This is a genomic window from Streptococcus sp. HMSC072D03, assembly GCF_001812855.1.
In the GTDB taxonomy this organism is placed as follows: domain Bacteria; phylum Bacillota; class Bacilli; order Lactobacillales; family Streptococcaceae; genus Streptococcus; species Streptococcus salivarius_D.
In genome coordinates, this window is sequence record NZ_KV810649.1 from 18,651 (window position 1) to 102,201 (window position 83,551).

The window sequence follows — 83,551 nt, forward strand, 5'->3', positions numbered from 1 at the left end:
CTTGAGTGTCATGATACCTAATTTTAGCTATTTAAGAAAATAAAGAGAAGTAATCGTCTGATTACTTCTTTTTGTCTCCCAAAAACAGCTTGCTAAAATAAGTGTTCTAATGATATAATACAAATATATTAATCTAATTTTCTAAGGAGTATCTATGAAAAAGCGTAAGAAAATTATTCTTGGTTCCATAACGGGAGCTTTGGCCTTGGCTCTTGCAGGAGGTGGTTTTTGGGCTTATAAAACCTTTGTCCCACAAGAAACGCCGATTGACAAGAATGCTACGGTAGCCTCAAATTTTTACCAAGCTGTTAACAAGGACTGGCTCCTGAAAACCAAAATTCCTGCTGATTCTCCAAGCATTGATAATTTTTATACTTTAGGTGAAGATGTCAAAGGGAAGCTAAAGAAGGATATCAAAAATTTAGGGGAAGGCAAGGAAACGTCAGATATTACAGGGATGTCTGAGTTTATCACCTTCTACAAGGCTGCTAGTGATTACAAGCAACGTGAGAAAGATGGCCTTGAACCTCTCAAACCTTATCTAAAAGAAATTGAGGATATCAAGGATCTGAATGATTTGGCCAGTAAATCTGCTAGCTTGACTGATAGAGGGATTCCTCTTCCATTTGGTTATGACGTAGGAACTAACGCAGAGAATACCAGCCAAAAACAAATCCAATTGAGTCCCCCAAGTATCTTATTGCCAGATGTGTCTATTTATAAAGACGAGGCCAGCAAGAAACAATATTTGACTCCAATTGAAACAGCTACGCAAAAAGCCTTGGAAATGCTTGGATATAGCGAAAAAAATAGTAAACGCATTGTCAAAGAAGCACTGGAGTTCGACGAAATCATTGCTAAGTACAGTCTCAGTAATGAAGAGATGTCTGAAAGCAAGAATTTGGTTCACCCTAAAACAGCAGAAGAGATTAATGCCTATTCTGGTTCCTTCAAATTATATGATGTCATTAAAGGCATTATGGGACGTGATTTAGAAACCATCAATGTCCCTAATACCAAGTATTTTGAGAATTATAGTAAGGTCGTCAATCAGGACAATTTTTCTAAAATCAAATCATGGATCTTAGTGCAAGAAGCTATGGCAGCGTCAAATTCTTTGACAGAAGATTACCGTTTGAATTTTACATCGATTAGCATGGCTATTATGGGCACACAGAAGCCAATTTCTAAGGAAGATACGGTTTACGAGATGAGTGTCAATCTGTTTAGCGATGTCATGAGTGTCTATTATGGACGTAAATACTTTGGTGAAGAAGCCAAAACTGATGTGACAGGCATGATTGATAAAATCAAAAATGTCTATCGTGGCCGTCTCCAACAGAATGATTGGTTGACGGAAGATACACGCAACAAGGCCATCGAAAAGTTGGATAAAATGAAGGTTTTCGTAGGTTATCAGGAAGATGTCAATCCTGGTACTAAGGAACTACATCTTGACCCTAACAAGTCCTTCTTTGAACTGTCAGAAGATATTGCCCAGTTCGGAAAACGTTATACCATTGATCATTTTGATGATCCTATTGATAAGAATAAATGGTCAGGTTCTGCTTTTGATATCAATGCTTATTACAACCCAGAAAGCAACAGCATCAACTTCCCAGCTGGTATTTTGCAAGCTCCATTTTATGACAAGAACCAAAGTACTGAAAAGAACTATGGTGGTATCGGTGTCGTGATTGGACATGAAATTACCCATGCCTTTGACTCCAATGGAGCCGATTATGATGAGAATGGCGACATGCATAACTGGTGGACAAAAGCAGATACTAAAGCTTTCGACAAGAGGATCAAAGCCTTTGAAGACCAGTGGAATGGTTTGGAAATTTATGGGACTAAGGTAAATGGAAAACTCACAGTCACTGAGAATGTCGCAGATGCTGGTGGTCTCTCATCCACACTCCAAGTTCTCAAAACAGATATGACAAAACCTAATCTCAAGGATTACTTTGAGAACTACGCAGATATCTGGAAACAAAAGGCCAGCCTACAGTACAATAAATATACCATGGTACAAGACGTCCACGCACCAAATGAGTTGCGTGTTAACCAACAACTTAAAAACCTTCCTGAGTTTTATGAGGCTTACCCTCAAATCAAAGAAGGAGACGCCATGTATTTAGCACCAAGCAAACGCATTAGTTTGTGGTAAAGTGTGTTGCTATTTTGCTAATCAAGAAGAAGAGAATTTGGAATGGAAACATCCCAGATTCTCTTTTTATGTTGTCGCTTTGGGGAATCATTTTCTAGTGTTATAATGGTGCTATTAAGGAAAGGATTCAAGAATGAAGCATAAGAGGAATCTGATAGAAGATAATAAAAGAGGTGAGAATCAGAGCTTTCTCTACTTCCTACACGAGGAGAAACAATTTGACGTAAAGGCACTTAATGATTTGTGTCACTACATCATAGAACTGGATACAATCAGTCTCGAGGAGCTGAGAGATATCCATTATATTGAAAATCAAATACTACGCCATCTCGTGTATCATTTTGATGAAAATGATTTAAGTAAAATCTCAAATCTCCCTTTTGAGTACTGGGAGCATATAGAGCCCTTTGAACGTTTGGTAGCAAGTTTGTATGAGGGTGATGGTAAGGAAGAATAGTTTATGTTGTACTGGTTTCAACCTAGTAGACCATCAGTAAAGGAGTATAGATGAAACATCGGATTGCAATTTTGTCAGATATTCATGGAAATACAACAGCTCTTGAGGCAGTTATTAAGGATGCACAAGAGTTGGGTGCGACAGAATATTGGTTAATGGGGGATATTTTGTTACCTGGACCAGGTAGAAATGAACTCTTTGAACTTCTGTCTTCAATTCCCATAACAGCCACTGTTAGAGGAAATTGGGATGATTGCGTTTTGGAGGCTTTGGATGGGGAGTATGGTCTGGGGGACTCTCAAGAAATTCAGCTCTTGCGACTTACCCAGTACTTGATGGAAGAGATGGATCCTAAATATGTTGATTGGATACGTTCTCTTCCTCTGGTTGTGAAAAAGGAAGTCAATGGGATTCGTTTTTCTCTGACGCATCACTTACCGGAGAAGAATTACGGAGGTGAGTTACGTCCAGCTAACGATACCAGCCATTTTGATCAGTTGCTAGATGATCAAACAGATATGGCGATTTATGGTCATGTACATAAGCAAGTGCTTCGCTATGGTAGTAAGGGACAACAAATCCTTAATCCTGGTACGATTGGGATGCCTTATTTTGACTGGTCACCCCTGCAAAATCATAGGGCTCAGTATGCCATAGTCGATGTCGAAGAAGATGGTGTTACTAATCTCCAATTTCGAAAGATTGCCTATGATTATGAAGTAGAGTTGCAGTTAGCCATAGACAAACAGTTGCCTTATATCGAGCTTTATCAAGAATTACGAAGAAATGACAATTATCCAGGGCATAACAAAGACTTAATCGAGCGTTTAAACCAACAGTATGGTTATGCTAAAGATGTCAAGAAATATTTTGACTTGAAGTAGATTGATGATAGAGATTTTGCCGGTAGCCTTACTAGGTTTTAGAAAACAAAAAGAAAACACCAGAAAAAATGATTTCTGGTGTTTTTGAATACATTTTGGCAAAAATGAGATATTTTTCAAATGCTTACAGTTGTTAGTTTGATATTAATCCTTTTTCTCTGTAGCTACGCCATTTTCGTCAATAATATAGGTTTTTCCATCTTTTTCAAGCGTAGTGTTAGTGGTAATTGGAGAACCTTTTGACTCTGGACTAACTGATATCGGCTTTTCAAAATGATAAAGTTTACCATCAAACTCTGCCCATTCGCCACTAAAAGGAGTAGTCATATAAATTTTAGGATTGAAATAATAGAGCCTATTATCTTCTAACCGAATGACACCTGTTTTTACAACTCCATTTTCATCAGAGATACAGAAACCATTCCAAGAGGTCGAGGTGTCTGTAGCTGTATTCCTTAGAAGTCGTCCTTTAGGGCCCAAAAGATAGGTCTTTTCATTGATATTTTGTAGATATGTTCGGTTTTCAGCTCCCCATGGTGGACTAATATAGTAGGTTTCATTATTATGAGTAACCCATCCGAACTGTAGATGACCGTCCTTATCAGCATAATAGTATTTGTAGTCGCCGTCAATATCATCAGAAAGCATACTACCGTCTTTTTTGAAGAAATAATCGAAATCACCTATCTTGTGTCTATCATTTCGAACTTGGTAGCCATCTTCTTTAAAATAAACACGTTTACCTTCAATAGTTGCCCAACCAAATATCTGGCTTCCATCCTCGCCAAAATAAGTATATTTTTTAGAAAAGTAATCGCCTGTTTCATGGAATTTATTTACGAACATAGCACCAGTATCATTATCGAAGAAATAGTACTTTCCATCAAGCAGAAGTCGTTTTCCTTTGGCTTGTTTTCCAGTTGGATCAAAGTAGTATTTTTGATGATTAATAATTTGAAGTCCAGTGGCTAACTGTCCATTTTTTTTAATATAAGCCCAATCACCGTCTTTATCTTGAATAAATTGTCCAGGTTTGTTCATAGTTACATAACCATTTTGGTCAATGACATAACGAATACCATTAAGTTCAAGTGTTCGGTTAGTCCACATAGCTCCGCTGTCTCTATCGAAATAATGTGTTTGACCGTCAATTTCGACAAGTCGTCCCTTAGCTTGTTTGCCCTCTTTATCAAAGTATAGAGTGACATTATCTATTGAATGGAGTCCGGTGACAGCTTTCCCCTCGTTATCAAAGTAGTACCAATTCCATGCATCATCGTGTTCGAAACGATTTGTTAGTTTAGTTTCGGTCGCTACTCCTTTATCATCAATGAGGTAGGCTTTTTTATTGTAAACTAAGGTCTTGGAAACTGTAAGAGGGGAAGTTTCGGAAAGCGAACTTGTTCTATTGAAAGCATAGAATTTATTATCACTTTGAATTACAGTTTCTTCAATCTTAGTTAAATCTGTGTTTTCTGGAAGTAGATGTCCGATGTAGAAATCATTGTTTTCATCAAGATAGTATAGATTACTATAATTATCACGAATAATACGTTTAATCTTATCGGTCTTTGTTCGTACTCCGTGGTCAATAATGTCTACTTCTTCCCTGACGGTATGGGTATAACTTCTTCCACCATTCTTGTAAGTTCTGTTTATGCTAGGCTCTAAGTGGTATAGCTTATCATCAATCGTTTTCCAAGTAGGTGTTGTAACTGTAAACATTTTGGGGATATTGCTATTATCAAAATAGATATTTTCAAAATAATAGAGTTTACCATTATTTGCAGTGCTAACACCAGTAAGTAGAACTCCATCCTTATCTGTACCTACGATGCCAGAGTAGTATGCATCATAATCCAGTTCCTGACGTCCGAGTAAAGGTCCGAGATAGTTTTTTAGAAGTTTGCCTTCAAAATAGTAATAGTCCTTGCCTCCTTTATTGACTATACCAGTGACTGGTGAACCAGAATTTGAAAAATAGTAGTCATCACCATTAATATGATGTTCTCCGGTTAGTACTTGGCCAAATTTATTGGAGCGATAGCTAGTATTTAAAGTTCCAACAAAGACACGTAATGACTGAATATAAAAGGCATCTTTTACCAATTTTCCATGATTATCAAAGAGGTAGTTTTGTCCTTTGAAGATAGTAAGATCATTTTCAACTCGACCCTTATAATCAAAATAATAAAGTTGATTGCCAACTCGATGCCATCCATAGTAACGTCGACCATCAGAACCATAATAGACGTTATACGTTTTAGCAAATGGTTCCTGTCTTCTGATTTCAATAGACCAAGTATGCCAATAGTTGGTTTTTACAGCACCTGAATAGTGACTAAAATAGTAATCGGAGCCGTCAATGGTTCTTTCCCCATCTTTCGCTTGACGACCTTCTTTGTCAAAGTAAAGAGTTACTCCATCTACATTTTGCCATCCTTTTAGTTTCTCTCCTGTTGCGGTGTAATAGTACCAGTTGCCTGAGGAATCTTCTTGGAAATGGCCACCAGAAACAAGTGGACGTTGAGGAAGTTTCTGTTCAGTTTCAATCAAAAGTCCATTAGCTTCTGCGTGGTAAGTTTTTCCATTGATAGTAATGTCGGTATTTATGACCTTATGACCATTATCCTTATCGAAGTAATAGGGTTCGATACCTATTGTAACGATTTCACCCTTAGCCTGAACACCGTCTGGGTAGAAATACATATCGAAGCCATCTATAGTCTGTTCGCCTGTGACAAGTTTTCCTTCTTTATCGCTATAGTACCAGTTTCCATCGTCATCTGACCAAAAACGGTCACGAACCATTTGGCCACTATCTTTTTGAAAATAATAGGAATTTCCATCTAGGACGACAAAGGAATCTTTAGCTTGGACACCATTAGGGTAAAAGTAGAGTGGTATATTGTCAATAACTTGTTTACCTATAAGTGCTTTCCCATCTTGGCCTAGGTAGTACCAATTTCCATTCTTATCAGATGCAAAAGCATTACGAGTAAGTTGTCCGCTACCTTTCTCAAAGTGATATGTTGCTCCATTAACGTGACGGGTGTCTCCTTTGACTTGCTTACCATCGGCATCGAAGTAGACCGTAACATTATCGATATTTTGCATACCAGTAAGTGCTTTCTCGTCCTTAATGTAGTACCAATTGCCCTGACTATCACTAGTGTAATGACCTCCAGATATCACGGGACTTTCTTCTACTTTATGAGCAGTATTTGTTTCAGAATCTGATGTTCCAGAGCTTACGACTTCACTGCCAGTAACAGTAGAGACTTCCGAACGAAGAGCTTGTTGAGAGTTAATTTCAGAAGTACCTATGTCTGAAGTAGCTGCATCAGTGACACTTTGTTTAGATTCAGTAGAAGTAGTTTCAGTGATGATTTCACTTGAATTTGTTGTGACTAAAGATTTGTTTTCCTCTGGTTTAGTAGTGACTTCATTAGTTGACGGGCTTATGACATCGGTTGCATTTTCTTCTATGCTGTTTTCAACCGTTGGTTCCGAGGTGGGGTGAGTCTGTTCAGCTGCGGACACATAGCCCAAGCTTGCAAAACTAAGTCCTAGAGCTAGACTAGTTACTGCAATGGTTACCCATTGTTTTTTTACTTTGTGAAGTTTAAAGTATACTTTCTTTTCCATGGTAATGCTCCTTTCATAAAACTAAATAATAGTAGCAAGGATATGGTTAACTCATGAGTGAAATTAAGTTAGTGTTACGGTTTTCTCATTTACACATTCAGTTTATCATCACATTTTAATAAAATCAAAGAATTATGTAAGCGTTTTTGCTTTTTGTATAAACTCTTTCCAACTCTACTCAAAACAAAACTGATAGTATATGAATGATGAACTTTCATTAAAGAGTGTTAATGATGTATTTGCTTTAAGTTAGCAGCGGATAGATCCTTGAGTAGGGTATTTTTGATATTCATAATATGCTATTCACTGATTTTAGAATGACACCAAAAAAGCCACTGGCATACAAAACCACTGGCTTTTAACAATTTATTTCTTCTTCCCTAGTACAAAATAACGGCTAGGGATTTGTTGTGTCAAACTGACGGCGATGGCGATGGTAAATGAGGCCAGGAAACAAGCTCGTAGGAAGCTGAGACCTAGGTCTGAATTTCCAATCAAGAGGAAGTAGACCGCACGGTAGAAGCTCATCCCTGGGATGAGTGGGAACATGCTTGAGGCTAGGAAGACTGTAGCTGGACATCTACGGTAGTGGGCCAAAAAGCGTGAGGTGAATGTGACCAGAAGGGCTGGAAAGAGGATGGCAAGGACTTCGTGATGGGTATTGTTCCAAATCAAGAGGTAGAGGAGCCATGAGCCTGCACCTAGGGTTCCGAGGTCTAAGAAGTATTTCTTGGGTACTCGGTAAAGCACAGAGAAGGCTGCTGTCCCCAGCCCTGCCATGAAGGTCTGAATCAAGACCTCTTGCCATGAGGTAGATGGTGTTGAGAACATGCCTGATAATTGTTCCGCAAAGGGGAGAAGTGAAATCATGGCGAGAACACCGACAGAGATAGACAGACAGGTGGAGACCCCCGACAGCATCAGGGCAAGACCACTATAGTAGTTGTTCTGAGTGAATTCTCGTATGGCATTAACAAAGTAGGCCCCAGGAATCAAGATCATCAAGGTTCCCAGAATAATCACGCTACGATGCTGGCCGATTCCTAGATAGTAGAGAACATTGGCTGATAAAGCAGCAATGGCACTAGAGAGGATAATTTGCAAGAAACTGGTATGAATAAAACGTGAAAAGAGCTGCATACCAATCCCTACAAAAAGTCCAGATATAGCCGCAGCAGTTCCATCAATCCAGCTACTTCCCAGAGCTAGTGAAAAGCTCCCTGCACCAATAACACAGGCTATAATGTCCTCTAAAGGACGATAGAAAGTCTTCTGCTCTATGGTTTTCAGCTTTTGGAAAATACTAGCCACAGGCTGATTTGGCTGCTCTGCCAGTTCACGAGACAGGCGGTTAACTTCCTCGAGCTTGCCCAGATGGATAGAAGGAGCTGAGGTAGCTAGGACACGAGACTCCTTAAGACCTGAGCGGTTGAGTCCGGAAATCATGACCCCTCGATTGACCACGTAAGTGGAAAAGTCTCTGATGCCAAGAGACTTGGCCATGTGTCCCATAGTGTCTTCAATACGGTAAATCTCAGCACCGCTCTCCATAAGGACACGGCCAGCCTGAAGGACGGCATCCATTTCGTTTTTAGTTTCTATTTCTGTCTCTCTTGGAAAATCGATGGTCATTTGAACCTCCTTATCGCTTAATTCGTCATTCCATTATAAGGTTTGAATGGTGGTTTTTCAATAGCTTTGGCGACTAAAATAGGACTTTCTATGAGATTTTTCTTCTACTTTAATGATAGAGGTCAGGAAAATGGAGGTCTTGCCTTTTGCCTTGCTATTGATAGAGGCAAATGCTACAATAAAATTATAAAATGTATGCGTTTACATATTTTTACGCTATCTTTCTCAAAAAGCCTTGAAGTCCTTTATTTATAGGGAAATGAGCAATCACAGAAGGAAGCGAATGTAAGTGCAAATAGTTGATACCTTTGAAAAGGAGGCAATCCCATGAAAAAAATTATCAATAAACCTGAAAATGTTGTGACAGAGATGCTAGATGGCTTGGCTTATGTTCACAGTGATTTGGTGCATCGTGTTGAAGGTTTTGACATCATCGTAAGAAATGAGCAGGCTGCTGGTCAGGTTGGTCTTATTTCTGGTGGCGGAAGTGGTCACGAGCCAGCCCACGCTGGTTTTGTAGGTGATGGTATGCTTTCGGCAGCCATTGCAGGTGCTGTCTTCACGTCACCAACGCCAGATCAGATTTTGGAAGCTATCAAGGCAGCGGACCAAGGGGCTGGTGTCTTCATGGTTGTTAAAAATTACTCTGGTGACATCATGAATTTCGAGATGGCTCAAGAATTGGCTGAGATGGAAGGGATTGAAGTAGCTAGCGTTGTTGTTGACGACGATATTGCTGTGGAAAATAGCCTTTATACACAAGGTCGTCGCGGGGTTGCTGGTACCATTTTCGTTCACAAAATCCTAGGTCATGCGGCTCGTGAAGGCAAGTCTCTGGCTGAAATCAAAGACTTGGCTGACAAGATCGTTCCTAACATCCACACCATTGGTTTGGCCCTTAGCGGTGCGACGGTTCCTGAGGTTGGAAAGCCCGGTTTTGTCCTAGCTGAGGATGAAATTGAATATGGTATTGGTATTCATGGTGAGCCTGGCTATCGTAAGGAGTCTATGCAGCCATCTCGCCAGTTAGCTGAGGAATTGACAGGGAAACTCCTTGAAGCCTTTGAGGCTAAGGCAGGTGAACGTTATACCCTTCTCATCAATGGTATGGGTGCTACACCTCTCATGGAGCAGTATGTCTTTGCTAACGATGTAGCAAGCATTCTTGCAGATGCGGGCTTAGATGTGGTTTATAGAAAATTAGGTAACTACATGACATCGATTGATATGGCAGGTCTTTCATTGACGCTCATGAAGATTGAAGATAACGCTTGGCTTGAGGCTCTAGAGAGCCCTGTTAAGACCATTGCTTGGTAGTCTGACATGGAAACTAGAAATTAGGTATATTATGGATAAAACAGTTGCAGTAAAATGGATGCAAGGCTTTGATCAAAGGGTTGAAGCAGAAAAAGACCACTTGTCTGAATTAGACGGTCCTATTGGAGATGGTGATCATGGTGCTAACTTGGCGCGTGGCATGGCGGCAGCCATTGAGGCTATTAACAGCACTGAACCACAAAGTGCAGCAGAAGTGTTCAAGGCGGTGTCTATGGCCTTGATTAGTAAGGTTGGTGGTGCCTCAGGTCCACTTTATGGGTCTGCCTTTATGGGCATGATGAAGGCTGAACAAGCTGGTCAAGATTTGGCAGGAGTGCTTGAGGCAGGTCTCGAGATGATTAAAAAACGTGGCCATGCAGAAGCCGGTGAAAAGACCATGGTTGATGTTTGGCATCCGGTTGTTGAAGCTGTCAAACAAGGACAACTCACCAATGATGTCATTGATCAAGCTGTTCTTTCAACCAAGGAAGTTGCAGCTACCAAGGGACGTGCCTCTTATGTAGGTGAGCGTTCAATTGGTCACATTGATCCAGGCTCTTATTCGTCTGGGCTACTCTTCAAAGCCTTGCTAGAAGCGGAGGGCTAGGATATGTCAGAACTTGGAATTGTGATTGTGTCCCACTCTGCGGATATTGCTAAAGGTTTAGTGAGCCTGATTCGAGAAGTCGCTCCAGATATCCCTTTGACGGCTACAGGTGGTCTGGAAGATGGTGGCTTGGGATCTAGTTTTGACCATGTGCAAGTGGCTGTGGACAGTCAGCCAGCCAACCGACTCTTGGCTTTTTACGACTTGGGCAGTGCACGTATGAATTTGGAAATGCTTGAGGAATTTTCAGACAAGGAAATCCTTATTCAACAGGTACCTCTCATAGAGGGGGCCTATGCGGCTGCAGCCTTGCTTCAGGCAGGAGCGAGTGAGGTTGAAATCTTATCTCAGATTAATGAATTGACTATTCAAAAATAGAATAAAGGAAAACTATGACAAATCAAATTAAGTACAACTGGGCTAGTCTTGGAACTGGCGTTATTGCTAACGAATTGGCACAAGCCTTGGGAGCTCTTGGCGGGAAACTCTATTCCGTTGCCAATCGTACCTACGATAAGGGTGTAGCCTTCGCTGAGAAATATGGCATTGAAAAGGTTTATGAAGAGATTGACCAAGTCTTTGAAGATCCTGAAGTGGATATTATCTACATCTCAACGCCTCACAATACGCATATTAATTACCTTCGCAAGGCCCTCGCAGCTGGCAAGCATGTCCTCTGTGAAAAATCCATCACTCTAAACAGTGAGGAATTGGCAGAAGCTATTCAACTCGCCGAAGAAAATCATGTCAAACTGGCAGAAGCCATGACCATTTTCCATATGCCTATCTATCGAAAACTCTCTGAAATCGTGGAAAGTGGTAAGTTGGGACCTCTTAAGGTTATCCAGATGAACTTCGGTTCCTATAAAGAATATGACATGACCAACCGCTTTTTCAATCGTAATCTGGCTGGTGGTGCCCTACTTGATATCGGAGTATATGCCCTTTCCTTTGTACGTTGGTTCATGACGTCACAACCGACAGAGATGGTCTCACAGGTCAAGCTAGCTCCGACTGGTGTTGATGAACAAGCGGGTATTCTCCTTACCAATGCAGAAGGGGAAATGGCGACGGTGACGCTAAGCCTTCATGCTAAACAACCTAAACGTGGTACTATTGCTTATGACAAGGGCTATATCGAACTTTATGAATACCCACGTGGACAAAAGGCGGTCATCACCTATACGGAAGATGGCTCACAAGAAATCATCAAAGCAGGAGAAACCGCTAAAGCCCTTCAGTATGAAGTTCTGGATATGGAAGCAGCCGTTGCAGGAGAGAATGATTATACCTACCTCAATTACAGCCGAGATGTCATGGACCTTATGACACAACTCCGTAAAGACTGGGGTTTGACCTACCCAGAAGAAGAGTAGGAGTTTTGCAAACAGAGTAAAAAATTAGACTTATGTACTGACTCTAAATAGATATACTGTCAATTAAAGTGAGGGTTTAGCTCTGTATCCCATAGAACTAAGGTCATTTAATTGATTCTATATAAATACATTTATATCAAAGGAGAAAGACTATGAGAAATTTTGCAAGTCCGTCACGTTACATTCAAGGTGAAAATGCCTTATTTGAAAATGCAAAAACCATTTTGGAACTAGGAAGTCATCCTGTACTATTGTGTGATTCAGTAGTTTATGACATTGTGGGTCAACGTTTCGAAGAATACCTCGTTCAAAATGGACTTACAGTTGTTCCAGTCTTCTTTAATGGTGAAGCTTCAGATAATGAAATTAATCGTGTGGTAAGTTTGGCCAAAGAAAAGGGCTGTAATTTAGTCATTGGTTTAGGTGGTGGTAAGACTATTGATAGTGCTAAAGCCATCGCAGATCTTCTAAAATCTCCAGTAGTGATTGCTCCTACCATTGCCTCTACAGATGCTCCAGTTTCAGCCTTGTCTGTTATCTATACGGACGAGGGTGCCTTTGAACGCTACATCTTTTATTCTAAGAACCCAGAATTGGTTTTGGTTGATAGTAAGGTTATCTCTCAAGCGCCAAAACGCTTGCTCGCTTCTGGTATCGCAGATGGCTTAGCAACTTGGGTAGAAGCTCGAGCAGTTATGCAAGCAAATGGAAAAACCATGCTAGGCAAACACCAAACACTTGCTGGTGTTGCCATTGCTGAACGCTGTGAAGAAATCCTTTTTGCAGATGGTTTACAAGCCATGGCCGCCAGTGAAGCAAAAGTTGTAACGCCTGCCCTTGAAAACATCATTGAAGCCAATACCCTTCTCAGTGGTATCGGATTTGAAAGTGGTGGCTTGGCTGCGGCTCACGCCATCCATAATGGTTTCACAGCCCTCACTGGCGATATTCACCATTTGACTCATGGTGAAAAAGTAGCCTACGGAACTCTTGTACAATTGTTCCTAGAAAATCGTCCAAAAGAAGTTTTGGATAAATACATTCGTTTCTATCAACAAATTGGCATGCCAACCACTCTTAAAGAAATGCATCTTGAAAATGCAAGTTACGAAGATCTTCTCAAGGTTGGTCAACAAGCAACAATCGAAGGAGAAACTATTCATCAAATGCCATTTGAGGTGAAAGCTTCTGATATTGCGCAAGCCATCGTTGCTGTAGATGCTTATGTTCATGGATTAGCCTAAGTAAATTTGCTCTTTTGTAGGGAAAGTGCCACCATTCCCGTATAGGAATATTATCCCCCTCAGGCACTTATCCCAACAGGATAGACAAATTGTTATAGGAAAGGGTTCAGTTCTGTATTAGATAGGACTGTGCCCTTTTTACTATTTAAAATCCAATATTTCCAAAGTCCCTCAAAGCGTTTTAAGAATTTTTGAAAACATAAAACATTTTCAAGAAATCCTGATTTAACAGTCATTTCACTTGTGTAAGCGTTTCAAAAAGTGTATACTATAGGTAGAAAGATAGGAAAAGGAGATGACTAGTGGCTAGTATAACAATTGAAGCGAGTAAGGTGGCTAGAAAGAGTCCTATTCGTGTAGATAGTAGTCTTGTGGGGACAGTTTCTGGGGTGGAAGCAGTGAATGTTTCCCTACCATCATCAAAAGCTCGTTTAAGTGTTGGAAAATTGGGTTACAAGTCTAACACTATTACTGTAGAGGACGGACAAACCGTTCGTGTTACTAGCAATTTTATAAATCGTTTTATAGCGATAGCACCATTGTTACTCTATCTTGTTGGAGGACGTTACCTCCCACTTGTTGCAGTCCTATCTACTATAATTTTGCTTTTTAGCTTACCTTTTCTCAAGTTAGAAATCGTAGGCTGATTAGAATCGGGAGTGGCTTAGCCCTCTGTTTGATACCTTTAACTCACTTTTTCATAATAATGCTAGGCCACTCCCTTTTCATTGGGAACGGGTCGAGAGGAAAGAGTGGGTTATCAAAAAGGGAACTCGATAGAGTCTCCCTTTTTTCTTTCTCCAGCTAAATGCAATTCTAAAAGACCTCAGTTAGTAAAACTGAGGTCTTTGATGTTTCTAGTGATCTATTATTTACGATACAATTTGTCGTATTGATAGTAAGGGTCGAAGGTCACATTGATACCAAGCTTACGGAGAACATTTTTATCTTCATCAGTAAGGATGATGGTTGAGTGGGCTTCAGAACCCTTGAGGTTACCAAGTTCCTCCATGGCACGCGCCGCATCCGCATTGTTAGCAGCTGTGATAGCCAAAGCAATGAGGATTTCGTTTGAGTGGAGGCGAGGGTTACGGCTACCTAAATGGTTAATTTTCAGACCTTGGATAGGTTTAACCACTTCAGGCTCGATAAGTTTAGTATCCTTATCAATACCTGCAGAAGTCTTGATAGCGTTGATCAAAGCAGCCGCAGTTGGACCAAAGAGTTCTGAATTTTTACCAGTGACGATTTGACCATTTGGCAATTCAAGTGCAAGAGCAGAACCACCTGTTTCTTCAGCCTTAGCGCGTGCTACAACGACCACTTGACGATCTTCAGAAGTAATACCAAGATCGTTCATGAGCAACTCAATCTTCTTGACAGCGGTCTCAGGAACACGTTCATTTTTGAAATCAAGTACAGTTTGATAGTAGCGACGGATGATTTCTTGTTTAGAAGCTTCTTTGGCGGCCTCATCATCCGTAATGGCAAAACCAACCATGTTAACACCCATATCTGTAGGTGAAGCGTAAGGTGACTCACCAAGGATGCGTTCAAGCATACGTTTGAGGACTGGGAAAATCTCGATATCACGGTTGTAGTTTACCGTAGTCTTGCCATAAGTTTCCAAGTGGAATGGGTCAATCATATTGACATCATCAAGGTCTGCAGTGGCAGCTTCATAGGCCAAGTTAACTGGATGATGAAGTGGCAAATTCCAAACTGGGAAGGTTTCAAATTTAGCATAACCTGACTTGATTCCATTGATTTGGTCGTGGTACATGTTAGACATACATGTCGCCAATTTACCAGAACCAGGACCAGGAGCAGTAACGACGATAAGGTTACGGCTAGTCTTGATATAGTCATTTTTCCCCATACCCTCAGGAGAAATGATATGGTTCATATCCGTTGGATAGCCCTTGATAGGGTAGTGGATGTAAGACGTAATGCCATTTTTTTTCAATTGGTTACGGAAAGCATCGGCTGCAGGTTGACCAGAATACTGCGTAATAACAACAGAACCCACATAGATATTGAGCTCGTTGAATTTATCAATCAGACGAAGCACCTCTTGGTCGTAGGAAATGCCAAGGTCACCACGAGCCTTAGAGTGCTCGATATTGCTTGCATTGATGGCAATGACCACTTCAACCTGATCTTTGAGCTCTTGAAGGAGCTTGATTTTATTGTCAGGTTCGTAACCAGGAAGGACGCGGGCAGCGTGGAAGTCTTCCAACATCTTACCACCAAACTCCAAGTAGAGCTTGCCGTCAAACTGGTTAATGCGCTCCAAAATATGGTCGCGTTGCAGATTCAAATACTGTTCAGAACTAAAAGCTTGTTTCTTCATAAATAAAAATACCTCTGAGAAAAATTATATCAAATGCCGAGGGTAAATGCTATTGGCGAGAGACGATTTATGGGAGAAAAAGAGGTGAAGTCAATCATGAAACGTATTTTTTTATGATAGTCCTTTAGAGTTATTATTTAATTGGAGTTTTCATCTCAGCAGTTAGATTTTTAGATAACAATCACTTTAGAATATTGAATTTCATAAAGGTTTCACATTTGTCGTCTATAATTAGGATAAGAAAAATGAAGAGTCCTCATTTATCTTTGGTGTAGCTGAGGGCCAATGTCTTAAATGGAGGTGGAAGATGGTTCTCTTACAACAGGCAGTTGCTTATATTTTCCGCAAAAAAACGCGGAATTTTATCCTTTTTCTTATTTTATTTTTGATATTATCTTGCTTGTATTTTTGTTTTTCTCTTATGCAAGTTGGTGGAGGAATGGAGGCACAAATCAGGAAGTCAAGTGGGGCAAGTTTTGATCTGGTAAGTAAAGAAAGAGGGAGTGCCTTTTCCTGGAAAGAGGGGGCAAAGATTAGTCATCTATCTGATGTGATTTCAACGATACCTCAATATGTAAGTCCGGTGCGACTTATCGATAAGAAGGTAGTTACAGGAAAACAAACGGTGGAACGTGATGATCTTAATAATGAGGCTAATCAAGCCTTAGGAGCCACTTTTACTAAGGAAACAGGCCAAAGTGTTGATTTTAGGAGTGGTGCTTTTCAACTCATTAAGGGGAAGCACATATCTGCTAAAAGGCAAATTATGATTCATGAATCGCTTGCTAGGAAAAATAAGCTAAGCGTCGGAGATAAGCTGACCTTGTCCAATTTCCAGATGACTGAAAGTGGAGCTAGGGAAATGACCTTTGATATCGTTGGTATTTTTTCTGGCAAGAAGGAGGAGACATTTACTGGAATGTCCTCAGATTTAAGTGAAAATCAAATCTTCCTCCATTATGACGATAATAGCCAACTGCTTAATTTGACTGATAAGTTAGTGACAAAATTATCCTTTGGTATTAAGAATCCAGATAGAATCAATCAAGTCATTAAACAAGTGGAACAATTGGATATCGATTGGAATCGTCTACGTTTAGACGAGGACCGTAAGGCTTTTGACTCCTTGAAGGAATCGTCTAAAGCGCTACAAGGAATCGTCAGAACGATGATGATTAGTTTAATTGTTACAGGAGCAGGGATCCTCTCATTTTTAATGGCACTATGGACGCGTGAGCGAAATCATGAGATAGGTATTCTTTTAGCAATTGGGAAGAGTAAGGGACGCATTTTTGCTCAATTTCTTATGGAGATATTGTTGGTGTCCCTTATGTCTTTGCTACCTGCCCTTGCTATTGGACGGCTACTAAGTCGACTGTTTTTGCAAGAATTTATAGGACAGCAAGGACAGCAGCAGACTCTTCAGTTATTAGATCAAATACCTCAGGGACTACCTTTAGGCCAATCTTATCTAAGTCTTCTAGTCTTGGTAATATTATCGCTCGGTGTGACAACAGGTCTCATTTGGCGCAAAACTCCAAAAGAAATCTTATCTAATATGAGTTAAGGAGAAAGGAACACTATGTTAGAACTCAAAGATGTTACGTATAGTTATCAAAATAAAAGTGAAGCTATCCTCTCGAAGGTGAATTATCGTTTCGAGAAAGGTAAATTTTATAGTATTATTGGGCAATCTGGAGCGGGAAAATCGACCTTACTTTCACTTTTGGCAGGTCTTGATTATCCCAAGAAGGGGCAGGTTTTGTTTAATGGAGATAATATCAAGAAAAAAGGCTCTAGTTATCACCGTAGACACCATGTTGCGCTTGTTTTTCAAAATTACAATCTCATTGATTATCTTACACCTTTAGAAAATGTACGACTTGTTAATAAAAATGCCGATAGGAAGATACTTTCTGAATTGGGATTAGATGAAAAACAAATTAATCGAAATGTCCTGCAACTTTCAGGTGGGCAACAACAACGTGTAGCTATTGCGCGGGCTTTGGTTTCAGAGGCTCCAATTATCTTAGCAGATGAACCGACTGGAAATCTAGACGAGGAAACTGCGAAGGATATTATTGCTATCCTTAAAAGAATGGCCTTAGATCGCCAAAAATGTGTCATAGTTGTTACGCACAGTAAGGAAGTTGCTCAGGCATCTGATGTGGTTTTAGAGTTGAAGAAGAAACAACTCATAGAAAAGAAAAAATAAAGAAAGGACTCTTATGTTTCGAAACGCTTTTGCATATATTACACGAAAATGGTCAAAGTCACTATTACTGTTAATTATTATTCTTTTGATGAGTACTCTTAGTTTGTTAGGACTTGCTATGCGAAGTGCAACCCAAGAAGCTGCATCCAAGAGTCTAGGGTCAATTTCCAATAGTTTTTCAATGCAGATTAATCGTAACACGAATCCTGGAACTCCTCGTGGGGCTGGAAATCTTAAGGGAGAAGATATTAAAAAGATTAGTGAGACTAAAGGGATTGTTTCGACTATAAAACGGATAAATGGTATTGGTGATTTACTAGATCATGAGATTATCGAAACAGAGCAAACGCTACAAAATCAGTCGCCAGAACGTGCTAAAAATTTTAAGTCTACCTTGATGTTGACAGGAGTCAATGACTCATCAAAAGAAGACAAATTTGTTTCAGGTGCTTATAAACTAGTTGAAGGAGAACATCTAACCGATAAGGATCATAATCAAATCTTGATGCACGAAGATTTAGCTAAAAAGAATGGTCTTAATGTAGGAGATAAAGTAAAGCTTAAATCTAATCTCTATGATGCTGATAACGAAAAAAGGGCTGATGAAACAGTAGAAGTGACTATCAAAGGTTTATTTTCTGGTCAAAATAAAGCAGCCGTTACCTATGCTCAGGAGTTGTATGAAAACACCCTCATCACTGATCTAGATACAGTAGCAAAACTCTATGGTAATACCGTAGAAACTGCCACTTATGAGGATGCCACTTTCTTTGCTAAAGGTGATCAAAATATTGATTCCTTGATAGCAAAGATTCAAAAGTTGGACATTAACTGGACCCTCTACGATCTTGTTAAGAGTTCATCAAACTACCCTGCTTTACAGGAATCTATTCTTGGGATGTATCGTGTGGCAAATCGTATGTTTATTGGAAGTCTCATTTTTACAAGTTTATTGCTAACCCTTCTGTTGATTTTATGGTTAAATGCTCGTCGTAGAGAAGTTGGTATCTTTTTGGCCTTGGGACTTAAAAAGACACAGGTTGCGGGTCAATTTTTAATGGAATTACTGATGATTGCCTTACCAGCCTTTCTTTTATCATATGGTTTAGCGAGTTTCTTTGCCGAAAAAGTTGGTAAAACAGTCCTTTCCAATGTTACGGAAGGTATCAATAAGCAAATGACAAAAGAATCTCTAGCTGCAAATCTCGGTGGAGGGGCTGAAGCAGAGAGCTTCAGTAAGACTCTGACTCAGATTCATATGACAGTCCAACCTAAGCAACTTTTGGTAGTCATTCTAGTCGGTGGCTTTATCTTAAGCTTGGTATCCTTGATTTCTTCTCGCTGGCTTCTTCACAAGAAACCCAAAGACCTCTTAGTTGATGTTGAATGATAAGTTTGCTGCACCTATAAAAAACGGTATAATGAAAGAAAGCGACTATATATAGATAAAAAGGAAAGTGTATGAAGATACTAATCGTAGAAGATGAAGTCCTGATTCGAGAAGGGATGAGCGACTATCTCATGGAATGTGACTATGAGGTCTTTGAAGCAGGCGATGGACAGGAGGCCCTGGACCTCTTTCACAGAGAGGCGCCAGATCTGGTCTTGCTGGATATCCAGCTCCCTATCCTCAATGGCTTGGAAGTACTCAAGACCATCCGAAAGACTAGCTCAGTCCCTGTCCTGATGCTGACGGCCTTCCATGACGAGGACTATAAGTTGACAGCCTTTGGAGAGTTGGCAGATGGCTACCTGGAAAAACCCTTCTCCTTGTCCCTCTTGAAGGTCCGTATCGAAGCTATTTTTAAAAAGCTCCAGCCTTCCCGGGTCTTCACCTATGGAGAGGCACGGGTAGATTTTGAGAGCTACACAGCCAGCCTAGCAGGCCAAGCCATTTCCATGAATGCCAAGGAGTTGGAAATCTTGGAATACTTGCTCCAGCATGAGGGCAAGGCCCGGACCCGCTCTCAGATCCTCGATGCCGTCTGGAAGGAGACGGAGGAGATTCCTTTCGACCGGGTGATCGATGTCTATATCAAGGAACTACGAAAAAAACTGGAGCTGGACTGTATCGTTACGGTACGCAATGTCGGCTATAAATTGGAGAGACCATGACCAAACGGAGTATCTTTGCAAAAATCTTTCTGATCACCTTTGCCCTTTTTAGTAGCTTAGTTATCCTTCTCCATGCTTCGGTTTACTTTATTTTTCCATCGACCTATATCGAGTCCCAGCGCCAGACGATTTTGAAGAAATCGCAAGCACTGGCCAAGAGTTTCCAGGGTCAGGAAGAAGGGACCATTGAGTCGGTCATCGACCTTTATTCCAAGACTAATGATATCAAGATATCTATCAAGGGCAAGGAAAAACAAAATGCCCTAGAGGTCAAGGATGACCTGCTCGTGAACCCTGATAGCCAGAATAATTCGCTGGTTATTGAAGAGCGAAAGATTCAGACTAAGGAAGGGAAGGACTTGACCTTGCAATTCTTAGCGACCGTCGATTCCCAAAAGGAAGCGCGGGACATCAGTCTGGGCTTTTTTCCCTATAGTCTCCTTGCTTCCTTTGTTCTATCGCTGATTGCCTCCTATCTCTATGCCCGCATGATTTCTGCTCCGATCCTTGAGATCAAGCAGATGACCAAGCGGATGAAGCGGCTGGATCGGACAGCCAGTCTTCCTATTCACTCGCAGGATGAGATCGGTGTCCTTAAGCAACAGATCAACGACCTCTATCATCATCTCCTAGAGGTGATCGACAATCTAGAGCAGCAGAAACAGGAAAATCTGAAGTTGGAGCAGATGAAGGTGGAATTCCTACGTGGGGCTTCGCATGAGCTCAAGACGCCTCTGGCTAGCTTGAAGATTATCCTAGAAAATATGCGAAGTAAAATTGGTCGCTACAAGGATCGGGATCGCTACCTATTAGTTTCTCTTGACATCGTCGATGAGATGAACCAGATCGTCCTAGAGATCCTGTCTTTATCTTCTGTTCAAGAATTAGGTGTTGATAAGGAGTGGATTCAGTTAGATGATGTGGTAAATCGCATACTCACTCAAAATCAAGTGTTGGTTGAGAATCGCTCCCTATCAATTGACAATTATCTTCCGGCAACTAGTATTTTCATGAATTTACCTATTTTGAAATTGGTTCTCTCAAATATCATCAGTAATGCAGTCAAGCATTCTGATAAGGGTGGAGTGATTCGAATAGGTTTAGAAAATGAAGGAACTGATTTTGTCATTGAAAATACGAGTGTATTTAAAGAAAATATTTCAACTAAAGCTCAGTCTAAGAAAGAAGGAGGATTAGGCCTTTTTGTGGTCAAATACCTTTTAGAGCATGAGGAACTTAGCTATAGATTTGAAGAAAGTTCTACGGGGAGGCGCTTTGTTATGGTCTTGCCCAAAAAGTAAAAAGCGATGGTTAAGGTATTAACCATCGTTTTTTTTTTGTATTGTTAAAATAAGCAAAGGCTAACCTTACATTTCAACTCTATTATTTTTCAATATTACCAAAAGTTTAAGGAGTCTGGAGTATAGGTTATTGAAATGTTTTAAACAACAAAAGAAAACGCTTGCATAACTTCTAGAAAAACGTAAAATAGAACTATCAGACTCACGATAATAATAACTACGAGGAGTAGAATTATGCAAAAATACTGGTGGCACAAGGCTACGATTTATCAAATTTACCCCAAGTCATTCATGGATTCCAACGGTGATGGCATCGGTGACCTCAAGGGGATTACAAGTAAGTTAGACTATCTTCAAAAGCTAGGAATTACAGCTCTTTGGCTTTCTCCTGTTTATGATAGCCCAATGGACGACAATGGTTATGATATCGCTAACTATGAGGCTATTGCGGACATTTTTGGGGATATGAACGATATGGATGAGCTTTTGGTGGAGGCCAAAAAGCGTGATATTCAAATTATCATGGATCTGGTGGTGAACCATACTTCTGATGAGCATGCTTGGTTTATTGAAGCGCGTGAAAATCCAGAAAGTCTTGAACGAGATTTCTACATCTGGCGAGACAAACCTAATGAGTTAGTGTCTATCTTTAGTGGATCTGCTTGGGAATATGATGAGGCCTCAGGCCAATATTATCTGCATTTCTTTAGTAAGAAACAGCCAGATCTCAACTGGGAAAATCCACAGTTGCGCCAGAAAGTTTATGACATGATGAATTTCTGGATTGATAAGGGAATCGGTGGTTTCCGTATGGATGTGATTGATATGATTGGTAAGATCCCAGATCAACTGATTGATACAAACGGTCCAAAACTTCACGATTACATCAAGGAGATGAACCAGGCAAGCTTTGGAAAGCACGACCTTCTAACCGTTGGTGAAACCTGGGGAGCAACACCTGAAATTGCTAAACAGTATTCAAATCCAGATAATCAAGAACTTTCCATGGTTTTCCAGTTTGAACATATTGGACTTCAGCATAAGCCAGATAGTCCTAAATGGGAGTATGAGAAGGAGTTGGATGTTACAGCGCTTAAGGCTATTTTTAATAAATGGCAAACCGAGTTAGAGTTGGGACAAGGGTGGAACTCACTTTTTTGGAATAATCATGATCTGCCTCGTATTCTCTCAATGTGGGGAGATACTGGTGTCTATCGTGAGAAGTCAGCTAAGGCCTTGGCTATCCTCCTTCATCTGATGAGGGGAACACCTTACATTTATCAGGGCGAAGAAATCGGCATGACCAATTATCCATTTAGAACTTTGGAAGAATTGAATGACATTGAATCTCTCAACTATGCCAAAGAAGCTCTCGAAAAAGGGGCATCGATAGAAGTTATCATGGACCAAATCCGTCAGGTGGGTCGTGACAATGCTCGAACACCAATGCAATGGGATACTTCTAAAAATGCTGGATTTAGCATATCGGATAAGACTTGGTTACCTGTTAATCCAAACTATAAGGACATAAATGTTGAATCAGCCCTTGCCAATCCAGAATCGATTTTCTATACCTATCAGAAGCTCGTTGCGCTTCGTAAAACTCAAGATTGGTTGGTAGATGCTGACTTTGAACTCTTGGAGACAGCTTCAAAAGTATTTGCTTATATTCGTAAGACTAAAGATAGTAGCTATCTGGTTGTAGTCAATTTATCAGACCAAGAACAAGACTTCTGTTATGATTTCGAAAGAGCAGAAGTTGTCATTGCAAATACCGAATTAGAGCCAATTACAGACCAAGGCAAACTCCAAGCCTGGGATGCCATTTGTGTGAAGATGAAATAAAAAGTGGTTGTCAACCTACAGTTGACGACCACTTTTTAGTCTATTGAGTAATCATGGGTTAGTTGGCAGTTGGATTGTCTTTTCCTTCGTACTACCCCTTAAGGTTAACTTCGTACCCAACATGGTAAGAGTTGGAATTTCTCGTGGGGACAAGACTTGCTTATTGAGGACGTCCATGGCAGTTCGCCCCATTTCTTCAGTGTAGACAGTGACACAAGATAGGGGAGGAAATACCTGTTTTGCCATGATTGTATCGTTAAAAGAAATGATTTGAATCTGATCTGGAACAATGAGGCCAGCTTCTTGAAAAGCTTTGAGTGCTCCAATAGCTAAGCTATCACTTGCGGCAAAAAAGGCATCTGGAAGTTTCTCCTCTGTCTCCAGTTTAGCTTTGATAAGTTCATAACCAGATAGCGCACTAAAGTTTCCTGTCAAAATGAGATTAGCGTCGTAAATTCCCTCTTCAATACAAAAATTGCGATAGGCACGCCGACGTGAATCAGGAATAATTTCTTGCAAGTCGGTTGTCTTCTCCTCACCTGTTAAAAGTCCGATTGATTGACACCCTTGTTTTTTTAAATATTGGAGGGCAGTCTGAACAGCATTTTCAAAGTCAGTTGTCACACAAGGATGTCCCTGAAGTAGGGTATCACTATCTACAAAGACCAGTGATTTACCCAATGATTCCAATTCAGTAATCTGTTCACGACTAAACTTTCCGATACAAAGTATACCTATGACTTCTTCAGCGAGACTAAAAGGAATGTCATTGAAATAACGTAGAATCTCGTAGTCGAGTTCCTGAGCCCTTTTTTCAATGCCGAGTCGAATATTATAATAGTAGATGTCATCTAATTCGTCTTCTTCACTGACCCATTGGATAATGGCAATCTGGTGTTTCTCTTTCTTAAAATTACCGCTTTTTTGGTGTCTAGTGTATCCCAATTCATCTGCCGCAGTTAAAATACGGTGCCTGGTTTCTTCAGTAACGGAAAGGCTTTCATCTTGGTTGAGAACACGTGAAACAGTCGCGATTGAGACCTCTGCTAATGAAGCAATGTCTTTTAATGTAGCCATATTGTTCTCCTTTCATCCAAAGTATATCATAAATTCTAAAATTTTACCTATTTTTTACTAAAAAAACAGTAAAAATATTGATTTTCCTTGTGAAAGGGGTTACACTGTTAGTGTAAAAAAGAATAAGCGAGGAAAATTCTATGAAAACAACACAACTAAGAGAAGCTTTTAAAGAAGTCTTTGGAGTAGAAGCAGATCATACTTTCTTTTCACCTGGTCGTATTAATTTGATTGGTGAGCATACGGACTACAACGGTGGTCACGTCTTTCCAGCAGCCATTACCCTAGGTACTTACGGAGCAGCCCGTAAACGTGATGATAAAGTTTTGCGTTTCTTCTCAGGTAACTTTGAAGATAAGGGCATCATCGAAGTACCACTTGAAAATCTTCGTTTTGAAAAAGAACACAACTGGACAAACTATCCAAAAGGTGTTCTTCATTTCTTGCAAGAAGCTGGGCATACAATTGATTCAGGTATGGATATTTACGTTTATGGTAACATTCCAAATGGATCAGGTTTGTCATCATCATCATCTTTGGAATTATTGATTGGTGTTATTGCTGAAAAACTATTTGACCTTAAATTGGAACGCCTTGACTTGGTTAAAATCGGTAAGCAAACGGAAAATGACTTTATCGGCGTAAACTCTGGTATTATGGACCAATTCGCTATTGGTATGGGAGCTGATCAACGTGCGATTTACTTGGATACCAATACTTTAGAGTATGACTTGGTGCCGCTTGACCTTAAAGACAATGTTGTAGTTATCATGAACACTAACAAACGTCGTGAATTGGCAGATTCTAAATACAATGAACGTCGTGCTGAATGTGAAACAGCTGTATCTGAACTTCAAGAAAAACTTGATATCCAAACACTTGGTGAATTGGAGCTCTGGACATTTGATGCATACAGCTACTTGATTAAAGATGAAAATCGTATCAAACGTGCCCGTCACGCAGTTCTTGAAAATCAACGTACACTTCAAGCTCGTAAAGCTCTTGAAGCAGGAGATTTGGAAGGCTTTGGTCGTCTTATGAATGCTTCTCACGTATCATTGGAACATGATTACGAAGTTACAGGTCTTGAACTTGATACTTTGGCACACACAGCATGGGAACAAGAAGGTGTTCTTGGAGCTCGTATGACAGGAGCGGGATTTGGTGGATGTGCCATCGCACTTGTAAATAAAGATAAAGTTGAAGATTTCAAAAAAGCAGTTGGTCAACGTTATGAAGAAGTCGTTGGTTATGCACCAAGCTTCTATATTGCTGAAGTAGCTGGTGGTTCACGAGTACTTGATTAATGAGAAAGAAGTAGAGATTATGGCTGAAAATTTAGTAAACGCTTTTGTAACTTTGGTTATTGAAAACAGTGACTATGAGGAATTAGACCGTATCTATTTGACAAACAAAGTTTTTGCTTTGGTTGGAGAGGGAGTTGCTGATGTTGAAACTGAAAGCTCTGAATTGATTGACCTTAAAGACCAGTTGCTTCAAGCAGGTGTTAAAGCTGGTTCTGTAGGTGAACTTAATGAAGAACAAGATATCATCGGTGCTCAACTCATGGACTTGATTACACCAAGCCCTAGTGCTGTCAATCGTAACTTCTGGGATACCTATAAATCAAACCCAGAGCAAGCAATTGCTGACTTTTATGTACAAAGTAAACGAAATGATTATGTAAAAGTTAAAGCTATTGCACAAAACATTGCTTATAAAGCACCTACTAAATACGGTGACTTGGAAATTACGATTAACCTTTCAAAACCTGAAAAAGATCCAAAAGCCATCGCTGCAGCTAAAAATGCGGTAGCTTCTGATTATCCAAAATGCCAACTTTGTATGGAAAATGAAGGTTATCTAGGTCGCATCAATCACCCAGCACGTAGTAATCACCGTGTTATTCGTTTCCAAATGGAAGGAAATGACTGGGGCTTCCAATATTCACCATATGCTTACTTTAATGAACATTCTATCTTCTTTTATGGTAAGCACGAACCAATGCACATCAGTCCATTGACGTTTGGTCGTCTCCTATCAATTGTTGAAGCATTTCCTGGTTACTTCGCAGGTTCAAATGCCGATCTTCCAATTGTAGGTGGTTCAATTCTTACACACGAACACTATCAAGGTGGTCGCCACACTTTCCCAATGGAAGTAGCAGGCATTAAAGAAAAAGTTAGCTTTGATGGATACTCTGATGTTGAAACTGGTATTGTTAATTGGCCTATGTCAGTTCTTCGTTTAAGAAGTGAAGATAAGGAAAGACTTATTGCTCTTGCAACCAAAATTTTAAATTGCTGGCGTGGTTATTCAGACGAAAAAGCTGGAGTCTTAGCTCAGTCTGATGGACACCCTCACCACACCATTACCCCAATTGCTCGTAGAAAAGACGGCAAATTTGAATTGGATTTGGTTCTTCGTGACAATCAAACTTCTGAAGAACATCCAGACGGTATCTACCACCCACATAAAGATGTTCAACATATTAAGAAAGAAAACATTGGTTTGATTGAAGTTATGGGATTGGCCATTCTTCCTCCTCGTTTGAAAACAGAACTTAAAGATGTTGAAGATTATCTATTAGGTCAAGGTAACCAAGTTGCTCCAATTCACCAAGAATGGGCAGATGAACTCAAAGCTCAAAATCCGAATGTTACGGCTGAGGAAGTGACAGAAGTTGTTCGACAATCTGTTGCAGATATCTTTGCTCGTGTACTAGAAGATGCAGGTGTTTATAAGACTAATAGTGAAGGCTTAGATCAGTTTAAAGCATTTGTAGATTTTGTAAATTTAGCTGATTAATTGTTTTTTCTGAAGAAAGGAGATAAGAAATGGCAATTTTAGTATTAGGTGGAGCTGGTTATATCGGTTCTCACATGGTTGATCGCTTAGTTGAAAAAGGTCAAGAAAAAGTAGTAGTAGTAGATAGTTTGGTAACCGGTCACCGTGCTGCCGTACATCCAGATGCTATTTTCTACCAAGGCGATCTCTCTGATCAAGATTTTATGAGAAAGGTCTTCAAAGAAAATCCTGATGTTGATGCCGTTATTCACTTTGCGGCCTATTCATTGGTTGGTGAATCAATGGAAAAACCACTCAAATATTTTGATAACAATACAGCTGGAATGGTTAAATTGCTTGAAGTTATGAACGAATGCGGTGTTAAATACATTGTCTTCTCATCAACAGCAGCAACTTACGGTATCCCAGAAGAAATTCCAATTCTTGAAACAACACCACAAAATCCTATCAACCCATATGGTGAGAGCAAGCTTATGATGGAAACCATTATGAAGTGGTCAGACCAAGCTTACGGCATCAAGTATGTCCCTCTTCGTTACTTTAATGTGGCGGGTGCCAAACCTGATGGTTCTATCGGAGAGGATCACGGTCCTGAAACCCACCTCTTGCCAATTATTCTCCAAGTAGCTCAAGGTGTTCGTGAAAAAATCATGATTTTTGGTGATGACTACAACACTCCTGATGGAACAAATGTTCGTGACTATGTTCACCCATTTGACTTGGCTGATGCTCACCTCCTTGCTGTTGAATATCTTCGTAAAGGTAATGAATCTACAGCCTTTAACTTAGGTTCATCAACAGGTTTCTCAAACCTTCAAATTCTTGAAGCCGCTCGTAAGGTAACTGGTAAAGAAATTCCAGCTGAAAAAGCTGATCGTCGTCCTGGTGATCCTGATACATTGATTGCTTCATCTGAAAAAGCACGTACAGTTCTTGGATGGAAACCACAATTTGATAACATCGAAAAAATCATCGCAAGTGCTTGGGCATGGCATTCTAGCCATCCAAAAGGGTACGATGATCGAGGATAATTAAAATAATAAACAAAGGGTCAAAGAGTATATATAATTATTGTACTCTTTGTTTTTTGAGGAAATAATATGAAAATAAACTGCGAAATTATTGGAAAAGTTGATTCAGGCGATGTCAGTAAAATTTCAATGGAAAATAATAATGGTGTTGTCATTTCCACACTCACAACAGGTGCCACACTTCAGGAGTTTTTGGTTCCAACGGAAACTGGTGCTCTTAAAAATATAGTACTTGGTTTCAGTGATTACGAGGATTACTATAAGAATAATTTATGTGCCTGCCAGTCCATTGGTAGGGTTGCTGGAAGAATTGGGAAAGCTTCGTATACTCATAATATGGTTCTTTATAGCCTTCCTAAGAATGAGGGAGAAAACTGTTTACATGGCGGTCCAAAAGGAATGCAGGTTCAAAATTGGAACTATGTCACAAACCTGAATGATGAATATGTTGAGACAAAATTTATTAGAAGACTTTATTCAAGTGTAGATGGCTTTCCTGGTGATGTTACAGTCTCTATTAGTTATAGACTTAACAATAATAACCGCTTAACAATACTCTTTGAAGCCTTCGATGTTACAGAGTCAACAGTCTTTAATCCGACAAACCATGTTTACTTTAATCTTAGCGACAAACAGGATTTATCAAGTCATGAGTTACAAATCTATTCAGACTATCGTTTAGAGTTGGATTCTGAGTTAATTCCAACAGGACAAAAAATTAATGTAGATGGAACGAATTATGATTTCAGAAAGACAACTGACTTGCTACCTCGAATTGAAGCAAATAATGGTTTTGATGATGCCTTTGTAGTTGGAGGGGAAACTTGTGATCATGTGAAAGAAGTAGCTGTTCTCCATGATAAAGAGAGTGGAGATGGTATCGAAATCTTCTCAAACAGAAATGGTTTAGTTATTTATACTATGGATATTATAGAGGATAATATTTACTTTGCGAGAGATCGAGGAACAATTGCAAAAGGACGAGAAGCTATAGCTATGGAAGCTCAAACACTCCCAGATGCCGTTAATCATACAGATTTTGGAGATATCATCTTGGAGGAGGGTCATAGTGTAAGCTATGAAATCGGTTTCCAATATTTTAATTCATCAAAATAACCATATTTTAGTAAAAGTTTAGTAAAAAACCACTAAAACTATTGACGATTTAAACTAATACTTATATAATGTAAGCGTATTCAAAAAACAACTAACAGGAGGTTTTCGTAATGGGAAAATCTAAAGGTCAAATGAAGTCTCGTCTATCCTATTCAGCTGGTGCTTTTGGTAACGACGTCTTCTATGCAACGTTGTCAACATACTTTATCATGTTTGTGACAACTCACTTGTTTAACACAGGTGATCCAAAGCAAAATAGTCACTACGTACTATTAATTACTAACATCATCGCTATTTTGCGTATCTTGGAAGTATTTATCGATCCATTGATCGGTAACATGATTGATAACACTCATACTAAGTATGGTAAATTCAAACCATGGGTAGTTGGTGGTGGTATCATCAGTTCTATCGCCTTGTTGCTTCTCTTCACCGATTTAGGTGGTTTGAATAAAACAAATCCTTTCTTGTACCTTGTACTTTTCGGAATTATCTACCTTGTAATGGATGTCTTCTACTCAATTAAAGATATCGGTTTCTGGTCAATGATTCCTGCCTTGTCTCTTGACAGTCATGAACGTGAAAAAATGGCAACTTTTGCCCGTATTGGTTCTACGATTGGTGCCAATATTGTAGGTGTTGCCATCATGCCAATCGTTTTGTTCTTCTCTATGACGAACAGTAGTGGTTCTGGAGATAAATCTGGATGGTTCTGGTTTGCATTTATCGTTGCTCTCATTGGTGTGATTACATCAATTGCTGTTGGTATTGGTACACGTGAAGTTGAGTCAAAACTTCGTGATAACAAAGAAAAAACTAGCCTTAAACAAGTCTTTAAAGTTCTTGGTAAAAACGACCAATTGATGTGGTTGTCTCTCGGATATTGGTTCTATGGTCTTGGTATTAATACACTTAATGCTCTTCAACTTTTTTACTTCACATTTATCCTTGGTGATCCAGGGAAATATTCAATCCTTTACGGATTGAATACAGTTGTTGGTTTGGTTTCAGTTTCACTCTTCCCTAGCCTAGCTGGTAAATTCAACCGTAAACGTTTGTTCTATGGATGTATTGCAGTAATGCTCGGTGGTATCGGAATCTTTAGTATTGCAGGAACATCACTTCCAATGATCTTGACTGCTGCTGAACTCTTCTTTATTCCACAACCTCTTGTGTTCCTTGTTATCCTCATGATTATCTCTGACTCAGTAGAATATGGTCAATGGAAATTGGGACACCGTGATGAATCACTTACTTTGTCAGTTCGTCCACTTGTTGATAAACTTGGTGGTGCGATGTCAAACTGGCTTGTTTCTACAATTGCCGTAGCTGCTGGTATGACAACAGGTGCCTCAGCATCAACAATTACAACACATCAACAGTCTATCTTTAAGCTTAGCATGTTTGGTTTTCCAGCAGCAGCAATGCTTATCGGAGCCTTCATTATTGCTCGTAAAATCACTTTGACTGAAGCACGTCACGCTGAAATTGTTGAAGAATTGGAACATCGCTTTAGCGTAGCAACTTCTGAAAATGAAGTTAAAGCTAACGTCGTATCTCTTGTAAACCCTACAACTGGCCATTTGGTTGACCTCTCAAGTGTTAATGATGAACACTTTGCTTCAGGTAGCATGGGTAAAGGTTTCGCCATTAAACCTACTGATGGAGCTGTCTTTGCACCAATTAGTGGTACCATTCGTCAAGTTCTTCCTACTCGCCATGCAGTTGGTATTGAAAGTGAAGATGGTGTCATTGTTCTTATCCACGTTGGTATCGGAACAGTTAAACTTAAAGGTGAAGGATTCATTAGTTACGTAGAACAAGGTGATCGTGTTGAAGTTGGACAAAAACTTCTTGAGTTCTGGTCACCAATTATTGAGAAAAATGGTCTTGATGACACAGTACTTGTCACTGTAACCAATTCAGAAAAATTCAGTGCTTTCCATCTTGAACAAGAAGTTGGAGAAAAGGTAGAAGCTTTGTCTGAAGTTATTACCTTCAAAAAAGGAGAATAATCTATGAACACGACTGAAAAAATTCAAACTTACTTAAACGATCCAAAGATTGTTAGCGTTAATACTGTTGACGCTCACTCAGATCATAAGTATTTTGAATCTCTTGCAGAATTTTCTGAAGGGGAGATGAAGTTAAGACAATCTCTTAATGGAAAATGGAAAATTCATTATGCTCAGAATACAAATCAGGTTTTAAAAGACTTTTATAAAACAGAATTTGATGAAACTGATTTGAATTTCATCAATGTACCAGGTCATTTGGAACTTCAAGGTTTTGGTTCTCCACAATATGTGAATACCCAATATCCTTGGGATGGTAAAGAATTCCTTCGTCCACCTCAAGTTCCTCAAGAATCAAATGCTGTTGCATCATACGTTAAACATTTTACCTTGAATGATGCATTAAAAGACAAAAAAGTATTTATCTCATTCCAAGGGGTTGCCACTTCCATCTTTGTATGGGTCAATGGTAACTTCGTAGGATACAGTGAAGATTCATTTACACCTAGTGAATTTGAAATTAGTGATTACCTTGTTGGAGGTGATAACAAGTTGGCGGTAGCTGTTTATCGTTACTCTACAGCAAGCTGGTTGGAAGACCAAGACTTCTGGAGACTTTACGGTATTTTCAGAGATGTTTACTTGTACGCTATTCCAAAAGTTCACGTTCAAGATCTCTTTGTTAAGGGAGATTATGATTACCAAACAAAAGCAGGTCAATTGGATATTGATTTGAAGACTGTTGGTGATTACGAAGATAAGAAAATTAAATATGTTCTTTCAGATCATGAAGGCATCGTTAAAGAAGGTGATGCATCTGTTAATGCTGACGGTGAACTATCTGTAAGTCTTGAAGATTTGCAAATCAAACCTTGGAGTGCTGAAAGTCCTAAACTTTACAATTTGACCCTTCATGTTTTGGATGATGGCCAAGTTGTTGAAGTCGTTCCAGTTAAGGTTGGATTTAGACACTTCGAAATTAAAGATAAACTCATGCTTTTGAATGGTAAGAGAATTGTCTTTAAAGGGGTTAACAGACACGAATTTAACGCTAGAACAGGACGTTGTATCACTGAAGAAGATATGCTTTGGGATATCAAAGTGATGAAACAACATAACATCAATGCTGTTCGTACTTCTCACTATCCTAACCAAACACGTTGGTATGAATTGTGTGATGAATATGGACTTTATGTTATCGATGAAGCCAACCTTGAAACACACGGTACATGGCAAAAACTTGGTCTAAGCGAACCTTCATGGAATATCCCAGCTAGTGAACCAGAATGGTTGCCTGCTTGTTTGGATCGTGCCAATAACATGTTCCAACGTGATAAGAACCATGCTAGTGTTATCATTTGGTCTTGTGGTAATGAATCATATGCTGGTAAAGATATTGCTGACATGGCTGATTACTTCCGTAGTGTTGACAATACTCGTCCAGTTCACTATGAAGGTGTTACATGGTGTCGTGAATTTGATTACATTACAGACATCGAAAGTCGTATGTATGCGAAACCAGCTGATATTGAAGAATACCTCACTAACAATCCTCAAAAACCTTATATTTCATGTGAATACATGCACACAATGGGTAACTCTGGTGGTGGATTGAAACTCTACACTGACTTAGAGAAATATCCAGAATACCAAGGTGGATTTATTTGGGACTTCATTGACCAAGCTATTTACAAACCACTTCCAAATGGTAGCGAATTCCTATCATATGGTGGTGACTGGCATGATAGACCTTCTGACTACGAATTTTGTGGAAATGGTATTGTCTTCGCAGATCGTACCCTAACTCCAAAACTTCAAACAGTTAAACATCTTTACTCTAATATTAAGATTGCTGTTGATGAAAAATCAGTAACTATCAAGAATGATAATGTCTTTGAAGATCTTTCTGCTTATACTTTCCTAGCTAGAGTTTACGAAGATGGTAGAAAAGTTAGCGAAAGTGAATATCACTTTGATGTTAAACCAGGTGAAGAAGCAACATTCCCAGTAGAATTCGCTGTTGGAGCTTCAAATGCTGAACGAATTTATGAAGTTGCTTGTGTTCAGAATGAAGCAACTGAATGGGCTCCAAAAGGACATGAAATTGTTCGTGGTCAATATGTTGCTGAAAAGATTAGCACTGAAACACCAGTTAAAGCACCTTTGAATGTTGTTGAAGGCGACTTCAACATCGGAATTCAAGGACAAAACTTCTCTATCTTGCTTTCACGTGCACAAAATACGCTAGTATCTGCTAAGTATAACGGTGTTGAATTCATTGAGAAAGGTCCTAAACTTAACTTTACTCGTGCTTACACCGACAACGATCGTGGTGCTGGATATCCATTTGAAATGGCAGGCTGGAAAGTTGCTGGAAACTATAGTAAGGTTACAGATACTCAAATTCAAATTGAAGATGACTCTGTTAAAGTGACTTATGTTCATGAATTGCCTGGTTTTTCTGATGTCGAAGTTAAGGTAACTTATCAAGTTGATTACAAGGGTCGAATCTTTGTTACTACAAGCTATGATGGTAAAGCAGGTTTGCCAAACTTCCCTGAATTTGGTCTAGAATTTGCTATCGGTTCACAATTTACAAACCTAAGCTATTATGGATACGGTGCAGAAGAAAGCTACCTTGATAAACTTCCTGGTGCCTATCTTGGTCGATATGAAACATCTGTTGAAAAGACATTTGCTCCATATCTAATGCCACAAGAATCTGGTAATCACTATGGTACTCGTGAATTTACAGTATCTGATGATAACCATAATGGTCTTAAATTCACCGCACTAAATAAGGCATTCGAATTCAGTGCTTTGCTTAACAGTACTGAACAAATTGAAAATGCTCGTCATCAATATGAATTGCAACAATCTGATGCTACATGGATTAAAGTTCTTGCTGTTCAAATGGGTGTCGGTGGTGACGACTCATGGGGTGCTCCAGTTCATGACGAATTCTTGGTTAGCTCAGCAGATAGCTATCAATTGAGCTTCGTGATTGAACCACTCAACTAAAGTATTATTGGACTTTGCCTCCAACGATATATTTGATAAAGGAAACTCGAAAGGGTTTCCTTTTGTCATGGTTTGAAGTAAGAAAAAAGGAAACAGACCTCTGTTTCCTTTTAAAATATAACTCAGTTTTCAATTCCCTTAAAAATGGGAGTGGTCAAGTAAAATTATGAAAAAGTGAGTTAAAGTTATTGATATAGAAAAGGGACTAAACCACTCCCAAGACGTTAATGATTTTTTGTAGCTTTGGATGAAATTTGAAGATTATGCCTTGACGTTAATCGTCCAATAGCACTCTATCTAATATAAGTATACAACTTTGGGTTTAGATGTCCCAAAATAAGACTCTATGGATTCTTATCTGTATTGTGATTGGCGACTATTTTTGTCAATAAAAATTTAAGAGGTTGTTGATTTCACTTAGAATATAGTAACGCTCTATGAAAACGTATACAATAGTAGTTAGAGAAATAAACATAGATTGGAGAAGATTGATGACATCATCTTTTGAAGACTTCACAAAAAAAGCAGAAGCATTCTTAGAAGAACATATTACAGAGTATCTCAGTGTGGACATGGCTCTTGAAGATTTTGCAAGACAATATAACCAAGGGCTTTTTGATGAGATCACTTCCTCTGATTCAAAGCAGGAGAGAGCTTGGAAACTCATTGAAGAGGCTTATCATTATCACGAGGAAGATCCTTCGAGAAGTCAGGAATTTTTGACAGAAGCTTTAAAACTAGATCCTGAAAATCTTGATGCTAAGCAGATGCTCTTAACTTTTCAAAGTCCACTTGAACATCTAAAAGGCCTAATTGCTTTAGAAAAAGAGCAAAGGTCCAAGTGGGATCAAGGTCCAAAAATGGGCTGGGCTAATCTTGACGAGCGTCCTTATTTGTCTTTGAAGTATAATCTTGCTAAATTTTATTTAAGCAACAGTATGAAGCGGTTTGCTATTAAGGAATTTGAAGAGATTCTAGAGATAGATGTTCAAGATCACATGGGAGTCCGTTACGAATTAATGGCTACCTATTGTAATCTGGAGGAGTTTGATAAGGCTAAAAACTTTTTCGAATGTGAGCAAATGGAATATCACGAAGAAGATTTGATGATAGTACCAATGATGACGCTCTCTCTAATGACGGGACATATTGAGGATGCGGATTTCTATTTTGATCTTCTCTATGCAAAAAATCCAGAGTTCGAAAATTATTTAAAAATGATTGAACAAGGTGATGAAGAGCGTCTAGTTGCCGAAACGCTTAAAGTCAACCCTATCTTATTTGAAGCCAATAGTATGCAAAGTCTTTTGATGGTTTTTAATCAAGTCGTTGATCTGTCCCAGTCAGAATATTATTTTACTTGGTTAATCGAAAAATATCGTGCAAAACGTCCACAAAGACATGTTGCGAAAAAGAAAAATCCAGAATTGCACAAACTAATTAGAGAATTGGAGAAAAGTATAGAACCAAGCAAAGCCCTCCAAGGTCTTTCAATAAGTGTGGAGCGTATACTTCGTCAACATGGCTTAATAGAATTTAAAGATTTTAAAAAGAAAACGGAAGAGGAAGTAGCAGCGATTAGAGGAGTTGGAAAGGTGAGCATGGAAATCCTTAAAGAAAATGGTGTTGTCTTTAAAAAGAAGCGGAAAAAGAAGTAAGGAACTATTCATCAAACAAGCCGTAGCAAATCTTTGCATTTTTATCTTATATTTTTTAAGATAATTCTGTTACAAATTGAAAAGGAGAACAGGATGGAAACATATACACTTTCAAATGGCGTTACGATTCCTAAAATTGGTTTTGGGACTTGGCAGATTCCAGAAGGGGAAGAAGCTTATAACAGCGTTAGTTTCGCACTTAAGGCTGGTTACACACATATTGATACGGCGCAAATCTACGGTAACGAGGTTTCTGTAGGTAAGGCGATTGCTGATAGTGATGTGGCGCGTGAGGATATTTTCCTAACAACAAAACTTTGGAATGACAAGCACGATTACGAATTGGCTAAAGCCTCTATCGACGAGTCACTTGAAAGATTAGGTGTGGATTATTTGGATCTTTTGCTCATCCACTGGCCAAATCCAAAGGCTCTTCGTGAAAATGATGCTTGGAAGGCTGGCAATGCAGGCGCTTGGAAGGCAATGGAAGAAGCTTACAAAGATGGTAAGGTTCGTGCTATTGGGGTATCTAACTTTATGCAACATCACCTTGAAGCTCTCCTTGAAACGGCTGAAATTGTGCCACATGTTAACCAAATTCTCTTGGCTCCAGGTTGTGCCCAAGAAGACTTGGTTGCTTATTGCCAAGAGCGTGATATTCTTCTTGAAGCTTACAGCCCACTAGGTACTGGTAGCATTTTTGGAAATGAAGAGGTTGAAGCAGTGGCTGAACGTAACGGAAAATCTGTTGCACAGGTCGCCCTACGTTGGAGCCTTCAAAAAGGTTTCTTGCCACTACCTAAGTCAGTGACAGCAAAAAATATCGAAGCCAACTTGGATATCTTTGACTTTGATTTATCAGAGGAAGATATGGCAGTATTGGATAAGATTCAAGGCATTAAAACTCAGGATGATCCTGATACAGTTAATTTTTAATAGGATAGAAGCAACTCGTGAGGGTTGCTTTTTCTATTGTTTTACGAATAAAAGTATGAACCTATTATCAAAATTGACAAAAAAGAGGAGTGGTAATACAATGGTGTTACAAAAGAGAACGAGGTTAAGGATATGACAACAATTACATTGAAGGTTTCAGAAGCAGATAAGAAGTTCATGCAGGCAATTGCGAAATTCGAAGGCGTATCCTTGTCAGAATTAATTCGTACCAGGACTTTAGACGCTATTGAGGATGAATACGACGCTAGAGTAGCCGATTTGGCTTTGGCAGAATATGAAGACTATCTTGAAAACGGTGGGGAGGTGCTAAATTGGGATGACCTATAAGATAGTACCCACCCCTAAATTTGCCAAAAATTTTAAAAAGTTGGATCCTTTCGTCAGAAAACAAATTAAGTCTTATCTCAATCGCGTGACAGAGAATCCAAGAGCTAAGGGAAAGGCCTTGGTTGTCAATCGGACTGGCCAATGGCGCTATTGTATTGGTGCCTATCGTGTTATTGTCAATATTCAGGACAATGAACTAATCATACTTGCCCTCGAAGTCGGTCATAGACGTGATATCTATTAGTATCAAAACTCAGGATAATTCTGACACAGTTAATTTTTAATAGAATTGCAAGCAACTCGTGAGGGTTGCTTTTTTATACTGTGTGTGCCCGAATTTGCTATAATAAGGCTATCATATCAATTATTATTAGAAGGGAAGTTATGCTATGGAATCGCGGAACCTTCTTCCTCAAAATACGCGTCTGATGGCTAATTTGTTGAGTTTCTCGGGAGGGGCTTTGGATGTCTTTTGTCATATGTACTATCATAGTTTGGTTGCTACACAGACTGGGAATATCCTTCTCTTGGTCGCTGACTGGCAGAACAGTAGTATGTACTATAACTTGTTGCGTTGCTTTTCAATCTTATTCTTTTCTTTAGGCTTTCTTTTTGGCATGTGGTTTAAAGACCAGCGTAAGAATGCCTATTGGCGAGTTTATGGTCTTCTTCCACTTTGTGTGATGACAGCTATCCTGCCTTTTCTACCTTCAAATGCCTTGATTGAGCTCCCGATTATCGCTTTTTCTGCAGGTATCATGATGAAGACTTTTACTGGCAGTCAGATTGAGAATCATCCCTTCGTGATATTTATGACCTCAGGAAATTATCGAAGGATGTTAACGGCCCTCTATTATGCCATTCAGGGAAGTGGTGATCAGAGAGAATATCGTCGTCAGGCTGTCAATTATAGCTTTATCGTAGGGAGCTTTGTCGTTGGCGCTATCGTCTCAGCCGTTCTGATGCATTTTGTGCACCTTAAGTCAATCTGGGTAATCACACTCAGTCTTATTACCATCATGGTTTACTATTCATCTGAAGTGAAACGACTAGGACTCAAGGAAACTAATCTTTAGTCGTCTGTAGCAAATATTTTTGATAACAATTGTCTTGTGTTATAATTTTGATTATATTATTTTCATTTAATCAAAAAAAGGAGACATAAGATGCCTGTAGTAAGTAATGATTTTTCAGATATTGTATATAACCGTCGTTCCATTCGTAACTTTGATCCATCTGTTAAGATTCCACGAGAAGAATTGTTGGAAATCTTAGATAAAACTGTTACAGCACCATCATCAGTGAACATGCAACCTTGGCGTTTTGTCGTCGTTGATAGCGCAGAAGGCAAGGAAAAATTGACACCTTTTGTCAGCTACAATGGGGTGCAAAATGAAACATCATCAGCCATGGTCCTTATTTTTGCCGATTTGAAGAGCCAAGAAAGAGCTGAAGATATCTACGGTAAAGCTGTTGCTCAAGGAAAAATGCCTGAAGAGGTCAAAGAAAAACAACTGTCAAGTATTGTACCAATGTATGAAAATGCTCCTCGCGAAATGATGAATGAAATTATCCACATCGATGCCAGCCTTGCTGCTATGCAGTTGATGTTGGTTGCTCGTTCATATGGCTATGATACCAACGCCATCGGTGGCTATAAAAAAGACGGCCTTGCCAAAGCATTTGGACTTGATGAAGACCGTCATGTACCTATCTTAATTATTGCTCTCGGGAAAGCCAATGAAGAAGGCTTTGAGTCTGTTCGTTTGGACGCCTCTGATGTGGCAACTTTTGCATAATAAATAATCGACCATGGGTCTCGGAAGTTGAGACTTATGGTTTTTGTTTTGTCTTTTATGCTATCAATAAGTCGTAATGCACCTTGTCATTAATTTGGCTTTTTGTTAAGATGAAAGAAAAAGTGAGCGTATACAATTGGTAGTATCATTGGAGGACTAAGACATGGCACGTATTTTACAGATTGAAGACAATGAGGATATCCAGAATATTCTTTTTAACTTGTTTTCTGAAGAACATGAAATTATCCAAGCCTACTCTGGTACCGAAGGGGAGCTTTTGTTTCAAACTCAAGAGATTGATTTGGTTCTCCTAGATATCATGTTACCAGGTAAGGGTGGTAAAGAGGTGCTTAAGTTTATCAGGCAAAGAAGCGCTGTACCTGTCATTATGTTGACTGCCTTGGGTGATAAGCACTTGATTAGCCAGTACTTACTTGATGGTGCAAATGATTATATCGTTAAGCCCTTTGATCTTGAAGAAGTTTATGCGCGTGTCTCCGTTCAACTACGTGAACACAATCATGGGAGTAGTGTGACTGAAAACATTTATCAAGTCAAAAATATTACGATAAATCCAGACAGTTTTGAAGTCTCCTGCCAAGGAAAAGCCATTCGTTTGGGTAAGAAAGAGTTTCAAATCTTCCATACACTCCTACAAAATCCAAAGAAAATTTTTACTAAAGAAGACCTCTATGAGACGGTTTGGGAAGCCCCTTATCTATCAGGTGATAATACATTGAATGCACAGTTGAGTAACCTACGTAAGAAACTAGCCCAAGTGGATGCGGGTACGGAGTATATCGAAACGATTTGGGGCTTAGGTGTGCGACTTAAAGGAGAAGACTGATGGAAGGACTGCTTATTGTATTGATAGGACTTCTTCTGGGAGCGACTACCTGTCTAATTCGTTACTATTTGGCTGTAAAATCTCTCTCAAAGCAGATTGAAGAAAAGCTAGTTGAAGAAAGCCATCGACGAATTACTCTGAAAAACCAGCCAAAATCATTGGTTATCCTAACGAATCGGATTGAGTCTCTCTTTACCCAAATTGAAAAGACTAAGCTTGTCGCTCTCCAAGAAAAGAAGACCATGGACATGGCTATCAGTAATATTGCCCATGATATACGAACACCACTGACAGTAGCGAGCGGCTATGCTCAGCAAAGTCTTCGAAGTAGTAGTGAAGGTGACATGGCTATGGAGAAGATTTCTAAAAATCTACTGACAGTTTCAAAGCGTTTGGAAGCCTTGTTGGAATATCGACGATTAACAGAGGGTGCTATCCAACCGCAATTTCAAGACCTGGACTTTTCTCAACTTGTTGTTAAGTCTATCCTGCCTTACTATGACATGTTTCAGGAAACAGGGATTGTACTAGATATTCAAGTAGCCCCTGATATCCAATGTGAAATGGACCCTGATATTTTTGACCGCCTATTTCAGAATATTATCAGTAACGTTCTAAAACATGGTAAGACTCAAGCTCGACTGACATTAGAGAAAGTGGAAGATGACATTTATTTGTCAGTAAGTAATATGGTACAACAGCCGATACAGCATCTGGACCAACTAACGACCCGCTTTTATTCTGAAAACCTGTCAGACACCGAGGATTCCTCTGGACTTGGGCTTTTTATCACCGAACACTTAGTCCAAGTCTTAGAGGGTGAGTTGCATCTGGACTATGAGAATGAATGGTTTTATTTAACTGTGAGATTATAAAGGCATAAAGTTGATGTTTTTATAATCTTTTTTTGTAACTTTGAGGGAAAAATAAAAATTAGAGAATTACAATATAAAGATAATTTAATTTTTACTATAAAATCTTTAATTTATCTGATATAATTAATGTACGGAGGTAATTATTAATGAAAAAAGTAAAATTTTTAGAATTTATCGTTCTATCTGGATTCTTAATTGGTGCAGTTGTTATTTCTCTAATGAACCAAACAAGTGCTTCTGCTAAAACTGATAATGATTATCAATATAGCAATGTTATTTTTGGATTTAAAAATAAGAAAAATAAGAAAAGTAAGGACATTCCTACTTATAAGATGACAGAAACTTTCAAGATTGCAGATGTAGAATACACGATTCACTCTAAAGAAGTCGTACAAAATGTAGGTGGTGAATTTGGTATGAATGCAAAAGGTTCATATCTTATTCTAAACGTGACAGTAAAAAATAACGGTACTAAGGCTATTACTGTATCTGATTCTGACTTTAAGCTAGTTAAAGATAAAACAGAGTATGAAACTGATTCAACAGCAGGAATCTATGCAAATGATGATGCAAATCTTTTCTTTACCAGTGTTAATCCAGAAAATGAAGTAACTGGTAATGTTGTTTTTGATTTGAATCCAGATACAATCTCTGATACTAATTTAAAATTAAAAGTTGATGCTGGATTTGGAAACTCAAATAAAGCATTTGTAACAATTAACGAATAGTAACAAAAAATAAAAATAACATCGCTTTCGCACGATGTTATTTTTGTTTTCACAAATCTTGTTTTTCAAAGGTAATTAAGCCCAAAGCTGTGAATGCTAAGATAAATCCTACTGCCACGATCGCAGTATTTTGAATGATAGTTTTATCTGCGGTCAGGGCGTAATTAAAGTTGAGTGACAAGTATTTCAAAATTTCTACTTTAGGGAAGATTGCTGCTGGTACGGTTAAAGCTACCAAACCAAGGGTGTAAGTCACAAAGGTTGTCACGATGGAATGTGTGAGGTAGAGGGCAACTGTGGTCAGACTTACCCAAGCCAAATTACACAAGAATTGGAGAAGAAAAGTCAAGGCAAAGTTTCTAACAAAGTGATCAGGTACAGTTCCGAGACCATGGCAAAGTGTACCAAGGACGAAGGCAAGACCGTAAGACAAGAGGAGTTGTCCTAAAGTAATCGCTACAATGACGGTTGTCTTGGCGAAGAAGAACCCGCTCCGTGAAATACCAGAGGTGAGATTATTCTTATATAACTTTTGCGCAAGGTCAACGCCCAAAATAATAGAGACAACAATCAAAGTGAAGAGGACTGTCATAGAGATACTACTAGAATAATTAATCAGTGATCCGACACCAGTCCATGAAGAGGAGCTTCGAACGGCTTGTTTTGCCCCAGTTTCTACGCCTACATGCCCTGTACCTCCCAATAGGACACCAGAAATAATGTTTAGGGCTAGGATAATTTCAGAAATCCAAAATCCTTTAGATCGGAAGAGTCGATAGAAATCGGCGTGAATAGTGTGTAACATGGCTCTACCTCCTTTCTGAATCAACCAGTTGTGTGAAGTAGTTTTCTAAGTCTTGACGTTTGTAGTAAATTTCATCGATGTCAACTTCCTGTTTAACCAGCTCTTTGACAATTGCCTTTATCACATGGGATTTGTCGAAAATATGAATTTCATTGTCGCTGTTAACAACTTTGAAGTGTTGATGGAGTTGGTCTTGGAGAATGCGACTAGCCAGGGCTAATTGATTTGTCTTAAGAACGATATAGTCTTCGCTGAGATGTTCGAATTCGTCCTTAGTGATTTCACGGATGATGTGACCGTGGTCAATAATGCCAAAGCGGGTTGAAACCTGATAGAGTTCAGACAAGATGTGGCTGGAGATGAGAACTGTCATACCTTGCTCTTCACTCAATTTTTTAATCATTTGGCGGAATTCTTTGATAGCTACCGGATCGAGACCGTTAATCGGTTCATCTAAAATAAGTAGGTCTGGTTTTGCAATCAGTGCAATAGCGATACCTAGACGTTGCTTCATACCCAATGAGAAACTGCGAAATTTCTTCTTGCCAGTGTGACCAAGTCCAACCGTATCAAGGATTTCTTCAATGACCTTGTCAGGATTTGGAACGTGATGAATCTTGCAGTAGTAACGTAGATTTTGACGTGCATTGAGATGATTAAGGGCAACAGGTGTTTCAATCACAGAACCAACACGTTTCAGTGCGTGGGTCCACTCTGATTTGGAAGTAGAGTGAAAGAGGGAAACACTACCTTGACTTGGACGGATGAGTTTGGTAATGACCTTAATCAGTGTCGTCTTACCTGCCCCATTTCTTCCGATAAGGCCATAGACCTCACCCTTTTCTAAGGTCAGGTTTACATTGTCTAGAGCTAGATGTTGGCCGTAACGTTTGGTCAGATGTCTGACCTCAAGTACCTTTTTCATGATAAGCCTCCTTTCGCTTATTTGATACCGCTTTCTTTTCATCTTTATTGTAATATATAGTCATAAAATAAACATCAAGAAATTCTCAAATATTTCTTAAATTTTTCAAGAAATCATGAAAATGATGGTGACTAAATTCTGAGAGTGTGTGCTTTAACCCACGATTAAGGTAAGCCCTCTCTCTTTGTGCTATAATGAAAGAAAACGTTGAATGTAAAGTTTATTTTTGCCTTTTACTAGGAGTCTTTTATGATAAACTATTTGGTCCAGAGGTTTCTCTGGTTTCGTGAGCGAGGCTTTGTCCAAATTACGCAGAAAACCTTGGTTTCGCTCTTTCCCTTTTTCCTCTTTTCAGGAATTATTCGGGTGATTTCACTATCTGTCTTTTCAGAGCTTGGTTATATTAACCAGTTGTTTTCAGTTTCTGATTGGCTGCCAGCTTTTAAGATAACTGGTCAGGTGCTCAACAATCTTTCCAGTTTTCTTGGTGGTTTAGCGGGTCCCTTGTCAACCTACTTTGCAGGAAAATACACGGCCGGTCACTACGGTAGAAGTACTGGAACGGCTGGTGTGACGTCACTTTTGGTCAGCTTGACAATAGGATCGCAAGAGTTGTTAATGTCTCCAATAAATGATGGCGATTTGACACGTATCAATTTACCAGCTTCGATTAATATTATGCTGGCTATCTTCGTGGGTTATCTGGTTGGCCAGATTTTTCGCTTTTCAAGAGCTAGTGATGATCAGATTGTGGACAAGGATTATATCTATCAGCCAAAAACCGTTCGCCCCATCTTTTTATCTCTAATTCTGGCGGTTGGTCTCAATATTCTTTTGTTTGTTGGAGACCAACGTAATGTTTTTCAGACCATAAGCCAGTTTGTATCTAGAGTCACCGTAACTCATAATCATCTATTCTCAACCTTTATGATGGGACTTTTGAGTACTTTTTCTGCTTGGATTGGAAATAGTCAGGCTTTTGCTCACAATGCTATTACTGAGGATAGTTTTGCCTTGGAAAATCTGACCTATGCCGTCTCCCACCATACGACGACTGGGCTTCCCCACCTTTATACACTAACAAACCTCTATCATAGTTACGGCTTGGTTGCTGGTGTTGGATCAGGTCTGGCTCTCTTGGTGGCTCTACTCTTAAAATCAACCAGCTTTAAGGATAAGAAGGTGAGTCTTCTAAGTGTCTTCCCTAGCCTCTTTAATAATGGGGCTCCCTTGATGGTAGGGATACCAGTCTTACTAAATCTGGTCTACCTGATTCCTTTTCTTTTAGCACCTATGATCAATATGGGAATAGCTGCGGTGGCTCTGGCTATTCGTCTTATGCCTGCTGCGGTTTACCCTGTACCAGATGGCACACCGAGTCTTCTTTACGCCTTTATCGGAACGGGTGGTAGCCTGCGGGCACTTGCTGTTAGTCTGCTCTGTTTTGCGGTTGATGTTGCTATCTTTATTCCCTTTGTTCATCTGTCTAATAAGGTGCAACACGGTTTGAAAGAGGAAGGAGAAAGCAATGAAGTTCAGTAAAAAAACGAAGTTGGTCTTTATCCTTGTTGCGGTCTTTCTCATTGGTTTGGCGGTTCCGTCTTATAGTTGGACCAGGAAAAATGTCAAGGAAATCGAGACTTTCTACAATTCAAAATTGTCTCCTATTATCATGATTCCAGGGAGTTCCGCTACAGAAAATCGTTTTGATGGCTTGGTACGTAAGGTCAATCAAGACCGTCATGGGGTTAAGCATAGCCTCCTCAAGGTCAAGGTTTGGAACAATGGTCGCATCACCTTTGAGGGCAAAATCAAGGCTAAGGACAACGAACCAGTCATTGTTATCGGATTTGAAAATAACAAAGATGGCTATAGTAATATTAAGAAGCAGGCTAAGATGATGAATCAGGCCTTCCAAGCCTTGCAGAATAAATACAATTTCAATAATTTTAAAGGTCTGGCCCATTCCAATGGTGGACTGATTTATACAGCCTTTATTGAAAATTATCTGAGTGACTATGATGTTAGGATTAACTCACTCATGACTATCGGGACGCCCTATAATTTCACTGAAACCAATATCAAAAATAAATCGGTCATGCTTGCGGATTTTATAGCTGGTAAGAAGAATATTCCGTCCACCTTACATGTCTATTCAGTAGCAGGGACTATCACCTATGATTCGGACGAGTTGGTGCCTGATGCCAGTGTGTCCGCCGGAAAATATATCTATCAGAACCAAGCAAAGAGCTATACTGAAATTACGGTTACAGGTGAAGATGCTCAGCACTCGGATTTACCAACCAATGATGAAGTTGTGGATTTGGTCAAACAGCATATTGAGGGGCAAGGTGTCCGTAAGAAACAAAAGACCCAACTAGAGCCTCAGTAAGTGAGAATAATATAGCTTATCAGTTCTAGTTGTTTATCATCAAACATAATCAGATAGAGTCTGTCGTGGCTCTATCTTTTTTAGTGATAAGATTGACTCCTCAAGTTGTTGTAACTCCTTGTTTTACAACTTTCTTTTTGTTATAATCAAGTGAAATAGCAAAGAAGAATGAGAGGTCCCAAATATGCAAATTCCAAGTCGCTTTACCATTGCCGTTCATATTTTGACTCTTATAGCACAAAATAAGGGAAATGAAACTAAGTTAACCAGTGACTTTATGGCTGGTAGTGTGGGAGTTAACCCTGTTATTATCCGCAAAACCTTGTCTCAACTAAAGAAAGCAGACTTAATTTCAGTTCAAAGGGGAACAGGTGGAGCTAGCTTGCTCAAGGACCCAGAAGAAATCAACCTTCTTCAGGTTTATCGTGCTGTGGATAGCATAGGCCCAAGTGGTCAACTCTTTAGTTTCCATGACAATCCTAACCCAGCCTGTCCAGTAGGACGAAATATTCATGGGATCTTGGACCAAAGCCTAGAAGACGTTCAAATGGCAATGGAAAAAGAGCTTGAAAAGAAAACACTGGCTGGTATTTTAAAAGATGCCAAGGCAAACTGGAAAGAAGCCGGAGCTTGATTTTTAGTCAGCAAATAGAGGAAATCGAAAGTTATTCGGTTTCTTTTTTATTTCTTAGTTGTAATAGTTGACATTACAATTAAACTAAGTATAATATTGTCATATAAAAGATTACAACACAGGAGAAAATCATATGACATACGATTATAATAGCAAGATTTATTTAGCAGAGGCAGTACTTAATGTGAAGGACCTGGCTCGTCAGACGGCCTTTTATACACAGATTATAGGTCTTGAAATCCTCTCCCAAACGGAAAAAGAGGTTATCTTGGGATCTGGAAACAAGCCTTTGGTCCACTTGATTCAAACTAATCGAAAGGAAGCGGTCAAATCCAGTTACGGTCTTTACCATATGGCGATTTTATTGCCTTCTCGTGAGGATCTAGCTGATGTTTTCAAACATATCGCCGAGCTAGACTATCCTTTTGTTGGTGCAGCTGACCATGGTTATAGTGAAGCTCTTTATTTGGAAGATCTTGAGGGTAATGGCATTGAGCTCTATCGAGACAAGCCTGTCGCTGAATGGGATATTCGTGAGGATGGTCGCATCGTTGGTATAACTGAAGAACTCTCAGCTCAAGAAATTTACGAGATGGGACGCAAGGTTGAACCATTTTTGATAGCTAAGGATACTCGCATGGGGCATATTCATTTATCGGTCAAGGATAATCAGCTAGCTTCAGCTTTCTATCAGGAGGTTTTGGAGCTAGCAGATAAATTCACTATTCCAAGTGCTAGTTGGATTGCTTCAGGCGATTACCATCATCATTTGGCGGTCAATGAATGGGGAGGAAAAGACTTGGCCAAACGTGAAGAAGATATGCTTGGTCTTGCCTATTACGTCGTTGAAGTTGAAGTTAAGGAAGATTTGATTGCTATTGCAGAGCGTGCTAATAATCGTGGAGCTGAGGTCAAATGGTTATCTTCTAATGCCTTAACATTCGAGGATAATGACGGTATTTTGATACGGGTAAGAAAAAAATATTAACAATTAGTGATTTTTAAGTCGTAACCATTGACGTTACATTTAAAATCTATATAATAGTTTTTGTAATCAAAGTTATTACAAATAAACTTAACAATTTTAACAATTAACATATATCACAAAGAAAGAGGAAATAAGCATGACAAACTTTACAGATTTACAAACAAAACGCCGTTCTATCTATGGATTGGGAAAAGATGTGGAACTTTCAAATCAAGAATTGATTGATACTATCCAAGAAGCGGTTCTTAACACACCAACTGCTTTTAACTCACAAACATCACGTGTGGTGATCTTGTTGGATGAAGAATCAGATGTCTTCTGGAATGAGATTGCTTATTCAGAGCTTGAAAAAGTGACACCTGCAGAAGCCTTCGAGGGAACAAAAGAACGTTTGAAAGGTTTTGCCCAAGCTAAGGGAACAATCCTCTTCTATGAAGATCAAGATGTGGTGAAAGGCCTTCAAGAGCAATTCCCACTTTATGCAGATAACTTCCCAATTTGGTCAGAACAAGGTCATGGAATCGCTCTTTATGCAACATGGTTGGCTTTGGCTGAGAAGAATATCGGCATGAACGTGCAACACTATAACCCACTTGTTGATGCCCAATTGGCTGAAAAATATGATATCCCAGCGAACTGGAAACTCCGTGCCCAAGCACCATTTGGTCAAATCGTCGCACCAGCAGGAGATAAGGACATCCAAACTGAAGGTCGTTTCAAAGTTTTTGGCGACAAATAATCACCTTAACTTAGTCAGTCGGTTATGTACTGACTGAACAAAATCATAATGATAAGACAATGACTAGCAGGATAGAGGAATCTTGCTAGTTTTTTCTATTTTAAAACTAGTAATGTCAAGAAAATGTATAGCTTGAATTTTGGAACTTTCCTTAGGTGATAGCAAATGTCAGCGATCTTCTCCGAAGTTTCATGAGTAAAGTTTGAGCCCTCGATTTTTTATTTTTAGGCTCAGGTTAAGACAGTTCTCCAAACCTCTGAGTATCTAAAATTATTTGGTTTTGGGTACTTTCTTAGCGGTATCTTTCACATCAATTTTTCCAAGTCGTTTATCGAAGGAGAGATACATTAAAAGGTTTGAAAAGGTGAGCTACTTATATCTTATTTTCAATAAATTTGACAATGTTCTTTTTATTTTTGACAAAGATGCTTGTCAAAAATAAAAAGAAGCGTTACAATAGTTTTAGACGAAGGAAGGAGAGAAATTACGATGAAATATATTTGGCTATCTTTTATTCCACTTCTGTTTCTGATTTATACGGGCTCAGAGAAGAAGATAAAAAGATTGAACAAACGTATCAAAGGGTTGGAAAAACAATTGAAAGGAAATAAAGAAATGTCTAGACTTTTAGAAGAATTGAAAGGGCAAACAGTTACGGTTACGATAAATGGATTTGGAACCGAGTATGAAATTATGGATATCGATGAAGATTGGGTCAAATTGAGTCGTGAAATTAATAAACAACATAGGGAAACCAAATTAGTTCGTATTGAAGATATTCAGGGTGTTCAACTATAAGGAGGCGGATGCCATGATCTTAAAAAATCGTCTGAAAGAGTTGAGGGCGCGTGATGGGCTCAACCAATCTGAGCTAGCCAAGCTAGCAGGGGTCTCGCGTCAGTCCATCAGTCTCTTGGAACGGGGGGAATATACTCCTTCGGTTATTATTGCCATCACCATCGCCCAGGTTTTCAAAGAGCCTGTGGAAAATGTTTTTAGTCTAGTAGAGGAAGAGGAATGATTATGAAAAAGCAACAACAAGAACGATCCCCACGTTACCGTTTTTGGAGAAATGTCGGGATCATTACAGTTTCTGGTTTGATCGGAGGAGTTATCGGATTTTTGACAGGAATGTTTGGATCCGAAAAGCCCCTGGAAATCCAATCCTTCTTTAGTAAAGAAGTACTCCTTTTGGGCTCAATACTTTTGTTTCTTATCGTGTTTTTGGTTACGATAGCCTTACTGATGTGCGCGAGAAAAGTCCATCAAAAAATGCTCCAGATAGAAGACGAAGAGGAAGCCTATCACTATGACATCCAGAAGAAAAAACTGTATGGGTTAGCGACCATTTTTAAAGGCATCATGATCTTGCCATACATTTTAGTCAGCATCTTTTATTGTCAATTGATGTATATGGATAGACCTGACACAGGGAACTTGGCTTTTATCTTTGGAGACTATACCATACTCTATCTCTTCCTTGTTGTGATTGTCCTATTTTTCTTATCAGATATCTTCTTTCGCAAGACCTTCCATCTGATTTATGGAAAACCAATTCCCCGAAATGCCAATGCCAAGGAAGTGCGTGAATTCATGATGGGTATGATGGATGAAGCAGAAAAACAGATTAGCTACGAGGAAAATTTCGAAGTGGTCGTCAAGTTAAGCAATTATATCTTGCCAATCATGCTAATAGGAATTTTAATCATTGGGATTGCCTTCCAGACGGATATTCTCTTAGCTTTGAGTGTTGTATCCATCATCTATATTTATATACTTATTTCACAATACAAGATTACCAAACGTTATTATAAAGAATAAAGGTATCATCCATGTTAGAAATCTGTAAAAGTTTTTGGAAGTACTGGAAAGCTCTTCTTATAGAAGATTGTGACGTATGTTTATTTCCAGACAATCAATGGTTATGCTATCAGTCTTGAATCTTAGGTATTCTGAGAGACTATCAAAGGTGACCTAGCTATCGTAAATCATCTAAGCCCTCAGTTGAAACTGAGGGTCTTTTATTTCACAATTGATTTTTGAAACCCTTTTCACTACAATAGAGATACAGAAAAGGAGGCAGAGATGAAGTATATTGATTTTGCTGAAAATGAGCGTTTGTCAACGATTGTCCTTGGGATGATGCGTATTAGCGAATTGAGTGAATATGAGGTCGAGGCCTTGGTGGAGGCAGCCTTGTCGATTGGAATCAACACCTTTGATTTGGCGGATATTTATGGAAATGGTAAGTGTGAGGTCCTGCTGGGCAAGGTCCTCAAACGTCGTCCTGATCTTCGAGACCAGATGTGGATCCAGTCTAAGTGTGGGATTCGCAAAGATGGCTTTACCTATTTTGATTTTTCGAAGGAATATATTTTGGACTCTGTCGATGGCATCCTCGAGCGCCTGCAGATTGAACGCTTGGATAGTCTTCTTCTTCACCGACCGGATGCCCTCATGGAACCAGAAGAGGTTGGAGAGGCATTCAATCACTTGGAGCAAGTGGGCAAGGTTCGTCATTTTGGGGTGTCCAATCAAAATCCCATGATGATGGAATTGCTTAAGACGGCTGTCAAACAACCTCTCAAGGTCAACCAGTTGCAGTTGAGTGCCGCCTTTACACCGAGCTTTGAAGCTGGTTTTCATGTCAACATGGAAGGGCCAAAAGCAGCCGTGCGAGATGGCAGTGTTTTTGAGTATTGTCGCTTAACTGATACGGTGATTCAGGCCTGGTCTGTCCTCCAGCATGGCTATTTCAAGGGAAATTTTGTCGGCAATGAAGAGTTTGCGGACCTCAATCACGTCCTCAATGACTTGGCGAAAAAATACCAAGTCACTCCGACAGCTATCGCCCTTGCTTGGGTCCTTCGCTATCCAGGTAAGATGCAGGCAGTCATTGGAACGACCAAGCCCCAACATGTCCTTGAAGCAGGGAAAGCAGCAGAAGTTACCCTGACTCGCAAGGAATGGTACCAAATCTACCTAGCTGCAGGAAATGATTTGCCTTAGAATATTTATTAGTAGACCAGACTTCACTTGTATCAGTGGGCTGGTTTTTTTGTTTTATGCTTTACGGATTTTTCTTGACAATTCTTTCTTTGTTATGGTATTCTTTATGCAACATATGTTGCGCAACAACTGTTGCGAGAAAGGGATCTTATGCCACCAAAGGTTAAATTTAGTAAAGAGACTATGATTGGGACGGCTTTACAATTGGTGAGAGAAGAGGGCATGGCTAGTTTGACGGCTAGGGCATTAGCTGAGAAACTGGGAGCTACACCAAGAGTCATTTTTGGGCAATTTGCTAATATGTCTGAGTTACAAGCAGAAGTTATTGTTGCTGCGGAAATGGTAGTGGTGCAGTATATACGCAAGGCTTTAGAAGACGAGAAGCCTTTTCGGTCTGTCGGGGTTGCTTATATCCTTTTCGCCTCAAAAGAGCCCCAACTTTTTCAATTGCTTTTCCAAAATCCTAGCAAAGATCCGATTCGTCGCTTTCAAGAATTTCTTCCCATGAAGGATCATAGTTACCAATTGGTTCTGGATTCGATTGTCGCAGACTATCCGTTGACATTAGAGGAGGCTAGTCGCCTGTACCAGCATCTATTTATCTACTCACACGGGATGGCCTCTATGGTTGCTTCTGGTATTTATCAGTTCAGCATGGAAGAAGTGATTGGTTTATTGACAGAAGTTTGTCAATCTCTCATCAAAGAAATGGTAGGAAAGAAATGATTCAACTAGAAAATGTTCACAAAAGTTACGGCCAAACCAAGGTCTTAAAAGGGATTGATTTGCAGATTCAAGACCAGGATGATGTGGTTGTCCTAGGTCCTTCTGGATCAGGAAAGTCAACCCTCTTAAACGTATTATCCGGATTAGAAAAGGTAGATGAGGGGCATATTCTCATTCAAGGACAGGATTTGTCTCAACTCACGGATGCTCAATTGACAGCCTTTAGACGTGAGAAGATAGCCTTTATTTTTCAGCAGTATTATTTATTGCCGAATCTCACGGTTAGACAGAATGTAAAGATGGGAGCTGACCTGGCAAGCAATCATGATTTTTTGCAGATTATCGAGGATTTGGGTCTTGGCGATAAGCTGGACAAGTATCCAAGTGAATTGTCTGGTGGGGAACAGCAGAGAGTCTCCATTGCTCGTGCCTTGGCCAAAAAGCCAGAGATTCTTTTCTTAGATGAGCCGACGGGGGCCCTGGATGAAGAAACAGGGCGCAAGATTCTCGACTATATCTGGAAGTTGAAGGAAAAGTTGGGCTTTACCCTCATCATGGTGACGCACAACCAAAATATTGCGGATATGGCCAGAACCATCATTCGTGTCAATAGTGGCAAGATTACTGAAGTTGTGACCAATGATCAACCTCAGACTGCCTATGAGATTGGATGGTAAGCCATGTTTTCAGTAAAAGATATTCGAAAATTAGTTGTCGTCAGTATCATTGGGGCTTGTGCGGTCTTTGTGGCCAATCTCTTCTTGAATTTTTACCTGGATATCGAGCAGGTGGAGATTTCTAAAACCAATCCCATGATTACGACTTACTATGATGCCCAGGTTTCGCTTTCCTGGATGGTGGCCATGGTCAGTGGGGTTGTCTTGTCCTTGACGTCGGTTCTTCTCATGTGTTTTCATATCAAACAATTTGTTGATGACCACAGGGAACAATTAGGGATTTTAAAGGCTTTGGGCTATAGCAATGGCCAGTTGGCGAAACGATTTTGGGCTTTTGGACTCAGTTTTGGAGTTGGAGCACTTCTTGGCTATTTCGCTTCTTTTCTTATGATGGGTCATTTTTATGACTTTCGCAATGAGAAGGAAATTTTGCCAGACATTACCATTCATTTTCACTGGCAGCTCTTAGTTGCTTTGGTGATGCTGCCAACGACTTTCTTTATGGTCCTTGCGATTGGCTATGCTAGAAGACAACTACAAACGCCGGCCCTTCGCTTATTGAAAAAATCTCCAACACCGATTAAGGTCAAAAGGAGAAAAAGGGCTTCTAAGAAAGAGAAATCCTTCCTAAAAGAGCTGTCTTCGTCGCTGATTTGGAGGAGAAAATCGATCTTGTTTTTTGTGGTCTTTGGCTCCATGTGTTTCGCGTCCATGGTTCAATTGTCTTTTGGGCTAAGGGACTACACAGATGACATCATCCAAACCATGATGATTATGATTGGCTTAATTCTTTCTTTCTCGATTCTCTTTTTGTCATTAGGGATTGTCATCTCAGAAAGTCGCGAAACCTTGGCCTTGATGAAGGCTTTTGGCTACACAAATCGTGAATGCCAAAGTCATATTCTCGCTCCCTATCGTTTTTGGGCTTATCTAGGATTTGTTTTAGGGACGGTTTATCAATACGGTATCATGGAAATCTTGATTGGTGTAATCAAAGATACAGTTCCTGAAAAGATTGAGCATCACTTTGATTGGATTGTTTGCTTCCGGACCTTGCTTGGCTTTGCTGTGGTTTATGAAAGCCTGTTTTATCTATCCAACAGAAAACTCCAAAAGCAAACCATCAAAGAAGTACTCTTAGCTGAATGATTTATGACAGTAATCCTTAATATCAGTGCTTTTTAATGAGAAAAAATAGAAGATTGATTGACTTTAGACCTCTTCACGAGGTCTTTTTCTCTTATGAAAACGCTACATAAGAGACTAAATGCACTATCACAATCTTGTGATAGTTTACATCTTCTTAACATTGTCCCGAAATTCTTGCATTCTCTATTGTTAAAGCGTAAGATAGACACTGTTTTAATTTTAGTGCATTAAAACATGTCTTGTAATATTTCTAGATGTACAAGGCAGAAAGAATCTTATGAAAGAGGAGTCTCGAATGTCAGATAAACAAATGAAAACCCTTGGTTGGGTGGCAACCTTCATGTCAGTTATGATGTATGTATCATACGTGCCACAAATCATGGACAATTTGTCTGGTCATAAAGGAAACTTTATCCAACCATTGGTAGCTGCAGTCAACTGTAGCCTTTGGGTTTACTATGGTCTCTTTAAAAAAGAACGTGACCTTCCCCTTGCTGCGGCCAATGCACCAGGTATTATCTTTGGTTTAATTACAGCATTGACAGCTTTGTTCTAAAATAAAGCAAAATTTCTTTCTATACTATTTTTCTTAACGCAGAAAACGAGAGCAGAACTAGCGACAGTCAAAGATTGTCGTTCTAGTTTCACTCTCGTTTTTTGTTTTTAGTTATTAAGAAGAGCCTTGATAGCATCTTCCATTTTTAGTGGGTACGTTTTGGAAGAAAAGCGTTCGACCACTTGACCTTCACGGTTAATCAAAAACTTAGCAAAATTCCATTCGATTCTAGCCCCAAGCGGTCCAGATTTTTCTTGTTTTAGCCAATCAAAAAGTGGTTCTGCTTCCTTACCATTGACCTTGATTTTGGCAAATCGAGGGAAGGTTGTATGGTAATTGAGGGTGCAGAAGGTATTGATTTCTTCAGCACTACCAGGTGCCTGCCCCATAAATTGATTACAAGGAAAATCAAGAATCTCGAATCCTTGGTCTTTGTATTTGTCATAGAGTTCCTGTAAGCCCTGATACTGTGGCGTTAAACCACAACCTGTTGCTGTATTAACAATTAGAACTACCTTTCCCTTATAGTCCTGGAGAGACACAGGTTGGTCAGCTTGATCTGAAACTGTAAAATCGTATAAGGATGTCATAGAAAATCTCCTTTTATTTGTTTGAGACTATTATAGCAAAGTTAGTCAGAGAAGTGATTTTTCAGGAAGACTAGAGATTAAATGGTGTTTGTGATAGTAATTCTTTATCTTTGATTTAGGTTTACTTATTACTAATTGTGATGATACTAAATGGAGATATATTGCTCTAGAGTATATAACACAAGGTTTAAACGAGATTTGAATGTTATACTCATAAATTAAATTTATAACCCAGGATAAAATTTCTTTATTTTTCGGATGTGATAATCTCTGATAAGATAATGTCATTCAGTTTTGAAGCAGCTAGTGATAATTGGAGTTGAAAGTATTTTAGGTATGTTCATTGGCTGTTGATATTAGGATAAGAGAAAAGGAGATTCTTATGTCAGAAAAAAGAGAGTTAGTTTTGAAAGCATTTCGTGGAGAAAGTGTTGATCGTGTCCCGGTAGGATTTTGGCATCATTTTACTACTGAAGACGAGTGGTTACATGGTTTTGAAAATCCAGAAATTATTGATAAAAATAAGGCTGGTCATAAAAAATTTATTGAAGAAGTCAAACCTGATTTTGTTAAATTGATGAGTGATGGTTTCTTTGCATATCCACAGCCTGCTTTTAAAGACTTTAAGTCAATCAGTGATTTGCAAACAATTGAACCTTTAGGTGCAAATCATCCTTGGATTTCTGCTCAAGTTGAACTTGTAAAAAGTTTGATTGCTGATTTTCCTGAAGATATTGTTGCAATTTACAATATCTTCGCTCCGGTTACTTATTTTAAATGGTTAGTTGGAAAGGTTTCAGGTGGAGATGATACTATCGCAGATTACATTGAGGAGAACCGTGAAGCTTTGAAGCATGTTTTAGATGTTATTGGAGAAGACATTGCAAGTCTTAGTCAGAGAGTGATTAAAGAAGCTGGTGCTGATGGTATTTACCTAAGTGTTCAAAGTATTCAAGATAATCGTGTTAGCGCTGAGATTTATAAGGAAATCATTGCTCCAAGTGAATTAAAGGTTTTAGAAGTAGCTAATGAGGCCAAGGGTTACAATATTCTACATATTTGCGGTTACGAAGGGGCCCGTAATAACATCGAACTCTTTAAAGATTATCCTGCTCAGGTAGTTAATTGGGCGGTTGGTCCTGAGGGAATTAGTTTGGCAAAAGGCCGTAACATTTTTGGAGGTCGTACAGTTCTTGGTGGGTTTGAAAATGGAAAAGATGGTCTTCTATATACTGGAACTAAAACAGCTATTCAAGAAAAGGTTAGGGAGATTATTGCTGATACTGGAACCCAAGGGTTAATCATTGGTGCTGATTGCACGATTCCAAGTGATATTAACCATGAGCGTATTGAATGGGTACGTGAAGCAGCAATTTTGTAAGAAAAAGGAGAGATTAATATGAGTAAAAAGACATGGATTATTGGTGGAGCAGTTGTTGTAGCACTTATTGGGGCTACAGTTATTGGACGTAGCTTAACAGGAGATAAAAAAGCAAAATCAGACTCTGGAAAGGTAACAACATTAAAAGTTGCCCATACTCAAAACTATGTTCCTTATGATTTTGTTGATAAGGATGGTAATTCTGATGGCTATGAGGTAGCTGTATTAAAGGAAATTGATAAAAAGCTTCCACAGTACAAATTTGAATATACTGGAACAAGTGATGATGACCTTTTGATTGGTTTAGAGTCAGGTAAATATGACATTGGTACTAAGGGCGCGTGGTATACAGATGAACGTGCTAAAAAATTTATTATTCCTAAAGATCCAATTGGAGCAAGTATTATTGGATTTACCATTCGTAAGGATGATAAAGATAAATATAAAAATATCTCTGACTTTGCAAAACAAAATGGTCGATTGGTGCCAATCTCACCACAAAATGCTCAGTGGAATGTTATTAAAGACTACAACGATGAACATAAAGATCAACCAATCGAGTTGACATCTGCGGAATCTTTCCAAGTTTCAGATGCCTATGCTTGGGTTCTGGAAAATCGTTATGATGCTTACTTTGATATTAAATTATCTTTTGAAAAGGCTGTAACTGATAAAGATGGAGCGTATCATCAATATGCAGATAAATTGACTTGGTTCCCTTATAAAGGAATTCCAACCTATCCACTCTTGCATCGTGATAGTAAGAATGAAGAGTTTTCAAAAGAATATACTAAGGCAATTAAGGAACTAAAAGAAGACGGTACACTTGAAAAGTTATCTAAAAAATACTTTGGTGAGGATGTCTTCTCATACGTAGACAAATAAGTAATTGTAACGTCGTAAAAGTAGGATGTTTTGATAAGCTTCTGAAGTGAGTTTAGTTAGGAGAAATTATGGTCAATTATGACATTTCAAAAGTTTTTGGAGCATTACCTGAAATCATAAAGGGCTTACCGATGACATTATTGGTTATCTTATTAACGACTTTACTTGGGTCGTTATTAGGAGGATTAGTTGCTTGGGCAAGCCTTTCTAAGGATAAAGCTTTAGAGAATTTGGCTAAGGGATATGTTTTTATCTTACGCTGTACCCCACCGATTGTCTTGCTATTTTTAGTATTTTACGGAGTTCCAGAATTTCTTAATTGGTGGTTAGGATTAGATATTAATTATTGGTCAAAATTGATATTTGTTCTTGTGACTATGGTTCTCCTATTCTCAGCAATGATATCAGAAGTATTTAAAGCAGCTTATCAAGCAATCCCTAAAGGACAATTAGAAGCTGGGCTTAGTATTGGGCTTACTTCTGAACAAACCTTTGTAAGAATAATTGCCCCTCAAGCATTTAAGGTTGCTTTACCAAATATTACAACAGCTATACTTAACCTTATGCGTGATGCAGCTTTGGCTTATACGATTGGTTTTATTGATGTTATGGGCAAAGGGAACCTTTTGATTAGTCGCCATTTAGGAAATTATTCTTTGGAGACTTATACAGCTGTTGCCTTTGTTTATTGGGGAATAGCATTAATTCTATCGTTGATTTCTAGGATAGCAGAGCAACAATTGAGTGTAAAAGAGAGGTAAAAAATGAATATTACTTTTATTATAGATACCTTTATCAAGGCTTTATATGGTGTTCCGGTAACACTGGGAATCATGGTTGTGGCTATTCTATTGAGTTTTCTACCTGCTTTATTTCTCGCTTTGGGTCAAATTTATAAGGTACGAGGTGTTAAGACTTTTTCAATTGTGTATCTTGCGTTTATTCGTGCAACACCTCCAATTCTTTTAATTTTATTCTTTTATAGTTTGTTCCCTAGTTTGTTAAATCAGTTTTTTAAAGGTATTGGGAGTCACATAGATGTCTTCAAAGTTAATCCGCTTTACTATGCTTTTATTATCTATAGCTTGATGACGACAGGAAGCTTGTCGGAAATCATTCGATCAGCATTACTAACTGTTGATAAAGGTCAACTAGAAGCTGCTCAAGCCATAGGTTTAACAACAAGACAAGCCTATCTGAGAATCGTTTTTCCACAGGCACTTAAGGCTGCGCTTCCAAATTTGTGTAACTTAGTTATCAATATTGTAAAAGGAACGTCACTTGTCTTTGTTATGACGATAAAAGATATTACCGCAATTGCACGAGTCGAAGCAGCATATGGATATCAATATTTTGAATCTTATTTTGTCATCTTCATTTTATATTTAATCATTTGTGGTATCATTCAAGTTCTCTTTAACTTTGGAGAAAGAAAATTGCAATTTACATAGAGGGAGTCACTATGCTAGAAGCTAAACATATATCAAAAACATTTGGAGATCGTCAGGTTCTTGTTGATGTCAATCTACAAGTGAAACAGGGAGATGTGGTTGTCATCTTGGGACCATCAGGTTCAGGAAAAACAACTTTCTTACGTTGCCTTAATCATTTGGAGAAAGCTGATGGAGGTCAATTAACAATTTCGGGTAAGGACTACTCTTTGGATAAGTTATCAAAGAAAGATATTTTAGATATCCGAAAGAAGACAGCTTTTGTATTTCAACATTACAATTTATTTGCAAACAAGACTGCCATTGAGAATATCTTGGAAGGTTTAGTGATTGCTAGGAAAGTTCCCAAAAGTGAAGCGCAAGAGATTGCTGAAGAAGCACTTAAAAAAGTTGGTCTTCTGGATTTTAAAGATTACTACCCATCACAACTTTCAGGAGGACAACAACAACGTATTGGTTTAGCTAGAGCAATAGCAGTAAAACCAGAAGTTATCTTGTTAGATGAACCAACATCGGCCCTTGATCCAGAACTAGTTGGGGATGTTCTGGATGTCATGAAACAACTTGCTCATGAAGGAACAACAATGGTAGTTGTGACTCATGAGATGGGGTTTGCACGAGATGTAGCTAATCATGTCGTTTTCATGGATGGTGGTCATGTCATCGAAGAGGGGAGTCCAAAAGACATTTTTTACAGACCAAAAGAAAAACGTACCCAACAATTTTTGGCACGTATTCTTTCTGATGCTAGTTATGATTTGGAATATATGATTTGATCCATCATTAATAAGTTGTAATTAGAGTATATATTTCTTGTATAAATAAAATAGGCTGAGGTTATTTCTCAGCCTATTTTATGTTTCCTATATGTAATGTTAGTTTATATAGTCCTTAATCCCCACAAAAAAACCAAGACTTTCGTCTCGGTTTCATCTCATCTTATGACACGACATGTCCGTCTTTGTCGAAGGTATAGAGTTTACCATCGATGAGGACAGAGCGGTTTGTGTATTTTTCACCTGTTTTAGGGTCCAAATAGTAGGTGTAGTTATCGACTGTGACAAAGCGTCCTAGGACTTGTTTGCCTTCAGCGTCGAAGTAGAGGACCTTGCCGTCAACTTCTTGGAAGCCGGTCACTTTTTCACCTTTGTCATTGTAGTAATAGTTGTCACCTTTATCGTAGACGATACGATTGCGATAAGCTGGTTCACCCTTGCGGTCAGCAACTACACCATTGTCATCAGCATTATAGGCTCTGTCTCCGATGACAAAACGTCCTGTTTCAAGGTTTCCGCTATCTCGGAAGTAGTAGTCCTTGCCGTCGATGGTTTGCCAACCTGTCAGAGCAGCTCCGTCGTTGCCATAGTAGCGTGTTGGGTAGTATGGGAAGCGTGGAGAACCTTCGTAGTTGTATGATTTTGAAAAGGCGTTGCGTGTCATGATACCAGTCAATTGGTCAAATTGGTAAGTCTTACCATTGATTGTGACCTCTGTGCCTTTGGCTTGGCGGCCATCGTCATAGAAATAGTAAGTGACGTCATCAAAGGTCTTCAAGCCAGTGACTTTTTGACCATTTTCATAGAGATAACTTGTGCCGCTACGATCCGTCTGCAATTGGTCAAAGTGGATGGCTTTTTCTTTTGCCGCATCAATACCCTTGGCATCAAAATTAAAGGTTACACCGCGATAAGTAAGGGCCTTGTTGGTTGTTGCAATGGCAACGTTTGTGGTCACTTTTTGGCCATTTGGTGCGGTGAAGGTCATTGGTGTTGAGTCGAAATGGTAGAGGTGTCCATTAAGAATATCCCATTCGTCAAAAGTTGACCATTGTGATTGGCGGACGTTACTATATTTAGATCCAAGAATCTTACCATCATATTGATAAGGACCTTCTTTGATATTACCGTCGTTATCTGTGACATAGACACCTTCAAGTTCATACGAATTTTCACCAGTACGCTTGAACTCAGGATAGAGACCGTTTGTCAAGAGTTTTCCATCTGGGCTAAAGAGTTGAGAGTTGATAACTCCTGTGTAGAGGTTTCCTTTAGGTGTGTCGTTATCAGAATAGTCGCTACCATAATAACGGTTGCCATCAACTTCAAACCAACCTGTCTTGAAGGCACCATCATTGCCAGCGTAGTAGATAGTTTCAGAGAAGTCACCATAACGACCAGTAGATTTATCATGGTAGAAGGCATTACGAAGGACAGCACCAGTGTCTTTGTTGGCAAAGTAGTGGTTATCACCTAGGTTGAAAATCTTTCCTCGAATTTGTTGTCCCTTATCGTTGAAGTAGTAGAGGTCCTTGTTAATAGTTTGGAAACCAGTGACCTTTTTGCCATTAGCATCGTAGTAGTACCATTCTTGATCAGTACCTTTAACAAATTGATTTCGATTTGTGGTTTGGTCAGCTTTAGTAGTCGCCACACCATTGCTATCAAAGTTATAGACCGTACCGTTTAAGGTAAGTGAGCGATTTACCCACTTGTCACCTGTATTTGGATCGAAGTAGTAAGTTTTACCACCAACAGTAACCAGTTGTCCCTTGGCTTGGACACCATATTCGTGGAAATAAAGGTTCTGTCCGTTAATGGTTTGGAAACCAGATACGGCTTTACCATCAGCTCCGAAGTAGTACCAAGAGTTGTCTCTATTGATAAATTGGTTAGTTACTGGATTTCCATTATCTTTATCGAAATAGTAGATATCGTTATCGTAGTAAAGGAAGTCCCCTTTGACTTGTTGACCACTATCATTGAAGTAGTGAAGGCTACCATCTACCGTTTGAAAGCCATGAAGCGCTTTACCGTCTTTACCAAAGTAATACCAATTCCCCTTGTCGTCAGAAACATAGCGATTGGTTACCATGATACCAGTCTTGGGGTCAAAATAATACTGTTCACCATAAAGCTCTTTGGTAATTGTCTTATTGTGTGCTTGGCTACGGTCTATAAAGGTTGTACTGAATCTCATTGTACCCGAGAAACCTTTAGTTGCCTTGAAGTCACTCATGTAATACCAATTCCCAGCTTTATCCGAAACAAAGACAAAATTAGGTTGATAGCCAGTAGCATCAAAATAGTAGGTGTTACCATTTTCAGTGACAAAATCATCTTTAACCATCTTGCCATCTTTGTCGAAGTAGTAATAGCCTGAGTATTTGTGATTGGCACCATCAACATAGTGGAGACCTGTTACGCGACGTCCATTGTCTTTATCGAAATAGTAGCTATCACCATTAATAGTGACGATTTCATTTTTAGCTTGTCGACCATCTTCGTGGAAGTAGAGATTAAATGTATCAATGGTCTGAGCACCAGTGACGGGTTTACCATCTTTGCCGAGGTAATACCAGTTGTGGTTGTTGTCTTCAATAAACTGGTTGCGTTTGTTTGTTTCAGGTAGAACTGCTGTCAAACGACCTTGGGCATCAGCTTTGTAGGCTTGACCATCGATGTTGATAGAGGTATTGGTTACCTTACGTCCATTGGCTTTATCATAGTAGAAATATTGTCCATTTTCTGTGATAATCTCACCCTTGGCTTGCTTGCCATCCTCGTGGAAATAAAGGTCGAAATGGTCAACGTTTTGGGCACCAGTCAGATTTTTCCCGTCTTTAAGGTAGTACCAGTTGCCCTCAGCATCGCTCTTGAATTGACCGCCAGAAACGACAGCAGTTTCAACAGATTCCAGTGCTTGGCTGTTTACTTCAGTGACTGTGTTAGCTGTTTCTGAAGTTGAAGTAGCAGTTCTCGTTTCGCCACTAGACAAATTGTAAGTGCTACTTGCTTGGTCTTCTTTAAGGACTGGCTGCTTATCAGTTGTGACAGTAGCAGTTGTATCACTTGCCTTATTGGTTGCGCCTTGATCAGCTTTTGTCGTAGCTACAGTTGTTTCTGTGACGACAAGCTCAGGATCCTGGCTGACGCTTTCAGGTGTGCTAGCTGAGGTAACTTGATTTGTAGCTTGTTCGTCGGCAGAGACACCAACTCCAATCAATGAGGCACCAAGTGCCAAACCAGACACGGCAATGGTAACCCATTGTTTTTTCACTTTATGAAGTTTAAAATGAACTTTATTTTCCATAAAATTTCCCCTTTTCCTTTTTAATGACCCCATTCTAACATCTTTCATTAGAAGAATCAAACGCATTCATAAGATTTTCATGTTTTTTTCTAAAAATTGAAAATTCTTTCCAGATAAGGATTTGAGAAACAAAAAAGAATGCTAAAGGACCACTTTAGCAAGCTCCTTTTAATCGAGATGTATGTAAAATTAAAAAGTAAGCATTAGGAGTCCCCATTTTTGGCATAGCATTCAACAATAAAAGTATAAAAATACAGAAAAAGGCCCATTTAGACCAAGAAATATGGTATAATAGTTCGGTATTTCGCAAAAAATGGAGTATAAAAATGAGTATTTTTCGTAAAAAGGATGTCGGTCTCGCTCAGACTGAGATGAAACGACATCTGACCCTTAGGGATGTGGTCCTACTGGGAATCGGTGCCATGGTTGGTACAGGAATCTTTACGATTACTGGTACCGCGGCATCGACTCTGGCTGGTCCTGCCCTGATTATTTCGGTCTTGATTTCAGCCGTGTGTGTTGGGATGTCAGCGATTTTCTTTGCTGAGTTTGCCTCACGTTACCCATCAGCCGGTGGTGTCTACGGTTATCTCTATGCTGTCTGGGGGGAGTATCCTGCCTGGATGGGTGGCTGGTTGACCATGATTGTCTTTATGAATGCCGTATCCAGTGTTGCCTCTGGTTGGGGTGCCTACCTCAAGGGTCTACTGGCTAGCTTTGGTCTTAAGTTGCCTCAAGCCATCAGTGGACCTTTCAATCCCAGTCAAGGTACTTACATTGATCTTTTGCCAGTCTTGGTCTTGGTCTTGGTGACAGCTCTTCTTCTCATGAATTCTAAGCAGGCTTTACGTTTGAACTCCCTATTGGTAGTGCTCAAGTTTTCAGCCTTGGCAGTCTTTATCTTAGTGGGGCTCTTCCATTTGAATCCTAGTAACTGGGCAGATTTTGCGCCATTTGGCTTTGGTCAGATTTATGGAGGAAAAACTGGGATTATGGCAGGTGCCTCCCTCATGTTCTTTGGATTCCTTGGTTTCGAGTCTATCTCTATGACCGTAGATGAGATTAAAGAGCCGCAAAAGAACGTTCCTCGAGGTATCGTTCTTGCCTTGATTATCGTGGCTTCACTCTATGCAGTGGTTTCGCTGGTCTTGACAGGAGTGGTTCACTATACCAAGTTGAATGTTGATGATGCTGTGGCTTATGCCCTTCGCTATATCGGTATTTCTTGGGCAGCCAACTACGTCTCTGTCGTTGCAATTATGACCTTGATTACGGTATGTATTTCAATGGCCTACGCTCTTAGCCGTATGGTTTATAGCCTGGCGCGTGATGGTTTGCTTCCTCAAACCTTCCAAAAGGTTTCAAAGACTAATAAGGTTCCACATCATGCGACACTTTTGACAGGCGTATTGTCAGCTATCTCGGCAGGTATCTTCTCTTTGGCCAATATGGCATCCTTGGTTAACATTGCGACCTTGGCTTACTTGGTCCTCTTGGCTATTGCCCTAATTATTCTTCGTAAGGACAAGGGCTTGCCACAGAAGGACGAGTTCAAGGTTCCATTTGTTCCGGTCTTGCCTATTATTTCAATTATCGTCTGCCTTTCCTTTATGAGTCAGTACAGTTGGCAGACATGGTTAGCCTTTGGTTTGGCAGTGTTAATCGGTTCAGTTATCTATGCCTTTTACGGTTACAAACATTCTAAGTATTAAGATGAAAATGATAGTGCCATCTGGCCTATCATTTTTTGATATAATGGAAGGAAAGTAAAAGCAGGAGTAGATTGATGAAATCAGACCAGATGTGGCAAGCCTATAAGATTTTAAATCAGTCAATCGGAGATAAGATTGATGCCTGGGCCTTTGGCGTGGAAGCAGATTATTTGGCAGAACTCGTATTGATGTGGCAAAAGACAGCAACCAGTTCAGCTTTTGACTTGTATGCAGTGGGGAATGAACCATTGCCCAAGGAAAATGAACTGAGCATCATTCTTGATAGTAAGGAGAATGCTATTTGTATTATTGAAACGACGAAAGTTGAGGTCATCCCATTTAAAGAGGTTTCTGAAGACCATGCCTACAAGGAAGGTGAAGGAGACCGTAAGTTAACCTATTGGCGAGAGCTTCATGAGGATCTCTTTAGCAAATGGTTGCATGAGGTTGGACTACATTTTAGTCAGGACAGTCTAGTTGTGTTGGAAGAATTTAAAGTAGTTTATCCTATAGATTGAAAGTTCCCAATATCTTGGGGACTTTTTACTTTAAGGAAAGATTAACCTTTCTTTAAGTCTTGTCTTAGGTTTCTTGTGTTTAATAGAGGCATCTCAAAAGTAAGAAAGAGGTCTAACATATGACATACAAAGATACGAAACAAACACAAGAACGTTACGCCATTAAAAAATCATCAAAATGGAAAACAGCGGGTTCAGTCCTAGTAGCGAGCTTAATTTTTGGTAGCTCGGTCGTCTTAAATGAAAATAAGGCTTCAGCCGATGAGACTAACACCGAATCAACACTCTCAACGGTTACGACGGGTGAAACCACTGCCGATTTGATTGAAGAAAGTGTGCAGACAGAAGATGCGTCAAATACTAATGAAACAAGTACAGACACTGATACAAGTATTACAACTACGACTTCCGACACGGTTTCATCAGCAACAAGTTCAACATCCGACACAACAGATACATCGACAAGTAGTGAAACATCTGATCAGTCAAGCACATCCTCAACTTCAGAAGCAAGTTCTTCTGAAACTGCTGCAACAACAACTAATGAGACTTCAGAAACGGCAACAACTACTACAGATGAAAGCAGTAGCACTCATACAAGTACAAGCTCCACTGAAGCGACTGCTTCAGAGACAGCTTCAGTTCTAACTAACAATGCTTCAGATACTACGTCTGAGACAACAACAACTGAGTCTAGCAGTACTGATTCAGAAAGCACAACGACCACGATTACCTTTAATGGGACAACTGTGGTAACAAGTGATAGTAGCACAGTAACAGTTGACGGCACTACCGTTACCATTAATCAATCAGGTTCATATACACTAACAGGTAATGGCTCAAGTTATACTATTATTGTGGCTGGTAGCGTGACGGATCCAGTTACAATCTACTTGGATGGAGTGACCTTAACAGATTCCTCAATCACTTCTAATTCCTCAGCAGAATTGACAGTGAATGTCCTTTCAGACAGTTCTATCTCTTCAACTTCTGCTAATGCCATCGAAGCAGCGGGAGCTTTGACTATCACCAGCGGTACTGGAAGTAGCTTGACCCTTTCAAGTACTGAAAAGCACGCCATTAAGGCTGATAGTGTAACGGTTGACTCTGTAACGCTTGATTTGACTTCTGAGGCCAAGGATGGCATCAATGCAACAACAGCTGTAACCATTAAAAATGCCACAGTCAACATCACAGCAACTGATGATGGTATTCAAGTCGAAGACGAAACGGATGTGAATAGTGGTGACTTGACAATTACCGACTCAACGGTAACCATTAATGCGACTGATAAAGGTATCACGGTTACGGATGAATTGACCATTGAAGGCAATTCTAAAGTAACAGTCGTGGCAGGTGACGAAGGCCTTGAAGGACGTTATATCAATTTGACAGGTGGAACCGTTGACATCACTGCTGGAGATGACGGTATTAACGCCACTGAGTGGACGACCAAGGACAGTGCAGACACTTCAAGCCTAACCAACTCGACTTCTGATTTGGAAAATGAAGTTGCCATCAATATTGACGGTGCAACAGTTACAATCCTAGCAGACGGTGATGGTATTGACAGTAACGGGAATGTGACAGTTAAAAGTGGTTCTCTCTATGTCGCTCAGACAAGTGCAGATAATGCGACTATCGACTACGATGGAACAGGTATCATCTCGGGCGGTACCGTTTGGGCCATTGGTAATCAAGGAATGGCTCAGGCCTTTACAACAGGTTCAAGCCAATCTTACATCATGGCTAACATTTCAGGTAGTGCAGGGGACACCATCACAGTCACTGATAGTTCCGGAAATGTTGTTGCCACAACGACAGCGACGTCTTCATTTGGCAATGTGGTCTTTAGTACCGAGAGTCTAACTTCGGGTGAAACCTATACCATCACGACCTCAAGTGGTTCAAGTGCCACTGCAACAGCTACTGAAGAAGGCACAAATAACGGTCCTGGTGCAGGTGGAATGGGTGGCTTCCCAGGTGGAGGCTTTGGTAATACCTCAATGTCTGATAATTTCGGAGGCTATGGGGGACCGACTAGCTATGGCGGAAGCTCTACCAATACTGGTAGCATTAACACACCATGGGGCCAACCAGGTTCGACCAGTTCCGAGAACACGTCTAACACAAGTACTACAAGTTCAACAAGTCAAACGTCTAATACAGGACGTCCTACCCCACCAAACTTTGCTAGTCAAACAAGTAGCTCAAGCTCTACGAATACTAGCACTACGACAGGCAACAGTGCTAGTCAACCAGCTCCCAATGCTTCAGCACTGACAGCGACAAACACGGCTTTATCAAGTCAAAACACGTCAACTTCAAAAACTTCAAGCCCTAAAGTGTCGTCTTTTGAATCACAAACAACAGTTGCAAATCAGTCAGCAGAAGTACAGCCCGCACAGGCAAGGACAGATAAGACAAGTAGCACCCAACAACAAAATCAAGAGACTGCTGAGAAGTTGAATAAGATTCCTACTCAAAATCAAACTTCTGAAGCATCAAAAGGTCAGTCAGTCTTAAGTCAAAAGGAAAATGTTAGCTCAGTTGTACAAACTAATTTTGCTCAGAAACAACATACAAGCTCTAAGGCTAATCAGTCTGCTAAAAGTTCACAAAGTAGCCAAGCAAACCAATCAACGTTACCAGATACTGGTGATGTGAGTAGCTTGGGATTAGGTGCATTAGGAGCTGTACTTATGACAACATCATTTGCACTTAAAGGAAGCAAGCATTCTCGTAAGTAATTTCAGTTTAGAAAACATATAAAAAGAAGTTCTCTTGCCAAATGGCTTGAAAACTTCTTTTTTGTCTTATTTTTTAAAGCTATTTTTAAGGCCTTCAACAGCACCTTCAATGCCTTCTTTAACATCTTCGAGACCGTCTTTTGCTTTTGCTACAACTTTTTCAACAGCACCTTCAATTTCAGTCTTTTTGTCGCCAGTCAGTTTACCAGCACCCTCTTTAAGAGCACCTTTAGCTTGATTCAATTTATCTTCGATTCCCATGATAGAACCTCCTTTTTATGATGAGACCATTGTAGACAATATTAAACGGTAATGCAAGTATTTTGTTTAATAAGTGACAACATTAATCTTTCCTTTATCATATTCAGCGATGAAGATATCTGAAATGTTGTCATATCCCATTTTTTGAAGCTCTTCATTTAACCAATCCTCCGTTTTACCAATAGTATCAAGAATTTCTGTTTGAATGACCCCATCAGTAACGATTGGGTATTTCGGATTTTCATCACCCGCACGAACCACAATCAATTGGCCGTTCTGTTCAATAACTGCACGTTTAACCTCTTTAAGTTGAAAAATTCCTTGGGAACGTAATTTTAAAGCGACATCAGAGGCTGAAAGTCCTTTAGAGCGACAAGCTTCAGGATCTAGTTGACCATGTTTGATGATGACAGTTGGTTTACCGTCAATCAAATGTTTGATAAAGAGAATATTGGTAATTAGCCATTTTAGAAGTAAAATCAAAATCGTCCAAATAATCAAAATCACGATATATTGGAGGATTGAAACGGTACTACTATAAATTGTACCACCGAGGATTGCACCAAGAACAAAGTTCTGTACTTGGTCAGTAGCTGAGCTAGGTGCTAGGTTTCCTTTACCTGTTAAATTGATAACAAAGACGAGTGAAATAAGCCCCAAAGCTAGTTTAATTGCAACAGTAAGATAAAAAGATGTCATTTTTTAACCTCCACGAGTTCAACATCAGACTTGTAAAGTTTTATTTGTTCTAGCAAGTAGCTGTCAGGTTCTGAACCTGAGATGGCACGATAGTACTTGTTTCCAACTTTGAGGATAGCGCCATCTGTAGTAGTAGAAGTATTGACATAAACCTTGCTCTTATCAACGTCAAGATTTTTAGACACAACCTCGATAAAGTGAAGAGATGCTCTAAATTGGTCGTTGTTAGATTGATTGCTTTGGAAATTACTGATAGCAATTAGAACCACGGCAACTAAGGTTAAAATAGAAATAATAGAGAGTTCACGAAACTTAGTATCATGGCGTTCTTTGAAGGCTTTAAAAGCAAATACACCGGTCACTAAAATAAGTCCTGCAGTAATGGCAACCATAACCCAGTTTTGTTGGCTAATCTGACTTAGCACATAGTCATAGGAATAGAATTTCATTGAGAGATTTCCTTTCATAATATCAATAACATTATAGGTTAAAAAGTCTTTAAATTCAATCAATCTATCCGAAAAATGAAGGAATGAGTAGGATTCTTAAAGGAAATTTGCTATTGAAATGACTTGCAGCCATTAAGCCAAAATCTTATGATTTCTTTAAGGACTCTGTTGATATTTTCACAAATTATGCTTATAATTGAGGTAATTACTCGTCAAAGTCTGTTTGTGATTTGCTGATGATGGAGCTTACTGGCTATAGGTGATTTTTGGAACATCCGCTTTAAAGTGGAACTGATTCATTTATCATGATGTGAGTAATCATCTATGTTAAGACATAGATTTTGAGTCTATTCATTCTTATATAAGGAGTTTTTATGTCTGAACCATTATTTTTACAATCTGTTATGCAGGAGAAGATTTGGGGTGGCACGCATTTGCGTGATGTCTTTGGCTACGACATTCCAAGCGACCATGTAGGAGAGTACTGGGCTATTTCCGCACACCCAAATGGTGTTTCTACTATTAAAAATGGTCGCTATGCCGGTCAAACTTTAGATGTTCTTTATGCAGAGCATCGTGAATTGTTTGGAAATCGTCAGGAACCTGTTTTTCCACTTTTAACTAAGATTTTGGATGCCAATGATTGGCTTTCAGTTCAGGTCCATCCAGATGATGCTTATGGACTTGAACATGAAGGTGAACTTGGTAAAACAGAGTGTTGGTATATCATTGCTGCTGAACCAGGTGCTGAAATTATTTATGGCCACAATGCCAAATCAAAAGAAGAACTGCGTCAGCAAATTGAAAGTAAGGATTGGGAAAATCTTTTGACTAAGGTTCCAGTTAAAGCAGGTGATTTCTTCTATGTGCCAAGTGGTACCATGCATGCTATTGGTGCAGGTATCATGGTTCTTGAAACGCAACAATCTAGTGATACGACCTACCGTGTTTATGATTTTGACCGTAAAGATGATCAAGGTAACCTGCGTGAACTCCATCTTGAAAAATCTATCGATGTCCTTAATATCGGTGAGCCAGCCAACAGTCGACCAGTCACAACAAAAGTAGATGACCTCAAATCAACGCTCTTAGTAGCAAGTGATTTCTTTGCTGTTTACAAATGGGAAATCTCAGGTAAGGCTGATTTTGAAAAGACTGCTGATTACGGTTTGTTTAGTGTACTTGACGGTCAAGGAAGTCTCCTTGTTGATGGCCAAGAATATCCAATTGCAAAAGGCAGCCACTTCATTCTACCTAGCGATGTTCAAGCATGGGAAATCAAGGGAGACCTCGAACTGATTGTCAGTCACCCATAATCAAACGATCAAACTAGACGAGATAAGAATCTTGTCTAGTTTTTTCGTACAATGATACAGAAAATTTGCAATTTTAAAAACCTTTCCTAATAAGTCTGAATAGCTTGAAGTTCCAAACTAATCATGTCATACTAAGTAAGTTGACTAAAATAGTAATAAACAAGTTATCTTTTTTGAGATGATATCTTGTTTGTCTTAGATCGGAGAAACTTATGTTAAAAAAGGGAGGCCTTACAGCTTTATTGTTGTTTGGTATGTTCTTTGGAGCGGGAAATCTGACCTTTCCGCCTCAGCTAGGCTTTGAATCTGGAGGTCATTTTTGGCCTGCGATTGCAGGGTTTGTCCTATCAGGTATTGGTATTGCCATCCTAACGCTGGTGATTGGGACCCTAAATCCTAAGGGGTACATTCATGAGATTTCACAAAAAATCTCGCCTAAGTTTGCCCTAGTCTATTTGGCAGTCCTTTATCTGTCTATTGGTCCTTTCTTTGCCATTCCTAGAACGGCAGCAGCAGCCTTTTCGATTGGCTTCTCGCCTTTGATTGGCAGTGGACATACCAGCCTTTGGCTCTTTGTCTTTACCGTAATCTACTTTGCTTTAGCACTTTGGATTGCCATGAACCCATCTAAAATTCTAGATAGTATTGGACGTATCTTAACACCTGTCTTTGCTATTATGATTGTTATGGTTATTGTGGCAGGAGCACTTAAATACGGTGCTCACAGTCCTCAGGATGCAAGTCAAGCCTATCAGGCTTCTGCTTTTGGTAAAGGATTTTTGGAAGGCTACAACACCTTGGATGCCTTGGCTTCTGTGGCCTTCAGTGTAGTAGCAGTAGTCACACTCAACCAATTAGGCTTTAAGTCTAAAAAAGAGTATATTTCGACTATTTGGGTTGTTGGTTTTGTAGTGACGCTTCTCTTTGGTGCTTTATATTTGGGACTCGCCTTTTTGGGCAATCATTTCCCACTCCAAGTGGCAGGCCTACCAAAAGATGCCAATATTGGTGCTAGCGTCTTGTCACAAGCCACACAAGCTATCTTTGGACCAGCGGCTCAAATTTTCCTAGCTATCATGGTGACAGTGACTTGTTTCACAACAACCGCAGGACTTATCGTTGCGACTGGGGAATTCTTCCACAAGGCATTTCCGAAAGTATCCTACAAGGCTTACGCTATTCTCTTTACCTTGATTGGGTTTGCGATTGCCAACTTGGGACTTAACAATATCATTGCTTTCTCAGTGCCAGTGCTTTTGATTCTCTACCCAATCACGATCACGATTGTCATGATTGTAATTGCCAACAAGTTCGTGGCCTTGTCTAAACCAGGTATGCAGGTCACAGTTGCTGTAGTCACTCTGATTGCCTTGCTCAGCGTTCTTGGTAGCCAGTTCGAGCTTGCAGGACTAAATGCCCTTATTAACTTCCTACCATTGTCAGGAGCATCCTTGCCATGGTTGATACCAGCCATCTTGTGTATCCTCTTGTCTCTCGTCTTACCAGATAAGATTAAGAGCGAAAGCTTCGAAATGGAATAAAAATAAAATCCTATCACATTGTGATGGGATTTTTTGTGTGGGGTGAAAAATGAGCTAAACATTAGATAAATAAAAATAGTTAGATTTTATAGAAAGCGCATACAGAAAACCGTTTGCTGTGATATAATACACTTGTATTATTAAATAATCGGAGTAATTATGAATAAAATTAAAGTTGTAAGTAATCCTTACGAAAAGACAGTAACTTTTAGTCGTTACGACTTATCTAGTGAAAGTTGGATAACAATAAATAGTGAAAATAACTCAAATAGTAAGTTGGTTTCAGCTGTTTTTCAACGTGGCTTTTTTCCTTTTAAGGTATATGATATTTTAAAAGAAATTGAAAATGAGTATTCTGTTCCAGATGAGAAACTTGAAATAATTTTTGAGGGGCCAAATGATGAGAAGCAACAGTTAGAAGAAGCATTAAAAGATGAGCGCTTTTCAAATATTATTTTATCATCATCTACAAGCTATTTAGAGAACGCACGTGACGTTCTGCCAGAAATCAATCGCATTTTTAGAAATCTCGAGCCACTGATTATAAAGAATATTGGAGAGAGCAATAAGGAAATTGAAGCACAGTTAAAACGCTTTTCGGATGCTTCGGGAGATACGGTTCCTATATGTGTGCTCGGAACTTATAGTGCAGGAAAGTCGACCTTTATTAATGCCTTGATTGGACAGGAATTACTTCCAAGTGCTGAGACTCCAGTGACCGCAAAAATCTATAAGGTCACAGCTAGTACTTATGAGGATCGTGCTAAAATCTCTTTTATATTTAAAGATGAGAGAGTTGGTCTCAGTTTCTATGATGATCAAGTGTTTTATGATGGATTAAATGAGACTGATGCATTTGGTAAGGAAATAAATGAAATATTGAATGAATCCTTTGATTCTATCATATCAAAGCTACATGCAGTTTTAGAAGTAATCAATGATTTTGCTGACGAAGGCGTTGGAGATTTAATCGAAATACTTGTCCCATTTTCAAAAGGTATTTTAGGAGATGTAGGTTCAAAAATTACGATATTCGACACTCCAGGTTCTAATTCATCAACTAATAGTCAGCATTCAGAAGTCCTAGCTAATGCCATGGCTGGTATGTCAAATGGCTTGCCAGTCTTTGTTACTGATAGTAGTTCCTTAGACAGCACTGATAATAGTAATTTAAAAGAAAAGCTTATTTCAGTAGAAGGCTTAGATGAACGGTTCACAATGATTGTGGTTAATAAGGCCGAGGCAGCAGATTTGAGCTTGACAAATTTTAAACGTGATTCATTTAGAAATAAGATTATGAATCAAGCCGTTCCTAGAGAGTTGTATGCTCAAGGCATTTATTACGTTTCATCAATTTTAGGACTTGGAGCGAAGTTAAATGGGCATTTAGAGGGAGAATTCTACTCTGAGCAATTTGATACTTATAGAGAAAAATACTCAAATCCTGAAACAAAATATTATAAGAAGTTGTATGAGTTTGACATTCTTCCAAGACAAATGTCTAATACAGTTCGAGCAACTGCTGAAAAAAGTTCCGACCTTATTTATGCAAATAGCGGTTTATTAACCATTGAGGATTCTATTAAAACCTTTGTTGACCGCTATTCACACTATGACAAGTGTCAACAGGCAAAAGCTTTATTAGATAAACTACTATTGAGAACAAATGCAGTAATTACAGAGAAAAACGAAGATTTACGTAGTAGAGAGGCAGAATTAGAGGCTAATCTTGATGGCCAAAAATCTGTCATTGTTGAAAGATTGAAATCCACTTCATTATCCCAAAAAAATGACCTTTTGATTAAGTATCCAAAGGAAATGAAGATTTTCCAAGAACGTCTAATGAAACAGATTGAAAAAGGGGATGTTCTAGACCGTTATAATGAAATACACAAAGAGATACTCTCATTAAATCCAACTTTAAATTTAACTGAGCATCAACAAATTGATATTAGTAATCTAAAGTTAGGAAATATCAGTAATGAGGTTAGTAACTATTTCAGTGTTACACGTGAGAACAAGACAAAGAAAATCAACTTAGAGAATCTAGCTTCTGCACAAACAGTCGACTATTTTAGAAATAAATTTGTAGAAGAACTTTATTTTTCAAGGATTGAATTTGAACGTATTTCTAGCAGTTTTTGGTCTAATCATGCTTCTGAGATAAAATCTCATTTTGAGCGTATTATTTCAGGTGATTTGGGACTTGAACCAGAAAAACGTCAAAAGCTTTCTCAATTGATTCTATCTTATGAAGAGATAGATTTTACTCAATTAAATCTTGAAAAGTTTAGTAAAGAAGAACTTAGTTATGTATTTAGATTGGGAGACTTTACTTTGAAATCAAGTAAAGTTAACGCATCTGGCCTTAAGAGGACCTATAATGATTTATTTAAATCAAAGATGACAGAATTTGCAGGAAGTATTTGTTCGGAACACGAGAAAGCTTTTAAAATTTGGCTAGTAAATCTTACAAGTATAATTGTTCAAAATATCATTGAATTTAGTCCAGAATTAAGTGCTTTGAATACGAAAATTCAGAGAACAAGAAACGAAGTTGCAAGCTTAGAGGAGCAGCAGCAACAAATTGAAAATTATACTAACCAGATTAAACAAATGATTACTTGGAAATAGCTTTTTGTAGGTGAATCGTATGGGAATAAAAAACATTATTAATAAGGCAGGAGCTAAGGCTGCAGACAAGGTTGCGAAACTTTCAGCTTTGAGCCCTGAGCAACTCAAACAAGTTGAGGAGCAAAGAGAGAAATATCTGGCTGATCAACCTAATATTAGTGATGAGGAATTAACGAATCGTTTATTAGCTTCATGTGGAGTAGAAATTTTCAATTCGTATTTGGAACAAATAAAAGAACTTTATGTTCCTATAGAAAATAAGGTAGAATTTGGTACAGACTTTCAGGAATCATATAATATCAGGTATTTCAATATCACAAAATGGGTCGTTGACAAAAAAGAAAATAGTTTAGAAAAACTGGTTAATGTTTATGAAGTACTTTCTAACGAGGACTGTAATATTGCTCTCGTCTTCAATCGAACTGAGACCAATACAGAAGTTTTTCTAGCTGTAGTAAATACTAAGAATGATTCTGATAATGTCAATGTCGAAAATTATCGTAAGCGATTGTTAGAAGCCATTAAAGGTAACTTTCCTGGATCTACAGTTCAAAATGAGAGGGGAATTGGAAGGATACCTTGTCTAGCAAACCCTAAGCCTTATTCGGTGGCAACGGTGTCTAATTTACCAACTGCCAAATCTGAAAAATTTATTAGCCAAACCATTGAAAAATTGATTGATGGCATCATTCCGTCACAACCATCCGAAAACTATACCTTAATCCTTTTAGCAAGTCCTATTCAAGATATAGAGAACAGAAAGTTACGTTTATCTGAGCTATTTTCAGCCTTAGCGCCTTATGAAAAATGGCAAACCAACTATACTTTCACTGCTTCAGATGCAACGACCTCCATGGCTACTTTTGGAGTCAATGTTGGAGCCAGTGCTGGTATCCAACATGGTAAGAATCAGTCAGTTAACCAATCTGCTGGTGATACGCAAACAAGCGGTGAATCTCAAACGGATTCGTCTGGACAAACGGATGGTACCAATACATCTCATACAGATGGTACAAATAAAGGATCCACAACGACGGGAACAGTTGGAATGAGTTCTAGTTCAACTACAAGTGCTAGTGTTACTGCGGGTTCAAGTGCAAGCGTTGGTACAGCTGGTACTAAACTGGGAACTAACCACAGTGTTACTGCAGGAGTGAGTGAGACAGTGGGAGTTAACACTAGCCTTAGTCAGGCACTAACAAAGGGAATTTCATCTTCAGACACTATCGGTCAATCGACCGCAAAAACTGTTAGCCGTGCCCTTGCTAAAACTGCTAGTCGTGCCCTATCACAAACGGTTGGACAGACCTTGGGCTCTTCAAGTGGTGTTAACTTAGGTTCTAATATCGGTGCTAATTTTGCGCGTGCCTCAAATGTGACTGCGACAGTCGGTAAGAATGAGGGAATCACTCAGTCCTTTACCAATCATAATATTTCTCACGCCCTTAAGGTCCTTGAAGAACAGATGAAACGTTTTGAAAAAGGAACGGCTATGGGCATGTGGGAGTTCGCTGCCTATGTACTCAGTGAGGATCAAAATATTGCGAATAATGTTGCTCACACTTACTTAGCTTTGACCCAAGGAGAAGAGTCCTTTATGAGTCAGTCTTCGGTTAATTTATGGAGAGGGGATTTAGGTGAGAGCAGTGGTGACGCAGAGGAGATTGTAGCATACCTAAGAGAATTACGTCACCCTTTATTTGGATTGAACCCTAATTTGCTATTAGCTGATTCAACCTTTAGTGTCTACCCATCTATCGTGACATCAACAGTACCTCTTACTGGTCAAGAATTAGCCTTTTCATTGAACTTCCCAAGAAAATCTATTCCTGGACTACCGATATTAGAGTGTGCAGAATTCGGCCGAAATATTGCTAAATTTGATGAAGAAGATGTTACTGATAAGATGCTTCATTTAGGTGATATTTTCCATATGTATCATAAGGAAGATGTACCAGTAAATCTGAACCAAAACTCTTTAGCCTCTCATGTTTTTGTGACAGGTAGTACGGGATCTGGTAAAAGTAATACGATTTATCAACTCCTTAATGAAGGCAGAAAGAATGGCTTGAAATTCCTAGTTGTTGAACCTGCAAAAGGAGAATATAAGCATGTCTTTGGTAATCACGACGATGTTTCAGTTTATGGAACGAATCCTCAGTTAACACCATTGCTGAGGTTGAATCCGTTTAGTTTCCCTAAAGAAATTCATATTTTAGAGCATCTAGATAGACTAGTTGAAATTTTCAATGTATGTTGGCCGATGTATGCGGCTATGCCAGCTGTTTTAAAAAAAGCTGTTGAACAATCTTATCAAGATTGTGGATGGGATCTTCTTGAATCAAACAACCCTTATGGTAGACTCTATCCAAATTTCAATGATATAGCAGATAATATTAAGACAATTATTGATTCCAGTGAATATGATGATGAGAATAAAGGTGCTTATAAGGGAGCCTTACTAACTCGAATCGAATCTCTGACAAACGGTATTAATGGACTTATCTTTTCAAATGATGAACTCACAAATGAACATCTATTTGATACGAATGTCATTGTTGATCTCAGTAGAGTTGGTTCCACTGAGACTAAATCCTTGCTAATGGGTATTTTGGTATTGAAGTTGCAAGAGTATCGCATGACTAATGGGGATATGAATGCAGAATTAAAACACATCACTGTGCTTGAAGAAGCGCATAATCTCTTAAAACGCACATCAACAGAACAAATGTCTGAATCAGCTAATCTCCTAGGTAAGAGTGTGGAGATGTTGGCAAATGCCATTGCTGAAATGCGTACCTATGGGGAAGGATTTATTATTGCTGATCAAGCACCAGGTCTAATGGATTTGTCAGTTATCCGAAATACTAATACTAAGATTATCATGCGATTACCTGATTTTTCAGATCGTGAATTAGTAGGTAAGTCAGCTAATCTAAACGATGACCAAATCATAGAACTCGCCAAATTACCAAAGGGTGTTGCAGCAGTTTATCAAAATGAATGGATTCAGCCAGTTTTATGTAAGGTTGAAAAAGTTGAGCATGATTCTAATACATTTCAGAATACATTTGTAGGAAGTGCTACGTCTAAAAGTTTCAAAGCCAACAATGTCAAATCGGTTATTTTAGATTATCTTATAACAAATTGGATGACCAAAGGTAAGCATGTAGATTATTCTAGTGTAAGTGAATTGATATTAAATTCAAATATCAGTTCAAAGATTAAAAGGCTTCTTATGGAAGTCAATGATTCTAGCGGGGACGTTAATTTGAAGAGTTTGAGAGAACTTGTGTATGAATTGCTAGATGCCAATAGGGCAATCGAGAAATCAAAGGATGAAGACGATATTCATGATTGGGTTGACACTGTTGTACATAACTTCCAACTACCTATCGAATCTTACCCTAAAGAAACGATTAATATCATCTTGGCATTGGTAATTGAAGAACATCAGTTTCGAGATTCCTCTTACGAAAATCTATTTAAACGTTTTGTAGAAGTTCAAACAAAAGAAGGGGGCGTATACTAATGGAAGGAAAAAATCTTGAAGCTGAAAAAAATACTGCCGATAATTTTAAAAGTATTCTCCCAAAGGATAAATTGTCTGGACAAGACATTAAAAATTTTACAAAATCACTATTTAAAATAAATGACAATAATTTTGAAAAGCAATTTATTCCTAGCACAAATGGTAACTGGACTGGTGAGCCTGGAAATTCGAAATGGATTCCTGATCCAAACTATGTCCCGCAGAATACACAAACTAATCCAGAACAGAAAACGATTAAGGAAATATTTCAACCATATGGTATTGATGGAATTACCTTTAAAAATTTTGAACCAGATTTTACACCTATAGCTAAAGAAAGCTTTAAAATAAAAAACTTTTCAGAAAAAAGGAATAAAAATTTTAAACAAGGTGATTTACAATTAGCTATCAAAATGGGAGTCAGTCCCGAAGAGGCAAAAGCTTATAGAAAAGAACATAGGCTAACCTATCATGAAAGAAGTGACATGAAAACCTTAGATCTAGTACCTATAGATGCCCACGGTGCAATTCCACATAAAGGTGGAATTGCGAAATGTAAAGAATTAATTGAGAAGAAAGGTAATGAATCATGATAGAGTCAAAATTTGGTGAATTAGAATTTGATTTTGGGTATTACACCAAGCTTGAAGTAAATTTGTTTTCACAGTCTCAAATTGTGCCAGTTGATTTTTCTGCGTATTATGAAAATGATGGTATTACAGAACAGCAAGAGTCGGTATATTCTCAGTTTTTAGAGGAAAAAGATAAACAGTTAGAAAAGCTTCAAGCCCTGTTGATAGCTGAATTTGGTATTGAAAGTAAACAGAGATTTAGTTTAAGTGAATTGTACATCGAGAGAACTGGAGAACTAGCATTCCTATTTGATGATTCTGAAAATCCTGATGAAGGAATTGTTGTCCAGTTGTTACCTAAGGTATTGATTACCAGTCAATCTGTTTATTTGTAGATTTATCAAGGTAATAAAGTCATCTATTTGAATCCTATCACACTTGTGATGGGATTTTTTCTCCCTCAAGTCACTATAAGTGCGAAATCTTCTCAAAAGCGTTACACTTAAGGCGTGGAGATGAAAGTATCTATTGAAGGGAGTGTTAAAAATGTCAAATCTAAATAATCATACTATCTATCTTGCTGGTGGCTGTTTCTGGGGTGTTGAGGAGTATTTTTCTCGCGTACCTGGTGTGCTTGATGCGGTTTCGGGTTATGCCAATGGCCGTAGTGAGACAACTCGCTATGAGCTTATCGGTCAGACGGGCCACGCTGAAACCGTTCAGGTGACCTATGATGCTAGCAAGGTATCCTTGCGTGAGATTCTGCTACATTTCTTCCGTATCATCAATCCTCTGAGTAAAAACAAACAGGGCAATGATGTGGGTAGCCAGTACCGTACGGGTGTTTACTACACGGATGTAAATGATTTATCGACTATCGAGCAAGTTTTCCAAGAAATGACTGAGCAATACGGTCAGCCTTTGGCGGTTGAATTGTTTCCACTTCAGCACTTTATTCCTGCTGAAGATTATCATCAAGATTATCTCAAGAAAAATCCTAATGGTTACTGTCATATCAATGTCAATCAGGCAGCTAGTCCTGTTATTGATGCTAGTGCTTATCACAAGCCAAATCGGGAGGAACTTAAGGAAAGTTTGAGTCCAGAAGCCTACGCTGTGACTCAGGAGAATGGAACAGAACGGGCCTTTACGAGTCCGCTTTGGAATCAGTTTGAGCCTGGGATTTATGTTGATGTGGCAACTGGTGAGCCACTCTTTTCATCCAAGGACAAGTTTGATTCAGCCTGTGGTTGGCCAAGTTTCTCTAGACCCATTAGTCCAGAGGTAGCCAACTACAAGGAAGACCATTCGCACAATATGGATCGTATTGAGGTACGTAGTCGTGTGGGTGATTCTCATCTTGGGCATGTCTTCCCAGATGGGCCAAGAGATAAGGGTGGCTTACGCTACTGTATCAATGGTGTAGCAACGCGATTTGTTCCTAAAGCTGACATGGCAAAAGAAGGCTATGCTTACTTGCTTGATCAAGTGAACTGATTAGGTATTCTGAAGGAATAAATTACTTATTAAAAAGAGGTTGGTTCCCCTTGGTTCTAACCTCTTTTTTCATGACAGAAGAAGTTGTAAATGAGATGAAAGCCTTTTAAAGCTGACATAGAATGTGACCTAACCATTCAGGATAAAAAAGTGACCTTTCATTACATTTTTTAACAATTTGGGCAAAATTGTTTTATGTTTCAAATAAAAAAATAGTACACTATAATAGTGAGAAATCTGACAAGTGTCAATATGTCCTTCTCCTTAGCTTTTGCTGGTTTTGGCGTCTGTAAACATTATTGTACTTTGTGTAATAATGAGTCTTCCCAACCTCCCAATATGATTTTATATGTCTTAACTTACCTTAACAAGACTAGCAAGAGATACTAAGATATTTCCTTAAGAATTAATGACAGCACTTGTTAGATTTTATGATAACATTCAGATAGTCCTAAGGACTATTTTATTGTGCGAAACCTTTGTGACGGAGATTATTATGGAATGGATGAATAAACTAATCATATTAATAGCCATTTGTGTCTTGTGGTTCTGGTCTTTTCTTTTACTTCCTAAAACAGGGGAGAAAGTAGTTTATTTTTATCATTTCCTAGCTCTCTGTGGTTTAGTCATGATTTATGGTGCCCTAGTTGATCCAGCTGGTCTCTGTGATACTTTTTTCAATATTAAACATCTATGTTTTCATTAATGCATCCAGTTTGGTAATAGGTCAGGAAAATCTGAATATAATTAATCACTCATCAAAAGAAGCTTTCTGTGTATTGGTAACAGTCTATCTGTTTTCAATATGCAGGAGGTTTTTTTCTGTATTATCGAGATTTGAGCATAGAAAAAGCAGTCTGACAAGACTGCTTCAGGGATAATCAATGTTGTGATTCGTAACGTTTGACGATTCTATTTAAGCGCCATTGGTAACAGAGACCACTGACGATAAGGCTGGCAATCAGGCCAATCCAGTAACTGTAGGGACCTAGCCCAGTGACTTTTTCAAGCAGGAAGCCTACTGGGAAGGTGATGCCCCAGTAGGCTAGGACACCGAGATAAAAAGGCACCTTGGTATCCTTGTAGCCACGGAGGATTCCTTGAAGCGGAGCCGCAAAGACATCTGCCACTTGGAAGAAGAGGCTATAGGTCATGAAAATGGCTGTCATTCTCAAAAATTCAGGCTCATGCCCATAAAGTTCAGCCAAATCATAGCGCAAGAAGTAGAGGAAAATCAAGGTAAAGATAGAAAATCCTAGGGCTGTCAATCGTCCCAGCTTGCTGTAGCTCTTGACCGCATTCATGCGTTTAGCCCCAAATTCGTAGGAAATAATGATAGCCATGGCACTGGAAATACTGAGAGGAAAGGCGTACATGAGATTTGAGAAATTCATAGCTGCCTGGTGACTGGCAATCACTAGGGACGGATATTTAGACATAACCAAACCAACACCTGAGAAGATAGCGACCTCCGCAAAGACCGTTCCACCAATAGGGAGACCCAGTTTAAGTGCCTCAAGTAGAGCTGTTTTATTAAGGGGTTGCACCTTTTCAATGTGGTAGGGCTTAACTTTTTTATGCTTTCTGATAACCGCAATGGAAATGAGGAGAAGGGCCCAATAAGCCATTGAAGTTCCCAGACCAGCTCCAGCTCCCCCTAACTCTGGTAGACCAGCAATGCCATAGATGAGGAGGAAATTGAAGAAACCATTGAGAGGTAGGAGCAAAAGCATGAGATACATGGAGAGGCGCGTGAGGCCAAGCGCATCAAGGAAGGAGCGAACCACGCTAAAGAGTAGAAGGGGGATAATACCAAGACTCAAAAAGCGTAAATAACCAAGGGCAACCTTTCTGACCAAAGGCTCCAAACCTAAATGATTCAAAACCAAGGGTGCCCCTAGAAAAACGAGGGCAAAGAGGATCAGTGATAGACCCAAAGCCATATAAAGAAATTGATAGAAATCAGGTGCCACTCGGTCCTTGCGACCTGCCCCTAGATGGTGTCCGATAATAGGAACTAGGGCAGAGACGATACCTGTTAAAAAGGTGAAAAAAGGACTCCATAAACTCGTTGCCATGGCTACCCCCGCCAAGTGTAGGGCATCGTATTGACCAGTCATGGTAGTGTCCACAAAGGCTGCCGAGAAGTTAGCAAACTGATAAATCAGTATGGGCACAAAAATCTTGAAGAAAACAAGGAATCGCTCACGGAGAGAATGTGTTTCGTGCATTCTGTTTTCCTTTCTAAATTTTTCAAATTATAGACTTTATTGTACAACTGTTATCCAATAAAGTCTATAATTGACAGAAGGTTTGATCCCATTCTCTCAAATTATCGTCATCACCAATAAAAGCCAAGTAGTGGAGAATTTCTTTATGTATAATCTTTCCCATATTCTTATCGATAAATTTATAAAGGTATGCAGCTTCTAGCTCTTTAAGATAGAGTTTTTGTAACATGAAATAATCTGGGAATTGAATAGTTTTTAGTTCGTTTAAATAGTAATCACTATCTTCTTGATTTCCATAAAGAATGATTTGGAAAATACAACGACTGATAACATCTAAAGTGATTCGATCTAAATTATTTCTAGGATTTTTACCGAGAATTGATAGGAGTTCTTTAATGTAGATTGTTAGAGCATCTTCTGTGAAGATATCCTTTACCATATCCAGTAAATCAATATCAAGAAGTGTCCAAATATCAATCGAAAAGAAGTAGTTTTGAAGTTCTGTAGCAATATCTTGGTTAACCGGCTGGTTTTGAAGTTTTGAAACCTGACAGGTAATACAAAGACTAATCAGATAATCGCTATAATTAGTTTCTCCTAAAATGCGAAATCTTTCTGCGACTTGCTTTAGTGCTTCAAAATCTAGATTATTTGAGGCTTGATTGTATTGATTAGCAAGTTTTATGTAGGTTTCGTCCACAAGATATTCTTGTCCGAAAAATTCATTATATTCGACTTTTAGGTGTTTTAAAAGTTTGAAAAGAATATCATTTGAGAGTGATGTTTTGTTATTTTCAAAGTCCGAAATACTCGCTACAGATCCGGCCACTTGAGCGAGTCTCTGGATAGTATATTTTCTCTGTTTGCGAATCTGCTTAAATTTTTGACCTAGTTCCATATAAAATTTCCTTATCGGATTTCCGAAATTTCAATAGTTTAGTAGCATTAATAAACTAAAATAATAGTATCAAATGGAAGGAGGTAAAAGCAATGATTATTGAAAAAAATAAATCAGTTGCTGTGTTACAATGATGGTTAAATCTATTAAGCTACTTCCTAAAAAGGAAATGGTACTTTATATCATTTTTGCACTTCTTTATTCCTGTCAAGGAATTGTTATTCCTATAATTATCCAGATGGCAGGTCATTTAGATAGCGGTAATAGTCGGGATTTAATAGTTTTTACATTTTCGGGCATTTCTCTTTGGGTGGCTATGTACGCTTTTATGTATATAGAGAATATTCTGCTTCGTTCTATTATTAGGGCGTTTAATGTAAGACTATCAGGGAATATTTTGAAGAATTATGCTGTCTTTCCTAAAAAGAACTCTGATTCTGAGCTTTGCTCACTCTTGACACAAGATCTTGGAATCGTAGACCAGGAGTTCCTTCAATCTTTTCTTATCTCGCCAGTGTGGGG

The 83,551-nt window shown here is 39.0% G+C and carries 71 protein-coding genes and 1 pseudogene; 59 read left to right on the top strand and 13 right to left on the bottom strand.

Annotation, left to right across the window (positions count from 1 at the left end):
• The first annotated feature begins 154 nt into the window (after positions 1-154).
• The 3 genes from HMPREF2877_RS04070 to HMPREF2877_RS04080 all read left to right on the top strand — a co-directional run bounded on the left by HMPREF2877_RS04070 (position 155) and on the right by HMPREF2877_RS04080 (position 3,511).
• Positions 155-2,170: a M13 family metallopeptidase gene (locus HMPREF2877_RS04070; RefSeq protein WP_045772282.1), complete on the top strand. Its 2,016-nt coding sequence runs from the start codon at positions 155-157 to the stop codon at positions 2,168-2,170.
• 133 nt (positions 2,171-2,303) lie between these two features.
• Positions 2,304-2,627 (top strand): hypothetical protein, encoded by a 324-nt coding sequence (locus HMPREF2877_RS04075; RefSeq protein WP_045772283.1) that lies wholly within the window; start codon positions 2,304-2,306, stop codon positions 2,625-2,627.
• A gap of 50 nt (positions 2,628-2,677) precedes the next feature.
• On the top strand, positions 2,678-3,511 hold the full coding sequence (locus tag HMPREF2877_RS04080; RefSeq protein WP_045772284.1) for a metallophosphoesterase family protein: 834 nt from the start codon (positions 2,678-2,680) through the stop codon (positions 3,509-3,511).
• A 144-nt stretch (positions 3,512-3,655) separates the two neighbouring features.
• Here HMPREF2877_RS04080 and HMPREF2877_RS04085 read toward each other — a convergent pair whose 3' ends face one another.
• Complete coding sequence (locus HMPREF2877_RS04085) at positions 3,656-7,159, bottom strand: KxYKxGKxW signal peptide domain-containing protein (RefSeq protein WP_070578755.1); 3,504 nt, start codon at positions 7,157-7,159, stop codon at positions 3,656-3,658.
• A 366-nt stretch (positions 7,160-7,525) separates the two neighbouring features.
• Complete coding sequence (locus tag HMPREF2877_RS04090; RefSeq protein ID WP_037610535.1) at positions 7,526-8,791, bottom strand: threonine/serine exporter family protein; 1,266 nt, start codon at positions 8,789-8,791, stop codon at positions 7,526-7,528.
• 327 nt (positions 8,792-9,118) lie between these two features.
• Between HMPREF2877_RS04090 and dhaK the strand changes: the two genes are divergently transcribed.
• From dhaK to HMPREF2877_RS04120, 6 genes are all read left to right on the top strand, one after another.
• Positions 9,119-10,108 carry a dihydroxyacetone kinase subunit DhaK gene (gene dhaK / locus HMPREF2877_RS04095; RefSeq protein WP_045772286.1) on the top strand — a complete coding sequence of 330 codons (990 nt, stop codon included), beginning with the start codon at positions 9,119-9,121 and terminating at the stop codon, positions 10,106-10,108.
• 31 nt (positions 10,109-10,139) lie between these two features.
• Positions 10,140-10,715: a dihydroxyacetone kinase subunit DhaL gene (dhaL, locus tag HMPREF2877_RS04100; protein WP_045772287.1), complete on the top strand. Its 576-nt coding sequence runs from the start codon at positions 10,140-10,142 to the stop codon at positions 10,713-10,715.
• Positions 10,716-10,718: 3 nt separating this feature from the next.
• Entirely contained in the window at positions 10,719-11,093 is a 375-nt protein-coding gene (gene dhaM, locus HMPREF2877_RS04105) for a dihydroxyacetone kinase phosphoryl donor subunit DhaM (RefSeq protein ID WP_045772288.1), read from the top strand.
• A 14-nt stretch (positions 11,094-11,107) separates the two neighbouring features.
• Positions 11,108-12,091: a Gfo/Idh/MocA family protein gene (locus HMPREF2877_RS04110; protein ID WP_045768542.1), complete on the top strand. Its 984-nt coding sequence runs from the start codon at positions 11,108-11,110 to the stop codon at positions 12,089-12,091.
• A 152-nt stretch (positions 12,092-12,243) separates the two neighbouring features.
• Positions 12,244-13,335, top strand: a complete 1,092-nt coding sequence (locus HMPREF2877_RS04115; RefSeq protein ID WP_045772289.1) for a glycerol dehydrogenase — start codon at positions 12,244-12,246, stop codon at positions 13,333-13,335.
• 302 nt (positions 13,336-13,637) lie between these two features.
• On the top strand, positions 13,638-13,982 hold the full coding sequence (locus tag HMPREF2877_RS04120) for a hypothetical protein (protein WP_045772290.1): 345 nt from the start codon (positions 13,638-13,640) through the stop codon (positions 13,980-13,982).
• Between the two features lie 221 nt (positions 13,983-14,203).
• On the opposite strand, the gene HMPREF2877_RS04125 is transcribed toward HMPREF2877_RS04120, so the two are convergent.
• Positions 14,204-15,688 (bottom strand): DUF1846 domain-containing protein, encoded by a 1,485-nt coding sequence (locus HMPREF2877_RS04125; RefSeq protein WP_045772291.1) that lies wholly within the window; start codon positions 15,686-15,688, stop codon positions 14,204-14,206.
• Between the two features lie 307 nt (positions 15,689-15,995).
• On the opposite strand from HMPREF2877_RS04125, the gene HMPREF2877_RS04130 reads away from it, so the two are divergent.
• The 6 genes from HMPREF2877_RS04130 to dexB all read left to right on the top strand — a co-directional run bounded on the left by HMPREF2877_RS04130 (position 15,996) and on the right by dexB (position 23,164).
• Complete coding sequence (locus tag HMPREF2877_RS04130; protein ID WP_045772292.1) at positions 15,996-17,255, top strand: ABC transporter permease; 1,260 nt, start codon at positions 15,996-15,998, stop codon at positions 17,253-17,255.
• 15 nt (positions 17,256-17,270) lie between these two features.
• Positions 17,271-17,903 (top strand): ABC transporter ATP-binding protein, encoded by a 633-nt coding sequence (locus HMPREF2877_RS04135; RefSeq protein WP_070578757.1) that lies wholly within the window; start codon positions 17,271-17,273, stop codon positions 17,901-17,903.
• Between the two features lie 13 nt (positions 17,904-17,916).
• Entirely contained in the window at positions 17,917-19,293 is a 1,377-nt protein-coding gene (locus HMPREF2877_RS04140; protein WP_045772293.1) for an ABC transporter permease, read from the top strand.
• 71 nt (positions 19,294-19,364) lie between these two features.
• Positions 19,365-20,018: a response regulator transcription factor gene (locus tag HMPREF2877_RS04145; RefSeq protein WP_045772294.1), complete on the top strand. Its 654-nt coding sequence runs from the start codon at positions 19,365-19,367 to the stop codon at positions 20,016-20,018.
• Positions 20,015-21,319 carry a sensor histidine kinase gene (locus tag HMPREF2877_RS04150; protein WP_045772295.1) on the top strand — a complete coding sequence of 435 codons (1,305 nt, stop codon included), beginning with the start codon at positions 20,015-20,017 and terminating at the stop codon, positions 21,317-21,319. The genes HMPREF2877_RS04145 and HMPREF2877_RS04150 overlap by 4 nt, the downstream gene beginning before the upstream one ends.
• A 234-nt stretch (positions 21,320-21,553) precedes the next feature.
• On the top strand, positions 21,554-23,164 hold the full coding sequence (gene dexB / locus HMPREF2877_RS04155) for a glucan 1,6-alpha-glucosidase DexB (RefSeq protein WP_045772296.1): 1,611 nt from the start codon (positions 21,554-21,556) through the stop codon (positions 23,162-23,164).
• 51 nt (positions 23,165-23,215) lie between these two features.
• Here dexB and HMPREF2877_RS04160 read toward each other — a convergent pair whose 3' ends face one another.
• The gene (locus tag HMPREF2877_RS04160; RefSeq protein WP_045772297.1) at positions 23,216-24,241 is read right to left on the bottom strand and encodes a LacI family DNA-binding transcriptional regulator; all 1,026 of its coding nucleotides are present in this window, start codon (positions 24,239-24,241) and stop codon (positions 23,216-23,218) included.
• Between the two features lie 140 nt (positions 24,242-24,381).
• On the opposite strand from HMPREF2877_RS04160, the gene HMPREF2877_RS04165 reads away from it, so the two are divergent.
• The 15 genes from HMPREF2877_RS04165 (at position 24,382) to HMPREF2877_RS04235 (ending at position 41,423) form a co-directional block, all read left to right on the top strand.
• Positions 24,382-25,548 carry a galactokinase gene (locus HMPREF2877_RS04165; protein WP_045772298.1) on the top strand — a complete coding sequence of 389 codons (1,167 nt, stop codon included), beginning with the start codon at positions 24,382-24,384 and terminating at the stop codon, positions 25,546-25,548.
• A gap of 19 nt (positions 25,549-25,567) precedes the next feature.
• Entirely contained in the window at positions 25,568-27,049 is a 1,482-nt protein-coding gene (gene galT, locus HMPREF2877_RS04170) for a UDP-glucose--hexose-1-phosphate uridylyltransferase (RefSeq protein WP_045772299.1), read from the top strand.
• Positions 27,050-27,078: 29 nt separating this feature from the next.
• The gene (gene galE, locus HMPREF2877_RS04175) at positions 27,079-28,080 is read left to right on the top strand and encodes a UDP-glucose 4-epimerase GalE (RefSeq protein ID WP_014632921.1); all 1,002 of its coding nucleotides are present in this window, start codon (positions 27,079-27,081) and stop codon (positions 28,078-28,080) included.
• 69 nt (positions 28,081-28,149) lie between these two features.
• Positions 28,150-29,196, top strand: coding sequence for an aldose epimerase family protein (locus tag HMPREF2877_RS04180; RefSeq protein WP_014634731.1), 1,047 nt, complete (start codon positions 28,150-28,152; stop codon positions 29,194-29,196).
• 110 nt (positions 29,197-29,306) lie between these two features.
• Positions 29,307-31,211 carry a sugar MFS transporter gene (locus tag HMPREF2877_RS04185; protein ID WP_014632923.1) on the top strand — a complete coding sequence of 635 codons (1,905 nt, stop codon included), beginning with the start codon at positions 29,307-29,309 and terminating at the stop codon, positions 31,209-31,211.
• Between the two features lie 3 nt (positions 31,212-31,214).
• A complete protein-coding gene (locus tag HMPREF2877_RS04190; RefSeq protein ID WP_045772300.1) occupies positions 31,215-34,232 on the top strand; it encodes a beta-galactosidase, LacZ type in 3,018 nt (1,005 codons plus the stop codon).
• Positions 34,233-34,723: 491 nt separating this feature from the next.
• On the top strand, positions 34,724-35,890 hold the full coding sequence (locus HMPREF2877_RS04195; RefSeq protein ID WP_229039770.1) for a hypothetical protein: 1,167 nt from the start codon (positions 34,724-34,726) through the stop codon (positions 35,888-35,890).
• Between the two features lie 93 nt (positions 35,891-35,983).
• Positions 35,984-36,826 carry an aldo/keto reductase gene (locus HMPREF2877_RS04200; protein WP_070578761.1) on the top strand — a complete coding sequence of 281 codons (843 nt, stop codon included), beginning with the start codon at positions 35,984-35,986 and terminating at the stop codon, positions 36,824-36,826.
• Between the two features lie 132 nt (positions 36,827-36,958).
• Positions 36,959-37,174, top strand: coding sequence for a type II toxin-antitoxin system RelB family antitoxin (relB, locus tag HMPREF2877_RS04205; RefSeq protein ID WP_045768556.1), 216 nt, complete (start codon positions 36,959-36,961; stop codon positions 37,172-37,174).
• Complete coding sequence (locus HMPREF2877_RS04210) at positions 37,164-37,418, top strand: type II toxin-antitoxin system RelE family toxin (protein ID WP_045768557.1); 255 nt, start codon at positions 37,164-37,166, stop codon at positions 37,416-37,418. The genes relB and HMPREF2877_RS04210 overlap by 11 nt, the downstream gene beginning before the upstream one ends.
• A gap of 145 nt (positions 37,419-37,563) precedes the next feature.
• Positions 37,564-38,250: a YoaK family protein gene (locus tag HMPREF2877_RS04215; RefSeq protein ID WP_004182263.1), complete on the top strand. Its 687-nt coding sequence runs from the start codon at positions 37,564-37,566 to the stop codon at positions 38,248-38,250.
• Between the two features lie 90 nt (positions 38,251-38,340).
• On the top strand, positions 38,341-38,973 hold the full coding sequence (locus tag HMPREF2877_RS04220; RefSeq protein ID WP_070578764.1) for a nitroreductase family protein: 633 nt from the start codon (positions 38,341-38,343) through the stop codon (positions 38,971-38,973).
• A gap of 163 nt (positions 38,974-39,136) precedes the next feature.
• Positions 39,137-39,820 carry a response regulator transcription factor gene (locus HMPREF2877_RS04225; RefSeq protein ID WP_070578766.1) on the top strand — a complete coding sequence of 228 codons (684 nt, stop codon included), beginning with the start codon at positions 39,137-39,139 and terminating at the stop codon, positions 39,818-39,820.
• Entirely contained in the window at positions 39,820-40,695 is an 876-nt protein-coding gene (locus HMPREF2877_RS04230; RefSeq protein WP_070578770.1) for a sensor histidine kinase, read from the top strand. Before HMPREF2877_RS04225 ends, HMPREF2877_RS04230 begins: the two co-directional genes overlap by 1 nt.
• A gap of 146 nt (positions 40,696-40,841) precedes the next feature.
• Entirely contained in the window at positions 40,842-41,423 is a 582-nt protein-coding gene (locus tag HMPREF2877_RS04235) for a DUF4352 domain-containing protein (protein WP_004182267.1), read from the top strand.
• A gap of 49 nt (positions 41,424-41,472) precedes the next feature.
• Here HMPREF2877_RS04235 and HMPREF2877_RS04240 read toward each other — a convergent pair whose 3' ends face one another.
• A complete protein-coding gene (locus HMPREF2877_RS04240) occupies positions 41,473-42,228 on the bottom strand; it encodes an ABC transporter permease (RefSeq protein ID WP_004182268.1) in 756 nt (251 codons plus the stop codon).
• 4 nt (positions 42,229-42,232) lie between these two features.
• Complete coding sequence (locus tag HMPREF2877_RS04245) at positions 42,233-43,153, bottom strand: ABC transporter ATP-binding protein (RefSeq protein WP_004182270.1); 921 nt, start codon at positions 43,151-43,153, stop codon at positions 42,233-42,235.
• 249 nt (positions 43,154-43,402) lie between these two features.
• Here HMPREF2877_RS04245 and HMPREF2877_RS04250 point away from each other — a divergent pair, with 249 nt between their 5' ends.
• The 13 genes from HMPREF2877_RS04250 to HMPREF2877_RS04310 all read left to right on the top strand — a co-directional run bounded on the left by HMPREF2877_RS04250 (position 43,403) and on the right by HMPREF2877_RS04310 (position 54,023).
• Complete coding sequence (locus HMPREF2877_RS04250; RefSeq protein WP_045768558.1) at positions 43,403-44,695, top strand: PTS transporter subunit EIIC; 1,293 nt, start codon at positions 43,403-43,405, stop codon at positions 44,693-44,695.
• Positions 44,682-45,545, top strand: coding sequence for an alpha/beta hydrolase (locus tag HMPREF2877_RS04255; RefSeq protein WP_045768559.1), 864 nt, complete (start codon positions 44,682-44,684; stop codon positions 45,543-45,545). The genes HMPREF2877_RS04250 and HMPREF2877_RS04255 overlap by 14 nt, the downstream gene beginning before the upstream one ends.
• Positions 45,546-45,729: 184 nt before the next feature.
• Positions 45,730-46,179: an Rrf2 family transcriptional regulator gene (locus HMPREF2877_RS04260; RefSeq protein ID WP_014632939.1), complete on the top strand. Its 450-nt coding sequence runs from the start codon at positions 45,730-45,732 to the stop codon at positions 46,177-46,179.
• A 133-nt stretch (positions 46,180-46,312) separates the two neighbouring features.
• Positions 46,313-47,167: a VOC family protein gene (locus tag HMPREF2877_RS04265; RefSeq protein ID WP_070578773.1), complete on the top strand. Its 855-nt coding sequence runs from the start codon at positions 46,313-46,315 to the stop codon at positions 47,165-47,167.
• A 136-nt stretch (positions 47,168-47,303) separates the two neighbouring features.
• Complete coding sequence (locus HMPREF2877_RS04270) at positions 47,304-47,906, top strand: nitroreductase family protein (RefSeq protein WP_070578776.1); 603 nt, start codon at positions 47,304-47,306, stop codon at positions 47,904-47,906.
• Positions 47,907-48,395: 489 nt separating this feature from the next.
• Complete coding sequence (locus HMPREF2877_RS04275) at positions 48,396-48,704, top strand: hypothetical protein (RefSeq protein WP_045768563.1); 309 nt, start codon at positions 48,396-48,398, stop codon at positions 48,702-48,704.
• Between the two features lie 13 nt (positions 48,705-48,717).
• Positions 48,718-48,927, top strand: coding sequence for a helix-turn-helix transcriptional regulator (locus HMPREF2877_RS04280; RefSeq protein ID WP_021143931.1), 210 nt, complete (start codon positions 48,718-48,720; stop codon positions 48,925-48,927).
• On the top strand, positions 48,924-49,727 hold the full coding sequence (locus HMPREF2877_RS04285; RefSeq protein WP_176745185.1) for a DUF3169 family protein: 804 nt from the start codon (positions 48,924-48,926) through the stop codon (positions 49,725-49,727). The genes HMPREF2877_RS04280 and HMPREF2877_RS04285 overlap by 4 nt, the downstream gene beginning before the upstream one ends.
• A gap of 264 nt (positions 49,728-49,991) precedes the next feature.
• Positions 49,992-50,915: an aldo/keto reductase gene (locus tag HMPREF2877_RS04290; protein ID WP_070578780.1), complete on the top strand. Its 924-nt coding sequence runs from the start codon at positions 49,992-49,994 to the stop codon at positions 50,913-50,915.
• A gap of 150 nt (positions 50,916-51,065) precedes the next feature.
• A complete protein-coding gene (locus HMPREF2877_RS04295) occupies positions 51,066-51,641 on the top strand; it encodes a TetR/AcrR family transcriptional regulator (protein ID WP_070578783.1) in 576 nt (191 codons plus the stop codon).
• A complete protein-coding gene (locus HMPREF2877_RS04300) occupies positions 51,638-52,318 on the top strand; it encodes an ABC transporter ATP-binding protein (RefSeq protein ID WP_070578786.1) in 681 nt (226 codons plus the stop codon). The genes HMPREF2877_RS04295 and HMPREF2877_RS04300 overlap by 4 nt, the downstream gene beginning before the upstream one ends.
• 3 nt (positions 52,319-52,321) lie before the next feature.
• Positions 52,322-53,467 carry an FtsX-like permease family protein gene (locus HMPREF2877_RS04305; protein ID WP_070578789.1) on the top strand — a complete coding sequence of 382 codons (1,146 nt, stop codon included), beginning with the start codon at positions 52,322-52,324 and terminating at the stop codon, positions 53,465-53,467.
• A gap of 295 nt (positions 53,468-53,762) precedes the next feature.
• Positions 53,763-54,023 carry a SemiSWEET family transporter gene (locus HMPREF2877_RS04310; RefSeq protein ID WP_002885327.1) on the top strand — a complete coding sequence of 87 codons (261 nt, stop codon included), beginning with the start codon at positions 53,763-53,765 and terminating at the stop codon, positions 54,021-54,023.
• Positions 54,024-54,130: 107 nt separating this feature from the next.
• Here HMPREF2877_RS04310 and HMPREF2877_RS04315 read toward each other — a convergent pair whose 3' ends face one another.
• Positions 54,131-54,613, bottom strand: coding sequence for a glutathione peroxidase (locus HMPREF2877_RS04315; protein ID WP_045768568.1), 483 nt, complete (start codon positions 54,611-54,613; stop codon positions 54,131-54,133).
• A gap of 382 nt (positions 54,614-54,995) precedes the next feature.
• Here HMPREF2877_RS04315 and HMPREF2877_RS04320 point away from each other — a divergent pair, with 382 nt between their 5' ends.
• The 5 genes from HMPREF2877_RS04320 to HMPREF2877_RS04340 all read left to right on the top strand — a co-directional run bounded on the left by HMPREF2877_RS04320 (position 54,996) and on the right by HMPREF2877_RS04340 (position 59,106).
• Positions 54,996-55,994, top strand: coding sequence for a uroporphyrinogen decarboxylase family protein (locus tag HMPREF2877_RS04320; protein WP_045772309.1), 999 nt, complete (start codon positions 54,996-54,998; stop codon positions 55,992-55,994).
• 18 nt (positions 55,995-56,012) lie between these two features.
• A complete protein-coding gene (locus tag HMPREF2877_RS04325; protein ID WP_004182285.1) occupies positions 56,013-56,879 on the top strand; it encodes a transporter substrate-binding domain-containing protein in 867 nt (288 codons plus the stop codon).
• A 68-nt stretch (positions 56,880-56,947) separates the two neighbouring features.
• Complete coding sequence (locus HMPREF2877_RS04330; protein ID WP_045772310.1) at positions 56,948-57,640, top strand: amino acid ABC transporter permease; 693 nt, start codon at positions 56,948-56,950, stop codon at positions 57,638-57,640.
• Positions 57,641-57,643: 3 nt separating this feature from the next.
• Positions 57,644-58,330, top strand: a complete 687-nt coding sequence (locus tag HMPREF2877_RS04335) for an amino acid ABC transporter permease (protein WP_004182287.1) — start codon at positions 57,644-57,646, stop codon at positions 58,328-58,330.
• 11 nt (positions 58,331-58,341) lie between these two features.
• Positions 58,342-59,106 carry an amino acid ABC transporter ATP-binding protein gene (locus HMPREF2877_RS04340; RefSeq protein WP_021143941.1) on the top strand — a complete coding sequence of 255 codons (765 nt, stop codon included), beginning with the start codon at positions 58,342-58,344 and terminating at the stop codon, positions 59,104-59,106.
• Positions 59,107-59,269: 163 nt separating this feature from the next.
• Here HMPREF2877_RS04340 and HMPREF2877_RS04345 read toward each other — a convergent pair whose 3' ends face one another.
• Positions 59,270-62,419, bottom strand: a complete 3,150-nt coding sequence (locus HMPREF2877_RS04345; RefSeq protein ID WP_045772311.1) for a KxYKxGKxW signal peptide domain-containing protein — start codon at positions 62,417-62,419, stop codon at positions 59,270-59,272.
• Between the two features lie 326 nt (positions 62,420-62,745).
• Here HMPREF2877_RS04345 and HMPREF2877_RS04350 point away from each other — a divergent pair, with 326 nt between their 5' ends.
• The 3 genes from HMPREF2877_RS04350 to HMPREF2877_RS04360 all read left to right on the top strand — a co-directional run bounded on the left by HMPREF2877_RS04350 (position 62,746) and on the right by HMPREF2877_RS04360 (position 67,399).
• Positions 62,746-64,131 carry an amino acid permease gene (locus HMPREF2877_RS04350; protein ID WP_070578792.1) on the top strand — a complete coding sequence of 462 codons (1,386 nt, stop codon included), beginning with the start codon at positions 62,746-62,748 and terminating at the stop codon, positions 64,129-64,131.
• 74 nt (positions 64,132-64,205) lie between these two features.
• Positions 64,206-64,649 (top strand): ASCH domain-containing protein, encoded by a 444-nt coding sequence (locus HMPREF2877_RS04355; protein WP_045772312.1) that lies wholly within the window; start codon positions 64,206-64,208, stop codon positions 64,647-64,649.
• A 119-nt stretch (positions 64,650-64,768) separates the two neighbouring features.
• Positions 64,769-67,399, top strand: a complete 2,631-nt coding sequence (locus HMPREF2877_RS04360) for a carbohydrate-binding domain-containing protein (RefSeq protein WP_070578795.1) — start codon at positions 64,769-64,771, stop codon at positions 67,397-67,399.
• 66 nt (positions 67,400-67,465) lie between these two features.
• Here HMPREF2877_RS04360 and HMPREF2877_RS04365 read toward each other — a convergent pair whose 3' ends face one another.
• From HMPREF2877_RS04365 to HMPREF2877_RS04375, 3 genes are all read right to left on the bottom strand, one after another.
• Positions 67,466-67,660, bottom strand: coding sequence for a CsbD family protein (locus HMPREF2877_RS04365; protein WP_013990383.1), 195 nt, complete (start codon positions 67,658-67,660; stop codon positions 67,466-67,468).
• A 66-nt stretch (positions 67,661-67,726) separates the two neighbouring features.
• Complete coding sequence (locus HMPREF2877_RS04370; protein WP_002885232.1) at positions 67,727-68,359, bottom strand: DUF421 domain-containing protein; 633 nt, start codon at positions 68,357-68,359, stop codon at positions 67,727-67,729.
• Positions 68,356-68,808, bottom strand: a complete 453-nt coding sequence (locus tag HMPREF2877_RS04375; RefSeq protein WP_002885310.1) for a DUF3290 family protein — start codon at positions 68,806-68,808, stop codon at positions 68,356-68,358. Before HMPREF2877_RS04375 ends, HMPREF2877_RS04370 begins: the two co-directional genes overlap by 4 nt.
• A 374-nt stretch (positions 68,809-69,182) precedes the next feature.
• Between HMPREF2877_RS04375 and manA the strand changes: the two genes are divergently transcribed.
• From manA to msrB, 7 genes are all read left to right on the top strand, one after another.
• On the top strand, positions 69,183-70,124 hold the full coding sequence (gene manA / locus HMPREF2877_RS04380; protein ID WP_070578798.1) for a mannose-6-phosphate isomerase, class I: 942 nt from the start codon (positions 69,183-69,185) through the stop codon (positions 70,122-70,124).
• Between the two features lie 212 nt (positions 70,125-70,336).
• Positions 70,337-71,665 (top strand): branched-chain amino acid transport system II carrier protein, encoded by a 1,329-nt coding sequence (gene brnQ, locus HMPREF2877_RS04385; RefSeq protein WP_014632963.1) that lies wholly within the window; start codon positions 70,337-70,339, stop codon positions 71,663-71,665.
• Positions 71,666-71,824: 159 nt separating this feature from the next.
• Positions 71,825-74,299: a dynamin family protein gene (locus HMPREF2877_RS04390; RefSeq protein ID WP_070578800.1), complete on the top strand. Its 2,475-nt coding sequence runs from the start codon at positions 71,825-71,827 to the stop codon at positions 74,297-74,299.
• A gap of 19 nt (positions 74,300-74,318) precedes the next feature.
• Positions 74,319-77,831 (top strand): helicase HerA domain-containing protein, encoded by a 3,513-nt coding sequence (locus tag HMPREF2877_RS04395; protein WP_070578803.1) that lies wholly within the window; start codon positions 74,319-74,321, stop codon positions 77,829-77,831.
• Positions 77,831-78,424, top strand: a complete 594-nt coding sequence (locus tag HMPREF2877_RS04400) for an HNH endonuclease (protein WP_070578806.1) — start codon at positions 77,831-77,833, stop codon at positions 78,422-78,424. The genes HMPREF2877_RS04395 and HMPREF2877_RS04400 overlap by 1 nt, the downstream gene beginning before the upstream one ends.
• Positions 78,421-78,798 carry a hypothetical protein gene (locus HMPREF2877_RS04405; RefSeq protein WP_049528082.1) on the top strand — a complete coding sequence of 126 codons (378 nt, stop codon included), beginning with the start codon at positions 78,421-78,423 and terminating at the stop codon, positions 78,796-78,798. Before HMPREF2877_RS04400 ends, HMPREF2877_RS04405 begins: the two co-directional genes overlap by 4 nt.
• A 151-nt stretch (positions 78,799-78,949) precedes the next feature.
• Positions 78,950-79,900, top strand: a complete 951-nt coding sequence (gene msrB, locus HMPREF2877_RS04410) for a peptide-methionine (R)-S-oxide reductase MsrB (RefSeq protein ID WP_014632964.1) — start codon at positions 78,950-78,952, stop codon at positions 79,898-79,900.
• 881 nt (positions 79,901-80,781) lie between these two features.
• On the opposite strand, the gene HMPREF2877_RS04420 is transcribed toward msrB, so the two are convergent.
• Both HMPREF2877_RS04420 and HMPREF2877_RS04425 read right to left on the bottom strand, forming a co-directional pair.
• Positions 80,782-82,131 (bottom strand): MATE family efflux transporter, encoded by a 1,350-nt coding sequence (locus tag HMPREF2877_RS04420; protein ID WP_070578809.1) that lies wholly within the window; start codon positions 82,129-82,131, stop codon positions 80,782-80,784.
• Positions 82,132-82,195: 64 nt separating this feature from the next.
• On the bottom strand, positions 82,196-83,029 hold the full coding sequence (locus HMPREF2877_RS04425; protein WP_014632966.1) for a helix-turn-helix domain-containing protein: 834 nt from the start codon (positions 83,027-83,029) through the stop codon (positions 82,196-82,198).
• A 133-nt stretch (positions 83,030-83,162) separates the two neighbouring features.
• Between HMPREF2877_RS04425 and HMPREF2877_RS11220 the strand changes: the two are divergent.
• A pseudogene (locus HMPREF2877_RS11220) lies at positions 83,163-83,551 on the top strand (ABC transporter ATP-binding protein); the annotation flags it as partial.

Excerpts from the sequence above, each read along its gene's own strand:
- HMPREF2877_RS04395 (WP_070578803.1), top strand. The coding sequence starts at position 74,319 with ATGGGAATAAAAAACATTATTAATAAGGCAGGAGCTAAGGCTGCAGAC.
- HMPREF2877_RS04330 (WP_045772310.1), top strand. The coding sequence starts at position 56,948 with ATGGTCAATTATGACATTTCAAAAGTTTTTGGAGCATTACCTGAAATC.
- HMPREF2877_RS04085 (WP_070578755.1), bottom strand. The coding sequence starts at position 7,159 with ATGGAAAAGAAAGTATACTTTAAACTTCACAAAGTAAAAAAACAATGG.
- dhaK (WP_045772286.1), top strand. The coding sequence starts at position 9,119 with ATGAAAAAAATTATCAATAAACCTGAAAATGTTGTGACAGAGATGCTA.
- HMPREF2877_RS04210 (WP_045768557.1), top strand. The coding sequence starts at position 37,164 with ATGACCTATAAGATAGTACCCACCCCTAAATTTGCCAAAAATTTTAAA.
- HMPREF2877_RS04310 (WP_002885327.1), top strand. The coding sequence starts at position 53,763 with ATGTCAGATAAACAAATGAAAACCCTTGGTTGGGTGGCAACCTTCATG.
- HMPREF2877_RS04375 (WP_002885310.1), bottom strand. The coding sequence starts at position 68,808 with ATGAAATTCTATTCCTATGACTATGTGCTAAGTCAGATTAGCCAACAA.
- manA (WP_070578798.1), top strand. The coding sequence starts at position 69,183 with ATGTCTGAACCATTATTTTTACAATCTGTTATGCAGGAGAAGATTTGG.
- HMPREF2877_RS04255 (WP_045768559.1), top strand. The coding sequence starts at position 44,682 with ATGAAGTTCAGTAAAAAAACGAAGTTGGTCTTTATCCTTGTTGCGGTC.
- dhaM (WP_045772288.1), top strand. The coding sequence starts at position 10,719 with ATGTCAGAACTTGGAATTGTGATTGTGTCCCACTCTGCGGATATTGCT.
- HMPREF2877_RS04115 (WP_045772289.1), top strand. The coding sequence starts at position 12,244 with ATGAGAAATTTTGCAAGTCCGTCACGTTACATTCAAGGTGAAAATGCC.
- msrB (WP_014632964.1), top strand. The coding sequence starts at position 78,950 with ATGTCAAATCTAAATAATCATACTATCTATCTTGCTGGTGGCTGTTTC.
- HMPREF2877_RS04290 (WP_070578780.1), top strand. The coding sequence starts at position 49,992 with ATGAAGTATATTGATTTTGCTGAAAATGAGCGTTTGTCAACGATTGTC.
- HMPREF2877_RS04240 (WP_004182268.1), bottom strand. The coding sequence starts at position 42,228 with ATGTTACACACTATTCACGCCGATTTCTATCGACTCTTCCGATCTAAA.
- HMPREF2877_RS04140 (WP_045772293.1), top strand. The coding sequence starts at position 17,917 with ATGTTTCGAAACGCTTTTGCATATATTACACGAAAATGGTCAAAGTCA.
- HMPREF2877_RS04350 (WP_070578792.1), top strand. The coding sequence starts at position 62,746 with ATGAGTATTTTTCGTAAAAAGGATGTCGGTCTCGCTCAGACTGAGATG.
- HMPREF2877_RS04185 (WP_014632923.1), top strand. The coding sequence starts at position 29,307 with ATGGGAAAATCTAAAGGTCAAATGAAGTCTCGTCTATCCTATTCAGCT.
- HMPREF2877_RS04225 (WP_070578766.1), top strand. The coding sequence starts at position 39,137 with ATGGCACGTATTTTACAGATTGAAGACAATGAGGATATCCAGAATATT.
- galE (WP_014632921.1), top strand. The coding sequence starts at position 27,079 with ATGGCAATTTTAGTATTAGGTGGAGCTGGTTATATCGGTTCTCACATG.
- HMPREF2877_RS04110 (WP_045768542.1), top strand. The coding sequence starts at position 11,108 with ATGACAAATCAAATTAAGTACAACTGGGCTAGTCTTGGAACTGGCGTT.
- dhaL (WP_045772287.1), top strand. The coding sequence starts at position 10,140 with ATGGATAAAACAGTTGCAGTAAAATGGATGCAAGGCTTTGATCAAAGG.
- HMPREF2877_RS04220 (WP_070578764.1), top strand. The coding sequence starts at position 38,341 with ATGCCTGTAGTAAGTAATGATTTTTCAGATATTGTATATAACCGTCGT.
- HMPREF2877_RS04285 (WP_176745185.1), top strand. The coding sequence starts at position 48,924 with ATGATTATGAAAAAGCAACAACAAGAACGATCCCCACGTTACCGTTTT.
- HMPREF2877_RS04195 (WP_229039770.1), top strand. The coding sequence starts at position 34,724 with ATGACATCATCTTTTGAAGACTTCACAAAAAAAGCAGAAGCATTCTTA.
- HMPREF2877_RS04270 (WP_070578776.1), top strand. The coding sequence starts at position 47,304 with ATGACAAACTTTACAGATTTACAAACAAAACGCCGTTCTATCTATGGA.
- HMPREF2877_RS04390 (WP_070578800.1), top strand. The coding sequence starts at position 71,825 with ATGAATAAAATTAAAGTTGTAAGTAATCCTTACGAAAAGACAGTAACT.
- HMPREF2877_RS04160 (WP_045772297.1), bottom strand. The coding sequence starts at position 24,241 with ATGGCTACATTAAAAGACATTGCTTCATTAGCAGAGGTCTCAATCGCG.
- HMPREF2877_RS04335 (WP_004182287.1), top strand. The coding sequence starts at position 57,644 with ATGAATATTACTTTTATTATAGATACCTTTATCAAGGCTTTATATGGT.
- HMPREF2877_RS04145 (WP_045772294.1), top strand. The coding sequence starts at position 19,365 with ATGAAGATACTAATCGTAGAAGATGAAGTCCTGATTCGAGAAGGGATG.
- HMPREF2877_RS04300 (WP_070578786.1), top strand. The coding sequence starts at position 51,638 with ATGATTCAACTAGAAAATGTTCACAAAAGTTACGGCCAAACCAAGGTC.
- HMPREF2877_RS04235 (WP_004182267.1), top strand. The coding sequence starts at position 40,842 with ATGAAAAAAGTAAAATTTTTAGAATTTATCGTTCTATCTGGATTCTTA.
- HMPREF2877_RS04370 (WP_002885232.1), bottom strand. The coding sequence starts at position 68,359 with ATGACATCTTTTTATCTTACTGTTGCAATTAAACTAGCTTTGGGGCTT.
- HMPREF2877_RS04340 (WP_021143941.1), top strand. The coding sequence starts at position 58,342 with ATGCTAGAAGCTAAACATATATCAAAAACATTTGGAGATCGTCAGGTT.
- HMPREF2877_RS04365 (WP_013990383.1), bottom strand. The coding sequence starts at position 67,660 with ATGGGAATCGAAGATAAATTGAATCAAGCTAAAGGTGCTCTTAAAGAG.
- HMPREF2877_RS04250 (WP_045768558.1), top strand. The coding sequence starts at position 43,403 with ATGATAAACTATTTGGTCCAGAGGTTTCTCTGGTTTCGTGAGCGAGGC.
- HMPREF2877_RS04135 (WP_070578757.1), top strand. The coding sequence starts at position 17,271 with ATGTTAGAACTCAAAGATGTTACGTATAGTTATCAAAATAAAAGTGAA.
- HMPREF2877_RS04425 (WP_014632966.1), bottom strand. The coding sequence starts at position 83,029 with ATGGAACTAGGTCAAAAATTTAAGCAGATTCGCAAACAGAGAAAATAT.
- HMPREF2877_RS04360 (WP_070578795.1), top strand. The coding sequence starts at position 64,769 with ATGACATACAAAGATACGAAACAAACACAAGAACGTTACGCCATTAAA.
- HMPREF2877_RS04420 (WP_070578809.1), bottom strand. The coding sequence starts at position 82,131 with ATGCACGAAACACATTCTCTCCGTGAGCGATTCCTTGTTTTCTTCAAG.
- dexB (WP_045772296.1), top strand. The coding sequence starts at position 21,554 with ATGCAAAAATACTGGTGGCACAAGGCTACGATTTATCAAATTTACCCC.
- HMPREF2877_RS04280 (WP_021143931.1), top strand. The coding sequence starts at position 48,718 with ATGATCTTAAAAAATCGTCTGAAAGAGTTGAGGGCGCGTGATGGGCTC.
- HMPREF2877_RS04070 (WP_045772282.1), top strand. The coding sequence starts at position 155 with ATGAAAAAGCGTAAGAAAATTATTCTTGGTTCCATAACGGGAGCTTTG.
- HMPREF2877_RS04325 (WP_004182285.1), top strand. The coding sequence starts at position 56,013 with ATGAGTAAAAAGACATGGATTATTGGTGGAGCAGTTGTTGTAGCACTT.
- HMPREF2877_RS04265 (WP_070578773.1), top strand. The coding sequence starts at position 46,313 with ATGACATACGATTATAATAGCAAGATTTATTTAGCAGAGGCAGTACTT.
- HMPREF2877_RS04075 (WP_045772283.1), top strand. The coding sequence starts at position 2,304 with ATGAAGCATAAGAGGAATCTGATAGAAGATAATAAAAGAGGTGAGAAT.
- HMPREF2877_RS04305 (WP_070578789.1), top strand. The coding sequence starts at position 52,322 with ATGTTTTCAGTAAAAGATATTCGAAAATTAGTTGTCGTCAGTATCATT.
- HMPREF2877_RS04215 (WP_004182263.1), top strand. The coding sequence starts at position 37,564 with ATGGAATCGCGGAACCTTCTTCCTCAAAATACGCGTCTGATGGCTAAT.
- HMPREF2877_RS04230 (WP_070578770.1), top strand. The coding sequence starts at position 39,820 with ATGGAAGGACTGCTTATTGTATTGATAGGACTTCTTCTGGGAGCGACT.
- HMPREF2877_RS04345 (WP_045772311.1), bottom strand. The coding sequence starts at position 62,419 with ATGGAAAATAAAGTTCATTTTAAACTTCATAAAGTGAAAAAACAATGG.
- HMPREF2877_RS04200 (WP_070578761.1), top strand. The coding sequence starts at position 35,984 with ATGGAAACATATACACTTTCAAATGGCGTTACGATTCCTAAAATTGGT.
- galT (WP_045772299.1), top strand. The coding sequence starts at position 25,568 with ATGGCTGAAAATTTAGTAAACGCTTTTGTAACTTTGGTTATTGAAAAC.
- HMPREF2877_RS04080 (WP_045772284.1), top strand. The coding sequence starts at position 2,678 with ATGAAACATCGGATTGCAATTTTGTCAGATATTCATGGAAATACAACA.
- relB (WP_045768556.1), top strand. The coding sequence starts at position 36,959 with ATGACAACAATTACATTGAAGGTTTCAGAAGCAGATAAGAAGTTCATG.
- HMPREF2877_RS04295 (WP_070578783.1), top strand. The coding sequence starts at position 51,066 with ATGCCACCAAAGGTTAAATTTAGTAAAGAGACTATGATTGGGACGGCT.
- brnQ (WP_014632963.1), top strand. The coding sequence starts at position 70,337 with ATGTTAAAAAAGGGAGGCCTTACAGCTTTATTGTTGTTTGGTATGTTC.
- HMPREF2877_RS04260 (WP_014632939.1), top strand. The coding sequence starts at position 45,730 with ATGCAAATTCCAAGTCGCTTTACCATTGCCGTTCATATTTTGACTCTT.
- HMPREF2877_RS04130 (WP_045772292.1), top strand. The coding sequence starts at position 15,996 with ATGGTTCTCTTACAACAGGCAGTTGCTTATATTTTCCGCAAAAAAACG.
- HMPREF2877_RS04180 (WP_014634731.1), top strand. The coding sequence starts at position 28,150 with ATGAAAATAAACTGCGAAATTATTGGAAAAGTTGATTCAGGCGATGTC.
- HMPREF2877_RS04090 (WP_037610535.1), bottom strand. The coding sequence starts at position 8,791 with ATGACCATCGATTTTCCAAGAGAGACAGAAATAGAAACTAAAAACGAA.
- HMPREF2877_RS04355 (WP_045772312.1), top strand. The coding sequence starts at position 64,206 with ATGAAATCAGACCAGATGTGGCAAGCCTATAAGATTTTAAATCAGTCA.
- HMPREF2877_RS04320 (WP_045772309.1), top strand. The coding sequence starts at position 54,996 with ATGTCAGAAAAAAGAGAGTTAGTTTTGAAAGCATTTCGTGGAGAAAGT.
- HMPREF2877_RS04165 (WP_045772298.1), top strand. The coding sequence starts at position 24,382 with ATGAAAACAACACAACTAAGAGAAGCTTTTAAAGAAGTCTTTGGAGTA.
- HMPREF2877_RS04150 (WP_045772295.1), top strand. The coding sequence starts at position 20,015 with ATGACCAAACGGAGTATCTTTGCAAAAATCTTTCTGATCACCTTTGCC.
- HMPREF2877_RS04315 (WP_045768568.1), bottom strand. The coding sequence starts at position 54,613 with ATGACATCCTTATACGATTTTACAGTTTCAGATCAAGCTGACCAACCT.
- HMPREF2877_RS04275 (WP_045768563.1), top strand. The coding sequence starts at position 48,396 with ATGAAATATATTTGGCTATCTTTTATTCCACTTCTGTTTCTGATTTAT.
- HMPREF2877_RS04125 (WP_045772291.1), bottom strand. The coding sequence starts at position 15,688 with ATGAAGAAACAAGCTTTTAGTTCTGAACAGTATTTGAATCTGCAACGC.
- HMPREF2877_RS04400 (WP_070578806.1), top strand. The coding sequence starts at position 77,831 with ATGGAAGGAAAAAATCTTGAAGCTGAAAAAAATACTGCCGATAATTTT.
- HMPREF2877_RS04190 (WP_045772300.1), top strand. The coding sequence starts at position 31,215 with ATGAACACGACTGAAAAAATTCAAACTTACTTAAACGATCCAAAGATT.
- HMPREF2877_RS04245 (WP_004182270.1), bottom strand. The coding sequence starts at position 43,153 with ATGAAAAAGGTACTTGAGGTCAGACATCTGACCAAACGTTACGGCCAA.
- HMPREF2877_RS04405 (WP_049528082.1), top strand. The coding sequence starts at position 78,421 with ATGATAGAGTCAAAATTTGGTGAATTAGAATTTGATTTTGGGTATTAC.